The sequence below is a fragment of the Mesorhizobium sp. M0701 genome (assembly GCF_040320365.1).
GTDB lineage: Bacteria > Pseudomonadota > Alphaproteobacteria > Rhizobiales > Rhizobiaceae > Mesorhizobium.
This window is the reverse complement of record NZ_JAMYPO010000015.1, coordinates 1-112,137: the sequence shown is the minus strand read 5'-3', so window position 1 is coordinate 112,137 and position 112,137 is coordinate 1. Positions and strand designations below refer to the sequence as shown.

The 112,137-nt window shown below is 62.6% G+C and carries 113 protein-coding genes and 2 pseudogenes (1 of these 115 only partly in view); 60 read left to right on the top strand and 55 right to left on the bottom strand.

What is annotated here, in order from left to right:
• The 3 genes from NKI24_RS16970 to NKI24_RS16960 form a co-directional block, all read left to right on the top strand.
• Positions 1-2,472: the 3' portion of a DUF7929 domain-containing protein gene (locus NKI24_RS16970; protein ID WP_352746829.1), read on the top strand. 1,197 nt of this gene lie to the left of the window's left edge; 2,472 of the gene's 3,669 nt are visible here — the last part of the coding sequence; its start codon lies off the left edge, out of view; the stop codon is at positions 2,470-2,472.
• Between the two features lie 221 nt (positions 2,473-2,693).
• The gene (gene rpe, locus NKI24_RS16965) at positions 2,694-3,371 is read left to right on the top strand and encodes a ribulose-phosphate 3-epimerase (RefSeq protein ID WP_352449613.1); all 678 of its coding nucleotides are present in this window, start codon (positions 2,694-2,696) and stop codon (positions 3,369-3,371) included.
• 40 nt (positions 3,372-3,411) lie between these two features.
• Positions 3,412-4,935, top strand: coding sequence for a malonate--CoA ligase (locus NKI24_RS16960; protein ID WP_352746826.1), 1,524 nt, complete (start codon positions 3,412-3,414; stop codon positions 4,933-4,935).
• Positions 4,936-4,937: 2 nt separating this feature from the next.
• On the opposite strand, the gene nagA is transcribed toward NKI24_RS16960, so the two are convergent.
• From nagA to NKI24_RS16940, 4 genes are read right to left on the bottom strand one after another with little or no spacing between them, the layout of a single operon-like run.
• Positions 4,938-6,110 (bottom strand): N-acetylglucosamine-6-phosphate deacetylase, encoded by a 1,173-nt coding sequence (gene nagA / locus NKI24_RS16955; RefSeq protein WP_352449611.1) that lies wholly within the window; start codon positions 6,108-6,110, stop codon positions 4,938-4,940.
• A complete protein-coding gene (locus NKI24_RS16950) occupies positions 6,107-7,138 on the bottom strand; it encodes an SIS domain-containing protein (RefSeq protein ID WP_352449610.1) in 1,032 nt (343 codons plus the stop codon). The genes nagA and NKI24_RS16950 overlap by 4 nt, the downstream gene beginning before the upstream one ends.
• Entirely contained in the window at positions 7,135-7,917 is a 783-nt protein-coding gene (locus NKI24_RS16945) for a GntR family transcriptional regulator (RefSeq protein WP_352449609.1), read from the bottom strand. Before NKI24_RS16945 ends, NKI24_RS16950 begins: the two co-directional genes overlap by 4 nt.
• A complete protein-coding gene (locus NKI24_RS16940; protein ID WP_352746821.1) occupies positions 7,914-8,795 on the bottom strand; it encodes a glucosamine kinase nucleotide-binding domain-containing protein in 882 nt (293 codons plus the stop codon). The genes NKI24_RS16945 and NKI24_RS16940 overlap by 4 nt, the downstream gene beginning before the upstream one ends.
• Positions 8,796-8,994: 199 nt before the next feature.
• Between NKI24_RS16940 and NKI24_RS16935 the strand changes: the two genes are divergently transcribed.
• The 6 genes from NKI24_RS16935 to NKI24_RS16910 all read left to right on the top strand — a co-directional run bounded on the left by NKI24_RS16935 (position 8,995) and on the right by NKI24_RS16910 (position 15,300).
• Entirely contained in the window at positions 8,995-9,954 is a 960-nt protein-coding gene (locus NKI24_RS16935; RefSeq protein WP_352449607.1) for an N-acetylmuramic acid 6-phosphate etherase, read from the top strand.
• 2 nt (positions 9,955-9,956) lie between these two features.
• Complete coding sequence (locus tag NKI24_RS16930) at positions 9,957-11,216, top strand: ABC transporter substrate-binding protein (protein ID WP_352449606.1); 1,260 nt, start codon at positions 9,957-9,959, stop codon at positions 11,214-11,216.
• Positions 11,217-11,456: 240 nt separating this feature from the next.
• A complete protein-coding gene (locus tag NKI24_RS16925) occupies positions 11,457-12,380 on the top strand; it encodes a carbohydrate ABC transporter permease (protein WP_352449605.1) in 924 nt (307 codons plus the stop codon).
• 8 nt (positions 12,381-12,388) lie between these two features.
• Positions 12,389-13,228, top strand: coding sequence for a carbohydrate ABC transporter permease (locus NKI24_RS16920; RefSeq protein WP_352449604.1), 840 nt, complete (start codon positions 12,389-12,391; stop codon positions 13,226-13,228).
• Positions 13,225-14,286, top strand: coding sequence for a Gfo/Idh/MocA family protein (locus tag NKI24_RS16915; protein ID WP_352746816.1), 1,062 nt, complete (start codon positions 13,225-13,227; stop codon positions 14,284-14,286). The genes NKI24_RS16920 and NKI24_RS16915 overlap by 4 nt, the downstream gene beginning before the upstream one ends.
• 15 nt (positions 14,287-14,301) lie before the next feature.
• Positions 14,302-15,300, top strand: a complete 999-nt coding sequence (locus tag NKI24_RS16910; protein ID WP_352449601.1) for an ABC transporter ATP-binding protein — start codon at positions 14,302-14,304, stop codon at positions 15,298-15,300.
• Between the two features lie 209 nt (positions 15,301-15,509).
• Here the strand turns inward: NKI24_RS16910 and NKI24_RS16905 are convergent, their stop codons facing one another.
• The 5 genes from NKI24_RS16905 to NKI24_RS16885 all read right to left on the bottom strand — a co-directional run bounded on the left by NKI24_RS16905 (position 15,510) and on the right by NKI24_RS16885 (position 21,858).
• Positions 15,510-16,355: a fumarylacetoacetate hydrolase family protein gene (locus NKI24_RS16905; protein ID WP_352449600.1), complete on the bottom strand. Its 846-nt coding sequence runs from the start codon at positions 16,353-16,355 to the stop codon at positions 15,510-15,512.
• Between the two features lie 166 nt (positions 16,356-16,521).
• Positions 16,522-17,253 carry an SDR family oxidoreductase gene (locus NKI24_RS16900; RefSeq protein ID WP_254815741.1) on the bottom strand — a complete coding sequence of 244 codons (732 nt, stop codon included), beginning with the start codon at positions 17,251-17,253 and terminating at the stop codon, positions 16,522-16,524.
• A gap of 178 nt (positions 17,254-17,431) precedes the next feature.
• Entirely contained in the window at positions 17,432-19,804 is a 2,373-nt protein-coding gene (locus tag NKI24_RS16895; RefSeq protein WP_352449599.1) for an aldehyde dehydrogenase family protein, read from the bottom strand.
• A 13-nt stretch (positions 19,805-19,817) separates the two neighbouring features.
• Positions 19,818-20,867 (bottom strand): deoxyribose-phosphate aldolase, encoded by a 1,050-nt coding sequence (deoC, locus tag NKI24_RS16890; RefSeq protein ID WP_352744910.1) that lies wholly within the window; start codon positions 20,865-20,867, stop codon positions 19,818-19,820.
• Positions 20,868-21,030: 163 nt separating this feature from the next.
• Positions 21,031-21,858: a ferredoxin--NADP reductase gene (locus NKI24_RS16885; protein ID WP_352449597.1), complete on the bottom strand. Its 828-nt coding sequence runs from the start codon at positions 21,856-21,858 to the stop codon at positions 21,031-21,033.
• A gap of 218 nt (positions 21,859-22,076) precedes the next feature.
• Between NKI24_RS16885 and NKI24_RS16880 the strand changes: the two genes are divergently transcribed.
• Genes NKI24_RS16880 through NKI24_RS16870 form a run of 3 tightly spaced genes read left to right on the top strand, consistent with a single transcriptional unit; the run spans position 22,077 to position 26,593 of the window.
• Positions 22,077-24,161, top strand: a complete 2,085-nt coding sequence (locus NKI24_RS16880) for a hydantoinase/oxoprolinase family protein (RefSeq protein WP_352746810.1) — start codon at positions 22,077-22,079, stop codon at positions 24,159-24,161.
• 1 nt (position 24,162) lies between these two features.
• Positions 24,163-25,878, top strand: a complete 1,716-nt coding sequence (locus NKI24_RS16875) for a hydantoinase B/oxoprolinase family protein (protein ID WP_352449595.1) — start codon at positions 24,163-24,165, stop codon at positions 25,876-25,878.
• Positions 25,850-26,593 (top strand): hypothetical protein, encoded by a 744-nt coding sequence (locus NKI24_RS16870; protein WP_352449594.1) that lies wholly within the window; start codon positions 25,850-25,852, stop codon positions 26,591-26,593. The genes NKI24_RS16875 and NKI24_RS16870 overlap by 29 nt, the downstream gene beginning before the upstream one ends.
• 27 nt (positions 26,594-26,620) lie before the next feature.
• Here the strand turns inward: NKI24_RS16870 and NKI24_RS16865 are convergent.
• The 4 genes and pseudogenes from NKI24_RS16865 to NKI24_RS16850 all read right to left on the bottom strand — a co-directional run bounded on the left by NKI24_RS16865 (position 26,621) and on the right by NKI24_RS16850 (position 29,938).
• Positions 26,621-27,266, bottom strand: a pseudogene (locus NKI24_RS16865) (methionine ABC transporter permease).
• Positions 27,247-28,311 carry a methionine ABC transporter ATP-binding protein gene (locus NKI24_RS16860; RefSeq protein ID WP_352746851.1) on the bottom strand — a complete coding sequence of 355 codons (1,065 nt, stop codon included), beginning with the start codon at positions 28,309-28,311 and terminating at the stop codon, positions 27,247-27,249. Before NKI24_RS16860 ends, NKI24_RS16865 begins: the two are co-directional and overlap by 20 nt.
• Before the next feature lie 134 nt (positions 28,312-28,445).
• Positions 28,446-29,294 carry a MetQ/NlpA family lipoprotein gene (locus NKI24_RS16855; RefSeq protein WP_352449592.1) on the bottom strand — a complete coding sequence of 283 codons (849 nt, stop codon included), beginning with the start codon at positions 29,292-29,294 and terminating at the stop codon, positions 28,446-28,448.
• Between the two features lie 344 nt (positions 29,295-29,638).
• Positions 29,639-29,938 carry a DUF1236 domain-containing protein gene (locus NKI24_RS16850; protein WP_352449591.1) on the bottom strand — a complete coding sequence of 100 codons (300 nt, stop codon included), beginning with the start codon at positions 29,936-29,938 and terminating at the stop codon, positions 29,639-29,641.
• 204 nt (positions 29,939-30,142) lie between these two features.
• Here NKI24_RS16850 and NKI24_RS16845 point away from each other — a divergent pair, with 204 nt between their 5' ends.
• A complete protein-coding gene (locus NKI24_RS16845; protein ID WP_352746849.1) occupies positions 30,143-30,895 on the top strand; it encodes a DUF1236 domain-containing protein in 753 nt (250 codons plus the stop codon).
• A gap of 105 nt (positions 30,896-31,000) precedes the next feature.
• Here NKI24_RS16845 and NKI24_RS16840 read toward each other — a convergent pair whose 3' ends face one another.
• Together NKI24_RS16840 and NKI24_RS16835 are read right to left on the bottom strand one after the other, a co-directional pair.
• A complete protein-coding gene (locus NKI24_RS16840) occupies positions 31,001-31,243 on the bottom strand; it encodes a polymerase (protein ID WP_352746805.1) in 243 nt (80 codons plus the stop codon).
• Positions 31,244-31,490: 247 nt separating this feature from the next.
• The gene (locus tag NKI24_RS16835; protein ID WP_352746803.1) at positions 31,491-32,045 is read right to left on the bottom strand and encodes a DUF4142 domain-containing protein; all 555 of its coding nucleotides are present in this window, start codon (positions 32,043-32,045) and stop codon (positions 31,491-31,493) included.
• Positions 32,046-32,292: 247 nt separating this feature from the next.
• Between NKI24_RS16835 and NKI24_RS16830 the strand changes: the two genes are divergently transcribed.
• The gene (locus NKI24_RS16830) at positions 32,293-32,523 is read left to right on the top strand and encodes a hypothetical protein (RefSeq protein WP_352746800.1); all 231 of its coding nucleotides are present in this window, start codon (positions 32,293-32,295) and stop codon (positions 32,521-32,523) included.
• Positions 32,524-32,598: 75 nt separating this feature from the next.
• Here the strand turns inward: NKI24_RS16830 and NKI24_RS16825 are convergent, their stop codons facing one another.
• Complete coding sequence (locus tag NKI24_RS16825; protein ID WP_023720549.1) at positions 32,599-32,910, bottom strand: hypothetical protein; 312 nt, start codon at positions 32,908-32,910, stop codon at positions 32,599-32,601.
• A 309-nt stretch (positions 32,911-33,219) separates the two neighbouring features.
• Here NKI24_RS16825 and NKI24_RS16820 point away from each other — a divergent pair, with 309 nt between their 5' ends.
• On the top strand, positions 33,220-33,384 hold the full coding sequence (locus NKI24_RS16820) for a DUF3309 family protein (RefSeq protein ID WP_023677107.1): 165 nt from the start codon (positions 33,220-33,222) through the stop codon (positions 33,382-33,384).
• A gap of 285 nt (positions 33,385-33,669) precedes the next feature.
• Here the strand turns inward: NKI24_RS16820 and NKI24_RS16815 are convergent, their stop codons facing one another.
• Entirely contained in the window at positions 33,670-33,867 is a 198-nt protein-coding gene (locus tag NKI24_RS16815; protein WP_292655400.1) for a hypothetical protein, read from the bottom strand.
• A gap of 558 nt (positions 33,868-34,425) precedes the next feature.
• Here NKI24_RS16815 and NKI24_RS16810 point away from each other — a divergent pair.
• On the top strand, positions 34,426-35,100 hold the full coding sequence (locus NKI24_RS16810) for a Crp/Fnr family transcriptional regulator (protein ID WP_502894902.1): 675 nt from the start codon (positions 34,426-34,428) through the stop codon (positions 35,098-35,100).
• A 171-nt stretch (positions 35,101-35,271) separates the two neighbouring features.
• Positions 35,272-35,799, top strand: coding sequence for a YciE/YciF ferroxidase family protein (locus NKI24_RS16805; protein ID WP_023677104.1), 528 nt, complete (start codon positions 35,272-35,274; stop codon positions 35,797-35,799).
• 136 nt (positions 35,800-35,935) lie between these two features.
• Here the strand turns inward: NKI24_RS16805 and NKI24_RS16800 are convergent, their stop codons facing one another.
• Together NKI24_RS16800 and NKI24_RS16795 are read right to left on the bottom strand one after the other, a co-directional pair.
• Complete coding sequence (locus NKI24_RS16800) at positions 35,936-36,934, bottom strand: ATP-dependent DNA ligase (RefSeq protein ID WP_352746797.1); 999 nt, start codon at positions 36,932-36,934, stop codon at positions 35,936-35,938.
• 30 nt (positions 36,935-36,964) lie between these two features.
• Positions 36,965-37,132 carry a hypothetical protein gene (locus tag NKI24_RS16795; RefSeq protein ID WP_023677102.1) on the bottom strand — a complete coding sequence of 56 codons (168 nt, stop codon included), beginning with the start codon at positions 37,130-37,132 and terminating at the stop codon, positions 36,965-36,967.
• A 226-nt stretch (positions 37,133-37,358) separates the two neighbouring features.
• On the opposite strand from NKI24_RS16795, the gene NKI24_RS16790 reads away from it, so the two are divergent.
• Together NKI24_RS16790 and NKI24_RS16785 are read left to right on the top strand one after the other, a co-directional pair.
• On the top strand, positions 37,359-38,063 hold the full coding sequence (locus NKI24_RS16790; RefSeq protein ID WP_352746795.1) for an MgtC/SapB family protein: 705 nt from the start codon (positions 37,359-37,361) through the stop codon (positions 38,061-38,063).
• A 103-nt stretch (positions 38,064-38,166) separates the two neighbouring features.
• Entirely contained in the window at positions 38,167-39,429 is a 1,263-nt protein-coding gene (locus tag NKI24_RS16785) for a DUF763 domain-containing protein (protein ID WP_352449581.1), read from the top strand.
• 10 nt (positions 39,430-39,439) lie between these two features.
• On the opposite strand, the gene NKI24_RS16780 is transcribed toward NKI24_RS16785, so the two are convergent.
• From NKI24_RS16780 to NKI24_RS16755, 6 genes are all read right to left on the bottom strand, one after another.
• The gene (locus NKI24_RS16780) at positions 39,440-39,883 is read right to left on the bottom strand and encodes a PPC domain-containing DNA-binding protein (protein WP_352746793.1); all 444 of its coding nucleotides are present in this window, start codon (positions 39,881-39,883) and stop codon (positions 39,440-39,442) included.
• Between the two features lie 24 nt (positions 39,884-39,907).
• Positions 39,908-40,060, bottom strand: a complete 153-nt coding sequence (locus NKI24_RS16775) for a peptide ABC transporter permease (protein ID WP_352449579.1) — start codon at positions 40,058-40,060, stop codon at positions 39,908-39,910.
• A gap of 200 nt (positions 40,061-40,260) precedes the next feature.
• The gene (locus NKI24_RS16770; protein ID WP_352449578.1) at positions 40,261-41,976 is read right to left on the bottom strand and encodes an HAD family hydrolase; all 1,716 of its coding nucleotides are present in this window, start codon (positions 41,974-41,976) and stop codon (positions 40,261-40,263) included.
• Between the two features lie 4 nt (positions 41,977-41,980).
• Positions 41,981-42,952 (bottom strand): SDR family oxidoreductase, encoded by a 972-nt coding sequence (locus NKI24_RS16765; protein WP_352746791.1) that lies wholly within the window; start codon positions 42,950-42,952, stop codon positions 41,981-41,983.
• Between the two features lie 49 nt (positions 42,953-43,001).
• Positions 43,002-44,111 (bottom strand): FAD-dependent oxidoreductase, encoded by a 1,110-nt coding sequence (locus NKI24_RS16760; RefSeq protein ID WP_352746789.1) that lies wholly within the window; start codon positions 44,109-44,111, stop codon positions 43,002-43,004.
• 9 nt (positions 44,112-44,120) lie between these two features.
• Positions 44,121-44,312, bottom strand: a complete 192-nt coding sequence (locus tag NKI24_RS16755) for a hypothetical protein (protein ID WP_352449575.1) — start codon at positions 44,310-44,312, stop codon at positions 44,121-44,123.
• Positions 44,313-44,645: 333 nt separating this feature from the next.
• Between NKI24_RS16755 and NKI24_RS16750 the strand changes: the two genes are divergently transcribed.
• Genes NKI24_RS16750 through NKI24_RS16695 form a run of 12 tightly spaced genes read left to right on the top strand, consistent with a single transcriptional unit; the run spans position 44,646 to position 56,520 of the window.
• Positions 44,646-45,302: a cytochrome c3 family protein gene (locus tag NKI24_RS16750; RefSeq protein ID WP_502901466.1), complete on the top strand. Its 657-nt coding sequence runs from the start codon at positions 44,646-44,648 to the stop codon at positions 45,300-45,302.
• A complete protein-coding gene (locus NKI24_RS16745; RefSeq protein WP_352746785.1) occupies positions 45,286-48,273 on the top strand; it encodes a TAT-variant-translocated molybdopterin oxidoreductase in 2,988 nt (995 codons plus the stop codon). Before NKI24_RS16750 ends, NKI24_RS16745 begins: the two co-directional genes overlap by 17 nt.
• Positions 48,266-49,633: an NrfD/PsrC family molybdoenzyme membrane anchor subunit gene (gene nrfD / locus NKI24_RS16740; RefSeq protein ID WP_352746782.1), complete on the top strand. Its 1,368-nt coding sequence runs from the start codon at positions 48,266-48,268 to the stop codon at positions 49,631-49,633. Before NKI24_RS16745 ends, nrfD begins: the two co-directional genes overlap by 8 nt.
• Positions 49,630-50,157 (top strand): DUF3341 domain-containing protein, encoded by a 528-nt coding sequence (locus NKI24_RS16735; RefSeq protein WP_352746779.1) that lies wholly within the window; start codon positions 49,630-49,632, stop codon positions 50,155-50,157. Before nrfD ends, NKI24_RS16735 begins: the two co-directional genes overlap by 4 nt.
• 2 nt (positions 50,158-50,159) lie before the next feature.
• Complete coding sequence (locus NKI24_RS16730) at positions 50,160-50,693, top strand: c-type cytochrome (RefSeq protein ID WP_352684437.1); 534 nt, start codon at positions 50,160-50,162, stop codon at positions 50,691-50,693.
• Positions 50,690-51,838 carry a hypothetical protein gene (locus NKI24_RS16725; protein WP_352746776.1) on the top strand — a complete coding sequence of 383 codons (1,149 nt, stop codon included), beginning with the start codon at positions 50,690-50,692 and terminating at the stop codon, positions 51,836-51,838. Before NKI24_RS16730 ends, NKI24_RS16725 begins: the two co-directional genes overlap by 4 nt.
• On the top strand, positions 51,831-52,283 hold the full coding sequence (locus tag NKI24_RS16720) for a hypothetical protein (RefSeq protein WP_352744873.1): 453 nt from the start codon (positions 51,831-51,833) through the stop codon (positions 52,281-52,283). Before NKI24_RS16725 ends, NKI24_RS16720 begins: the two co-directional genes overlap by 8 nt.
• Positions 52,280-53,032 carry an SCO family protein gene (locus NKI24_RS16715; protein WP_352744870.1) on the top strand — a complete coding sequence of 251 codons (753 nt, stop codon included), beginning with the start codon at positions 52,280-52,282 and terminating at the stop codon, positions 53,030-53,032. The genes NKI24_RS16720 and NKI24_RS16715 overlap by 4 nt, the downstream gene beginning before the upstream one ends.
• On the top strand, positions 53,029-54,000 hold the full coding sequence (coxB, locus tag NKI24_RS16710; RefSeq protein ID WP_352701979.1) for a cytochrome c oxidase subunit II: 972 nt from the start codon (positions 53,029-53,031) through the stop codon (positions 53,998-54,000). Before NKI24_RS16715 ends, coxB begins: the two co-directional genes overlap by 4 nt.
• Entirely contained in the window at positions 53,997-55,634 is a 1,638-nt protein-coding gene (ctaD, locus tag NKI24_RS16705; RefSeq protein WP_352746772.1) for a cytochrome c oxidase subunit I, read from the top strand. The genes coxB and ctaD overlap by 4 nt, the downstream gene beginning before the upstream one ends.
• Positions 55,631-56,269 (top strand): cytochrome c oxidase subunit 3, encoded by a 639-nt coding sequence (locus tag NKI24_RS16700; protein WP_352744865.1) that lies wholly within the window; start codon positions 55,631-55,633, stop codon positions 56,267-56,269. Before ctaD ends, NKI24_RS16700 begins: the two co-directional genes overlap by 4 nt.
• Entirely contained in the window at positions 56,266-56,520 is a 255-nt protein-coding gene (locus NKI24_RS16695) for a cytochrome C oxidase subunit IV family protein (RefSeq protein ID WP_352744863.1), read from the top strand. The genes NKI24_RS16700 and NKI24_RS16695 overlap by 4 nt, the downstream gene beginning before the upstream one ends.
• Before the next feature lie 47 nt (positions 56,521-56,567).
• Here NKI24_RS16695 and NKI24_RS16690 read toward each other — a convergent pair whose 3' ends face one another.
• From NKI24_RS16690 to NKI24_RS16680, 3 genes are all read right to left on the bottom strand, one after another.
• Positions 56,568-56,855: a hypothetical protein gene (locus NKI24_RS16690; protein ID WP_352746769.1), complete on the bottom strand. Its 288-nt coding sequence runs from the start codon at positions 56,853-56,855 to the stop codon at positions 56,568-56,570.
• Between the two features lie 478 nt (positions 56,856-57,333).
• Complete coding sequence (locus NKI24_RS16685; RefSeq protein WP_352449561.1) at positions 57,334-58,734, bottom strand: phospholipase D family protein; 1,401 nt, start codon at positions 58,732-58,734, stop codon at positions 57,334-57,336.
• A gap of 63 nt (positions 58,735-58,797) precedes the next feature.
• Positions 58,798-59,613: an endonuclease/exonuclease/phosphatase family protein gene (locus tag NKI24_RS16680; protein WP_502901465.1), complete on the bottom strand. Its 816-nt coding sequence runs from the start codon at positions 59,611-59,613 to the stop codon at positions 58,798-58,800.
• Between the two features lie 243 nt (positions 59,614-59,856).
• On the opposite strand from NKI24_RS16680, the gene NKI24_RS16675 reads away from it, so the two are divergent.
• Positions 59,857-60,759 (top strand): alpha/beta fold hydrolase, encoded by a 903-nt coding sequence (locus tag NKI24_RS16675; RefSeq protein ID WP_352457822.1) that lies wholly within the window; start codon positions 59,857-59,859, stop codon positions 60,757-60,759.
• A gap of 63 nt (positions 60,760-60,822) precedes the next feature.
• Complete coding sequence (locus NKI24_RS16670) at positions 60,823-61,233, top strand: DUF427 domain-containing protein (RefSeq protein ID WP_352473066.1); 411 nt, start codon at positions 60,823-60,825, stop codon at positions 61,231-61,233.
• Positions 61,234-61,264: 31 nt separating this feature from the next.
• Here NKI24_RS16670 and NKI24_RS16665 read toward each other — a convergent pair whose 3' ends face one another.
• The 4 genes from NKI24_RS16665 to ku form a co-directional block, all read right to left on the bottom strand.
• The gene (locus NKI24_RS16665) at positions 61,265-61,681 is read right to left on the bottom strand and encodes an HD domain-containing protein (protein WP_352746760.1); all 417 of its coding nucleotides are present in this window, start codon (positions 61,679-61,681) and stop codon (positions 61,265-61,267) included.
• A 128-nt stretch (positions 61,682-61,809) separates the two neighbouring features.
• Positions 61,810-62,181 (bottom strand): avidin/streptavidin family protein, encoded by a 372-nt coding sequence (locus NKI24_RS16660; RefSeq protein WP_352746757.1) that lies wholly within the window; start codon positions 62,179-62,181, stop codon positions 61,810-61,812.
• 75 nt (positions 62,182-62,256) lie between these two features.
• Positions 62,257-63,657, bottom strand: a complete 1,401-nt coding sequence (locus NKI24_RS16655) for a PAS domain-containing HWE histidine kinase family protein (protein ID WP_352746755.1) — start codon at positions 63,655-63,657, stop codon at positions 62,257-62,259.
• Between the two features lie 93 nt (positions 63,658-63,750).
• The gene (gene ku, locus NKI24_RS16650; RefSeq protein WP_352746752.1) at positions 63,751-64,584 is read right to left on the bottom strand and encodes a non-homologous end joining protein Ku; all 834 of its coding nucleotides are present in this window, start codon (positions 64,582-64,584) and stop codon (positions 63,751-63,753) included.
• Between the two features lie 120 nt (positions 64,585-64,704).
• On the opposite strand from ku, the gene NKI24_RS16645 reads away from it, so the two are divergent.
• Positions 64,705-65,169 carry an NUDIX hydrolase gene (locus tag NKI24_RS16645; RefSeq protein ID WP_352449554.1) on the top strand — a complete coding sequence of 155 codons (465 nt, stop codon included), beginning with the start codon at positions 64,705-64,707 and terminating at the stop codon, positions 65,167-65,169.
• Between the two features lie 54 nt (positions 65,170-65,223).
• Here the strand turns inward: NKI24_RS16645 and NKI24_RS16640 are convergent, their stop codons facing one another.
• Positions 65,224-65,826: an alpha-ketoglutarate-dependent dioxygenase AlkB gene (locus tag NKI24_RS16640; RefSeq protein ID WP_352449553.1), complete on the bottom strand. Its 603-nt coding sequence runs from the start codon at positions 65,824-65,826 to the stop codon at positions 65,224-65,226.
• Between the two features lie 111 nt (positions 65,827-65,937).
• Here NKI24_RS16640 and NKI24_RS16635 point away from each other — a divergent pair, with 111 nt between their 5' ends.
• Both NKI24_RS16635 and NKI24_RS16630 read left to right on the top strand, forming a co-directional pair.
• A complete protein-coding gene (locus NKI24_RS16635) occupies positions 65,938-66,153 on the top strand; it encodes a KTSC domain-containing protein (protein WP_352449552.1) in 216 nt (71 codons plus the stop codon).
• Between the two features lie 160 nt (positions 66,154-66,313).
• Positions 66,314-66,470, top strand: a pseudogene (locus tag NKI24_RS16630) (histidine kinase); the annotation flags it as partial.
• Between the two features lie 37 nt (positions 66,471-66,507).
• Here the strand turns inward: NKI24_RS16630 and NKI24_RS16625 are convergent.
• Positions 66,508-67,689, bottom strand: coding sequence for an acetate/propionate family kinase (locus NKI24_RS16625; protein ID WP_352746749.1), 1,182 nt, complete (start codon positions 67,687-67,689; stop codon positions 66,508-66,510).
• Positions 67,689-70,100: a phosphoketolase family protein gene (locus NKI24_RS16620; protein ID WP_352746747.1), complete on the bottom strand. Its 2,412-nt coding sequence runs from the start codon at positions 70,098-70,100 to the stop codon at positions 67,689-67,691. The genes NKI24_RS16625 and NKI24_RS16620 overlap by 1 nt, the downstream gene beginning before the upstream one ends.
• A 301-nt stretch (positions 70,101-70,401) precedes the next feature.
• Here NKI24_RS16620 and NKI24_RS16615 point away from each other — a divergent pair, with 301 nt between their 5' ends.
• A complete protein-coding gene (locus NKI24_RS16615) occupies positions 70,402-72,402 on the top strand; it encodes a protein-L-isoaspartate(D-aspartate) O-methyltransferase (protein ID WP_352746745.1) in 2,001 nt (666 codons plus the stop codon).
• A gap of 48 nt (positions 72,403-72,450) precedes the next feature.
• Complete coding sequence (locus tag NKI24_RS16610) at positions 72,451-72,696, top strand: hypothetical protein (protein ID WP_023720508.1); 246 nt, start codon at positions 72,451-72,453, stop codon at positions 72,694-72,696.
• A 120-nt stretch (positions 72,697-72,816) separates the two neighbouring features.
• Here the strand turns inward: NKI24_RS16610 and NKI24_RS16605 are convergent, their stop codons facing one another.
• The 4 genes from NKI24_RS16605 to NKI24_RS16590 form a co-directional block, all read right to left on the bottom strand.
• A complete protein-coding gene (locus NKI24_RS16605; RefSeq protein ID WP_352746742.1) occupies positions 72,817-73,305 on the bottom strand; it encodes a DUF1772 domain-containing protein in 489 nt (162 codons plus the stop codon).
• A gap of 99 nt (positions 73,306-73,404) precedes the next feature.
• On the bottom strand, positions 73,405-74,943 hold the full coding sequence (locus NKI24_RS16600; RefSeq protein WP_352449547.1) for a SpoVR family protein: 1,539 nt from the start codon (positions 74,941-74,943) through the stop codon (positions 73,405-73,407).
• A complete protein-coding gene (locus NKI24_RS16595; protein WP_352449546.1) occupies positions 74,943-76,265 on the bottom strand; it encodes a YeaH/YhbH family protein in 1,323 nt (440 codons plus the stop codon). Before NKI24_RS16595 ends, NKI24_RS16600 begins: the two co-directional genes overlap by 1 nt.
• Before the next feature lie 19 nt (positions 76,266-76,284).
• A complete protein-coding gene (locus NKI24_RS16590) occupies positions 76,285-78,234 on the bottom strand; it encodes a PrkA family serine protein kinase (RefSeq protein WP_352449545.1) in 1,950 nt (649 codons plus the stop codon).
• 271 nt (positions 78,235-78,505) lie between these two features.
• On the opposite strand from NKI24_RS16590, the gene NKI24_RS16585 reads away from it, so the two are divergent.
• On the top strand, positions 78,506-78,667 hold the full coding sequence (locus NKI24_RS16585) for a hypothetical protein (protein WP_352449544.1): 162 nt from the start codon (positions 78,506-78,508) through the stop codon (positions 78,665-78,667).
• 16 nt (positions 78,668-78,683) lie between these two features.
• Here the strand turns inward: NKI24_RS16585 and ocd are convergent, their stop codons facing one another.
• Both ocd and rocF read right to left on the bottom strand, forming a co-directional pair.
• Positions 78,684-79,751: an ornithine cyclodeaminase gene (gene ocd, locus NKI24_RS16580; protein ID WP_352571844.1), complete on the bottom strand. Its 1,068-nt coding sequence runs from the start codon at positions 79,749-79,751 to the stop codon at positions 78,684-78,686.
• 3 nt (positions 79,752-79,754) lie between these two features.
• Positions 79,755-80,675 carry an arginase gene (gene rocF / locus NKI24_RS16575; protein WP_352449542.1) on the bottom strand — a complete coding sequence of 307 codons (921 nt, stop codon included), beginning with the start codon at positions 80,673-80,675 and terminating at the stop codon, positions 79,755-79,757.
• A 129-nt stretch (positions 80,676-80,804) separates the two neighbouring features.
• Between rocF and NKI24_RS16570 the strand changes: the two genes are divergently transcribed.
• A complete protein-coding gene (locus NKI24_RS16570) occupies positions 80,805-81,242 on the top strand; it encodes an Lrp/AsnC family transcriptional regulator (RefSeq protein ID WP_352449541.1) in 438 nt (145 codons plus the stop codon).
• A 200-nt stretch (positions 81,243-81,442) separates the two neighbouring features.
• Positions 81,443-81,766 (top strand): hypothetical protein, encoded by a 324-nt coding sequence (locus NKI24_RS16565; RefSeq protein ID WP_352449540.1) that lies wholly within the window; start codon positions 81,443-81,445, stop codon positions 81,764-81,766.
• A 39-nt stretch (positions 81,767-81,805) separates the two neighbouring features.
• On the opposite strand, the gene NKI24_RS16560 is transcribed toward NKI24_RS16565, so the two are convergent.
• The 3 genes from NKI24_RS16560 to NKI24_RS16550 all read right to left on the bottom strand — a co-directional run bounded on the left by NKI24_RS16560 (position 81,806) and on the right by NKI24_RS16550 (position 83,682).
• Positions 81,806-82,021, bottom strand: coding sequence for a hypothetical protein (locus NKI24_RS16560; RefSeq protein ID WP_352449539.1), 216 nt, complete (start codon positions 82,019-82,021; stop codon positions 81,806-81,808).
• 17 nt (positions 82,022-82,038) lie between these two features.
• Positions 82,039-82,410 (bottom strand): SpoIIAA family protein, encoded by a 372-nt coding sequence (locus NKI24_RS16555; RefSeq protein WP_023677052.1) that lies wholly within the window; start codon positions 82,408-82,410, stop codon positions 82,039-82,041.
• 90 nt (positions 82,411-82,500) lie between these two features.
• A complete protein-coding gene (locus tag NKI24_RS16550) occupies positions 82,501-83,682 on the bottom strand; it encodes a DUF3182 family protein (protein WP_352746736.1) in 1,182 nt (393 codons plus the stop codon).
• 181 nt (positions 83,683-83,863) lie between these two features.
• Here NKI24_RS16550 and NKI24_RS16545 point away from each other — a divergent pair, with 181 nt between their 5' ends.
• Positions 83,864-84,331, top strand: a complete 468-nt coding sequence (locus tag NKI24_RS16545) for a YbhB/YbcL family Raf kinase inhibitor-like protein (protein ID WP_352615137.1) — start codon at positions 83,864-83,866, stop codon at positions 84,329-84,331.
• A 46-nt stretch (positions 84,332-84,377) separates the two neighbouring features.
• Positions 84,378-84,575, top strand: coding sequence for a hypothetical protein (locus tag NKI24_RS16540; protein ID WP_352501151.1), 198 nt, complete (start codon positions 84,378-84,380; stop codon positions 84,573-84,575).
• Positions 84,576-84,653: 78 nt separating this feature from the next.
• Here NKI24_RS16540 and cyoD read toward each other — a convergent pair whose 3' ends face one another.
• The 4 genes from cyoD to cyoA are packed head-to-tail and all read right to left on the bottom strand — an operon-like array spanning position 84,654 to position 88,658.
• Complete coding sequence (gene cyoD, locus NKI24_RS16535; protein WP_352473039.1) at positions 84,654-85,082, bottom strand: cytochrome o ubiquinol oxidase subunit IV; 429 nt, start codon at positions 85,080-85,082, stop codon at positions 84,654-84,656.
• Positions 85,079-85,729, bottom strand: coding sequence for a cytochrome o ubiquinol oxidase subunit III (cyoC, locus tag NKI24_RS16530; RefSeq protein WP_352682393.1), 651 nt, complete (start codon positions 85,727-85,729; stop codon positions 85,079-85,081). Before cyoC ends, cyoD begins: the two co-directional genes overlap by 4 nt.
• Positions 85,726-87,732: a cytochrome o ubiquinol oxidase subunit I gene (gene cyoB, locus NKI24_RS16525; protein WP_352746732.1), complete on the bottom strand. Its 2,007-nt coding sequence runs from the start codon at positions 87,730-87,732 to the stop codon at positions 85,726-85,728. The genes cyoC and cyoB overlap by 4 nt, the downstream gene beginning before the upstream one ends.
• Positions 87,733-87,734: 2 nt before the next feature.
• Positions 87,735-88,658 carry a ubiquinol oxidase subunit II gene (gene cyoA / locus NKI24_RS16520; RefSeq protein WP_352746729.1) on the bottom strand — a complete coding sequence of 308 codons (924 nt, stop codon included), beginning with the start codon at positions 88,656-88,658 and terminating at the stop codon, positions 87,735-87,737.
• A gap of 358 nt (positions 88,659-89,016) precedes the next feature.
• On the opposite strand from cyoA, the gene NKI24_RS16515 reads away from it, so the two are divergent.
• The 12 genes from NKI24_RS16515 (at position 89,017) to NKI24_RS16460 (ending at position 101,401) form a co-directional block, all read left to right on the top strand.
• On the top strand, positions 89,017-89,208 hold the full coding sequence (locus NKI24_RS16515; protein WP_352615129.1) for a hypothetical protein: 192 nt from the start codon (positions 89,017-89,019) through the stop codon (positions 89,206-89,208).
• A gap of 59 nt (positions 89,209-89,267) precedes the next feature.
• Positions 89,268-90,410 (top strand): extracellular solute-binding protein, encoded by a 1,143-nt coding sequence (locus tag NKI24_RS16510; protein WP_352746726.1) that lies wholly within the window; start codon positions 89,268-89,270, stop codon positions 90,408-90,410.
• Positions 90,410-91,261, top strand: a complete 852-nt coding sequence (locus NKI24_RS16505) for an IclR family transcriptional regulator (protein ID WP_352744835.1) — start codon at positions 90,410-90,412, stop codon at positions 91,259-91,261. Before NKI24_RS16510 ends, NKI24_RS16505 begins: the two co-directional genes overlap by 1 nt.
• 23 nt (positions 91,262-91,284) lie before the next feature.
• The gene (locus NKI24_RS16500; RefSeq protein ID WP_352746723.1) at positions 91,285-92,316 is read left to right on the top strand and encodes a sugar ABC transporter substrate-binding protein; all 1,032 of its coding nucleotides are present in this window, start codon (positions 91,285-91,287) and stop codon (positions 92,314-92,316) included.
• Between the two features lie 136 nt (positions 92,317-92,452).
• The gene (locus NKI24_RS16495; RefSeq protein ID WP_352746721.1) at positions 92,453-93,436 is read left to right on the top strand and encodes an ABC transporter permease; all 984 of its coding nucleotides are present in this window, start codon (positions 92,453-92,455) and stop codon (positions 93,434-93,436) included.
• On the top strand, positions 93,426-94,958 hold the full coding sequence (locus NKI24_RS16490) for a sugar ABC transporter ATP-binding protein (protein WP_352746719.1): 1,533 nt from the start codon (positions 93,426-93,428) through the stop codon (positions 94,956-94,958). Before NKI24_RS16495 ends, NKI24_RS16490 begins: the two co-directional genes overlap by 11 nt.
• Positions 94,959-94,988: 30 nt before the next feature.
• Positions 94,989-95,984, top strand: coding sequence for an ABC transporter permease (locus NKI24_RS16485; protein ID WP_352746716.1), 996 nt, complete (start codon positions 94,989-94,991; stop codon positions 95,982-95,984).
• A 1-nt stretch (position 95,985) separates the two neighbouring features.
• Positions 95,986-96,771 carry an SDR family NAD(P)-dependent oxidoreductase gene (locus tag NKI24_RS16480; protein ID WP_023677038.1) on the top strand — a complete coding sequence of 262 codons (786 nt, stop codon included), beginning with the start codon at positions 95,986-95,988 and terminating at the stop codon, positions 96,769-96,771.
• Positions 96,772-96,789: 18 nt separating this feature from the next.
• Positions 96,790-97,995 (top strand): CaiB/BaiF CoA transferase family protein, encoded by a 1,206-nt coding sequence (locus NKI24_RS16475; RefSeq protein WP_352746714.1) that lies wholly within the window; start codon positions 96,790-96,792, stop codon positions 97,993-97,995.
• 2 nt (positions 97,996-97,997) lie between these two features.
• Positions 97,998-98,783 carry an enoyl-CoA hydratase/isomerase family protein gene (locus tag NKI24_RS16470; protein ID WP_352746711.1) on the top strand — a complete coding sequence of 262 codons (786 nt, stop codon included), beginning with the start codon at positions 97,998-98,000 and terminating at the stop codon, positions 98,781-98,783.
• Complete coding sequence (locus NKI24_RS16465; RefSeq protein WP_352746709.1) at positions 98,780-100,555, top strand: CoA-transferase; 1,776 nt, start codon at positions 98,780-98,782, stop codon at positions 100,553-100,555. The genes NKI24_RS16470 and NKI24_RS16465 overlap by 4 nt, the downstream gene beginning before the upstream one ends.
• A gap of 12 nt (positions 100,556-100,567) precedes the next feature.
• The gene (locus tag NKI24_RS16460; RefSeq protein ID WP_352455895.1) at positions 100,568-101,401 is read left to right on the top strand and encodes an SMP-30/gluconolactonase/LRE family protein; all 834 of its coding nucleotides are present in this window, start codon (positions 100,568-100,570) and stop codon (positions 101,399-101,401) included.
• Positions 101,402-101,432: 31 nt separating this feature from the next.
• Here the strand turns inward: NKI24_RS16460 and NKI24_RS16455 are convergent, their stop codons facing one another.
• Complete coding sequence (locus NKI24_RS16455; RefSeq protein ID WP_352455896.1) at positions 101,433-101,774, bottom strand: antibiotic biosynthesis monooxygenase family protein; 342 nt, start codon at positions 101,772-101,774, stop codon at positions 101,433-101,435.
• Positions 101,775-101,944: 170 nt separating this feature from the next.
• Positions 101,945-102,463 (bottom strand): EF-hand domain-containing protein, encoded by a 519-nt coding sequence (locus tag NKI24_RS16450; protein WP_352455898.1) that lies wholly within the window; start codon positions 102,461-102,463, stop codon positions 101,945-101,947.
• A 23-nt stretch (positions 102,464-102,486) separates the two neighbouring features.
• Between NKI24_RS16450 and NKI24_RS16445 the strand changes: the two genes are divergently transcribed.
• Complete coding sequence (locus NKI24_RS16445; RefSeq protein ID WP_352746705.1) at positions 102,487-102,909, top strand: DUF3606 domain-containing protein; 423 nt, start codon at positions 102,487-102,489, stop codon at positions 102,907-102,909.
• A 33-nt stretch (positions 102,910-102,942) separates the two neighbouring features.
• Here the strand turns inward: NKI24_RS16445 and NKI24_RS16440 are convergent, their stop codons facing one another.
• Positions 102,943-103,491, bottom strand: a complete 549-nt coding sequence (locus tag NKI24_RS16440; protein ID WP_352746702.1) for a DNA-3-methyladenine glycosylase — start codon at positions 103,489-103,491, stop codon at positions 102,943-102,945.
• 103 nt (positions 103,492-103,594) lie between these two features.
• Positions 103,595-103,924, bottom strand: coding sequence for a hypothetical protein (locus NKI24_RS16435; RefSeq protein ID WP_352746699.1), 330 nt, complete (start codon positions 103,922-103,924; stop codon positions 103,595-103,597).
• 227 nt (positions 103,925-104,151) lie between these two features.
• Here NKI24_RS16435 and NKI24_RS16430 point away from each other — a divergent pair, with 227 nt between their 5' ends.
• From NKI24_RS16430 to NKI24_RS16420, 3 genes are all read left to right on the top strand, one after another.
• The gene (locus NKI24_RS16430) at positions 104,152-104,679 is read left to right on the top strand and encodes a metallophosphoesterase (protein ID WP_352746845.1); all 528 of its coding nucleotides are present in this window, start codon (positions 104,152-104,154) and stop codon (positions 104,677-104,679) included.
• A gap of 50 nt (positions 104,680-104,729) precedes the next feature.
• Positions 104,730-106,028 carry a cytochrome P450 gene (locus NKI24_RS16425; RefSeq protein WP_352746696.1) on the top strand — a complete coding sequence of 433 codons (1,299 nt, stop codon included), beginning with the start codon at positions 104,730-104,732 and terminating at the stop codon, positions 106,026-106,028.
• Positions 106,029-106,101: 73 nt separating this feature from the next.
• Positions 106,102-106,416: a hypothetical protein gene (locus NKI24_RS16420; protein WP_352540042.1), complete on the top strand. Its 315-nt coding sequence runs from the start codon at positions 106,102-106,104 to the stop codon at positions 106,414-106,416.
• A gap of 106 nt (positions 106,417-106,522) precedes the next feature.
• Here the strand turns inward: NKI24_RS16420 and NKI24_RS16415 are convergent, their stop codons facing one another.
• From NKI24_RS16415 to NKI24_RS16405, 3 genes are all read right to left on the bottom strand, one after another.
• A complete protein-coding gene (locus tag NKI24_RS16415; protein ID WP_352449514.1) occupies positions 106,523-106,756 on the bottom strand; it encodes a hypothetical protein in 234 nt (77 codons plus the stop codon).
• Positions 106,757-107,061: 305 nt separating this feature from the next.
• Positions 107,062-107,892, bottom strand: a complete 831-nt coding sequence (locus tag NKI24_RS16410; RefSeq protein WP_352449513.1) for a DNA adenine methylase — start codon at positions 107,890-107,892, stop codon at positions 107,062-107,064.
• Between the two features lie 40 nt (positions 107,893-107,932).
• Positions 107,933-110,338: a DGQHR domain-containing protein gene (locus NKI24_RS16405; RefSeq protein ID WP_352746691.1), complete on the bottom strand. Its 2,406-nt coding sequence runs from the start codon at positions 110,336-110,338 to the stop codon at positions 107,933-107,935.
• A gap of 466 nt (positions 110,339-110,804) precedes the next feature.
• On the opposite strand from NKI24_RS16405, the gene NKI24_RS16400 reads away from it, so the two are divergent.
• Positions 110,805-112,064: a hypothetical protein gene (locus NKI24_RS16400; protein ID WP_352746688.1), complete on the top strand. Its 1,260-nt coding sequence runs from the start codon at positions 110,805-110,807 to the stop codon at positions 112,062-112,064.
• Positions 112,065-112,137: the final 73 nt, after the last annotated feature.

The following is a 112,137-nucleotide window of genomic DNA, read 5'->3' as shown; positions in this document are numbered from 1 at the left end:
AAGCGCGCCGACGTGCAACGTTGCACGATCGGCGGCGGCTGCGACTTCACCATCAGGGTCACCAATGTCGGCGATGCACCCTACCACGGCAAGATCGTGCTCGACGAAGTCACCCTGCCGGCCGGCTCCACCCTCGATTCAGGGCCGAACCCGCCTTGGGTCTGCGCGCCTGGAACCACCCCGATGATTTGCACTCATCCGGTGACCACGCTCAATCCGGGTGCCTCTGTCGACCTCAAGCTCGGCTTCAAGCCGGCCGCAGGCTGGCGAGGCAGCGTCTTGCGCAACTGCGCCACTTACAATTATGCCAGCGGCAAGCCGCTTTTCGGCAGCCAGCAAGACGATCGCGGCTGTGCTTCGATCCCGGTCTGCCGGCGTGGCGATCGTGACCGCGACTGCCGGCCGCCGGTGGAGAAGAAGGTCGACCTGATCCTGAAGAAGCGCGCCCGCACCGAATTCTGTTCGGCCGATGGCGTCTGCACCTTCGTGGTCGACATAATCAACAATGGCAGCGTCCCCTATAATGGGCCGCTGACGGTCGTCGATACCTATCCGGGCGGCGCGCCGGCATCCTCGACCTTCGGCCCGACGCCGCCATGGACATGCGGACCGAACGGTCCCGGCAAGTTCCGCTGCGACAATGCCGGCATCGTGCTGTTGCCTGGCGCCTCGACGCCGATCTTCGTCAGGGCGGTGATGCTGGCCAACTACCGGCCCGACCGTGTCGAGAACTGCGCCGAGGTGAAGGCTATTCCCGGTGAGAACGACATCACCAACAACAGGGCGTGCGCCAAGGAACGCATCCATCATCCGAATGGCGGCCAGCCGGCCCTGCGCATCACCAAGGTGTGCAATGGTTCGCTGGCCGGTGCTGCGGTCGTTTCCTGCCGCATTACCGTCATCAGCCTCGGCACCACTGCCCCGACCGGTCCGGTACGGGTCAACGATGCCGCGACGCTGATAGCCAGCGGAGCGCCGGTCCAGATCCAGACCGTCACCCCAGACGGCGCGGAATGGACTTGCGGACCGGTTCCGGCCAACACACTGTCCTGCCAGATTCCCGGCGCCGTCATGACGCCTGGAACCAGCCGCCATTTCGACGTGACGGTTGCCGCGAACGGCGAATTCGAGAACTGCGCACGCGGCTCCTACGGCCCGGCTCCGGGAGACGACATCGTCTATCCGATCGGCCAGGCCTGCGCCAAGGGCGGCGGCGCCTCGACCATCCGCGTCGAGAAGACCGGTGATGCCGAGTGCAAGCCCGGCCAGCCCTGCTCGTTCGAGATCACCATCACGAACGATGGCGCGAGCGCCTTCTCCGGCCCGGTTCGCATCGGCGATGCGATCGGCGTCGAAGGCCTCGGCCGGCTGGAGGGCGTTGCGATCACCTCGATCGATCCGCCCTTCGGCTGCTCGCCGGAGCCGGCAATCTTGCCTGTGTCCTGCATCGCTCAACTGACGCTCGGCGCCGGGGAAAGCCACGTTCACAACGTGACCGTGGTGCTTCCCGACGACGGTCGCCTGGCAAATCTGCAGGGCACTGTCAATGGTCAGAACTGCGTCGGCGTGCTCTCTCCCGACACGCCGGTGCAAGGCGGCGGCGACGTGTTGTCCCGCGGCGCGGCCAACGTGCAGGGCGATCACGGCAAGGCCTATGCCTGTCATCCCTTCACCATCAGGAATGAGGTGAAGAAGGAATGCTCGGCAGGCTTCGTCATGAACGACGCCGGCAACTGCGTCTGCCCGCCCGGCACGACCTTCCGCAACGGCCAATGCTCGTCCGGCGGCGGCACGGTCATCGTGCCGAAGCCAAAACCTTGCGTTCTGCTCAAAGGCCAGATCCGTACCGAAGACGGACGCTGCGTCTGCCCGCACGGAACCGAACTGGAGAACGGCGCTTGCGTGGGGAAAGAGCCGAAGCCCGAGCAGTGCACCATCCGTGGCCAGATCCACGACGCTGCCGGCGATTGCGTCTGCCCGCGGGGCACGGAAGTCAGGGGTAGTGCCTGCCGGCCAATCCAGCCGAAGCCGGAGCAGTGCACCATCCGCGGTCAGATCCACGACGCCGGTGGCGATTGCGTCTGCCCGCGGGGTACGGAAGTCAGGGGCAATGCCTGCCGGCCAATCCAGCCGAAGCCGGAGCAGTGCACCATCCGTGGCCAGATCCACGACGCCAACGGCGATTGCGTCTGCCCGCGGGGTACGGAAGTGCAAGGCAATGCCTGCAGGCGCAAGAAGCCTGTTGTGGTGGAGTGCCCGATACCCGGTCAGATCCACAACAAGCGTGGCGTTTGCGTCTGCCCGCGTGGGACAGAGCTGCGCGACGGCGCCTGCCGCAAACCGCGGCTGGAGTGCGCACCGGGCGCGCGGCCGATTAATGGCCAGTGCCAGCCGATCCGCAAACCGAGCCTGCTGCTGAATCCAGATGTTCTTCAGCAGCTGCCAAGGCGCAAGCCGCAGCTCGAGCAATAGGATCGCGCGCGAACTTCAAACGGGTGATCATTCGATCAAGAAAACCCCGCCGGAGCGATCCGGCGGGGTGTTTCTTTGGCTGGCAGATGAAAGAGCAGCGAAAACCTGAAGCCGTGGCATCAGCGGAAGGACAAACCGGCTTCCACTTTCCGGACTCGACTCATGGTCTAGGCAGGCGATACAGAGGGTCCGTAAACCGAGGCGTTCGGGAAGACCGCGTCATGAGCAAAAAAACCCTGATCGCGCCATCGGTGCTGGCTTCCGATTTCTCGAAGCTCGGCGACGAGGTCGAGGCGGTGGCGGCCGCCGGCGCCGACTGGATCCATCTCGACGTCATGGACGGGCATTTCGTCCCCAACATCACCTTCGGGCCGCCGGTGATCAAGGCGATCCGCAACCGCACCAAGGCCTTCTTCGACTGCCATCTGATGATCGCCCCCGCCGACCCCTATCTGGCCGCCTTCGCCGAGGCCGGCTGCGACGGCATCACGGTGCACGCCGAAGCCGGGCCGCATCTCGACCGCTCGCTGCAGACGATCAAAAACCTTGGCAAGAAGGCCGGCGTGTCGCTCAACCCCGCGACACCGGAGACGATGATCGAATACGTGCTCGACCGGCTCGATCTTATCCTGATCATGACGGTCAATCCGGGCTTCGGCGGCCAGGCCTTCATTCCGGCGATCGTAGACAAGGTGAAGCGGGTGAAGGCGCTGATCGGTGACAGGCCGATCCGGATCGAGATCGACGGCGGCATTTCGCCGGAAACTGCGCCCCTGGTCACCGCCGCCGGCGCCAGCGTGCTGGTCGCCGGTGCGGCCATTTTCAAGGGCGGCAGCGTCGCAGCCTATCGGGCAAACATCGAGGCAATCAGGGCAGCGGCGGACAAGGCGGCCGGCTGACCGCCGCCGTTCGGCCGGAGACAGCCGCTCGGGGGGACTTTTGAGCAACCATCTGTTCGATGCTTTCCGTGCCCGGATGCCCACGCCCGGACGCCTTTTGATGGAGGCAGAGGACGGGCGCTCGATCAGCTATGGCGAAATGCTGGCGCGCTCCGCTCAACTGGCACATGTGCTGTCGCAGCTGGGCGTCGAAGCCGGCGACCGCGTCGCCGTTCAGGTCGAGAAGAGCCCGGAGGCCATTTTCCTCTATCTCGCCTGTCTGCGTGCCGGCGCGATCTTCCTGCCGCTCAACACCGCCTATACGCTGACCGAGCTCGAGTATTTCTTCAGGGATGCCGAGCCGCGACTGATCGTCTGCGACCCGGCGCGAGTGACCGAGATCGGCGCTTTGGCGCAGGACTCGGGCGCTGCGGTCGCGACACTCGGCAGCAAGGGCGAGGGTTCGTTGACCGATCGGGCCTCTGAGGCGGCCGTGGACTTCCACGACGTGGCGCGCGGACCGGACGACCTTGCTGCGATCCTCTACACCTCCGGCACCACCGGCCGTTCGAAAGGCGCCATGCTCAGCCACGAAAACCTCGCCTCGAATGCGCGGGTGCTGGTCGACCTCTGGCGCTTCACTGCCGCAGACGTGCTGATTCACGCGCTGCCGGTTTTCCACACGCATGGCCTTTTCGTCGCCACCAATGTCGTCCTGATGGCCGGTGCCTCGATGCTGTTCGAAACCAAATTCGACCCGGCCCGCATCGTCTCGCTGCTGCCGCGCGCCACCGTGCTGATGGGCGTGCCGACATTCTACGTCCGCCTGCTGCAGCAGGACGGTTTGAACCGGCAAGCGGCGAAAAACATCCGCCTGTTCATTTCCGGCTCGGCGCCGCTGTTGGCCGAGACGCACAGAGCCTGGCGAGAGCGCACCGGCCACGCCATCCTCGAGCGCTACGGCATGACCGAGACCAACATGAACACGTCGAACCCTTATAATGGCGAGCGGCGTGCCGGCACGGTCGGGTTTCCCGTGACCGGCGTTTCCCTGCGCATCACCGACCCCGAGAGCGGCGAAACACTTGCCAAGGGCGATGTCGGCATGATCGAGGTGAGGGGTCCCAATGTCTTTTGCGGCTACTGGCGCATGCCGGAAAAGACCAAAGCGGAGTTCCGTGACGACGGTTTCTTCATCACCGGCGATCTCGGGCTGATCGATGCCGACGGCTATGTCCACATCGTCGGCCGCGGCAAGGACCTGATCATTTCCGGCGGCTACAATATCTATCCAAAGGAAGTCGAGAGCGAGATCGACGCGCTGCCTGGCGTCGCCGAAAGCGCTGTCATCGGCGTTGCCCATCCGGATTTCGGCGAAGGCGTCACCGCTGTCGTGGTGAGGGCGCCGGGCTCGACCATCAGCGCCGCAGGGATCGTCGAGGCCATCGCCGGGCGCCTCGCCAGGTACAAGCATCCGAAACGGGTGATCTTCGTCGACGAACTGCCGCGCAACACGATGGGCAAGGTGCAGAAGAACCTGCTGCGCGAAGCCTACAAGGACCTCTATACGTCCAAAGCCGGCTAACCCTAACGAGCAGGGCTGCCCGCAAAAACCTTGGCACCATCGATCCAGACGCTTTTAATGTCCAGATCGTCCGACAGCGAAACGATGTTGGCCGCGGTACCGTTGGCGAAGCGCCCGAACCGGTGCGACTGGCCGACCGCCTGCGCCGGATAGAGGGAGGCCATGCGCAAGGCTTCGTCGAGGTCGAGGCCGACGACGCGGTGCATGAAGCGCACCGCGGAAATCATGTCGAGATCCGCGCCCGCCAGCGTGCCGTCGGCAAGTGTCAGCCTGCCATCCTTGCGGTGGATGGTGCGGCCGTTCAGCGTGAACGAGGTCATGTCGGTGCCGATCGTCGCCATGGCATCGGTAACGAGCAGGATCTTGCCCGGCCCCTGCTTGGCGCGCAAGGCGATGGCCATGGTGGCCGGATCGACATGGATACCGTCGGCGATGATCCCGGCATAGAATGCGCCGGTATCGATTGCGGCGCCCGCTAGCCCTGGCTCGCGATTGCCGATCTGGCTCATCGCATTGAACAGATGGGTGACCACCGTTGCGCCGGCCTCGGCAAAGGCGCGAGCCGTGGCATAGCCGATATCGGAATGGCCGATGCTGACGACAATGCCGGCCTTGCTAAGCGCCGACACCTGGCTGGGCTCGACGGATTCGGGCGCCACCGTCGTCAGCAGCACGGGCAGGTTTTTCCGTGCGGCGATCAGCATCGTCTGGTCGGAGTCTAGCATCGGCCGGATCAAAGCCGGGTCATGTGCGCCCTTGCGGGCGATCGACAGATGCGGCCCTTCGAGGTGCAGGCCCAGGAACCCCGGCACCTTCCTCCGTGCCGCCTCGGCTCCGGCCGCAACCGCCGCGGCGGTGATCTCGGACGTGTCGGTGATCAGCGTCGGCAACAGCGCCGCCGTGCCGAAGGGGGCGTGTGCCCGGCAGATGGTCTCGATCGAGGCGACGTCCGGATGGTCGTTGAGCATGACGCCGCCGCCGCCATTGACCTGCAGATCGACGAAGCCAGGCGCCAGCATGCCGCCGCCGGTCTCGATACGCGCAACATCGGATGGAATGGCACCGGCGGCAACAATGGCCTCGACGAGGCCGTCGCGCACGACAAGCGCCGCATTGTCGTGCCAGTCGTCGCCATCGAAAATCCCGGCGCCAGTCAGGGCAAAACGGTCGCTCATAGGGTTTCCGTTACCTTGCGCAGATTGGGCGGCGTGTCGGGGTCGAGGCCGCGATGGCGGGCAAAGGCCTCGACGAAACCATAGAACGACACGATCAGCGTCAGCGGGTCGGTCAGCGGATGACCGGTTGCGACATACGGCAGGCGCTGAGCGCTCTTTGCCTTGTTCGACGTCACAAAGACGGCAGCGCCCTTGCCGGCCAGGCTGTCGGCGGCATCGGCCACCGATGGCTCGGACGCATCGCGAGCAGCCAGCGCCAGCACCGGGAAACCGGGACCGACCAGCGCCAGCGGGCCGTGCATGACCTCGGCCGCACTATAGGCTTCCGCATGCATGGCGCAGGTTTCCTTGAATTTCAGCGCCGCCTCGTTGGCGATCGCCGCCGACGGGCCACGGCCGAGAATGAACAGCGATTTCGGCATCTCGAGTGCCCCAGCCAGCGCCATCCAGTCGCAGGCGATCGCCTTGCGAAAATGCTCCGGCAAGCGCGCGAGCGCCACCAGGAGTTTGTCGTCGCCGGTGCAATGCGCCATCAAGGCGAGTCCTGCGACGGCTGAATTGACGAAGGTCTTCGTCGCCGCGACGCTGCGCTCCGGTCCGGCCAGGATGTCGATTGCGTAGTCCGAAGCCCGCGCCAGCGGCGAATCGGCGGTGTTGGTGATGGCGACGGTCAGCGAACCGCCGGTCCTCGCCGCTTGCGCCATTGCAACGATGTCCGGGCTCTTGCCGGACTGCGAGATCGCCAGGCAGGCCGAGCCGCCCAGCTTCAGCTTGGCGCCATAGATCGAGGCGATCGACGGGCCGACCGATGCAACCGCCAGCCCGGCGGTCAACTCCACGGCATATTTCATGAAGGTTGCGGCATGGTCGGACGAGCCGCGCGCCACGGTGACGACGAAATTCGGATCGCGCTCGCGAATGCCGCGTCCAGCTTCCGTCAGCACCGCGGCCGAGCCATCGAGCAGGCGGGCGGTGGCCTCCGGGATCTCCTCGATCTCGCGCCGCATATGGGTCGTTGTCGCGGTCATGGCCGGCCCTCTTCGCCCGGCCCGCTCAGCCGGAGTTCGGCGACAAAATCATAGGCGTCGCCCCTGTAGATGGAGCGGGTAAACTCGATCACCTTGCCGCTCGCCAGATAGGAGATACGCTCGATGTGCAGGCCGGCAATGCCCGACGGTACTTCCAGCAGATGTGCGTCGCCATCGCCGAGATTGGTGGCGGAAATGCGCTGCACCGCCCGCACCGGCCTGTTGCCGGTCTTTTCCAACGCGGCGTAGAGCGACGAACCAATCGCCGCCGGATCGGGCAGCACGCTTGTCGATAGCGAGGCGCGCTCGATCGCCAGCGGCGTGTCGTTGGCGATACGAAGGCGCGCCACGCGCGCCACCAATTCGTTCGACGCCAGGCCGAGCACCATCATCTCGTCGGGCGACGGCGGATAGAGGCCGCGGTCGAGCCAAGCCGAACGCACCGCCATGCCGCGCCGCGCCATGTCTTCGGTAAACGAGGTCAGCATCGACAGCGACTGCTCGACGCGCTCCATACGTGGCGCAACGAAGGTACCGGAACCATGGCGCTGGACGAGGATGCCGCCCTTGACCAGGTCCTGTACCGCCTTGCGCACGGTGACGCGCGAAATGTCGGCCTTGCTAGCGATGTCGCGCTCGGAAGGCAGCGCATCGCCAGGTCCGATCAGCCCGCGTTTGACCGCATCCTCGATGCTCTTCCTGAGCTGCAGATAGAGCGGCGCGCCACTCTGCGACGATTGTTTCAGCGCCGCGAATATCTGGTCGGCGGCCTCACTCATCGAGCTGCCTCCGCCGTGTTTGCGAAAATCCGAACCGCCATCTGCACCGCGCCGCCCAGCGCGTCGTCGAGCGGCGGTTTCAGCAGCGCCCGGTAGCGGGCCGACAGGCGCGGCGCATAAAGCGGCGCCAGCCCGCCGAGCAGGCAGAGCGGATCGTCGCCGCCGAGGTCGAGCACGCCAAGCGCTGCCTCGACATCGGCGACCGCCTTGTCGAGGATCCAGACAGCGACGGCGTCGCCTTTTTCGGCATGTTCGAACACCTTGGGCGCGAAGCCGCCGAAATCGCCGGGCTTGGCGTTGGTGGTAAATTCGACCAGATCCTCGGGATTGTTGCGGAAGATGGTGAGCATGGCCTGCGTCAGCGGCGATCCCTGGCGGATGCCGTCATAGGCGAGCAGCGTCTGCTCGAGCAGGTCGCGGCCGATACGGGCGCCGCTGCCCTGGTCGCCGACCTGAAAACCCCAGCCACCGATGGCGCGCGACTTGCCTTGTTTGCGTGCCATATAGGCGGTGCCGGTGCCGAGTATGGCCATGGCGCCGTCGCCGGAGCCAACCGCGCCTTCCAGCGCGATCTCGGCGTCGGTCTCGACACGGCTGATGCGAAACGGCAGGATCGCTTCGAGTTGCTGCCGGTAGGTGCCGACATTGGCGCCGGCAAGACCGAGAACGGCCGGAGTTTGCGGGATCAGTGCGGGATCCCTGCCCGCGGCGACAAAGGCCTGCTGCGCTGCGTCGACGATGTTCGTCCTGGCGCCGGTGAGATCCGTTCGGATGTTGGCGGCACCGCTTTTGGCGCGGCCGAGGACGCTGCCGTCGGCCGTTGCAAGGGCCGCCCTGCAGCTGGTGCCGCCGCCATCGATGCCGAGCACGAATTTCACGCGATTTCTCCTCCGGGCGGATAATACCAATAAAATACCAATAGCCAAGGATTAATTTCCGTTTCAAAAAAGTTAAGACGTAGTTTGTTGGAAAATCAGCCAATTTCGTTCGCAAGCCTGCACCGCCGCAAGGATTTCATTAATGCGTGTGGACAAGTGGTATTTTTTTGGTATGGTTTTCTCGATTGGAGGAAAGCGGATGGCCGAAACGCGCACCGAAGCGCTTCACCAGAATGCCGAGGGACTGGATATCCAGGCCCCGGAAGCCATCCTTTCCTCTTTGGCCAACGCACAGATCGAGGCCGCCAAGGCCGTGCACGGCGCCATTCCCGCTATTGCCGCGGCAGCCGAAATCATCGCAAGCAGACTGAAAAGCGGCGGCAAGCTCGCCTATGCGGCTGCCGGCAGTTCGGGCCTGATGGCACTGGCCGATGCGCTTGAGCTGCCGGGCACTTTCGGCATCCAACGCGACCGCATCGCCATCCTGATCGCCGGCGGCGACGAGGCCTTCAAGACACTGGCCGGCGGGCCGGAGGACGATACCGAGGAAGCTTCGGCAGCAGTTGCCGCCGCCCGCATCGGCAAGGGCGACTGCCTGATCGCCGTCTCGGCCAGCGGCTCGACACCTTATGCAGTCAGGGCGATCGAGGACGCCAGGCGCCGCGGTGCGGCGACCATTGCCATCGCCAACAACAGGGATGCGCCGCTGTTGCGGCTGGCCGACATCGCCATCCTGCTCGAAACGCCACCGGAGCTGATTGCCGGCTCAACGCGCATGGGCGCAGGCACCGCCCAGAAGATCGCGCTCAACATGCTGTCGACGCTCGCCGCCATCCATCTCGGCCATGTCCTTGACGGCTACATGGTCAACCTCATGGCCGACAACATCAAGCTGCGCGACCGCGCCGCACGCATCGTCGCCGCCGTCAGCGGGCGCGACAAGGACGAGGCGGCACGCCTGCTCGAAAGGAGCGGCGGCGTCGTCAAGACCGCTATTCTGCTCGCCGCCGGCGCCGCCAGCGCCGATGCAGCCGAGAAGATATTGGAAGGGACCGGCCACAAGCTGCGGCCGGCCCTTTCCGCGATCGAGGGGAGCAAGGGGCGCAATGCCTCTGTTCTCATCAAAACCGAACCTGAAAAAGGTCAACAGGGAGACTGAGCATGACAACGAAGCTACTGACGGCACTTCTTCTCGGCACCAGCATTCTCGGCTCCGCCGGGGTGGCTTATGCCGACGACGTAACGCTCAACATCGAAAGCTGGCGCGGCGACGACCTTGCCATCTGGAAGGACAAGCTGATCCCGGCCTTCGAAGCCAAGAACCCGGGCATCAAGGTGGTGTTCGCGCCGTCGGCGCCAACCGAATATGACGCCGCCCTCGGCGCCAAGCTCGCCGCCGGCTCGGCCGGCGACCTGATCACCTGCCGCCCGTTCGACAAGTCGCTGGAGCTCTTCAAGAAGGGCAACCTCGCCGACATCTCGACCCTGCCCGGCATGGAGAACTTCTCCGACGTCGCCAAGGCCGCCTGGCAGACCGACGACGGCAAGTCGAGTTTCTGCGTGCCGATGGCCTCCGTCATCCATGGCTTCATCTACAACAAGGACGCCTTCGACAAGCTCGGCATCAAGGTGCCGGAGACGCGCGACGAATTCTTCGCCGCGCTCGACAAGATCAAGGCCGACGGCACCTACATCCCGATGGCGATGGGCACCAAGGACCTCTGGGAAGCGGCGACCATGGGCTACCAGAACATCGGCCCGAACTACTGGAAGGGCGAGGAAGGCCGCCTGGCGCTGATCAAGGGCGAGCAGAAGCTGACCGATCCGCAGTGGGTCGAGCCCTTCAAGGAACTGGCCAAGTGGAAGGACTATCTCGGCGACGGCTTCGAGGCGCAGACCTATCCGGACAGCCAGAACCTGTTCACGCTCGGCCGCGCCGCCATCTACCCGGCCGGTTCGTGGGAGATCGGCCTTTTCAACACGCAGGCGCAGTTCAAGATGGGCGCCTTCCCGCCGCCGGTGCAGAAGGCCGGCGACACCTGCTACATCTCCGACCACACCGACATCGGCATGGGCCTCAATGCTGCCTCGAAGAACGCGGATGCGGCCAAGACCTTCCTGTCCTGGGTGGCCTCGCCTGATTTTGCCACCATCTACGCCAACGCGCTGCCGGGCTTCTTCAGCCTGAACAACACCCCGGTGAAGATGGAAGACCCGCTGGCCCAGGAATTCGTCTCCTGGCGCGGCAAGTGCAAGTCGACGATCCGCTCGACCTACCAGATCCTGTCGCGCGGCACGCCGAACCTTGAAAACGAGACGTGGGTTGAATCGGCCAACGTCATCAACGGCACCGACACGCCGGAAGCTGCCGCCAAGAAGCTGCAGGACGGCCTCGATAGCTGGTACAAGCCGGCGAAGTAAGAGCGCGGCGAAGCGTTGTCTCCCCCCTCGAGGGGGAGATGTCGCCGAAGGCGACAGAGGGGGTCGGTCGAGGCAGGCTGCGGCTTGATCGCTGCTGGAAAGCACGGTCGAACGACGATGGCGCGCTGCCTCTGCCGACCCCACCCGCCTCGCTTTGCGAGGCACCCTCCCCTCGAGGGGGAGGGAGGCGCCGCGCCCTTTGACGGCAATAGCAAGACCTGATCGGCGGGGACCGAACGCATGGCCGCAGCACCGAAAAGACCGTTCCGTTGGCATATCGGCGTTTTCCTGGCGCCGGCAGTGCTGGTCTATACGGCGATCATGATCCTGCCGCTGGCCGGCACGCTGCAGCTGTCGCTGTTCCGCAACATCAATCAGTCGCAGGTCTTCGTCGGACTGGAAAATTTCCGCATGCTGTTCGGTGATCCCAACTGGTCGGTCAATTTCTGGAACGCGCTCAGGAACAATGTCTGGTTCTTCATCATCCACATGCTGGTGCAGAACCCGATCGGCGTCCTTTTGGCCGCACTTCTGTCCAGCCCTAGGCTGCGGTTTTCCGCCTTCTACCGCACGGCGATCTTCGTGCCGACGATCCTGTCCTTCGTCATTGTCGGCTTCGCCTGGAAGCTGATTCTGTCGCCGCTATGGGGCGTGGCGCCGCATATGATGGACCTGGTCGGCCTGAAAAGCCTGTTCACGCCCTGGCTCGGCAAGGCGCAATATGCGCTGACCGCGCTCAGCCTGATCTCGGTCTGGCAGTTCGTCGGCATCCCGATGATGCTGATCTATGCGGCACTGCTGTCCATTCCCGAAGAGGTGATCGAAGCAGCCGAATGCGACGGCATCACCGGGATGGCGCAGTTCTGGAAGATCAAGCTGCCGCTCATCCTGCCGTCGATCGGCATCATCTCGATCCTGACCTTCGTCGGCAATTTCAACGCTTTCGACCTGATCTACACCGCGCAAGGGGCGCTGGCCGGGCCGAACTATTCAACCGATATTCTCGGCACCTTCCTCTACCGCGCCTTCTTCGGTTTCCAGCTGCAGGTCGGCGATCCCAACATGGGCGCGGCGATCGCCACGATGATGTTCCTGATCATCCTGGGCGGCGTCTGCGTCTACCTGTTCCTCGTGCAGACGCGCCTGCGTCGCTACCAGTTCTGAGGCGCCACATGAGCACGGCAACCCGCTCGCTGCCCCGCACCATCGGCGCGCATGCGATCCTTCTGACCTACACCGCAATCGCGCTGTTTCCGGTCATCCTCGTGATCATGAATTCGTTCAAATCACGCGCAGGGATTTTCGGCGCGCCGCTGACGCCGCCGACGCCAGGTACCTTCGACCTGATCGGCTACACGACGGTGATCGGCCAGGGCGATTTCATCCACTATTTCCAGAACAGCCTTGTCGTCACCGTCGCCTCGCTGTTCTTCGTGCTTTTGTTCGGCGCCATGGCGGCTTTCTCGCTGTCGGAATACCGCTTCCGCGGCAATTCGCTGATGGGGCTCTATCTGGCGCTCGGCATCATGATCCCGATCCGCCTTGCCACCGTCGCCATCCTGCAATTGATGGTGGCGAGCGGGCTGGTCAACACGCTGACGGCGCTGATCCTGGTCTACACGGCGCAGGGCCTGCCGCTTGCCGTCTTCATCCTGTCGGAATTCATGAAGCAGGTCTCGGACGATCTGAAGAATGCGGGCAGGATCGACGGCCTGTCCGAATACACCATCTTTTTCCGGCTGGTGCTGCCGCTGGTGCGCCCATCGATGGCGACGGTCGCGGTCTTCACCATGATCCCGATCTGGAACGATCTGTGGTTCCCGCTGATCCTGGCGCCGTCAGAGGAGACCAAGACAGTGACGCTCGGCGCGCAATTGTTCCTCGGCCAGTTCGTCACCAACTGGAACGCCATCCTGGCGGCACTGTCGCTGGCGATCATGCCGGTGCTGATCCTCTACGTCATCTTCTCGCGGCAGCTGATCCGCGGCATCACTTCGGGAGCGGTCAAGTGAGCTCGCAACAACCCCTTCGCGTTGTCATCGCCGGCCTCGGCAATATGGGGCGCAGCCATGCGTTGGCGTATCACACCAATCCGGGATTCCAGATCGCCGCGCTGGTCAACCGCTCCGATGTGCCGCTGCCGGAAGGGCTTTCGACCTACGCCATCCGGCGTTCCTTCGACGAGGCGCTGCGCGACGAAAAGCCCGATGTCGCCTGCATCGCCACCTATTCCGACAGCCATGCTGACTATGCCGTCAAGGCGTTCGAGGCCGGCTGCCACGTCTTCCTCGAAAAGCCGCTGGCAACCACCGTCGCAGATGCAGAGCGCGTCGTCGCCGCCGCCAAGGCCAACGGCAAAAAACTGGTGATCGGCTACATCCTGCGCCATCACCCGTCCTGGATCCGGCTGATCGCCGAGGCGCGCAAGCTCGGCGGCCCTTACGTGTTCCGCATGAACCTCAACCAGCAATCCTCCGGCCATAGCTGGGAGACGCACAAGCAGTTGATGCAGACGACATCGCCGATCGTCGATTGCGGCGTGCATTATCTCGACGTGATGCTGCAGATCACCGACGCCAGGCCAGTCGAGGTGCGCGGCATGGGGCTGAGGCTGAGCGACGAGATCGCGCCGTCAATGTACAATTACGGTCATCTGCAGGTGCTATTCGACGACGGTTCGGTCGGCTGGTACGAGGCCGGCTGGGGGCCGATGATTTCGGAGACGGCTTTCTTCGTGAAAGACGTGATCTCGCCCAATGGCTGCGTGTCGATCGTCATGAAGGAGGGTGTCAGGTCCGACGACATCGACACCCACACCAAGACCTCGACCATCCGCCTGCATAGTGCGGCGACCGGAGCCGACGGCAAGTTCGCGAAACCGGACGAAATGCTGTCGATGCAAGGCGAGCCCGGCCATCAGGACCTTTGCGACCTGGAACAGGCGTTTGTGCTGAAGGCGGTCCGCGAGGATCTGGACTTGACCCGTCACATGGACGACGCGGTGAAGTCGCTCGCCGTCTGCCTTGCCGCAGACGAGAGCGTGCGCAGCGGCCTCGCCGTGAAACTCTAGAACAGGGACGACGCCGTGGGCTCGCTGAACATCGAGAACGTGAAAAAGGCCTTCGGGCCGGTCGAGGTGCTGAAGGGCATCAACCTCGAGGTGACGGATGGCGAGTTCGTCGTCTTCGTCGGTCCATCTGGCTGCGGGAAGTCGACGCTGCTCAGGGTCATTGCCGGGCTGGAGGACTCGACCTCGGGCCGCGTGGTGATCGACGGTGCGGACGTCTCCGCAACGCCGCCGGCCAAGCGCGGTATCGCCATGGTGTTCCAGACCTATGCGCTCTATCCGCATCTGACGGTGAAGAACAACATGGGCCTCGGCCTCAAGCAGGCGGGCACGCCGGCGGCCGAGATCGACCGCCGCATCGGCATCGCCTCGTCGATGCTGTCGCTGGAGCCCTACCTCTCGAGGCGGCCGGCCGAGCTTTCCGGCGGTCAGCGCCAGCGCGTCGCCATCGGCCGCGCCGTGGTGCGCGAGCCCAAGCTTTTTCTGTTCGACGAGCCCCTGTCCAACCTCGATGCCGCGCTGCGCGTCAACACCAGGCTGGAGATCGCGCAATTGCATCGCCGGCTGAAGGCCACGATGATCTATGTCACCCACGACCAGGTCGAGGCGATGACGCTGGCCGACAAGATCGTCGTGCTGAACGCGGGAAAGATCGAGCAGATCGGCGGACCGATGGAGCTTTACAATTCGCCGGCAAATGAATTCGTCGCCGGCTTCATCGGCTCACCGAAGATGAATTTCGTCGACGGCGCCAGGCTTGGCGAAACGGCAAAGACCATCGGCGTCCGTCCCGAACATTTGACGGTCGATCCCAGATCCGGCGCCTGGAAAGGCACGGTCGTCCATGCCGAGCACCTTGGCGCCGACACCAACCTCTATCTCGACTGCGAGAAGGCCGGCTTGATCACAGTGCGCATCTTCGGCGTCTATAACGCCGAACCTGGTGCCACGCTCTATGCGACGCCGGATCCGGCAAAGACATACCGGTTTGGAGCCGATGGGAAGGTGCTGAAGTAGCGCAGGCGCCGACTCCCCTTCTCCCCTTGTGGGAGAAGGTGGCCGAGCGAAGCTCGGTCGGATGAGGGGTGTTGGACGATCGCTACGCTGAAGGCGTAAGCGACGGAAATCCTTCGATGTTTTCTCGTCGCGTTTCTTCCAGCACCCCTCATCCGTCTCGGCGCTGCGCGCCGATCCACGTTCTCCCACAAGGGGAGAAGGAAGAGCGCCTACGCATCCGCCTTGAACGTCTGCTTCTGGATGCCCAGCCCCTCGATACCGAGCTCGACCACGTCGCCGGGCTTCAGGAAGACCGGCGGCTTCATGCCGAGGCCGACGCCGGGCGGCGTGCCGGTCGAGATGATGTCGCCCGGGTGCAGCGACATGAACTGGCTGAGATAGGAGACGAGATAAGCGACGCCGAAGACCATGGTCTTGGTCGAGCCGTTCTGCATCGTCTTGCCGTTGACCGTCAGCCACATCGGGATGTTCTGCGGGTCCTTGACCTCGTCCTTGGTCACCAGCCACGGGCCGATCGGCCCGAACGTGTCGCAGGACTTGCCCTTGGTCCACTGGCCCTGGCGCTCGGCCTGGAAGGCGCGCTCGGAGACGTCGTGCGCGACGCAATAGCCGGCGACATAATCCAGCGCCTCGGCCTCGGTGACATACTTTGCAGTCTTGCCGATCACCACGCCGAGCTCGACCTCCCAGTCGGTCTTCACCGAGCCGCGCGGGATCAGCACGTCGTCGTTCGGCCCGACAATAGCCGAGCTTGCCTTCATGAAGATGATCGGCTCCGGCGGCACGGTGGCGCCGGTTTCGGCGGCGTGGTCGGAATAGTTGAGACCGATGCAGATGAATTTGCCGGTGCCGGCGACGCAGGCGCCGATCCGCGGCTTGCCGGAAACCGCCGGCAGCGTCTTCGTGTCGAGCTTCGACAATGTCTCGAGCGATGCCGGGTCAAGTGCCTTGCCGGCAATGTCGGTGACATGGGCGGAGAGGTCGCGGATCGTTCCATCGGCATCGAGCAGGCCGGGGCGTTCGCTCCCCGCCTCGCCATAGCGCAGCAGTTTCATGCAGTTTTCTCCCAGTTGCGACCAGAGGCCGTTTGCAAACTCGCTCCGCTGCGGCGAATGGCGTGGGTTTCGAGAACCGGAGCGGAGCGTACTTAAAGTACGTGAGCACCGGAAGCGCAGAAAGCCGCGTCAGGCGCCCGGCGGAGTAGGGTTTTCAAATGGCCTCTTAGATCGACCAGCCACCGTCGATATTATAAGCTTGCCCCGACGTATAGGTGGCGCCGGCCAGATAGACGGCGAGATCGGCGATTTCCTCGGGCGTGCCGAGCCGGCCCATCGGCTGGCGGGCGATGAAGGCGGCGCGAGCTGCTTCGTAGTCGCCCTGCGCATGCATGCGGTCCTGCAGCGACGGGCTTTCGACCGTGCCCGGACAGATCGCATTGCAGCGTATGCCCTTGCCGACATAGTCGGCGGCGACCGACTTGGTCAGGCCGATGACGGCTGCCTTGGTTAGGCCATATACGAAGCGGTTCGGCACGCCCTTGGTCGAACTGGCCAGCGATGCCATGTTGATGATCGAGCCGTCGCCGCGCTCCAGCATGCCGGGCAGCACGGCGCGGATGGTGCGGATCATCGAGCGGACATTGAGATCATAGGCAAAGTCGAGATCGCCGTCCTTCATCTCGAGGATCGAGCCGGAATGGACGAAGCCGGCGCAATTGAACAGCACGTCCACGGCGCCGATCTCGGCAAAAGCGGCGTTCACCGCCTCGTCGTTCAGCACGTCGAGCTTGCGGGTCTTGATACCGGGCGTCTTGCCGAGGTCGGCGAGCACCACCTCGTTGATGTCGGTGGCATGGACGACCGCGCCGGCCTTGGCGAAAGCCAGCGCACTTGCCCGGCCGATGCCTTGCGCCGCCGCCGTGACGACAACGATCTTGCCTGTCAGATCCGCCATGCTTCTCTCCTCGCCCGTCTGTGATCGTTCGGCTTTTTACCGGCACAAGGCCGGGGCGCAATGTGCCAGCCGGGCAGTACCATCCCGCCTGTTTCGATATTCGCCCTGCCAACCAAATGTTTTTTCTCGGTAAAGAACATTTGTTGGCCCGTCAAGCCCGGACGTCCCTCCGGGACACTCAGTCGCCGTAGGGCACCCAGACGTTCTTGACCTCGATCGCACGGCGCAGCAAGGCATCGCCGGCTGCTTCGTTCGAGGGCCAGTCGAGGCTGTGGCCGTTGCCGGTCCAGACGCGTTTGAGATTGCCGATGGACTCGGCCTCGGCCTTGGCGCAAGTCTCGGCGTCGGCGAACACCCAGAGCCCGTCGACATCGTCATGCTTGGCCAATACGCCGGCAAGCTCGGCGCTACGGCCGGTGACGATATTGATGGCGCCTGCCGGAACGTCGGAATATTCGATGACCTGGTAGAGGTCGGTGGCAAGCAGCGGGTATTTTTCGGATGGCACTGCGACTACCGTGTTGCCCATGGCAAGCGCCGGCGCCACCAGCGAGATCAGGCCAAGCAGAGGCGCGTTGTCCGACGCGACGATACCGACGACCCCGACCGGTTCGTGCAGTGCCAGCGTGACGGCGCGGGCCGGCGGCTGGTGGACGCGGCCCTCGAATTTGTCGGCCAAGCCGGCATAGAGGAACAGGCGCTCGATCGACAGCTCGACCTCGTCACGCGCCGCCTTGGCGGTCGCGCCGGTGAGCTGGGTCAAACGGGCGGCAAACTCGTCGGCGCGGCCGGACAGATTTTCGCCCAGGTAGTAGAGCACTTGGCTGCGGTTGTGGGCGGTCGCCTCCGGCCAGGCCTTGCAGGCGCGCGCGGCCGCGACGGCGTCGCGGATATCCTTGCGGTTGCCGAGACCGACCTCGCTGGCAAGCTTGCCCTTGGCGGTGGCGACGGCGAAGGAATAATTGCCGTCCGGCCGGACCTGCTTGCCGCCGATGAACAGCTTTGCCGTGCGGTCGATGGCATCGCCTTCGGCCTGCTCGACAGGTTGCGCCGAAGACGTTGCCGGTTTGATGATCGGGCCGAGCGGCAGTTTTGCCGAGAGATATTCGAACATGCCCTCGCGCCCGCCTTCGCGGCCAAAGCCGCTCTCGCGGTAGCCGCCGAAGCCGCAGGAGGCGTCGAACATATTGGTGCCGTTGACCCAGACGACGCCGGCCTTCAATTGCGGCGCGACGTGCAGGGCAAGATTGATGTTCTCGCTCCACACCGAAGCAGCCAGGCCATAGCGCGTGTTGTTGGCGAGCTCGACCGCTTCCTCGGTGTTGCGAAAGGTCATGGTGGCGAGCACCGGCCCGAACACCTCTTCCTGTGCCAGAATGTTAGCCGGCGAAACACCTGTCGCCAGCGTTGGCAGATGGTAATAGCCCGAGGAGGGCAGCGCCGAGTCCGGCTGCCAGCAGATCGCGCCCTGCTTGGCGCCCTCGGCGATCAGGCCCTTGACGCGATCGAGCTGAGTCAAGTCGACCAGCGGGCCGATATCGGTGTTCTTGTCGAGCGGGCTGCCGACGCGCAGCCGGCTCATCCGCGTCTTGACCTTGGCGATGAAGGCATCGGCGATGCCTTCCTGCACCAGAAGGCGCGAGCCGGCACAGCACACCTGGCCTTGGTTGAACCAGATACCGTCGACCAGACCCTCGACGGCGCTGTCGAGGTCGGCATCCTCGAAAACGACGAATGCCGACTTGCCGCCAAGCTCCAGCGACAGTTTCTTGCCCGAACCGGCGGTGGCTTTGCGGATGATCTTGCCGACCTCGGACGAACCGGTGAAGGCAATCTTCTGGATGCCGGGATGATTGACGATTGCCCCACCCGCTTCCGGCCCGCCCTGGACGATGTTGACGACGCCCTTCGGCACGCCAGATCGTTCACAGATCTCGGCGAACAGGATCGCGGTGAGCGGCGTGAATTCGGCTGGCTTCAGCACCACGGTGCAGCCGGCGGCGAGCGCCGGCGCGATCTTCCAGGCCAGCATCAAGAGCGGGAAGTTCCACGGGATGATCTGGCCGACGACGCCGACCCCCTTATGGCCTGGAAAATCCCTGTCCAGCGCTTGCGCCCAGCCGGCATGATGGATGAAATGGCGGATGGCCAGCGGCACGTCGATGTCGCGGCTTTCGCGGATCGGCTTGCCATTGTCGATCGATTCCAGCACCGCGAACAGCCGTTGGTGGCGCTGCATGGCGCGGCCGATGGCGTAGAGCACTTTGGCGCGTTGATAACCAGTGCTGGCGCTCCATTTCGGCAGCGCTTTTGTGGCGGCCGAAACCGCCGCGTCGATATCGGCGGCACCGGCATCCGACACCTTGGCCAGCAGCTTTCTCGAGGACGGATCGCTGGTGTCGAAGGTTTTGCCTCCGCTGGCTGCCTTCCAGTCGCCGCCGATAAACAGCGCTTTGCCGAAATCCCACGCGGCAAGCCACGCATCGGCCTCGCTGCGCGCCTCCGGCGCCGGGCCGTATTCCATGGCGTGATAGCGTTCGAGAATGTTCATGGCGCGCTCCGAATCACGCCATCGCGTGGCGATGATTGGCCGAGTAGTGGCCGGTCAGATGATGCTCGAGCTGGCGCTCGATATCGGTCAAAAGGCTCGATGCTCCGAAGCGGAACAGCTCCGGCTCCAGCCACGGCCGGCCCAGCTCTTCCTTCATCAGCACCAGCCAGTCGAGCGAGGCTTTTGCCGTGGAAATGCCGCCGGCCGGCTTGAAGCCGATGAGATAGCCGGTTTCCTCGAAATAGGCGCGGATGGCGCGCACCATGGCAAGGCCGACCGGCAGCGTCGCGTTGACGCTTTCCTTGCCGGTCGAGGTCTTGATGAAATCTGCACCCGCCATCATTGCCACCATCGAGGCGAGCATGACGTTGCGCAGCGTCGCGAGGTCGCCGGTGCCGAGGATCACCTTCAGATGGGCCTCGCCGCAAGCGGCGCGCATCGAGACAATCTCGTTATAGAGCTCCTGCCATTTCGCCCCGAATACCAGGCCGCGCGGGATGACGACGTCGATCTCGTCGGCGCCGTCCCTTACCGATGCTTCGATCTCCTGCAGACGTGTCGAAAGCGGTGCAAGGCCATGCGGGAAAGCCGTGGAAACGGCGGCGACATGGACGCCGCTGCCGCGCAGCGCTTCGACGGCAGTGGCGACGAAGGGATGATAGACGCAGACCGCCGCCGGGCGGATCTTTTCACCAGTAATGCCGAGCCCCTCGGCAATGTCGCGACGGAACGGGTTGACCGCCTTGGCACAAAGCCGGCGCACGCGCTCTTCCGTGTCGTTCGAGTTCAGCGTCGTCAGGTCCATGCAGGCGACGGCGCGCAGCAGCCAGGCGGCCTGGTTATCGGCCTTGATCGAGCGTCTTTTGGTCAGGCTGGCGACGCGGCGTTCCAGCGCCGAGCGGTTGACGCCGCGCATCGATTCCATGAAGCCGAGATCGAGCCTCATGCCGGGATTGCGAGCAATGCCATGGGCTTGCGGGATTGGTGCATTGGCCGCGGCGCGCGCCGGCAGCGGCGTGATCTTGGACGTGCCGAGATCGGTTTCGCGGATTGTGCTGCTCATCTCCTGCCCCTTGTTCAGCGAGTTATGCCGAAGATAGACCGTGAAGCAGCGCTTCACGAGTCCTTCAAGCGGTCATAGCGGAAAAAGACAGTCAAGGCAGCCGATTTTTGACCGTATGGTCAAAATCAGGTTCGCAAACCAGTAGACTCTGAACTGCCGCGTCTCAGCCGACGAAGGCGCGCTCGACGACGAAGCTTGCCGGATGGTGCAGCGAGCCTTCCTGGAAGCCGAGGCTTTCGGCCAGTTCCTTGACGTCCTTGAGCATATGCATCGAGCCGCAGATCATGATGCGGTCGGTCTCGGGATTGAGCTTGTCGATGTCGAGATCGCTGTAGAATTTGCCCGAGCCGATCAGCGCGGTAATGCGGCCCATGCGCTCGGAGGTCTCGCGCGTCGTCGAATTGTAGAGCGTGACGCGGCCGCCGGTCAGTTCGCCGATCAGCGGGTCGTTCTCCAGTGCGGCCACCAGCTCCTGGCCGTAGGTGAGCTCGGCATTGTCGCGGCAGGTATGGGTCAGGATAACCTGCTCGAACTTCTCATAGGTATCGGGATCGCGCAGCAGGCTGGCGAAGGGCGCGATGCCGGTGCCTGTCGAGATCATGAACAGGCGCTTGGCCGGCGTCAGCGCGTCGACCACCAGCGTGCCGGTCGACTTCTGCCGCATGATAACGGTGTCGCCGATCTCGATCTTCTGCAGCTCCGAAGTGAGCGGGCCGTCCGGCACTTTGATCGAGAAGAATTCGAGTTCGTCGTCCCAGGCAGGGCTGGCGATCGAATAGGCGCGGAACACCGGCTTCTCGGCATTGGGCAGGCCGATCATGACGAACTCGCCGGAACGGAAGCGCAGCGATTGCGGCCGGGTGATGCGGAACGAAAACAGCCGGTCGGTATAATGCTTCACCGAGACGACGGTTTCGGCATAGACATTGGCCGGTATCGGGAACTGCAACGGCCGGGCGCCAGCAGTGTTGAACGCGGATGTGGTGTTCATCAAACCTAACCTTCCGGGCCAGCTCAGCGGCCGCGCCAAATCCTCACCTGCGCGCCCGAACCGGTCAGATTCCAGCGTGCCGTTTGCACACTCCGAAGCGGTAAGCTCTTGTGTCCGGAATTTATTAGTATACAAACGATATTTGCGTCAAGACGCCGCCGTAAAACAGCTTTCCAAACTAAGGCATGTAGGCAGTTCGGGCATTTCGGGTTTCGACAATGGGACAGAATTTTTCGGCGCAAGCTCTGGATTCGACGGGCAGCGTCGTCGCCGGTATCGATGTCGGCGGCACCTTTACCGACCTGCTTCTGATCGACGGCCGTGACGGCGGCCGGGTGCACATCGCCAAGACCCCGACGACAGTCGACAACCAGGCGTTCGGTGTCGTTTCGGCGCTTGGCGCCACCGGATTTCCGGTCGACGGCATCGACCTCATCGTGCACGGCACGACGACCACCACCAACGCGGTCCTGGAGCGCCGGCTGGCCAAGACCGGCATGATCACCACGCGCGGCTTTCGTGACGTTATCGAGCTTGGCCGGCGGACACGGCCGCAAGCCTATGGCATGACAGGCACGTTCGTGCCGATCATTCCGCGCAATCTGCGGCTCGAAGTGTCGGAGCGGGTCGAGGCCTCGGGCGCGGTGCGCATCCCGCTCGACGAGGCCGAGATGCGGGCAGCGATTTCACAACTGATCGCGGCCGGCTGCGAATCCCTCGTCATCCATTTCCTGCATTCCTACGCCAACCCGAGGCATGAGCGGCGTGCCGCCGAGATCGCGGCCGAGCTTTGGCCGAACGGCTACATCACGACAGGCCATGCGCTGCTTTCGGAAGCGCGCGAATTCGAGCGCGGCGTCACCGCTTCGGTCAACGCTTCGGTGCAACCGATCCTCGAACGCTATGTCGAGCGGCTGCGCAAGGAGCTGGCGTCAAAAGGCTACGCCCGCGACTTCCTGATCATGAACGGCAATGGCGGCATGATCTCGGCCCGCTTTGTCACACGTGAGTCGGCCAAGACTGTCATGTCCGGCCCCGCTTCCGGCGTCATTGCTGCCGCCTATACGGGAAAACGCGCCGGCTTCGAAAACCTGGTCACCTATGACATGGGCGGCACCTCGACCGACGTGGCGCTGATCCGCAACGCCGAGCCGGCGGTGTCGAACGAGATCGAGATCGAGTATGCGATGCCGATCCACGTGCCGATGGTGGCGGTGCATACGGTCGGCGCCGGCGGCGGCTCGATCGCCCACGTCGATGCGGCAGGCCTGATCCAGATCGGCCCGGAAAGCGCCGGCGCCAATCCCGGCCCGATATGCTACGGACGCGGCGGCTTGGAGCCGACCATCACCGACGCCAATCTGGTGCTCGGCAGGCTGGCGCCGAAGAAGCTGCTCGCGGTGGAAAACCCGGTCACCGTCGAACGGGTCACCGGCATATTCGAGGACAGGATCGGCCGCGCCACAGGCTTGTCCGGCGTCGAGGCGGCGGGTGCGGTGCTGCGGCTCGGCAACGTGAAGATGGCCGGCGCCATCCGCATGGTCTCGGTGTCGCGCGGCCACGACCCGCGCGATTTCGCGCTGTTCGCCTTCGGCGGCGCCGGGCCGCTGCATGCGACGGCATTGGCGCGCGAATTAGGCCTGCCGAAAGTGCTGGTGCCGGCGCGGCCAGGCATCACCAATGCTCTCGGCTGCGTCGTCGCCGATCTGCGCCATGATTTCGTCAACACGGTCAATCAGTCGGTGCCCAGTCTCGATGAAACCCAGCTCCATGAGACATTGGAACGGCACCGAAACGAAGGCGAGGAGCTGATCGGCAAGGAGGCGGTGAAGCCGGAAATGATCCGCGTCACGCATTCCGCCGACATGCAGTTCGTCGGCCAGACGCATATCATCAACGTGCCGCTGCCGTCGTCTGCGGTGACACCCGAGGGACTGCAGCACCTGTTCGAGAAGGCCTATTTCGCCCGCTTCAAGGTCCAGTTGCCGGAAATCCGCGCCAATCTGGTCAACCTCAACACCTCGGTCACCGGCGTGCGGCCGGCAATCGATCTGTCCCGGCTGATCGACCCGGCTGGGCGCGCCAAAACGCTCGAAGAGGCGCGGCGCGAGATCCGGCCTGTCTGGTATGGCGGGCGCTGGTACGACACGCCGGTCTACAGCAGAGAGAAGTTGCCGCTCGACGCAACAATCGAAGGTCCGGCGATCCTCGAACAGATGGACGCGACGACTGTGCTGGAGCCCGGCGACCGGGCGCGATCGGATGCCGACGGCAACATCATCATCGATATCGGCGAGGCCTGAGATGGAAAAACTCGACGCCATCACCCTTTCAGTCATCCAGGCGGCGCTACAGCAAGTCTGCGACGAAATGGACCTGACGTTTTCGCGCGCCGCGTTCTCGCCTGTCATCGCCGAGGCCAATGACCGTTCGGATGGCATCTATTCAGCGCTCGATGGTTCGCTGATCGCGCAAGGCAGCCAGGGCCTGCCGGTGTTCGTCGGCGTCATGCAGTATTCGACCAAAACCGTGATCGAGATGATCGCCGACGGACGCTGCCTGCCGCCCGAGCCGGGCGATATCTACATCGTCAACGATCCCTATCTCGGCGGCACCCACCTGATGGATGTGCGCTTCGCCATGCCGGTCTACCGCGACGGCAGGATATTCTGCTGGCTGTCGAACACCGGCCACTGGCCCGACATCGGCGGTTCGGTGCCGGGCGGCTTTTCCGCCTCGGCAACAGCGGTCGAGCAGGAAGGCTTGCGACTGCCGCCGGTGAAACTGTTCAAGAAGGGCGTGCTCGACCCTGAGATCTACGCCATCATCTGCTCGAACATCAGGGTTGCCGACCAGCGCATCGGCGACATCCGGGCGCAGGCGGCGGCACTGCTGATCGGTCAAGACCGACTGAACGGAATCCTGGATCGTTACGGAGATGAAACGGTCGTCGATGCGATCGCCGAACTGCGCCGCCGCGCCGCCGAACAGATGCGCGCGAACATATCAGCCATTCCCGACGGCATTTACCGGTCGCAGGCTTTTGTTGATTCCGACGGCGTGGTCAACGAGCCGCTGACTATCGCGCTGGCCGTCGAAAAACAGGGCGACACGCTCAGCTTCGACTTCTCCGGTTCGTCAAAGCCCTGCGCTGGGCCGATGAACAGCGTGCTGGCGACGACCTTGTCCTCGGTCTATCTCGCCATGCGGCACATTTTCCCCGACGTGCCGATCAGCGCCGGCGCCTTCGAGCCGCTGATCGTCAAGCGGCCGGAAGGCACCTTCCTCGACGCCAAATATCCGCGCCCGGTATCGGGCTGCGCGGCCGAGGTTTCGCAGCGCATTGCTGAAGCGGTGTTCGCGGCGATGGTGCAGGCGCTGCCGGACAAGGTGACGGCGGCCCCCGCCGGCTCCAGCGGCAATTTCGCGCTCGGCGGCAACGATCCGGCCCGCGGCCGCGATTATGTCATGTATCAGATCTCCGGGGGCGGGTATGGCGGCAATGCCGGTCACGACGGCCTGACCAATGGCTGCTCGACCATAGGCATCTCCAAGTCGCCGCCGGTCGAAATCATGGAGCAGGCCTTCCCGGTGCTCTACCGCCACTATGCCTTGCGCGAAGGCTCGGGCGGCGCCGGCAAGCATCGCGGCGGTTTTGGCCTCGCCTATGAGGTCGAGATCCTGCGCGGCGACGCCCGCGCCTCCTTCGTCATGGATCACGGCCGGTTCGGCCCGCAAGGCGTGCTCGGCGGCAAGGACGGCGCGGTCAACACGGTCACCGTGTTCCGAGACGGCAAGGAACATGTGCCGCCGCATCTGTCCAAGGAGCAGGACATCGCGCTGAAGACAGGCGACCGCGTGTGCGTCGGCACGCCTGGCGGCGGCGGCTACGGCGATCCGTTGCAGCGCGATCCGCAATTGGTCGCTCGGGATGTCAAGCTCGGCTACTATACCGCAGAGCAAGCCAGAGACCTGTTCGGAGTCGTAGCGGATGAGCAATCCAAATCCCCTGGAGGCTGATCTCTCGTCCGAACTGGCCCACGCAGTCGAACGCGTCTATGCCGCTTTCGCGTCTTATCCATCGCCCCGCCACCTGCATGGCTCGCCGTACAAGGATTTGGAATCGATCTTTCGGGGAGTATCCAGTGGTCCGCTTCGGGAGCTCAGTGGTGAAAACCTCGGCGCCTATGCCGGATCGGCCATATGGACGGTCGGCGACGTCGATGACTACCGGCACTTTCTGCCGAGAGTGCTTGAACTTGCCATCCAAGGCGAACCTTCGATGGGGTTCGACGCCAACGTGATTGCCGCAAAGCTCGAAAGGACCTCCTGGCGCGATTGGCCGTTGGAAGAACAGCAGGCTGTCGAGGTGCTGTTTCAGGTTGCCTGGCGAAAAGCGATGACCATACATCCCGATGAAGGGAACGCGGTTCCCTGGCTGGAGGGCATAGTGCTTGCCGGAATGGATGTAGCAGCTGCATTAGCGGCATGGCGTGATAGCCCTTACCCCGAGGCCATGTTGCACTGTGCGGACTTGATTACCGGCAACATCAAGACACTCGATAAGGGGCAGGTGATCTTCAGCGAACAGGTCACCACATGGCTTCTATCCGACAGTCTCGCCTGGCACTTGTTCACCGTCGCGGTCGAGGCTCCCTTGCGCCCCGACGATCGCGAAAAGCTCGCTTGGGCGAGCGAGACCATCGAGAACAATCTGAACTTTCCCGGAAATTAAAGGCGTTGATTGGCCGCGTTTCGCCGGTCACGCTCTGTGGTCCAGCCTCGCGACCAGCCGGTCGCCGGCCCACTGGATGCCGCAGACCAGGATGATCAGCACAATGACAACGGCGATCATGACGGATGTCTCGAAGCGCTGGTAGCCGTAGCGGATGGCGAGGTCGCCGAGACCGCCGGCGCCGATGGCACCGGCCATGGCCGAGGCGCCGATCAGCGTCACCAGCGTCACCGTGAAGCCGGCAACGATGCCGGGCAACGCTTCCGGCACCAGCACCTCGCGAATGATCGTCCAGCGGTTGCCGCCCATGGCGCGTCAGCCCGTGGTCGACCTCGCGCAGCGACACTTCGGCGATCCGCGCATAGTAGGGCGTCGCCGCGATCGACAGCGGCACAATCGCTGCCCAGGTGCCGATCGAGGTGCCGACGATCAGCCGCGTCACCGGGATCAGCGCAACCAGCAGGATGATGAAAGGCACCGAGCGGAAGCCGTTGATGACCGCTCCGAGCGCGCGGTTCACCCACAGGTTTTCGGCGATACCGCCGCGGTCGGTGGCGACCAGCGCCAGGCCGAGCGGCAGCCCGAAAACCAGCGAGATGAGGCCGGAGGCGGCCGTCATCAGGATCGTTTCCCAGATCGAACGGACGAGAAGCTCAAACAGAACCGGCGACATGGCCAAGCACCTCCACCCGCGCTTGGCGGGCTTTCAAGAACGCGATCACCTCTGCCAGGTGAGCTTCATTGCTGCCGGCGACCGCCACGAACAGTGTCCCGACAGGCTGCTGCTGAACGTGATCGATGCCGCCATGCACGAGGCGGAACGAGCCGGGAACTGCCGAGGCAAGATCGGACAAAAGCGGGCTTTGGGCGGCCTCACCCGCCACGTCGATCCTGAGGATCGCCTCCAGGCCGGCGTTCTGCGTTAGCCGGCTTGCGATCTCCGCCGGCAATTGCGGCCGGATGCCGCCGAGCAGGCTTTGTGTGATCGCCGACTTCGGATCGGCAAACACCGACCACACCGGCCCTTGCTCGACGATCCGCCCAGCGTCAATCACCGCGACACGATCGGCGATCGAACGGATCACCTCCATCTCATGGGTGATGAGCAGGATGGTCAGGCCGAGCTGCCGGTTGATATCCCTGAGCAAGGCGAGGATGGAGCGCGTCGTCTCCGGGTCCAATGCCGAGGTCGCTTCGTCGGACAGCAGCAGCGCCGGGCGCGCCGCAAGCGCCCGGGCAATGCCGACGCGCTGCTTCTGCCCGCCCGACAGCGACGCCGGATAGGCTTTCGCCTTCTCCGACAGGCCGACGAGCTCGAGCAGCTCGGCAGCGCGCGCCAGGCGTTCGGCCCTGGGCCGGCCTTCGATCTTGAGCGGCAGCGCTACGTTGTCTTCGACCGTCTTGGCAGACAGCAGGTTGAAATGCTGGAAGATCATGCCGATACGCCGGCGCAGCGGTTGCAATTCGCGCTCGCCGAGCCGGCTGATGTCGCGGCCTTCAATGAAGACTTGTCCTGTATCCGGCCGCTCCAGGCCGTTCAGGCAGCGTATCAGCGTCGACTTGCCGGCGCCGCTCCGGCCGATGATGCCGAGGATCTCGCCCTGGCGCACGCTGAGCGATACGCCGTCCAGCGCCGCTGTCGCGCCGAAGCGGCGCTTCAGCTCGATGAGGCGCACGACGTCGTTCGGTCCGGCGGAACGGCTGCCGACGGGATGCATGACTTCGGTGACCGAGGCGAAATGCTGGTTCATGAGAGTTCCTGTATTGGTGTCCCGCAAAACGCGATCGCGGTCCGCGTTGGAGCGCGGACCGCTTTATCATGCCGGGCTTCAGCGCCAAGTCGAGCTCGGCATCAATAGGCGCTGATGCCGGTTCCCTTGTAGACTCGGTCGAATTCGGCCTTCACCTTTTCGTTCTGGTAGGAGGCGACCAATATCTTTACCCAGGGCTGGTTTTCATTGCCGGCCTTGACCGCGATGAAGTTGCGGTAGGGATTGTCGGCCACCGCCTCCTGGGCGATGCGGTTCTCCGGTGTGAGGCCGCTTTTAAGCGCCCAATCCGTGTTGACCACGGCCCCGTCGAGGTCTTCCACCGAGCGCCCGACAATGCCGGCGTCCAGCTCCTTGACGACCAATTTCTTCGGGTTTTCGGCAATGTCGGTGGTCGTCGCCAGAATGCCGGTGCCTTCCCTGAGCTTGATCAGACCTTCGCTCTGCAGAACGCGCAGTGCGCGGCCCTCATTGGACGGGTCGTTCGGCACGCCAATGACGGCGCCTTCGGGCAGGTCGGCAATCTTCGTGTACTTCTTGGAATAGAGGCCGATCGGCCAGACCCCGGTATAGCCGACCGGGACGATGTGATAGCCCTGCGTCTTGATCTGGTTGTCGAGATAGGGCTTGTGCTGGAAGGCGTTGGCGTCGATTTCGCCACGCTCGAGTGCTTCATTCGGCTGGGTGTAGTCGTTGAACACCACGGTCTCGATCGTCAGCCCCCTCTCCGCCGCCTGGGCGGTGACGACGCGCCACACATCCTCGTCCTCGCCGCTCATGATGCCGACCTTGACCGCCGTCTTGTCTTCGGCGAACGACGGCGCAGCAAGGCCGACAATCGCAACCGCCGACGCGAAAAGTACAGCCAGACCGGCGCGCCGGTTTATACTTGCGGAGAGAAATGAGAGCAAAGTGTTGGTATTCCAAGACATGATCTATCCCGTCGGTTCTGAAGTCGTTGCGGCCAGGCGGAGTGCCAAGCCTTGCCGGCATCATCGGGAATGCTGACCATCGGATCAAAGCACCGTATTTCCCGCGAAATGCGAAGCCAGGAATATTCTCTCAAAGTTTCGGGCCTGGCGAGCACAGGGCGTGCTGGGATCATGCGTTCTAAGCCAATGCTGGTTCAGAAATTGTCCGGACGTCGTCTCCGCTACGAGGCCCGCCGTGCTTCGAAGCGGCGGGCCTTTCTGCGTCCGAATGCCCAACACGGGCAGCAGTGTGGGATTCGACAATGCTGGACGCGCCGCATGTCCCTTCAAAGCGACGCGCTTGCTCACTCGATGACCTTTACAATCCTGCGCGTGCCAGGATCGACCAGGACGGTCCGATTGTCGACGACGACATAGCGGTATTTGACGTCGGGAACCTCATGAAGCTCGACGGTATCGGGCAGGGTCGAGCCGACATTGAGCTCCACGCCGGGAAGCTGGACGGACGCCAGAGGCTGCTTTTTCACATACTCGCGTACGATCGTCTCCTGCTGCGGTTCGATGATCACGTCCTGAGCGGCAGCGGCGCCAACACCCGCAAGCAGCAAGAACCCAGCCGCGGCGGCCGAAAGATGCATTCTCATGATCGTCTCCTTTTGTCGTGAGCCACCTCTGCGCTGCGCCGCGTCATGCTGTTCGCAGCGGGGTCGCTATAGGCCGGTAACGTCATCAGGTGGAGCTTGTTCCGCCACTCGGATCGCTTGCCGTTTCGCTCCATTAGTTTGGAACAAAGTTTTTTAGCCGCAGTTTTGCGCGGTGAAGGGACGCGTTTTCCAAGGAGATCTCTCATGAAGGGCGTTCTGATCACCAGCATGCTAGCAATCAGCGTCAGCTGCGGGGCTGCACTTGCCCAGACGCAGCAGTCGACCGACGACCAGTCCGGCGCCAATTGTGCAGCCGGCACTGCCAATTGCCAGAACGGCGCCAAGATGGGCGAGCAGGCTCAGGGCAAGGCCGGCGCTGCAACTGATCAACAGGCGCAAGGCAACAAGAAGCTGAAGACCGATGACCAAGCCAAAGGCAAGGCCGGCGCAACGACTGACCAGCAAGCCCAGGGCAAGGCTGGCGCCACGACTGACCAGCAGGCCCAGGGCAACACAAAGATGAAGACCGATCAGCAAGCCCAGGGCAAGGCCGGAACCACCACCACCGAGCAGGCCCAAGGCAACACGAAAATGAAGACCGAGGAGCAGGCTCAGGGCAAGACTGGGACCACGACCACCGAGCAGACTCAGGGCAATGCCTCGACGCAGACGCAAGACCAGAGTTCGACCGCTTCCATCAACAATGTGACCGTTGAACAGAAGACGGAGATCACGCAGGTCATCAAGGAGACGAACGTCCAACCGGTTTCCAGCGTCGATTTCGACATCTCTGTCGGTGTCGAGGTTCCGCGAAAGAAGGTCCGGCTGCATCGCCTGCCGGCGCGCATCGTCAAGATCGTTCCGGCTTACGAAGGCTATGAGTATTTCGTGCTCGCCGACGGCCGGATCGTCATCGTCGACCCGAATACCTACAAGATCGTGATTATCCTGACCTAGTCGTGGCCAGACGGTCTACCGTGGGTTGATGCACCAAAAAGGCCCGCCGCGCAGCTCGGGCGGCGGGCTTTTCCGTACCCGGCTCCAGCGTCTGCAAATCGCAAATCAAGGTCCGTCCTCGGGGCGAGGAGTGAGCACGGTGTGATCGATGGTGTCGGGCAGGCAGGGACTGGGCACGCAGCTTGTTCGGACTGACGCGGTGGTCATGGCATCGATATCCGTAACCAGCACCATTCTCGCGTAGTGCCGCGGCCACAGCGGGTCTCTAAACAGGACGAAGACGCCGCCAATCATCAAGGCCAGCAACATGAGAGCCGTAACATTTGCAAATATCTCGCCGTAGCGCATGAAGGCAGCCTGTCCCGTTCGGAAAGCGATTTCAGCCTGTGACAGCGGCGACCAGGACGGCGCCGAAAGCCGGCGCTACTATCCTTGAGGCCCCGCGAATGCCGCCTTCCATTGGATCCTCCCCGAACAAGCCGGATAAATAACGACACTCTCGGTGCTTTGTTCCCGGCCGTGTCGCCGGACGACAGCCGCGTCACACAGGCCGTGTGTAGGGCGGCCTTTCGTTTGCAAAAGGCACTCTTCGCTCTCATTGATGCGCGGCAGCGAGATCCTTGACATGACGTTCGTGCATTTGCAGCACCGGCAGCGTCTTCTTGGCGAACTCCTTCATCGCCGGATCGTCGCCGGAATTCGCGTAAGCGGAAAACAGCGCCACCGCTTCCTTATGCGCCTGGGTCTGCATGTCGATATATTTCGATTGGAAGCTGTCCCCGCTGGCCTCCTTGAGTTGGTCGAGCAGCGCCTGGTGCTTGGTGTCCAGCGACGGGCCGGCTGGCGCGGTGGCCGAAGTCGTCTGACCCTTGCTGAGCGCCGCCTTGAAGTCCTCGCCGGCCTTGGTGTGGTCCGTGACCATTTGCGCCGCGAATGCCTTCACGTCGTCGGCAGTCGCCTGCGTCTGCGCAAGTCGGCTCGATTCGATTTCGAATGTATTGGCGATGGGCACGGTCTTGACGAGCGTCGCGGTGTCAACCTTGCTCATGGTGTCGGTCGTTAGAGGCGTCAGCGTCGCCGATTGGGCAAAAGCAGCCAAAGGTGCGCCGGCCATCATCGCTGCCGCAGTGATGGATAGAAGGGTTTTCATGGGGGTTCTCCGAGGCTGATGTCATCCCTCCGCTGGCTCAACGCGCAAGCTGCGGCGAGGTTGCCTGGTCGTGGCGGCCACAGCTGCCGCCACGCCAAACAATGGTTTGGAAACGCAAAACAAAAGACGCCGGCTGCGTCCTGCAAAGTGCAACGCAAGCCACGAGATCGTACGGAATCGTACAAGCTCTTTCGCTTTGCGGCAGTCTTGCTATCGTTGGCTGGGAGAGAGATGGGTGGAGGCTTCCGTGGGGCAGATCAGGTCGCCGCTAGGAATCGGTATTGACACCGACGCTGCCGTTCATACCATCATGGCCGACTATCATTCCGGCGACATTCTCTCGACCACCGTCGTCATAGCCGATTTGCGCAAACGCTTTCCCCGGTTCCGGCAAACCGACGAGGAGCTGGTTGGCTTCATCGTTCGGGCGCTGGACGGTCGGGATATCGCGGTCAGCTTCGACCACCGCGGCCGCTAGGCTGATTTTACGGCAAAACCAGCCGGCCGCGGAGCTTAAGCTCCGCGGCCTCGTCAGGCTGTGATGACCGGGCGCCTACTTGCCGCAGTGGTTGTCGTTCACCGTCGGCGCCATCGTGCCCGGAGCCTTGCCGGTCGCATCGGGCAGAGCCCCCTGCGGGCCCGGCGGGCAATTCCGGTCGGCATTCGAATTCGTCGTTGAGAAATCGCGAATGCTATTGGTGATGGTCGAATCCGTGCCGGTGTCAGGGCCGCCATTATCCGGGACTACGACCGTCCGCCCGCTACCGTCGGCAGCGGCTCCGGACGGGTCGCCGACGTTCTGGGCCATCGCTGACGTGGCCAGACCGATCGTAAGCGCCGAAGCTGCGAGAATTTTCGTGAGCATGATGCTTCTCCTTTTTACGAGGGTCGTCGCGTTGCGACTACGAAAACAACCGTTCGGGCGGGCGAAGGTTCCGACAAATTCCCCATGAAATTCAGCATGTTCTCAGGTGTTCAAGGTGGCCGGCATGCCATTCTCCGCGGGCACGCATCTGTGGACTTTTCTAACGGCACAGCCCGGCATTTTGCTCGCCGCATGAGCGTACGCCTTACCGTCCCGCCGGAACAGGAATGCTCCTTGCGAGTTCATACCTTTGTACAATGCGACGCGCTGATGCGAATGGCGGCAGCGCAAAGAAGGAGAGCAGACATCATGGGCCTTGGAACCATTCTCATCATTATCTTGGTCCTTGCCTTGCTTGGCGGCTTCAGCGGCTTGGGCGGCGGACCGTTCTATGGCACCGGCTATTACGGTGGTGGCGGCCTCGGCCTGGTGCTGCTTATCGTCATTATCCTGGTCCTGCTTGGGCGCATTTGATGCACGTCGCGCAAAAGCATGCCCTCGGGCTCGACCCGAGGGTGTGCAGCGGTTTTGTGATAGCGACATGCATAAAACAGGTACCTAAAGCGCATCGCATGAGGCCAGTCGAACGCGACGCGCCTTAGTGTCACGCTCGCGACAAAAACGCCTGCCGCTTGGCAACAAGCGCCGGGCGTTTTGGAGACAAGATTTCCAAGATCCTTGGCCAACCAGGATCCCTGGCTAAAAAGAGCGACCCGGTGCCGAACCTTTCGGCACCGAGGACACCACCATAGCAGCAGCTTAGTGTTGGCGATCGGCGGCCAGCGCTTCTTTCAGATCGGCGCTGAGCACGCCTTCGTTGAACAGCGACATGATACGGGCGGCCAACCGCTCGCGGACAGGACTGTCGTCCGCAACACCCAACTCGCGGCAGCAGTCGTCGAGCGCTTTTTTCAGCACGCTCAGTTCGGCTGGAGTTGCTGCACCTTGCATCGACATGCCATCCTCCCTTGAAAAAGGGCGAAAGCGCGAAGCGTCTTTCAAGCGTCCACTCGCCATGTCTGTGTGGACGACTCCAATTCAATTAGCGCCGCTCTCGTCCAAACTCAATGTACGGAAATTACCAAACAGACAGTTTGGGAACGACTGCCTTGCACCTGCATTGTTGCTGCGATCCAAACCACCCCTCATTTGGATCATTGGGCGTAGCCCACGACGCCCGAATGGAGCCCGTTGCATCCCTCGCGACGGGCTCTTTCGCGTCCGGTGACCTCAATTGTCGTTTTCGTACCAAACCGTCTTTGGTACGCTTCCAACTCTAACTTTCAGTCGGATGTTGTCGTAGGCAAGCGGCAGGAGAAAGTGCCGTGCATCGATTCATTTTTTTATTTAGTAGGCTCCATACCTTTCAGTGCTTATATGAGCATTATCGTCCGCAGGTTATACCGGGCGCGGACGGCTGGGAGATAAAAAAGCTCTTGCCCTGTTTTGGGGCCAGCTATGTCTGATCCAGCAATTTCCAATAGAAATCTATACAGAAACAAGCTGTTGCGCCGGATGAGCGCCGGCGATTTCGCATCTCTCGAGCCGCACATCGAGCGCTGTTCGCTGGAGTTACGGCAATCGCTCGAAGTGTCCGGATCGCCGATCGAGGCCATTTATTTCCTCGAGGACGGCATCGGTTCGGTGGTTGCGAAAATGCCGAACGGCAGCGATGCGGAAGTTGGCCTTGTCGGCTTGGAAGGTATGACCGGCTCGGCCCTGATAATGGGCGACGACCGTACGGTCCATGATTGCTATGTGCAGCTGGCGGGAGAAGCCGCCAGGATCGACGCCGAGCCGTTCAAGGCGGCGCTGACGCAAAGCCCGACGCTGCGGCTGTTCTTGCTGCGCTACGTGCAATATCTGCATGTCCAGACTGGCTATACCGCGCTGGTCAACGCGCGATCGAAACTTGAAGACCGGTTGGCGCGCTGGCTGCTCATGTGTGACGATCGGGTGGACGGCGGCCGGCTGACGATCACTCACGAATTCCTGTCGATCATGCTTGGCGTAAGACGTCCGGGTGTCACGGTCGCGCTGCAGCTGCTCGAGGGGCGAGGGCTCATCCGGTCCCGCCGCGGCGAAATTATCATTCGCGATCGCGATGGTCTCGTCGCACTGGCGGATGGCGGCTACGGCCTGGCCGAGGCCGAATATACCCGCCTGGTCGAGCATATCGGCGAGCGCTGACGCGGCGCTTTCCTGGCCGATTGCTGCCGCAGGTCGAGGCCCCTTGCGACACTACACGGCGGGTCGGAAAAATTTTCAAAGCTCCCGGACCGTCAGGGAACTTGTTTCCCGTCGGAGGGTTATGGGACGCCTCTACTTTGCGAGGCGGCACCAACCATTCGGGAGAGGATCATGGCGACCACGAAAAAGGCCGCGAAGGCGGCAAGCAAGGGCCTTGAGGATCTGTTCCTCGACGGGCTCAAAGACCTCTACTACGCCGAGAAGAAGATACTGAAAGCGCTGCCTAAAATGGCCAAGGGCGCGGAGTCGGAAGAAGTGACCGCCGCCTTCGAGAAACACCGCATGGAAACCGAAGGACATGTCGACCGCCTGGAAGAGGTGTTCGAGAAATTCGGCAAGCCGGCCCGCGGCAAGACCTGTCCGGCGATTGACGGCATCATCGAAGAGGGCTCGGAAGTGCTCGAGGAGTATAACGGTGCTCCCGCGCTCGACGCCGGGCTTGTCGGCGCGGCGCAGGCCGTCGAACATTACGAGATCGCTCGCTACGGCACTTTGATCGCGTGGGCGGAAGAACTCGGCAAGAGCGACGTTGTCGAGCTGCTCAGGGCAACTCTCAAGGAAGAGGTCGCGACCGACGAAGCGCTTTCCAAGCTCGGCGAAAGCGGTGTCAACGAACGCGCAATGCAAGAAGCCGCTTGATTTCAAAACCGCAACCGAGCCTCGGAAATGATTGCCAAGGCTCGGTTGGCCGCGGTGAACTGGTGAATTCTGCATTGGTCTGTCATGAACGGTAGAGCGGGCAGCTAGAGCCTTGAAGCGGTGCATCGCTGCGGGCTTACTCGATCTGATCGAACGTGCATTGCCGGGGCTCTTTGTCCGGCCGCCAGCGCAACAGCTTGGTTCCGTGCCGGAACCGGTCGCCTGTCACATGGTCGAAACGAACCTCGACCACCAGTTCAGGCTTTATCGGCTCCCATTGTCCGCTGCGCTCCGTGCTCCAGCGGCTTGGCCCGCCCGGCGCCTTGCCGGTGAAACCCGGTTTGGCCCGCAGTTTTTCCAGCCGCCTCGTCAGCGCCGCCCTGTCGTCCTTGCCGATGGTCGAGGTGAATCCGACATGATCCAGCCTGCCTTCGTTATTGTAGAGGCCAAGCAGCAGAGATACGACTTCGTTGCTGCCGGCGAGATAGCGAAAGCCGCCGACCACACAATCCGCAGTGCGCAGCCGCTTGACCTTGACCATGGCGCGCTCGCCGGGCCGGTATGGCCCGGCGATCAGTTTTGCAACGACACCGTCGGTCGAGCCATGGCCGGCGCCTTGCAGCCAGCGCTCGGCGGCAGCGGCGTCGTGCGTATATTTGGACAGGTGCAGTTCGGGCCGTGCCGCCGACGCGACAAAGGCCTCAATCGCCTGCCTCCTGGTGGTGAGAGGCTCTTCGATGATGATCCCGCCGCCGGGTTCGGCCAGCATGTCGAACAGGACCAGCATGGCAGGCGTCTCGAGGCTCAACTTGCGGATCCTGCTTTCGGCGGGATGAAGGCGCATTTGCAGCGCCTCGAACGAGGACGATCCGTCGATCTCGATGACGATTTCGCCGTCGGCAACAAACCGCCGCGACCTCACATCGCGCAGCACCGCGACCAGTTCGGGAAAATAGCGGCCAAGCGGCTTGCCCGATTTTGCACGCAGATCGACGGCATCGTCGCCCTTGAACACGAGGCAGCGAAACCCGTCCCATTTCGGTTCGTACTGCCAAAGCCCGTCGCCGCCAGGAATTGCGTCGGCGGCTTTGGCTTCCATCGGACGAAGGTCGAGCGGCAACGGAAATGCGGTCATGGCTGGTCCGCGCCGCCGCTGAGGCATTCGCTACCGTCGCCGGCCATTCCCCTGCGCCCCGCTTTCCCGCCTCGGCACCTTGCGGCCGGTTTGGTCGGGTGAAGGCGACCGCGGATCGACCTCGTCGGACCCACCGATCTCCTTGGTGATGCGATAGGCCAGATAAGCGACGGCTCCGGCAAGCAGCAAGCGGACCATGACTGCAAATCCTTCGTTGGTGTGAACCCACCAACCCGCAGGCCGAAGGTTTTGTTCCGCCGCTGCCCATCGCCGGGGTGAATCGTCGGCGGCGCAACCAAAATCCAAGCGCATCGTTTGTTGCTTATCGACGAAAAGAATTTGCGATGAAGACGCTCTTGCCCTTGTTCGCTTTGACCTTGGCGCTATTCCTGGCCAGCAGCGCTTGGCCTGACGGGTGAACGCGATGCTCCTCGTTGTTCCGGTCTGGCAGGACATCGCGGCACGACTGCTTCTGACCGCGCTCGCCGGCCTGTTGATAGGCCTCAACCGCGAGGCGCGCGGGCACGCGGCGGGGCTACGCACCACCGTGCTGGTCGGATTGGCCGCCGCCATCACAATGATCCAGGCCAGTATTCTGCTCGAGACCGTTGGCAAGCACCCGGATTCGTTTGCAACGATGGACGTCTTGCGCTTTCCGCTGGGCGTGTTGACCGGCGTCGGCTTTATCGGCGGTGGCGCCATTCTTCGCCGCGGCAATCTTGTCAGCGGCGTCACCACGGCGGCCACGTTGTGGGTGATGACGGCGATCGGATTGGCTTTCGGTGGTGGCCAATACGGCTTGGGCGCGGCCGGCACGGCGCTGACGCTGGCCACCTTGCTGGTCCTGAAATGGGTGGACCTTCGAATGTCGCGCGAACACCATGCCCAGTTGGCACTGACGTGGAAGGCCGCGGCTCGACAGGAGCTCGATACGCTCATCGGGCCGCTTGGCTACCAGGCACGCCTCGTCGCAATAGAGAGGCGCCCAGATCTCAAGGACCCTGTGTTCTCGTTCGAGATCAGTTGGAGGCGGCCCGACACTGGCGCACCGCCAATGGATCTGCTGGCATCGGTGGGCGAGCATTGCGAGATCCAGAAGTTTGATCTCCTCAGCGAACCTGCCCGCTAGCTGGCGGCTTGCAACGATCGCGGCCTGAATCAGGCCATAGCTTCTCCACACCCCTTTCGATACCTATCTGTCGAGGCAGGACTCAAGGAGCAAGCAAAAGAGCGTGGCACAGCGATCGGGAAGTGCTGATCTCCCACTTCACGGCGGACGCGTGCCGAAATGGCTCGGCGACCGCATGACGCGGCTTGGCGCGGTCATGTGCGAGGCGATCATCCACCATTACGGCCGCGATGAATTGCTGCGCCGGCTGGCGCATCCGTTCTGGTTCCAGTCCTTTGGCGCCGTGATGGGGATGGACTGGCACTCTTCCGGCATCACTACCAGCGTCGTCGGTGCCTTGAAGCGCGGTCTGTCGCCGCTTTCCGGCGAACTCGGCATCCACGTTTGCGGCGGCCGCGGCGCGCATTCGCGCAAGACCCCGCACGAGCTTGCCCTGATCGGCGAGCGTGTCGGCCTCGACGGGCAAGGCCTCGCGACTGCCAGCCGGCTTGTCGCCAAGGTGGACAGCGCCGCGGTCCAGGACGGTTTCGATCTCTATCTGCACGGCTTTATCGTCACCGACGACGGCAAGTGGGTGGTGGTGCAGCAGGGCATGAACGGCGACAGCAAGGTGGCGCGCCGCTATCACTGGCTGTCCGAAGGCCTGAAGAGCTTTGTCGACCAGCCGCATGCTGCCATCGAGGGCGCCAACCAGGGCGAGATCGTCAACCTAACCGACCGCCGCGCTGAAGCGTCGCGCCAGGGACAACTGGACCTTCTGCACGACCTTGGACCGGATCGCATCGTGAGGGAGCTTGCCGCTTTGGAGCGGGGTTCGGCGCCAGCGCCGGAGCCGGCACAAAAGCTGCTGCCGCATCTGGTGATGCCGGCGCACCACGATGTGCGCGAAAGCGATGTCGTCATGCGCCGCCTGCACGGCAACATCGCGGCGGCGGCCGAGCGCGGCCCGACAGATTTCGCCGGGCTTCTCCTGGTGCCCAATGTCGGCGCGCGCACGGTGCGGGCGCTGGCGCTGGTCGCCGAAGTCGTGCATGGCGCGCCGTGCCGTTTTTCCGATCCAGGCCGTTTCTCGCTGGCGCATGGCGGTAAGGACAGGCACCCGTTCCCCGTGCCGCTGAAGGTCTATGACGAGACCATCGGCGTACTGAAGTCGGCTGTCCAGAAGGCCAGGCTCGGCCGTGACGAAGAGATCGGCGCCTTGCGGCGGCTGGACGACCAGTCGAGGCAGGTCGAGCGCTATGTCACCGGCCCAAGCCTGAAGGAAATCGTCGCCGGGGAGTTCGAGCAATCGCATCTGCTCGGCGGCCGCAGCGTCTTCGGTTGGGAGGTCGTACCCGAAACGGCCGCAGTCAAATCAACGAAGTGATCGGCTCGGATCAAGCCTCCAAGTCGATCAGGGCGACGCCGAGTTCGGGACGGTGCCTGCGGCGCAGATGGCCAGGCGTCTCCACCAATGTGACCTCGAGCGTCGGCCGCACGATGCCGTCCAGCAGATGACCGCCCCTCGTGGTGCCGTCACTCAATCCAAGGACTGCGTGGACGTGCAAGCTGGGCCTGCCGTCGTCGCCGATGGCAACATCGCCGATCGCGCTCAGCACTTCGCACTGTTCCCGGACGGGGATTTTCCGATAGGTCTTTTCCCCGGGGTCGAACCAGCCGACAGTCGCCGTTTCGAAAGCACCGAGCGCGGTCAGCGACGCACTGCCAACGCCGTGGTCGACCGCAAACGCGGTCAGCTGCGCAAACGCCTCTTCGCCGGGATCAAGCACAACGACGAACGTTCTCTGTCCGGCGCTTTCGGCAACAAGCTGTGATTTCATGATTTCGCTCCAGCCGTCAGGAATTCAAATCCACCACACCACCAATGCCAGCAAGACGAGACCCACTAGGCCGGCGATGAAAATGATCCGGCGCGCCCGCGTCCGCAGGATGATCTCGCCCTGCCGCGCCTGTTCCGCTGAAAAGACAGGACCATCCTTGTCCCGGTCGTTGCTCATCCATCGTCTCCTTTCGGGCAATTATTCAGCATTGAATAGATCTGGCGCCCGATAGAACACAATCTCGTTTGGCGGATGAGGTTCCACGATGGACCATCGACGGTTGGAACCGACTGGGACTCGGCCGTCTGCCGAGGCGGGACGGAGATCGACCACGAGGTGAACCCAGCCGGCTTGGACCGGCTGGGCGCCGTTTGCATCTATTCCTTCGGCGCGGTCGCGGGCGCGGTATAGCGGCGGCGCACCGCGTCCAGGACGTGGCTGCGGCTCTCCTGCGCCGAAAGTGTGCCGTCTTTCTCCGCTTCGGCGGTTTCGCGCGCCAGTTCCTTGTCCCTGATCTGGTGGCGAAACCATTCGGAATAGTCGCCGGCGCGCAAATGATGTTCCCAGGTCCTGTCGTCGATGCCCTCGGCGATCTGGGCGAAAATCATCAGATTATGGGCGCGGAGGTTCATCGCATTGTCGGGGCCGCGGAAATAGAAGCTGCCCTTCTCGTCCAGCTGGCCCTCGGCATATTTGCGGCTGTGGCGCTTGAGCGACTGTCGCGGTTCGATCGGCTCGACCATGGCAGGTTTCTTGCGCGCCTGCGGCCGCCAGAACAGCACGCGCTCGTCTTTTGGAGAGTTCAGGTCCTTGTGCTTTGGCGGTTCGGTGCCGGTCTCGTGACAGAACGTCTTGATGACCTTTTTCGCCTTGGGGCCGAGTGCGATGACGGCGGTGACCAGCCGCAATGCCTCGGTTGAGATCGCGTCCGGATGAACCGTGATCAGGATCGTGCCCGGCAATTCCATGGCCAGCACCATTGGCGTGTCGTCGCGCCGCTTCGGCAAGAGGTGATGCGCCTCGTCGATGATCAGCCAGTGTGGTCGTGCCGTGCGGAAGCGAACACCGCCAAGGCCCGGCAGCAGGTCGGCAAAGAAGTCCGGCCGCTCGTTAACGCGCAGCGCCAGGCCATTGACGACCAGATTGTTGTCCGGCTTCTCCAGGAGATCGAGCAACTGCGTCTTCGTCGGCGCGTTCGAGCCGTCGCCCAGCCGGACGGCGCCTTCGAGGCCGTCATAGTCGCCTTCCGGATCGAAGATGCAGAACTGGAACTTTCTCTCGACGAAGCGCTCCGTCAGTGCGGTCGCCAGGGTCGATTTGCCGATGCCGGAGCTGCCGGCGATCAGCACCGTATCGGTTGGCGACAGATACACCTCCTTGCCATCCTCCGAGCCAAGCAGAATGCCGTCGCGGTTCGGCACAAGCTCGCGATCGCGCTCGACCACCTTGGCGATCAGTTCCTCGACGCCTTTTCCGCGCGCGCCGCGTGTCACGAGATCCGCCGTATCCTTGACTGCCGGCAGTGCGTTGTCGACGGCCACGCTGAAGCCGCAGGCGCGCAGGAAGGCGTGGTCGTTTTCGGCGTCGCCGACACCGACGACGTTGTGCGGCGACAATCTGAGGTCCTGAAGCGCAGCTGTCAGCCCGGTCGCCTTGTTGATGCCGCTGGGCAGGATCATCACCGCGCCCTTGTTGAAGATGATTTCCAGCTCCAGCCCCAATTTCTTGATGACCTCGAGCGCGGTAGCCTGATGCGGTTCCCAGGTTGCGACGATCGAGCGTCCGACCGAAAGCGGTTTGACACCGCGTTTCCTGAGTTTGGCGATGAACTCGGGGGCGGGCGGCGGAGATATCGTCCGCTCCTCCTCGCTGGCCGGCGTGTAGATCAGCGCCCCGTTTTCCGCGACCACCTTGTCGAAGATCGCGACTTCGGGAAAGACGCGTTTCAGGTCGGGCAGCTCGCGCCCGGTGACGAGAATGAGTTTGCGCCCGCTCTTCTTGAAGCGTTCAAGCGCCGCAAGCGTCTTCTCGGCAACGACCCCTTCATGCGCCAGCGTGCCGTCATAGTCAGTGGCCAGGGCAATGAAATACATGCCGTCAGTAGCCGCCCACGATCGGCAATATCTCGCCGGTGATATAGCTCGAGCAGTGCGGCGAGGCGAGGAACACGTAGGCCGGCGCGATCTCCTCCGGCTGGGCCGGCCGTTTCATCGGCGTATCAGCGCCAAATTTCGAAACATCGCCGGCTTCCTTGTCCGAGGGGTTGAGCGGCGTCCAAACCGGGCCTGGCGCCACGGCGTTGACCCTTATGCCCTTCTCGACAAGGTTGCCCGAGAGCGCGCGGGTGAAGGCATGAATGCCGCCCTTGGTCATGGAGTAATCGACCAGTTGCTTCGAACCCTCGATGCCGGTCACTGAACCGGTATTGATGATCGCCGAACCGGGTTTCATGTGCGGCACGGCCTCCTGCGCCATGTGGAAATAGCCGTAGAGGTTGGTCTTCAGCGTCGTGTCGAAATGCTCCTCGGTCAGCTCGCTGAAATCGCTGGAGTGGATCTGGAAAGCGGCGTTGTTGACCAGCACGTCGATCCGCCCAAACTCCTGCACGATCTCAGCCACCGCGTTGTGGCAGTGGTTGCGTTCGCTGACGTCGGCCTTGATCAGCATGCAGCGCCGGCCTTCCGCTTCGACGGCCCTTTTGGTATCTTTGGCGTCCCTATCCTCCGAGAGATAGACGATCGCCACATCGGCGCCTTCACGCGCATAGAGCACGGCCACCGCACGGCCGATGCCTGAATCGCCGCCGGTAATGACGGCCACTTTGCCGTCGAGCTTTTTCGATCCGATATAGTACGGCGCATCGTAAAGCGGCGCCTGCTCGATCGCCCATTCATGCCCCGGCTTCGGCTGGTGCTGCTCGGGGAAGGGCGGCTCGGGATATTTGCGGGCACCGGCCTGCATGGCGCCTTTTTGCCTGCCATTGGATTTGGACTTGTCCTTCTCGTCGATCCGGCGCTGGATGTGCCGTTGCTTGGCGGCCTCGCCGGCGATTTCCGATTTCATTCGCATGGTCATCTCCCTGGCTTGAAACCCAACAACGCATGTCCGGCGAAAAGGTTTATGCGACCACGTCATTCCTTGAGCCCGGCGACACGCTCCAGCAGCGGCCGTTGCAGCAGCGGCAGATGGCCGACGACGCTGAAGGCCGCGTTCCTGATGCCTTGCATGATGCCGTTGTCCGATTGGGCCAGCGAGAGGATGCGCTCGCTGAGCGTGATCCACCGTTGCCCCACCGGGTGGCGTTCGCTTGTGTAGCCGGCAAGCGTGCCGTCGACGAAACGCCTGGCGAATGACCGGCGTCCTCGATGCCAAGATTCATGCCGCGCGCGCCCAACGGCGAATGCACATGCGCGGCATCCCCTCCCAGGAAGACGCATGCGGTTTGATAGCGCGGCGCCTGTCGTACCGGAATATGGAAGCGGTCGGCCCGCAACAACCGCGTGATCCGGTAATTGCCGGGGATGCGCGCCAACGCATCCTCGCTGTTTGAAACCGCGCGATAGCGCTTCTCGCCGATCGGGATGATAAAACCGACGTCGCCGTTCCTGTGAAGAAATGCGTGGGCGGCCGTCGGCTCATAGGGCCAATCGTCGATGTCGGCGTCGGCAATGCTCCATTGCCGCCGATGCGTGTAGCCATCGAAGCCGATGCCCATGGCATCACGCACCGTGCTTTGCGCACCGTCGGCTCCGAAGACAAGGTCGAAACTTGCCTCGTCACGGCCGTCTGGCGCCTCGATCCGCACCTCGGCCCGGCCTTTGTGCTCGGCCATGCCGGCAAATGTGCTTCGCCATTCGACGTCGATGCCAAATCCCTTGAGCGTATCGGTCATCAGCGATTCGGTGTCGCGCTGCGGCAGCGACAGCAGAAAATTATGGCGGTGGGGCAGGATCGAGAAATCGATCTCGCCGAGCGCTCGTCCTTCGAAGTAGAAACGGGCTCGGCGAATTTTCAATCCTTCGGCGAGCAATCGGGCAGCGACTTTGGACGGTTCAAGGATGTCGAGGCTGTGCGAACTGATGCCGACCGCCTTGGCGAGCGGCGTCGGGCCTTCCTTGCGGTCGATGATGCGAGGTGCAATGCCGCGCCTTGCCAGTTCGACTGCCGCCGTCAGCCCGGTCGGGCCGGCGCCGACGATCAGGATGGAAGCGTCCCGCGAAGCCGTCATCGTCCGGCGTCAGCTTTTTGGCAGTGCGTAGGCAATGATGTCGTCGCCGATCCTGGTCTCCATGAAATGGTGGCCGCCGGGTGCAAGGGTCGCCAGCCAGATCAGGACGTAAAGCCATACACCGGCGGCATTGCCGGCAAGCAGCAGGCTGCCGGCGGCCAGCAGGGCGATCCCGGCGGCAGATAGTGCCAGGATCCGCACAGCGCGATCAGCCAGGCACCGCCCCCTCCGATCAGCAGGCCGAGGATCGTCAGCAGCGCGCCGACGAACATCGTCCACCAGAGGGCAACGCCGGACCGGCGGCGAATGGGATGAGGGTGGGGGATGGTCATGATGCCTATCCGGGTGAAACAGAACGTGACCTCATCCGAACGCACGGAGGGTTCGATGGTTTCCGGTCAGCCCGACCTGATGGGCCAGGGCGGGGTAACCATTCTGTGATCTCCGCTGCCCCAGCCGGAACTTACCCACGCAGCCGCAGTTAGGCGCTTTGGGGGGTGAATACGGTTTGCTGGATGCGAAATCGGCGAGGGAATGCCGCAGGTCTTTTCAAGGAGCGCCAACGGCATTTCACGCTTCGCTCTGTGGGGCGCGTGTTTCATGGCGATCTTTGCGGCTCTCGGCGGCACCGCCATCCTGCGTTCGGACTTCGTCACCGGCGTTGGCCGGCCGTTGGCGCAACCAGTGCCATTCAGCCACAGGCACCATGTCGGCGAGCTTGGCATCGATTGCCGTTATTGCCATAGCGGCGTCGAGACTTCGTCATCGGCGGGTCTGCCGGCGACCGAGGTGTGTATGACCTGCCATTCGCAGCTTTTCACCAACGCGGCCATGCTGGCGCCGGTACGGGCAAGCCTTGCCTCCGGGCAGCCATTGCAGTGGCAGCGGGTGAACAGTGTCCCCGACTTCGTCTATTTCAATCATTCGATCCATATCGCCAAAGGCGTCGCCTGCGAGACGTGCCACGGCGAGGTCGACGACATGCCGCTGATGCGGCGGGCGCACGCACTATCGATGGAATGGTGCCTGGCATGCCATCGCGATCCCGAGCCTAATTTGCGTCCGCCGCAGGACGTATTCCTGATGCACTGGAAGCCACCGGCCGGCATCGCCGAAATCCGCCGGTCACTCATCAGCCTTCTCGATATCCACCCCGAGACCATGACCGACTGTTATGTCTGCCACCGCTGACAAACCGATCGCGGCTCCAGATATGGCCGGCCTGCGCGAACGGCTTTCGCCCGGCCCGGAGCTGTGGCGAAGCCTCGACGAGCTCGCCGATACGCCGGAATTCCGCCGCTTTGTCGATGCCGAATTTCCCTCGATCGCCGAGCGCATCCCGCGGCTCGACCGGCGCACGCTGCTGAAGCTGATGGGTGCATCGCTGACGCTGGCCGGGCTTGCCGCCTGCAGCCGGGCCGAAGACATCCTGCCTTATATCCGCCAGCCGGAAAACATCGTTCCCGGCAAGCCGCTTTATTACGCGACCACGCTTTCGAGCGATGGCTACGGTATCGGTGCGGTGGTCGAAAGCCATGAGGGCCGGCCGACCAAGGTGGAAGGCAATCCCGACCATCCGGCCTCGCGCGGTGCGACGGACGCCATCATGCAGGCGGCGGTGCTGTCGCTTTTCGACCCCGATCGCTCGCGCATGCCGCTGAAACACGGCGAACCGGCGGCCTATGGCGACTTCCTTGCCGACATGGCCGAGCTCACCTCGCGGCTGGCCGGCTCAGGCGGTGCCGGCGCGGCGCTGCTGATCGAGGCGACGACCTCGCCCACCATGAAGGCGCAGCTCGAGGCGCTGCGCGCGCGCTACCCCAGGCTGAGGCTGTTCCAGCACGATCCCCTGGCAACGCCGTCCGGCGCCGAAGCCACGCAGACCCTTTTCGGCAGGGCGCTTGCACCGGTCTACCGGTTCGATCGCGCCGACGCGATTGTCAGTCTCGACGCGGATTTCCTGGGCGAGGGCCCCGGCCGTCTCGCTTACGCCCGTGACTTTGCCGCGCGGCGTCGCGTGCGCCGGGCGGACGATACGATGAGCCGGGTCTATGCGGTGGGATCGACGCCGACGATCACCGGCGCTGCCGCCGATCACCGCAGGCCGGTGCGGCCGAGCGAGGTCGAAGCCGTCGCCGCGGCGCTGAGCGCGGTGCTTGGCGGCGAAGCGGCGCCAAGCGCCTTGGCACTGGACCCGGCCTGGTTGGCTGCCACTGCGGACGACCTGAAGGCGGCCGGCCGCGCGGCGCTGATCGTGCCGGGCGCCCATCAAACACCGTTCGTCCACGCCGCGGCTCTTGCCATGAATGCGCGGCTTGGTGCGCTTGGCAACACCGTGGAACTGATCGAGCCGCCCGACGCGATGCCCATCGAGGGCGACCTCGCTGCACTTTGCCAGGCGATCGCCGCGCGAGATATCGACACCGTTGTCATACTCGGCGCCAATCCTCTCCACACCGCACCTGCGGGGCTCGATGTCCGCGACGTGTTTTCGCAGCTGAAGCTTCTTGTCCACTGGGGTCTCTACCGCGACGAAACCGCCTTCGTCGCACACTGGCATGTCCCTGCTGCGCATGATCTCGAGAGTTGGAGTGACCTGCGCGCCCATGACGGAACCGCGTCGATCGTGCAGCCGCTGATCAGGCCGCTTTACCAGGGGCGGGCGGTGCATGAAATCCTGGCCGGGCTTGGCGGTGAATTAGCTGTTTCTGCGCTGCCGCTCGTCCGCCGGACCTGGGCACAAACGACTTGGGCGCAAGCACTGGACGATCCCGCGTGGCGAAAGGCGCTTCGCGACGGCTTTGTATCCGGCAGTGCCAGCACTCCAGTCGATGTTGCGATGCCGGCGGATTTGCGCGGCCTGAACCGGCGCGTCGAAGTGGCCAAAGGCGTCGAAATCCGTTTCGTCGCCGATCCCTGGCTGCGCGACGGACGCAATGCCAACTCGTCCTGGCTGCAGGAATTGCCGCGGCCACTGAGCAAGATCGTCTGGGGCAATGCAGCGCTGGTGTCGCCAGCGACGGCGGGGCGGCTTCAGGTGGAAAACGCCCGGGTCGTCAATATCGCCTCGAACGGCACGGACATCGATGCGCCGGTCTGGATCATGCCTGGCCATCCCGACGAGACCGTGACACTTGCTCTGGGCTTCGGCCGGAAGCTCGGTTCGGTAGCAGCACTCGCCGACGGCCACGACGCGTACAGGCTGCGAAGCCTCGAGGCTCCCTGGATCGTCTATGGCGCCACGGTCGCGCCGCGGGACGGCAGTGCGCGGGTCATCACCACGCAACACCATCAGGCGATGGAGGGCAGGGCGATCGTTCGCCATGCCTCGCTCGAGGCCTTCCGCAAAAATCCACATTTCGTGCGCGACGGCGCCCCGCCCGCGCCAACCGGATCGCTCTATCCCGACTGGCAATACAGCCAGGAAGCCTGGGGCATGTCGATCGACCAGTCGGCATGCATCGGCTGCATGGCTTGCGTTTCTGCCTGCCAGGCGGAAAACAACATCGCCACCGTCGGGCCGGACGAGTCGGCACTCGGCCATGAGATGCATTGGCTGCGGATCGACCGCTACTACTCCGGCCCGCTCGACGATCCCGACGTCTTTTTCCAGCCGGTGCCTTGCATGCATTGCGAGAAGGCGCCGTGCGAGGTCGTCTGTCCGGTCAACGCCACCACCCACACCCATGACGGGCTGAACGCGCAGGTCTACAACCGCTGCATCGGCACGCGCTACTGCTCGCAGAACTGCCCCTACAAGGTGCGGCGCTTCAACTTCCTGGACTTCCAGAAATTCGAGAAGGATGCGGCTGGACCGGAACAGGCCGCGCACAATCCGGACGTCAGCGTCCGTTCGCGCGGTGTGATGGAAAAATGCACCTACTGCGTCCAGCGCATTTCCGAAAAACGCATCAAGGCGCAGATCGAAAACCGCCACATAGCCGACGGCGAAGTGGTGACCGCCTGCCAGCAGGCCTGCCCGACGCAAGCGATCGTTTTCGGCGACCTCAACAGCAAGAGCGCCGCTGTCGTGCAGGAAAAAGCAGCGCCGCAACACTACGCCTTGCTCGAGGACCTCAACACGCGACCCCGCACCACCTATCTCGGCAAGATCAGGAATATCAACGGCCGTCTCTCGCCAGGCGGGAAAGCCGATGGCTGAGGCTATTGCTGGAAAACCGGGCGCACTGCCCGTTCTGCGCGGCCGGCACGACCTTCCGGAGATCAGCGGCCGTATCAGTGCGATCGTCCTCGACGGCAGGCTGCCGCGCTATTTCTGGGCAGCCTTTTTCGCCTGCTTCGTCCTCGTCCTCATCTTCCTCTATTCGATCACCTACCTGATCTCGGTCGGCGTTGGCGCGTACGGCATCAACGTCCCGGTGGTCTGGGGCACGATGATTGGCAATTTCGTCTGGTGGATTGGCATCGGCCATGCCGGCACGCTGATCTCGGCGGTGCTTCTGCTTCTGCGCCAACCATGGCGCGCCTCGATCAACCGCTTTGCCGAGGCGATGACGCTGTTTGCCGTGGCGATGGCGGGGCTTTTCCCGATCCTGCATCTCGGCCGCCCGTGGTTCTTCTACTGGCTGCTGCCGCTACCCAACACGCATATGCATTGGCCGCAATGGCGCAGCCCACTGGTCTGGGATTTCGCGGCGATCGCCACCTATGCCAGCGTTTCGCTGATGTTCTGGTATATGGGCCTGCTGCCCGATCTCGCCGTCCTGCGCGACCGGGCGAAATCGCGCCCGGCGCAGCTGTTCTATGGGATACTGGCGCTCGGCTGGCGCGGTTCGGCCTTTCATTGGGCGCGCTACCAGACGGTCTATTTCCTAATGGCGGCACTGGCCACGCCGCTGGTCGTCTCGGTGCATTCGATCGTCGCGCTCGACTTCACCTTCGCCATCACGCCGGGCTTCCATTCGACTATCTTTCCTCCCTATTTCGTTGCCGGCGCGCTGCTGTCCGGCTTCGCCATGGTGCTTACCATCGCCATCCCGCTGCGCTGGGCGTTTTCGGTCCAGGATCTGATCACGCTGCGGCACATGGACAATGCCGCCAAACTGATGATCGCCGCCGGCATGATCGTCATCTACGGCTATGCCTCCGAGGCTTTCTTCGCCTGGTATTCGGGCGAAACCTATGAGCGCACGATGATGTGGCAGCGCGCCTTCGGACCTTATGCGCCGCTGTTCTGGACCATGCTCGCCTGCAACGGCGCTGTTTTGCAATTGCTCTGGTTCCGGCGGGTGCGCCTCAACATGGCGGTGCTGTTCGCCATTGCCCTGATCATCAATGTCGGCATGTGGATCGAGCGCTACGTCATCGTCGTCACCGGGCCAAGCCGCGATTACCTGCCGTCGTCCTGGGGCGAACAATCACTGAGATGGCTCGACTTCGGCATCCTGTTCGGCTCGATCGGCACCTTCTTCGCATTGGTCTTCCTGTTCATCCGCGTCCTGCCGGCCATCACCATTTTCGAGGTCGAGGAGCTGGCCGGGGAGAGGGGCGGCGCAAGATGAGCCTTTACGGCGTCATTGCGGCTTTCGCCGATCCCGAAGCGCTGACCGAGGCGGTCCGCACCATGCGGGCGCGCGGCTACCGGCGCATGGACGCGTTCTCGCCGTTCCATGTGCATGGGCTGGCCGACATGCTCGGCATGCGCAAGACGCGCTTGCCATGGGCCATCCTTGGCGGTGCCGTCGCCGGCGCGGTGTTTGTCTATGGCCTGATCCTCTATTCGGTCGAGATCGATTTTCCGCTCAATGTCGGCGGCCGGCCGCTGCATTCCTGGCCGGCCTTTCTCGTCATCGCCTTCGAGGCCGCGATACTTGGCGCTGCGCTGGCCGCATTCTTCGGCATGCTGGCCGCCAATCGCCTGCCCGAATATTACCACCCGGTCTTCAACGCCACGAGCTTCACCTATGCGCGCGGCGGCAAGTTCTATCTGCTCGTCGAGGCCGCCGATCCGAAGTTCCGCAAGGGCATGACCAAGGGCCAGCTGACACGGCTCGGCGCCGAAACCGTCGAGGAGGTGGAGGCGTGAACATGCGCACGATCCTGCTGTCGGCAGCCTTGCTGGTCGCCGGCTGCCGGCAGGACATGGAGGACCAGCCGCGCTACGATCCGCTCGAAAGCAGCAACCAGTTCGCCGACCGCATGTCGGCGCGGGCGCCGGTCGAGGACACGGTCGCACGCGATGCCGATCTTTCGCCGGTACCCGACACGTTTCCCTATCCGGTCACGATGACGCTGCTGCGGCGAGGCCAGCAGCGCTTCGACATTTTCTGTTCGCCTTGCCACGGCCGCGCCGGCGACGGCCACGGCATGATCGTCGAGCGGGGCTTTCCAGCGCCGCCCACCTATCATCAGGACGCGCTGCGCAAGGCGAGCGACAGGCATTTCTACGACGTCATCAGCAACGGCTATGGCGCCATGTATTCCTACGCGGCGCGTGTCCCGCCTGCCGACCGCTGGGCGATCGTCGCCTATATCCGCGCCCTGCAATATTCGCGCGATGCACCAATTGCCGAGCTGCCGGAAAGCCTCCGCGCCGAGCTCAATGCGGAGCCGGATCGATGATGCGGGCGATGATGCGGCTTGCCGCCGAACGTTTGATTCTGCCGGCGCTTGCCGTGGCCGCCGTCGGACTTGTGCTTTGCGCCACGGGATTGGCCTTCGACTTCAGAGCCACATTGGCCGGCTGGCTGCCTGCGGCGCTCTTCCTGCTCGGCCTACCGCTCGGCGCGCTGACCATCCTGATGGTGCATGGGCTGACCGGCGGCCGCTGGGGCGAGGCAATCCGCCAGCCGCTGCGCGCTCTCGTCGCGACGCTGCCGCTGGCGCTGCTTCTGCTGCTGCCGGTTCTGGTCAGGCTCTACCTGGTCTTTCCCTGGGCGAGTACCGACGCGGCTGCATTGCCCGAGATGGTGCGCCAGAAATTCTCTTATCTGAACGTTCCGTTCTTTTTGCTGCGCTTTGCCGCCTGCGCCGCGATCTGGCTGGTGCTGGCGTGGCGCGTGCTCGACTGGACAACGGCCGATGGCGGCCACGGCAGCGCCGGCCGCGGCAAGGCCTATGCCGCTGGATTGATTGCGCATGGGCTGGCGCTCACGATCTTTGCCATCGATTGGATGCTCTCGCTCGAGCCGGAGTTCTCCTCGACCATCTATGCGCTGCTGGAAGCGTCCGCCGAAGTCGTTGGCGCTTACGCCCTGGCGATGACGGTACTGTGCGTGAACCGCTCGATCGAGGTCATGGCGGGCGGCGAGGAGGATGTCGCGCTCAGCGAGGATTTGGCCAACATGCTGTTCGGCTTCGTGCTGCTGTGGACCTACCTGTCGTTCATGCAATGGCTGGTGACCTGGGGCGGCGACCTGCCGAACGAGATCCGCTGGTACCTCATCCGCAGCAGCAATGGCTGGCAGTATCTGCTCTGGCTGCTGATTGCGCTGCAATTCGCGGTCCCCTTTGCCGAGCTGCTCAGCCGGGATCTGAAGCGCAGCCATGCCGGCCTGCTGTCGATCTGCGGCATCGTGCTGGCCGGCCACTACGTCGATGTCCTGTGGCGGATCAGACCGCCGTTGGCGGACGGTAATGTGATCGCATTCTGGTACGATCTTGCCGCGCTGGCAGGAGCTGGCGGCCTCTGGCTTGCGCTGCTGCTTTTCGTGCTTGGCCGGCCGGACCGGATCGCCCTCTGGTGCCGGAGGCCGGTCCATGGCTAGGGCGGCCCGCCATCCCGAAACGCGTGACGTCTGGCCGGGCGCGCTGCTTGCCTTCGCGGCCGGCCTGCTGCTGCTCCTGGCCGCAACAGTCATCGTCCTCGGGTTCATCTTCGACACCAGGCCGTTCTGGCCGCTGCCGGGACCGTCATCGGTCGGCAAGCGGGGCAGTCCAGCCTTGCAGCGCTTTCCGGAAGACGACCTCGCTGCCTTCCGCAAGGCGGAGGAGCGGGAGCTGAACAAGGTCGGCTGGGTCGACCGCACCGCCGGCATTGCCCGCATTCCGATCGAGGACGCCATGTGGGCGATCGTCAGCCATGGTTTGCCGAACTGGGGGCAGCCGGCGCCGGCCGCCGGCGCCGACTGCCGATTGGTCGAGGCCGAGATACCACGCGCGCCACAGGCCGCGCGCTGCCGGACCGCGCCAGGCCAGGGAGGCCGGCCGTGAAGGCCTGGCTAACTGCTTTTTCCCTTCTCGCGGCACTGCCGGCCATGGCTTTCGCACGCCCGGCCTTCGATCCCGAGATCGGCGCGCAGCTCAGCCTCGACCGGGTGTTTCGCGATGCGTCCGGCGAGCAGCGCACGATCGGCCAAATGCTTGCCGGCCGGCCGGCGCTGCTGATTTTCGGCTACGACAAATGCCCGAACCTTTGTGGTGTGACCCAACAGGCGGTCGCCTCGGATTTGAAAAAGACCTCGCTCGACCCCGACACCTATCGCGCTTTGTTCGTCTCGATCGATGCCGCCGACACGCCCGAAGATGCGGGCGATGCGCAAGCCACGGTCGCCGCGGCGGCCGACGCGAGGAACCTGTCGGCGTGGCGGTTCCTGACCAGTGCCGACGGCGCCGGCGGCGCCCTTGCCGCGGAAGCCGGCATCAGTTTCGACACCCACGCCCCGATCGACCAATTCGCCCATCCGATCGCGGTCATCGCGCTGACGCCAAAAGGCCGGATAGCGCAGGTGCTGCCGGCGCTGAGCTTCACGCCGCGCGATCTTGAGCTTGCCCTTGTCGAGGCATCTTCCGGCAGGCTCGGCTCGATCGCCGATCATGTCTTCCTGCTCTGCGCCGGCTTCGATGCGTCCAAGGGGCGATATACGCCGGCGATCTGGGCTGCGTTGAAGCTCGCCAGCATCGTGATGGTGGTGGGGTTGGCGACGGCCATACTGCTGCTGGCGCGCGGGAGGCGGGCGTGAGCTTCGGCATCCGGTTTTTCCCGCAGGAAGCCTCGTCCATCGCAGGCAGCGTCGATGCCTTGTTCTACACATTGCTGGCTTTCGCAGTCGCGCTCGGCCTGTTCCTGACCGTTCTCGTTGTCGGCTACGCCGTCAAATATCGTATCGGCTCCGCAGCCGACCGTACCGGGGCGCGTGCCCGCAGCCTGCCGCTGGAGATGACGTGGACCATTGCCAGCCTGGTGATGGCCTTCATCTTCTTCGGCTGGGGCGCAGTCCTTTTTGTCCGGCGCGACCGTCCGCCACCGGACGCCGTCGAGATCGCCGGCCTCGGCAAGCAATGGATGTGGGAATTCCGCCATCCCGGCGGCCAGCGCGAGATCAACGAGCTGCACGTGCCGGTCGGCAAGGCGGTGGTGGTGTCGCTGGCATCACAGGACGTCATCCACTCCTTCTACGTGCCAGCCTTTCGGGTCAAGCAGGATGCCGTTCCCGGACGCACGGCCAATGTCTGGTTCATCGCCACGCAGCCGGGGCGTTATCACCTGTTCTGCGCCGAATATTGCGGCACGCAGCATTCCGAGATGGGCGGCTGGGTGACGGTGCTGGCGCCGGAGCAATATGCATCATGGCTCGGCAGTCAAGGTGAAGGCGAAAGCCTTGCCACGAGCGGCGGGAAACTGTTCCGCGCGCTCGGCTGCTCCGGCTGTCACGGCAATTCCAGCAAGGTGCGGGCGCCCGGCCTCGATGGGGTTTTCGGCCAGCCGGTGGCGTTGGCCAACCGGCAGACGGTCATCGCCGACGAACGCTATCTGCGCGATTCGATCCTTGTCCCGAACAAGGAAATCGCCGCCGGCTACCAGCCGGTGATGCCGAGCTTCGACGGTCTCGTTGACGAAGCCGAACTGCAGATGCTGATGGCCTATCTCAAATCCCTATCGCTCCAATCTCCCTCGTTCCCGGCGGCAAAAAACGAGGCGCCGCAATGAGCAGCGATTTGGCGTCGGCAAGCTATCTCGCAGAAGGTGCCGGGCCGCGCTCCTGGCTGCTGACAACCGACCACAAACGGGTGGCGTGGCTCTATTTCGTCTCGCTGACGGCCTTCTTCTTCCTCGGCGGAACCTTTGCCGTGCTGATGCGCATCGAGCTTGCGACGCCGGCCGGCGACCTGGTCTCCGACGATGTCTACAACCGGCTGTTTTCGCTGCACGGCATCATCATGGTGTGGCTCTTCCTGGTGCCGTCGATCCCGGCAACGCTCGGCAATTTCCTGCTGCCGCTGATGATCGGCGCGCGCGACCTCGCCTTTCCACGGCTCAACCTGGCAAGCTGGTACGTCTTCATGTTCGGCAGCCTGTTCACGCTCGCCTCGGTGGTTTTGGGCGGCGTCGACACCGGCTGGACCTTCTACACGCCGCTGTCGACGCTCTATGCCAACGGCTTTGTCTCGACCGCGGCATTCGGCGTTTTCATCGTCGGCTTTTCGACGATCATGACCGGCATCAATTTCATCGTCACCGTCCACACCTTGCGAGCGCCTGGCCTCACCTGGTTCCGGCTGCCGATCTTCGTCTGGACGCTGTACGCCACCAGCCTGGTGATGGTGCTGGCGACGCCGGTGCTTGCAGCATCGCTGATCCTCATCGTGCTGGAGCGCGTCTTCGGCATCGGCATCTTCAATCCCGCCCTCGGCGGCGATCCGCTGCTGTTCCAGCATCTGTTCTGGTTCTACTCGCACCCCGCCGTCTACATCATGATCCTGCCAGGTATGGGAGTGGTCTCGGAAGTGCTGCCTTGCTTTAGCCGCCGGCCGCTGTTCGGCTACAAGGCCGTCGCCCTGGCTTCGATCGCGATCGCCGTCTTCGGCTTTCTCGTCTGGGGCCACCACATGTTCGTCAGCGGGCAGTCGGCCTATGCCGGCGTGGTGTTTTCGTTCCTGTCCTTCTGCGTCGCGATCCCATCGGCGATAAAGGTCTTCAACTGGAGCCTGACGCTGCGCAAGGGCGAAATCAGCTTCGAGACGCCGATGCTTTATGCGCTGTTCTTCCTGGCATTGTTCACCTTCGGCGGGCTGGCCGGCCTTTTCCTTGCCGCGCTCGCCATCGACGTCCACGTTCACGACACCTATTTCGTCGTCGCCCATTTCCACTACATCATGGTAGGCGGCATGGTGACCGCCTACATGGCAGGGCTGCATTTCTGGTGGCCGAAACTCACCGGCCGAATGTATTCGGAGGTTTGTGGCCGTATAGCCGCGGCTGTGACCTTCATCGGCTTCAACCTGACCTTTTTTCCGCAATATGTGCTCGGCTTTCTGGGCATGCCGCGGCGCTACCATACCTATCCGCCGGAATTCGCTTTCTGGCACATCCTGTCGTCGGCTGGCGCCGTGGTGCTGGCGATCGGCTATCTGATGCCGCTCCTCTACTTGGCATGGTCGCTGTTTCGAGGCGCGCAGGCGCCGGCCAATCCGTGGCGAGCGACCGGGTTGGAATGGCAAACAAGCTCGCCGCCGCCAGCGCATAATTTCGATCGCATGCCGACCGTCACCAGACCAGCCTACGACTATCCAATGAAAGGCCTGACCGAGAAACGGTCGGACCCGGTGGAGGATCTGGTTTGAAGTCACCGACGACAAGCATCGCCTTCGACCGGCCGGCTCGCGAAACGGCTGCCGACAGCTTCGCCATGTGGGTGTTCATCGGCTCCGAGGCGATGCTGTTCGGCGCCATCCTGCTCGTCTTCATGTTCGCCCGGTTGAGTTATGGCGACGCCTTCGCCGGCGCGGCGAAGCATCTGTCGCTGCCGTTGGGCACGGCCAACACCGTCGTCCTGATCACCAGCAGTTTTGCCATGGCGCTCGCCCATATGTACACGGTCGCGCGGCGATGGCGCGCCGCTGGCTGGGCATTGGCTGCGACGGCGCTGCTCGGCGTCGTCTTCCTGGCGATCAAGGCGACGGAGTACGCCAGGGAATTCAGCGAAGGGCTGGCGCCGGTGCTCGGCGCACCTTTCATCTATAAGGGCCCGGATCCTGTTCATGCCGAATTCTTCTTCGGCCTCTATTTCGCGATGACGTCACTGCACGCCTTGCATCTGATTTGCGGCGTAATCGTCATCGGCGGCATCCTCGCGCTGTGGCCACGCACGATCGAGGCCAGCCGGTTCCGGCGCGTGCAGGCAATCGGCCTCTATTGGCATTTCGTCGATGTCGTCTGGGTCTTCCTGTTCCCCGTCCTCTATCTGATCAACAGATGAGCGAGTTCCGCAAACTCACGCTTGCTTATATCGGGCTTTTAGCCTTGCTGGCCCTGACCGTCGGCTCGTCCTTCCTCGCGCTCGGCGGCTTCAATTCGGCACTCAATCTGGTGATCGCCGCGGCCAAGACCGCCGTCATCGCCATCCTGTTCATGCATCTCGCCAACGACGGCGTCCTGCCGCGTCTTGCGGTCGCTGCTGCCGGGTTTTGGCTGATGATCCTGTTCGGGCTGACGCTGATCGGACAATAGGCCGAAGCGGCGCACCTCGTGATGCCTTGCCTGCGCTCGGACCGGCCTCATATGGCCCGCTTTTGCCCGGCCGCCAGCGTAGAAATCTTTTGGCCGTGGCAATTGAGTTGCCGGGCCTCGTCCTCGGCTGCGTCTTCGAGCTTGGCGACGAGCAGATCCTTGAGGTCGCCAACCTCTTCCTCGATGTCTTCGATGGGTACGCCGGCATCGGCCGCCTCTTCCTTGCATTCCCTGGCGAGGATTTCCGCCTCCCTTTCAAGCTTGATCGGAGGCGGCGGCACATGAACGTTTTCGTGGATCCAGTCCTGCAAGAATTCTATCGCACTGTCACTCATGGCGCTCACCTATAGCGGCAACCCTGTAGTGCACATTAACGTACGTGCTGCAAAATGGATGCTTGGCAACGCCGGATTTCGGGTAGCGATACTTGACGATAGCGTGATCGCTTAGGAACTGGAGCTTCTGCAGCCAAATGGAATCACTTGGCGTCGCGGAATTGCGTCTAACCAGACAGTTGGAGCGGGATCTAATTTGAAGCATCCCGCCCTAAGACGTGTTGCGCCGACGCGCCGGTGTTGCTCGATTCGGATCGCTTGTCGGCCGACCATCGTCATCGGCAGCAGCCGGTCGTGTCGGCCGCTCAGCGGCGCGGTCGGCGCGCATTTTGCGTTTATGCGCCATCCAGAACGGCAAGAGCTCGGCAAGAAAACTGTATATCGTGGTCTTCATCGGCATGCTCCGGACACGGGTTACAACTCGTGATCCCCGAGTTCCGTTCCGACAAAGAGTTCCGTTCCGACAAATCCGTCGCTTCTACAATTGCGATTCGATCGGCAGGCAGCCAACCAGCGCTGCAACGATGCGCCGATAGAGACTGGCCTCCGGTTCACGCGAATATTGACGCATCTCGCCATCCGCCATGCCGAGCCACCGCAAGGCCCCTTTGTCCAGGACCAGTTGATAGCTCGTCTGCGGCGACTTTTCGTGCTCGAACAGCCGGCGCAACTCCATCACCAGATTGGCATCGTGGAAAAGCACGCCCATTTCCGCATTCAACGACACCGAACGCGGATCGAAATTGAAGGAACCGACAAACCCCAGCGTGTCGTCGACCGTAAAGGCTTTGGTATGGAGGCTGGCTCCCTTTGAGCCGAAAACGGAGATGTTGGCCTGGCGGTTGAAGGGTTGCAATTCGAAAAGCTGGATACCTTTTTTAAGCAGCTTGCGGCGGTATCTGGCATAGGCGCCGTGCACGGCGGCGACGTCCGTCGCGGCGAGCGAGTTGGTGAGGATTGCAACCTCGGCGCCACGATCCACCAGCTTCGACAGGATGGCCAACCCGGTGCGGCCGGGGATGAAATAGGGCGAGACGATTTCGAGGCGCTGCCTGGTCGCCGCGATAGCGGGAAGCAGCTCTTTGGTCAGCCAGTTCCTGCGCCGCTTGCCGCGCACCTTTTCCGGCGGATCGGAAATGACGCGAACGCCTTTCGTCCAGCAGACGTCGCTGTGCGCTGCAATGAACTCCGTGATCGTGCGCCAGGCACTGAGGCTGTTCAAAAGCTGGCCGTCCGCGGTCGCATCGAGATTGTCGAGGAAATCGGCGCGCGAGCCCACCGCAGCCGGGTTGAGCAGCTGGATCGGCTTTGCCGCCTCGCAATTCCAGAACGCCTCGAATATCTGCATCGTCTGCCCTACGGCAGGACCGAGAAGCAACAGGTCGAGATCACGGAAATTTGTCTCCGCGGCGTCGAAATAGGCATCGCCGATATTTCTTCCTCCGACGATGGCCAGGCTCCCGTCGGCGATCCAGGCCTTGTTGTGCATGCGGCGGGTCATCGCAAACAGCCGGGCGACCATCTCCAGCGAGCGAAAGATGCTGCCGTTCCTCATGCCGCTGGGGTTGAACAGCCTCAGCTCGATGTTCTTGTAGCTGTTGAGCGCCAGGTAAGCGGCGTCGCTGTTGCGCGGATTGATATCGTCCAGCAGCATGCGGACGCGGACACCGCGCTCCGCCGCCTTGACGACCTCCTGCATCAGCAGCCGGCCGCTATGGTCGTCGTGCCAGAGATAGTACATCAGGTCGAGGCTGCTGGTGGCACTGCGCGCGGCAAGGATTCGTGCGGCAAACGCGTCATAATTGTCGGCGATCAGCACCAGCCCGCTATTGCCGGCAGCGATCTTGTCCCGGGCAAACCGCGAAATGGCTGTATCCATAAAGTGCACCGACAAACATCAGCGAAGCAAACCGTCTGAAATCTGACTAACAACCCTTCAGGTTCATTCTGGTTGCAGTCGCGGCTGCCTTATCGCGTCAAGGTTCAGCCGGGCCTTGATGGGCAGATGGTCGGAGGCGCGCTGCGCCAGCGGCGTCTTGTGCACCTCGATGCTGGAAATCAGGTGCGGCGGCCTGGCCAGGATGCGGTCGAGCGCAAACAGCGGAAAGCGCGACGGAAAGCTCGGCAGAACCGCATCGATCGGACCGAAATGCGGCAGCAGGGCCAGCAGCGAAGACCTGTTGCGGACGCGCCATTCGTTGAGGTCGCCAAGCAGGATTGTTGGCCGCAGAACCGGGTGCGTGGCTTCGACAAGTGCGTTGGCTTGCTGCGAGCGCGAGCGCCGCAGCAAGCCGAAATGCGCGGCTATGATCCTGAGCGAGACGCCCTTCAGCTCCAGGTCCGCAATCACCGCGCCGCGCGGCTCGAGGCCGGGCAGCCGGATCTGGTTCACGCTTTCGACCACGCCGCGGCGTGCCAGGATCAGATTTCCATGCCAGCCATGGCTGCGGCGGTTTTCCGGGATGTGTGTGGGGACGAGATCGCTGTCGCGCTCGAGTGCTGCGAGATCCAGCAATCCCTGCCTGCTTCCGGTTCTTTCGTCGGCCTCCTGCAAAGCGATGATGTCGGCGTCGAGTTCCTTGACCACGGTCGCGACCCGCTCCGGATCGAACCTGCCGTCGGTGCCGACGCATTTATGCACATTGTAGGATGCGACCGTAGTGCATGAAATTTCATTGCCGGGTGCCGCAAACCGCGGCACTTCCCTTCGCAGCGCAGCGCCAAGCGACCTTGGGAGGGTAGGCGATCGATCCAGCATGTGGTCCATTTGCTGTTGAGTCGGCGAGTGGCTGCCATTGCGATTATGGCGCGTGCGGAGGTCTGAAACAACGACGACCTTGGAAAACCGTTCCCGTCGGTCTTCTTCCACCGCGAGCAGCGGTGAGGTTTCATTGGAAGTCCGCCTCTGTCATGGAACAATCGCAGCCGCGCGCGGTTCAGCAAACTTGCGCCGAAAACGATCTGACGCCATGCGGCGTGATCGAAACGGGATGGCCGGATCATGGAAACACCCACCTTCTGCACCACGCCGTTGCTGCGCATCGCGTACATCGCCGGTGGCCCTGGAGCCGGCGCGCCCGTTCTGCTTCTCCACGGCTGGCCGGACGACGCAACCACCTTCACGCGCATTGCGCCTGTCCTGCATCGTGCCGGCTTCCGCACCTTTGCGCCGTGGCTGCGTGGGTTCGGCAAAACCACCTTCCTGTCGGACGAGACCATGCGATCCGGTGAAATTGCCGCCATGGCTCAGGACGTGATCGATTTCGCCGACGCATTTGGCCTCGGCCGTTTTGCGGTCGTAGGCCACGATTGGGGCGCGCGGATCGCTTACCTGCTCGCCTCGGTATTTCCCGAACGGATACGGTGCTGCTCGGCATTGTCGCTTGGCTGGCAGCCGGGCGAATTCGCAACGCCGCCGTTGGACCAGGTCAGGGCATTCTGGTACCAATGGTTCATGGCAACGGATCGCGGCGCCGAGATCGTTCGCCAGCAAGGCAAGGCGTTCGCGCATTTTCAATGGGAAAGCTGGAGCCCGCCCGGCTGGTTCGAGGAAGAGCTTTTTGACAGCGTTGCCGCTTCCTTCGAAAATCCCGATTGGGCCGACGTGACGTTGCACTCCTACAGGGTTCGCTGGGGCGAAGCCGATCCCGATCCGCGCTACGCCGATCTTGCCCGGCGTCAGATTTCCGCCAAGTCCATTCCCGCGCCTACTCTGACGATCCACGGCGATGCCGACCGCGTTGTGCTGCCACAATCGTCCGAAGGCAAGGAACTATACTTCACGGCCCATTACGAGCGCCAGCTTCTGGCTGGCATCGGCCACTTTCCGACGCGCGAAGCACCCGAGCGCGTTGCCGATCACCTTGTCGGGTTCCTCGACAGTTTCGGAAGAGGAGAAGCGTAGAACTGGAACCCTGACCGGCGATAGTACGTTTCGGGAAGGCAGCGCAGTCAACGGAGAAGTCGAATGCAGTCCTTAGCCGCAGATTCCGCCCCCCGCCCAGGCCCGCTCAGGATTGTCCCGTTTGATGGAACCGTGACCGTCCGGTTCTCCGATGCCATTATTGCGTCGAGCGAGCGGGCAAAGGTGCTCTATGAAGACGGCCATGATCCTGTTTTCTACATACCCTTCGAGGACATCTATTTCGACCTCTTGGAGAAGACGAACACGACGAGCCACGGCCCGCTGAAGGGCACGGCAAGCTATTGGCGTGTTCATGCGGTCGGTTCGTCGGCAGAAGACTTCATGTGGGCCTACGAGACGCCCGACACCCCGGCATTGGCGATCGCCCGCCATGGTGCGTTCGATCCCGGCAGGGCGCGGATCGACGCCGATCCCGCGGAAGACAAGCGGCACACGCCGCACGTCACCGAGTAGACCCACATCGGCGACAGCCGCCAGCTGTCCGTCAGCTCGCGAACTCTTCCCTGAGAATGCGCAGGCCGTCTTCGTATTTCGCTGTCGAGGCACCGATCTGCCGTGCCTGCCATAGATTGTCGGCGAGATCCGCGCGCTTGACCGGCAATGCCAGCGGGTTGGCCGCAGCCCTGCGAACGAACGCGGCATCGCCCTCATTCGGCCGCCGCGTCATGGCATCGACGGCCGATACGATGGACGGTCCAAACCCGGCCGCCTCAAGCCGGTCGCGGTTCCAGCCGTCGCCTTTTTCGACGACGTCGTGAAGATAGGCGATGGCTTTCTGGTCGAGCGTTTCGATGGCATCGACAACCCGACGGCAATGTTCGATATAGGGCCGCCCTGTCTTGTCAGACTGTCCGGCATGGGCCTGTTCGGCGATTTTCGCTGCGCGATAAAGCACGCTCATTGGGTCGACCCCGTAACGAACAGCGCATGTCCTGGCTAACGCGCCATCGTCAGCGCGAGTTCCGATGCACCGCGGGAACCCTGCTGCCTCACTTGCGAGCTGAATGCCGCGGCGGCGGGCCCGACACGTCAGGAGACGCGTTCAAAACTGTCGAGGCTGGTTCCAAAGGCGCGCCAGGCGGGCAGTTTCCTGGCTCGGGCCGGGGCACCTTCCTTTTCCGCCGACAAAGCGGCATCCGCAACGGTGTGCCACAGCATCTCCAGCTTCCCATCCCTGAGAATGCCGGTATAGCTCACCGCTGCGGCTCCGACCCGCCCTTCGGCCGCGCAAGTGAAGCCGATGACGTCTCCACGGCAGGCTCCGAACAGCGGCACGGTCATGCCGAAGAAGGCGCTGTCCTCCAGCGCCGTCCGGAAGGTTCCGCTGATCCGTCCGCCCTCTTCGCTGGTCAGTTCGACCACCGACCCGTACTGATTCCGCCAGGTGCCCAGCCAACTCATCGCTGCTCCTCCTGATTGCTACCACAGGGATTGCGCTAACACACGGCCGCCAAGCCGCGGCCGAGGCAGCGGCCTTCAATCAGCCGCGATGCCGGCCGTCGACATCTGAACGAAGCGCAGCGGCGCTTCCAGCGTCCAGCTGATGCCGTGCCTGGCGAATTCCAGGCGGCCGGTGCCGCTGAGCGCCTGCGGCGTGACGCGTTTGAGCACAACCGTTCCGAAACCGCGTCGCGTGTTTTCATCCACCAATGGTCCGTCCAGCTCCCGCCAGACAAGGCGGAAGCCATCGCTGCGATCGGCGGCTGGGGTCACGGTCCATTCGACCTCGACCCGTCCGTCATGGTGCGACAGCGCTCCGTGCTTTACCGAATTGGTGGCCAGCTCGTGAAAGGCAATGCCGAGATATTGCACGGCGTTCGGCTGCAGCATGATCATCGGCCCGCTCATCGACAGCCGGGCCTGTGTCGCGAAGGCCTTGGTCTGGGCATGGATCAATTCGCCGATGGTCGCGCCACGCCATTCCGCATCGACCAGGAGGTCGTGCGATTCCGAAAGCGCCATGATGCGTTCCCGGACCCGTGAAAGGAAGGCCTCTGGCGTACCCGCCAGCTTGCTGGTCTCGCGGATCATCGAGACGATCACCGAATACTGGTTTTTAACGCGATGGTTGACTTCGCGCATGAGTGTGCGGATGCGCCGTTCGCTTTCCTTGTGGGGGCTGATGTCGCGCGCGATCTTGGAGGCGCCGATGATACGCCCGATGCCGTCGCGTATCGGCGAGATGGTGAGCGAAACCGGAACCAGGGTGCCGTCCTTGCGCTGCCGGATAGTCTCGTATGAAGGAATCCGTTCGCCGGCGCGAATGCGGCTGATGATCATGGCTTCCTCATCCAGGTGGTCGGGCGGGATGAGGATCGTCACCGGGCGCCCGATCGCCTCGGCGGGCGTATAGCCGAACAGGCGTTGTGCCGCGTCGTTCCAGCTGGTGATAATGCCGTTCAGGTCTTTGGACACGATGGCGTCCATCGAGGATTCGACGATGGCGGCGAGCCTTATGCCGGCGTCGTCGGCCAGCGTCTGCATGCGCAGGTCGAGCAGGGTGTTGATGGCACCGACAACCTCGCCGGCTTCATTGCGAAGCAGGACCGGATGCGCACTGAACGGGATGAGTTGGCCGTCCGGCCGCTCGGCGATGGCTCGGCCCCCACGAACGTCCCGCTCCTCGAGCAAGGCAACGGCCATTGGACACTCGTCATGCGTCATCGGTCGCCCGTCGAGGTGGCGAAGCTTCCATGACCCGCACCAGCGATCCTGGCCGATAACCGGACGATATCCCCAGAGATCGGCAGCGGCTTCGTTGAAGAAGGTGATGTAGCCTTGTTTGTCGGTAGTGTAGACGGCCACAGGCAACGCCTGCATCAGATCGGCGGAGGAAACTTGCGGGATCCCGCCAGTCCTTAGTTCAACGACGTCCACCAGTCCCCCGCTCCGCTTGGCTTGCCGACGGATTGCTACGTCATCTAAATGCGCGCGAGCATTTTCGGTTCCGTTCGATCCGCTTTCGGACATTCAGGCTGATTTGCGTTTCGGGGCCGTTCTCGGCTTTTTGCTGGGAGCCTTGCCGCCTTCCTGCGCCAGGCTTTTGCGCAGAACATCGGCGAGATTGATGACGTTCGTCTTGGGCTCAGGTGCCGGCTTGGGCGGTTTCTTGCCCTTGCGCTTGGCCTCGATCATTGCAACCAGCGCCTTTTCATAAGTATCGTCGAACTTCGACGGGTCGAATTTGGCGGGCTTCTTGTCGATCAGCAATTGCGCGATTTCCAGCATCTCGGGATCTACCTTGCGAGCCTTCAGCCCTTCGAACACCGCGTCCGCCGCGACCACTTCATTGTGGTTGCGTAATTCCGTCATTACCATGCCCTTGCCCAGCGGTTGGATCAGCACCTCTCGGCCTCGCTGGTAGAGCACGACGCAGGAGCGGGCTGCTACCTTTTTCCTGGCCATGGCGTCCCGGATCACCGCGAAAGCCTCCGTGGAGGGCGCGTCGGCCGGAACGAGATAGTAGGGTTTTTCGAGGTAGCGTGCGTCGATTTCGGCGGCAGGCACGAACTCGCCGATTTCGAGCGTATGCTGCGATACCATCTTCAGTTTCTTGATTTCGTCCGGCTCTATATGGATGAACTCACCCTTTTCGACCTCATAGCCTTTTACCTGCTCGGCCGCCTCGACCGTGTCGCCGGTCTCCTCGTCTAGATAGGCGCTCTTGACCGGGAGACCGTCCTTGCGGTTCAGGATCCTGAAATGCACTTTCTCGGCCTCGCTGACGGCACCCATGATCTTGACGCCACAGGAAACCGATCCGACTTTCATAAAGCCCTTCCAGGCAGCTCGCGGCGTCGCCATGTCGATTACTCATTTGTCGAACGGACGGAACGGCTGCGCGCGGAAATCGTTCCGCCATGGCAGGCTGTTCCATATGCCGGCCCGGACGTTCGTTTCATTTTCGTCAGGGGAAATAGCGGAATGGCCCAACGCAGCGCAGGATTGCTCATCTTTCGCCGAAGGGAAGGACATCTCCAGATCTTGCTGGTGCATCCGGGCGGCCCATTCTGGGCGACGAAGGACGACGGCGCATGGTCGATCCCGAAGGGCTTGGTCGACGAGAACGAGGACGAGCTGGCGGCGGCAAAACGCGAGGCCGAAGAGGAGCTAGGCGTCGCCATCGATGGCGTTTTCGAACACCTTGGCAGCTACAGGCAGCCGGGCGGCAAGCTCGTCATCGCATGGTGCGTCGAGGCGGATTTCGACAGCGACGCCATCAGCAGCAACACCTTTGTCATGGAATGGCCGCCAAGGTCCGGCTCGATGAAGGAATTTGCCGAAGTCGACAAAGCGGGCTGGTTCTCCCTGCCTGAAGCCAACCTCAAGATCCTGAAAGGCCAGCGCGCCATGCTGGCGGACTTTGCCGGCCGGCATGGCGACGGATGAATTTGTTTCAGCCCAGTTCTTAGGGCAGTGCTCGGGCTTCCTCACCGCTCTGCTTTAAGCGCGTTGCGGCCGCAGCGTGCGCAACGTGATCGAGTAGCGATGCTCCGCCCCCGGCGGAATGCTGTGCTCCCATTCGCTGCGCGCGGCGCCCGTCATCAGATAGGCCGATCTTGGCTCGACGGTGACCGTCTTGCGGTCCCATCGCGTGCCGTTTTTCCGCCGCAGGCGAAAGCTGCAGGCGGCCAGCAGGGAAACACCGGCGACGGCCTCGAAATGAGGCTTGTCGCGGTGCCAGCCAATACCGGCGCCCGGCCGGTACTCGTTGATCAGCACCTGCACGAAGGTCTCGGCGGGCAGGCGGGCGAAGGCTGCAACCTTTTCCCTGAGCGGCAGCAGAAAGCCGGGTATCGGCGGTGCCTCGACGACTTCGCGCCGGTCGTAATCATAACGCAGCCCAAAACCGACCACCCGCCGGTTTGCCAGATGGCCGTGAAAGTCGAAGGCCTGAAAAGGCAGGCTTGCGAGCTGGCTCGCCAACGCTGCTTCTTCGTCCGGCGTGATCAGTTCGGGCCGGTAGCGGAATCCTTCCGGCAGATCGTCGGCGGCGGCAAAGAGATCGCCCTGGCGGGCTGCAGCCGATGTCTTGGGCGATGGCATCAACCGTATTTGGTAAAGCCGGCCCGTAGCGGCAAGGCTACTTCGGCAGGAAGGAACCTCGCTCTCCGTGCAGGGTTATTCACACGACGGGGTGGATTGGACCTGTCGAGGATGCCTTCAACTGCGATCAGAAGCATCGATTACCAACCGGCGACGAGGATCCTCTCCGTATGGTTCGTCCCGAGCGGAAACCGCTATGATTACGAGGACGTGCCGCCGCAGGTCCACGCGGCATTCCGCAAAGCCTCGTCAAAGGGCCGGTTCTTCAACGAGCATATTCGCGACCGGTACAAATACCATCTGGTCGAGCAGAGCCAGTCGAGCTGAGCCTTCAGCCGCTTCTCAACCACGATCTCGGCTCTCCGCCATGCCTGGCCGCGTGGTGGCAATGAGCGGCCTTCGCAGTTGGCGAGCGACCTGATATTGATCATGGTCCCACCCGAAACATCGAAAGCTTGGAATGTCCGCCGAGCCGAAAAAACCGAGCGAAGGCGAGACCTGGCCGAAACCCGGCAAGCTCGGAGCACTGATCGCTCAATCGCTGACCGAAAAATGCCAAAGCCCGGTTCGAGGTGGATTCTGCCCCCGGCAAAGGAACGCGGGTGACCATCGTGTTCAACAGATCGGCCGCCCTCGCGACGTAGCCGGTCGAGCAAGCGCCGCCATTCGAGGCCATCCGCCTCAGCCGGGCCCCTCCATCACCTTGCGCGTGTGGCGGGCGATGACACCTTCTTCGTCGGTCGCCACGACGCGGACTTCCACCTTGCTCTCCGCCTGGCTCATCAGCGCGGCATGAGAGCTGTTGGCGGCCTCGTCGATCGCCACGCCGAGCCAGTCAAGCCTGTCGCAAATCGCTTTACGGGCCGTGGCCGAGTGCTCGCCGATGCCGGCGGTGAACACCAGGCATTCCAGCCCGCCCAGCGTGTTGGCGAGGGCGGCAACTTCCCTGGCGGCGCGGAAGGCGAAAAGCTCCACCGCTTCGCGGGCCCGGCCGTCGTCGCTGGCTTCCAGCGAGCGCATGTCGCCGGAAATACCGGACACGCCGAGCAGCCCGGATTCCTCATAGAGCATGTGCTGCAGTGCCTCTCCCGAAACGCCTCTTTCCAGCAGCAGGTACAAAAGCACGCCCGGATCGATGGCGCCGCAGCGTGTGCCCATGACCAGGCCATCAAGCGCCGAAAAGCCCATCGTCGTATCGACGCTTCGCCCGTCGCGCATGGCGCACAGGCTCGCCCCGTTGCCGAGATGGGCGACGATGGTTCTTTTCGCCGCCAGATCGGGCGATATCTGCTTGAGCCGGCCGGCAACATATTCGTAGGAAAGCCCGTGAAAGCCGTAGCGGTGGATGCCGTCCGCCTCGTAGCGGCGCGGCAGCGCAAAACGACTGACCAGAGGCTCGATGGTCCGATGGAAGGCCGTGTCGAAGCATCCGACCTGCGGCAGGTCGGGCCGCAGCGCGGCAAGCGCCCGGATTGGTGCGAGGCTGCGTGGCTGGTGCAATGGCGCAAGCGGGGTCAGCCTGTCGAGAGCCTCGATAACTGTCGGCGTCAGGCGGACAGGTTCGACGAACTCGCGTCCGCCATGGACGATGCGATGGCCGGCGGCGATCAACTTCCTTCCGCCAAGTTCGTTCTCGATCCACTGCAGCATCTGGCCGAGGCCCATGTCGCGTGATGCGTCCGCGGTAAGTGGCCGATCGCACTGCAGCTCCCCATCGGCGGCTTTCGCGGTCAGCCTTGGCGCATCGCCCAGATCCAGCGAACCGCGCGAGGCAAGATCCGGCTCGGCGGACGCTGCAAGGTCGTAAAGTCCGAACTTGATGCTGGACGAGCCGGCATTCAACGCAAGGATCGATCGTCGCATCAATCGCCGGCCCTCGTCGCGCCGTCCTGCGGCCAGGACCATTTCTGAATCTCGGGCATGTCCTCGCCATGTTCGCGGACATAGGCCGTATGCTCAGCCAATTTCCCATGCAGCGCCGCGGCAAGCTCCTTCGCCCGCTCGGCCAGCCCCGGCACGCGCGCGATCGCAGCGAGCGCCAGATGATAGCGGTCGAGCTGGTTGAGCACGACCATGTCGAACGGCGTCGTCGTCGTGCCTTCCTCGCGAAAGCCGTGCACATGCATGTTGTCGTGATTGGCGCGCCGGTAGGTCAGACGGTGAATGAGATAGGGGTAGCCGTGATAGGCGAAGATGACCGGCTTGGCCCTGGTGAACAGTGCGTCGAATCTGTCGTCAGCAAAGCCATGCGGATGCTCGGAATTCGACTGCAAGATCATCAGGTCGACGACATTGACGACGCGGATCTTCAGGTCCGGAATGCCCGAGCGCAGGATGTCGGCTGCGGCAAGCGCCTCCAGTGTCGGCACGTCGCCGGCGCAAGCCAGGACCACATCCGGTTCTTCGCCCTTGGCAACCGTCCCGGCCCATTCCCAGATGCCGGCGCCGGCCTGGCAGTGCGCTTCCGCGTCCTCGGCGGACAGCCATTGCGGCGCCGGCTGCTTGCCGGCGACGATGACGTTGATGCGGTTGTAGGTTTTCAGGCAATGGTCGGTGATCCACAGCAGCGTGTTGGCGTCGGGCGGGAAATAGAGCCTGACCGTGTCGGCCTTCTTGTTGGCGACGAAATCGGCAAAGCCCGGGTCCTGATGGCTGAAGCCGTTATGATCCTGCCGCCAGACATGCGAGGTCAGCAGGTAGTTGAGTGAGGCGATCGGCTTGCGCCAGGCAAGCTCGCCGGAGGTCTTCAGCCATTTGGCATGCTGGTTGACCATGGAATCGACGATGTGGACGAACGCCTCGTAGCACGAGAACAGGCCATGGCGGCCGGTCAGCAGATAGCCCTCCAGCCAGCCTTGGCAAAGATGCTCGCTGAGCACTTCCATGACGCGACCGTCACGGGAAAGATGGACGTCGTAGGGCTCGATCCGCTCCATCCAGACCCGGTCCGTAACCTCGAACACGTCGTCGAGGCGGTTGGAGGACGTCTCGTCGGGTCCCATCAGCCGGAAATTCCTGGCATCGGCGTTCAAGCGGATCACATCGCGAAGATAGCTTCCGACGGTCCGCGTCGCCTCTCCGACAGCACCGCCCGGACGCTGTACGTCGAGCGCCAGGCCTTTCCAGTCGGGAAGCACCAGGTCTTGTTTCAGCAGGCCGCCATTGGCGTAGGGGATTGCGCCCATTCGTCTTGGTCCTGTTGGCGCAAGCGCAGCGAGCTCCGCCAGGAGATGGCCGCCTTTGTCGAACAGTTTTTCCGGCTCGTAACTGCGCATCCAGTCTTCCAGGATCTGGCGGTGCGCCGCATCGCCGCGTGCATTCGACACCGGCACCTGGTGCGAACGCCAGAAATCCTCGACTCGTCTGCCGTCGACCTCTTTCGGCCCGGTCCAGCCCTTTGGGCTGCGCAGCACGATCATCGGCCACAGCGGCCGCTCTCCCTTCCAGCCCGCGGCTCGTGCCGGCTCCTGGATGGAGTGGATCCGGTCGAGCACCGTATCGAGCGTGCGGGCCATCTCGCGATGCATCGCGGCAGGTTCATGACCTTCGACAAAAAAGGTTTCGTAGCCATGGCCGAGGAACAGGCTGCGCAACGCCTCGTCTTCCATGCGGCCGAGGATCGTCGGGCTGGCGATCTTGTAGCCGTTGAGATGCAGGATCGGCAGGACGGCACCATCGGATGCCGGGTTCAGGAACTTGTTGGAATGCCAGGCCGCGGCGAGCGGGCCGGTCTCGGCCTCGCCGTCGCCGACGACGCAGGCAACGACAAGGTTCGGATTGTCGAAGGCGGCGCCGAAGGCATGGACCAGCGCATAGCCGAGTTCTCCGCCTTCGTGGATCGAGCCGGGCGTCTCCGGAGCGGCGTGGCTCGGCACTCCGCCGGGAAACGAGAACTGCCGGAACAGCTTTCGCAGGCCGTCTTCGTCCCCGCCGACCTCGGGATAGATTTCGCTGTAGGTGCCCTCGAGCCAGGTGTTCGCGACCATTGCCGGGCCGCCGTGACCCGGACCGCAGATGAACAGGACATCGAGACCACGTTCACGGATGATCCGGTTCAGATGCACATAGATGAAATTGAGGCCGGGCGTCGTGCCCCAATGGCCGAGCAGCCGCGGCTTGATGTGCTCGGGCCGCAAGGGCTCGCGCAAGAGCGGATTGTCGAGCAGATAGATCTGGCCAACCGAGATGTAGTTCGCGGCGCGCCAGTAGCGGTCCATCAGATCGATCTGGTCAAGGCCGGTCGTATGCGCAGCGGTGCGGGCCTCGTCGTTCATGGAAATGCCTCCGGAATACCCTCGTCCGTCGTTATCTGGAGTGGCGTCGCGTCGGAGAAAGGATTTGCCTCGAAATAAGTTTGGGCGGCGCGGCCGGCGCCCGCTTGTCGATCCTGCAACGCGCCTCGCCAGACAAAAGCGGGTCGGTCTTTTGGGGAACCTCGGGGCTTGCCAACGGTTAGGAAGATGCACCGCATTGCTTGAATCCAAGGGGACCGCCGAGGCCCTGAGATATGAGCCGGCCGAAGTGCCGTTGAGCAGCTTGGGCGATTGCAGCGGAAGCCCTAGGAGGAGCAGAAAGATGCTCGATCTCTCCCATGCCCGCAACCAAATGGTCGATATCCACCTGAGCCGCCGTGGCATTCGCGACCGCAATGTCCTTCTAGCGATGCGCGAGGTCCCGCGCGAGGCTTTCGTCGAGCCTGGTTTCGAAGAATTCGCCTATGAGGACGGGCCGCTGCCGATCGCCGAAGGTCAGACGATATCGCAGCCCTATATCGTTGCGTTCATGATCGAAATGGCGGAGGTCGGAGCCGGTGACCACGTCCTCGAGGTCGGCACCGGATCAGGCTATGCGGCTGCCGTGATGAGCCGTATCGTCGAACGCGTCTACACGATCGAGCGCCACGCCGCGTTAGCTGAAACGGCGAGGCAACGGTTCAAAAAGCTCGGCTACGATAATATCGAAGTCCGCACCGGCGATGGCACCAAGGGCTGGCCAGAGGCGGCACCCTTCGATGCGATCCTGGTTGCGGCCGCCGGACCCGGCGCACCTCTCGCTCTGCAGGAACAGCTCGACGTCGCCGGCCGGCTTGTCATCCCGGTCGGCGACGAATTCGACTCGCAGCGCCTGCTCAAGGTCACCCGGACCGGCGCAGCAACTTACACCGAGGAGGATTTCGGCGGCGTGCGGTTTGTTCCGCTGATCGGCGAGCAAGGCTGGGGCGAGCCAGGCAGCGACAGCCAGATAGCGGCCGAGCTTCCGCACCGGCATCAGCGCAGGAGCAGCCTGCCGCAGATGATCGCGGCCGCCGCCGAGCCGCTTCCGGATTTCGACGATCCGGCCTTCGGTGCGCTGTTCGACCGGTTTGCCGACCGCCGCGTCGTCTTGCTCGGCGAAGCCAGCCACGGCACGTCGGAGTTCTACCGTGCGCGCGCCGCGATCACTCGCAGGCTGATCGGGAAGCATGGCTTCACCATCGTCGCGGTCGAGGCCGACTGGCCCGATGCCGCGGCGATCGACCGTTACGTCCGCCATCGGCCGCCGCGGCCGGGCGCCGCGCCGCCGTTCCAGCGCTTTCCCACCTGGATGTGGCGCAACACCGACGTCGCGGCGTTCGTCGACTGGATGCGAGTGCGTAATGAGCGGATCAGCAAATCCTCCCGGCGGGCCGGATTCTATGGCCTGGACATCTACAATATGGGCGGATCGATTGCGGCGGTCCTGCAATATCTCGACCGGGTCGATCCGCAGGCGGCGAGGATCGCGCGCGAACGCTATGGCTGCCTGACGCCGTGGCAGAACGACCCGGCCACCTATGGCCGTGTCGCACTCACTTCCGGTTACCAGAAATGCGAGAAGGCCGTGCTCGAGCAATGCCGGGAACTGCTTTCCAGAGAGCTCGACTATGCGCAGCAGTACGGTATCGATTTCCTCGACGCCGCCCAGAACGCCCGCCTGGTCGCCTCCGCCGAGCGTTATTACCGCACCATGTATTATGGTGGCGCGCAGTCCTGGAACCTGCGCGACACCCACATGTTCGAAACGCTGGAGCACCTGCTGCAGGCCCGCGGCCCGAATGCCAAGGCGGTGGTATGGGCACATAATTCCCATATCGGCGATGCCCGCTATACCGAAATGGGGATCGTCAGGGACGAACTGAATATCGGCCAGCTCTGCCGCCAGCGTTTTGGCGACGAGGTTGCCTCGATCGGGCTCAGTACGCATTCCGGGACGGTGGCCGCCGCCACCGACTGGGACGGCGACATGGAAGTGAAACCGGTTCGGCCTTCCCACAACGACAGCTATGAGCGGCTTTGCCACGACAGCGGCGTCTCGCCTTTCCTGCTCGATTTCGAGCGCGACGACACGCTGCGCGAACGGCTTCTGGAGCGCCGGCTGGAACGCTTTATCGGCGTCATCTACCGGCCCGAAACCGAGCTCCACAGCCATTATGCGGACGCCTCGCTCGCCCGCCAGTTCGATGCTTTCGTCTGGTTCGATGAAACCAGTGCCGTGACGCCGCTTGGGCCGGAACATGTTGGGACAGGCCTTCCCGAGACCTATCCTTTCGGGCTGTAGCGAATTTGGACCCTGGCAAAGCGGAAAATCAAAAGAAGGAGGTCACCGATGGCCGGAAAAAAGACTCATGAGCAGCAATTGCGCATTATCGAAGAGCGCGAGAACACGAAAAACGCCGGCAAGGATTTCGACGCGGAAGCGGATTTGAAAAAGACCAGGCAAGAGCGCGAGGCGTTCCGGCGCGGTGCCGAGCTCAGATCGGACCCGAAGGACATTGCCGATCCCGACGACCGCAACATCATCCGCGGCGAGCACCAGGAAAGCGCCCACAACAAGCATCGCGCCGACCGCTGAAATGGCAGGATCGCTTGACGTTAAGACAATACGGCCGCCGGGTCCGTTCTCTGATCTGACGGATGCAGCGTTCGTAGCCGCAAATTGGCGGACGAGGGCGCCGTCTTGATCTCCTCGGCGCTATTCGGCAAAAAATGTCGCGGCGATAGCAATTGAGACGAGGCTCAGCATCGCCAGGCCTGCCCTGGCGACATGCGAAGCCTCCCAGACGTTGCGCAAGTCTCTCCAGTCGCCGGTCTGCTTTCGAGAGAACATTGAAAAAAACGTCGCGGCTGATTGCGGCATGGCAACGTCTTGCACCCAGAAATTATTGACGGGATGCGTGATCAACCAATAGGTCGCATGTTCCGCCAGGAAGGCAAGCGCCGCCAGGGTCCACCAGAATCGAGCGCTTGGATAAGGCGTCAGGTAGAGCAGGATGGCGAGGGCAATGATGCCGCCGATTTCGGCGAAGCCGCCGATCGTGAAGCCGGGATAATAGATCGCCTGCACTGATTTGTAGGTGGCCTCCTTGAGGCGCAACTTGCCGGGCAATTCCAGTGCGTGCGCGAGCGAGAGCGCCATCGAGACGGCGACCAGAAGAAGGGTGGCGATCATCAATGCGCGCATGCTCCTGCTCCCGACCATGTCAAGGTGCGCGCGTAGATAGGGTCGTTGGTGATCCGGAAAAGGCAACGACACCCGACTTCGCCGGCAAGTCCGGTTCGGTCATTCCCCGATCTGGCTGGTCGACCGTTCGTGGACTGTGGCGCCGGTCTGCGCGTCGACCGCGGCCATGCTGACCTCGTAGCCCCAGAGCTTGCGGATATGGCGCAGCGTGGCGTCGCGGCTGCCGCCTTCCAGCACTATGCCGTCCTTGACCTTATGCTGCAGGCGCAGATGCCGATCGCCGAGCAGGTCCACGTCCACCACCTGGATGTCCGGCCGGCTGGCGCCGATGTCGTAGCTGTGGGCGAGTGCGGCGCGGATGCTCTCGTAGCCGCGCTCATTGTGTATCGAGGCGACTTCGTAGTGCGGATCGTTGGCCGCATCGGCAAGCACAAAGAACCGCCATTTCCGGATCAGGGTAGGGCTCAGATACTGGCGGATGAAGGACTCGTCGCGATGGTTGGCCCAGGCGTCCAGCAGGGTCTGGCGCCAGTCGCCATTGCCGGCGATATCGGGAAACCAGTCGCGGTCCTCGGCGGTCGGCGCGGTCGAGATGCGCTGGATATCCTGCATCATGTCGAGGCCCAGCGCGTAAGGGTTGATGCCGGAAAAGCGCGGATCGTCGAAGCCCGGCTGGAAGATCACGTTCGAATGGTTGCGCAGCACTTCCAGCATGGCGCCTTCGCCGATCAGGCCGCGGTCGAACAAAAGGTTCATCAGCGTGTAATGCACGAAGGTGGCGCAGCCCTCGTTCATCACCTGCGTTTGGCGCTGCGGATAGAAATACTGCGCGATGACGCGGACAATCCGGATGACCTCACGCTGCCAGGGTTCCAGGATCAGGCTGTTCTTCTCCAGGAAATAAAGCAGGTTTTCCTCGGGCAGCTTGAGCGATTTCTTGCGCTCCGCCATTGTATCCGTCTCACGGGGCTTGGTGCCGTCCTTCGAAGGCGGCAGCGTGCGCCATAGGTCATTGTAGGAACGCTCCTCGTATTCTAGGCGCTCGCGAACGCCCTCGCGCTGCTTTTCCGACGACAGTTTCGGCGGCCGGTGATATCTGAACACGCCCTGTTCCATCAGCGCATGTGCGGCATCGAGGATCTCTTCCACCGCATCGACGCCATGCCGCTCCTCGCAGCGGGCAATGTAGCCCTTGGCGAAGTCGAGATAGCTGAGGATGGCGCTGGCATCCGTCCACTGCTGGAACAGATAATTGTTCTTGAAGAAATGGTTATGGCCGAGTGCCGCGTGCGCCGTCACCAGGGCCTGCAGAGCCATGGTGTTTTCCTCCATCAGATAGACGATGCAGGGATTGGAATTGATGACGAGTTCATAGGCCAGCCCCCGTCCGCCTTTGCGATAGAGCAATTCCTGGTAGAGGTAGTGCTTGCCGAACGACCAGTGCCGGTACATCAGCGGCATGCCGACAGAGGAATAGGCGTCGAGCATCTGTTCTGAGGAGATGATCTCCATCTGCACCGGATAGACGTCGAGGTGGAGCTCTTCCGTGGCGATCGCCTCGATGGTCTCGTAGGCACGCGACAGCGTCCTGAAATCCCAGTCGGAACCGGAAAACAGCAACCCGGATTTGCTCGCCATCAGCCCCCTCTTTCAGCGCTCTTTTGATAACCCGGCTGTCTGGCGAAGAGCTGGCGGAAAACCGGGTAGATGTCGGCCGCCGTGGCGATGCGGCTCATCTGGAAGTTCGACCATCTCAGCTTGACCGCACTGTAGGCACGCCACAGCGACGTGCCGTTGTCGGTGGCGCCGAAGATGTGGCTCTCACGCTCGTCGAGGATCTCGACATAGGCGAAATACTGGCAAAGCCGCATGATCTGTTCGTCGAGAAGGGTGATGCAGCGCTCCGAATCGGTGACGAAATTGTCGCCGTCCGAGGCCTGGGCGACATAGATGTTCCATTCGCGGCTGGGATAGCGTTGCTCGACGATGCGGTGCATCTCCTCGAGCGCCGTGGAAACCACCGTGCCGCCGCTCTGAGTGTTGTAGAAGAAGGTTTCCTCGTCCACCTCCTGCGCCTCGTGCGTGTGGCGAATGAAGACCACCTCGGTGCGGTCATAGCGCCGTTTCAGGAACAGGTGCAGCAGCACGAAAAAGCGCTTGGCCAGATCTTTCTCGCGTTCGCCCATCGAACCGGACACGTCCATCAGGCAGAACATCACCGCATTGGCGTTCGGCACCGGCTGGGCGTCGAAGCGGTTGAAGCGGATATCGACCGGATCGACAAAGGCGATCCGCTTGCGGCGGCGCTCCAGCCGCTCAAGCTCTTCCTGCAGCGCCACGATGCGCTGCCGCATCTCGGCGTTTTGCGGCTTCGCCTCCAGCGTCGCGATCTCCTGCGCGACAGCGTCGACCGCCTCCTGCTTGGGGCGCCTGAGCGCTATGCGGCGGCCATGGCTGTTGCGCATCGTGCGTCCGACATTGATGTTGGTCGGCGAGCCGGTCGCGGCGAAGCCGGCCCGGCGCGGCTTGAAGGCGAGGATCTCCTTGAGGTTGAGCTTGACCATATCAGGCAGTTCGAGGTCTTCGAAAAAGAGGTCGAGCACCTCCTCGCGCGACAGCACGAAACGGAAATCGTCCTCCGATTCGGTTCTCCCCGGGGCGGATCCCATGCCGCCGCCCTGGCCGGGTTTAGGCAGCCGGTCGCCTGGGGCAAAATGCTTGTTGCCGGGCAGGACGTGCTGGCGGCTGCCGCTGTTCCGGGCATCCTTGAAGCTCGGCTCGCCGGTGCCTCGCGCCGGCATCGAAACGGCATGCTCGGCGTCCACGTCGGCGATCTTGCCGGTGCGGATCTGATCGCGGATGGTGCGCTTCAACTCTTCGCGCGCCCGCCGCAGGAAACGCTGCCGGTTGCCGAGGCTTTTGTCCTTCGGGTTCAGTCGGCGATCGATGAAGATCGGCATATGTTACCCCGGGCTGGCTTCAACCCGCCTTGTTCACCCGCATGTACCAGTCCACCAGCCGGCGGACCTGGCGCTCGGTGTAGCCGCGCTGGATCATCCGCTGCACGAATTCGGTATGCCGCTTCTCCGTCACGCTGTCCTGCTTGGAGCCGAAGCTGATCACCGGCAGCAGATCTTCGACCTGCCCGAACATCCGCTTCTCGATGACTTCGCGCAGCTTTTCGTAGCTTGTCCATGATGGGTTGCGGCCGTGGTTTCTGGCCCGCGCGCGCAGCGTGAACTTCACCACTTCGTTGCGGAAGTCCTTGGGATTGGCGATGCCGGCCGGCTTTTCGACCTGCGACAGTTCGTTGTCCAGAACCTCGCGATTGAGGATCTGGCCGGTATCGGTATCCTTGTAGTCCTGATCCTCGATCCAGGCATCGGCATAGGCGATGTAGCGGTCGAACAGGTTCTGGCCGTATTCGCTATAGGATTCCAGATAAGCCTTCTGGATCTCATGGCCGATGAACTCGGCATAACGGGTCGCCAGCTCGGACTTTATGAAATCGAGATAGTCCGCCTCTGTTTCCTTCGGGAACTGCTCGCGCTTGATCGCCTCTTCCAGGATGTACATCAGATGCACCGGATCGGCGGCCACCTCTTCGGTGTCGTAGTTGAAGGTCTGCGACAGGATCTTGAAGGCGAAGCGGGTGCTGACGCCGGTCATGCCTTCATCGACACCGGCCGCGTTTCGGTACTCCTGGACCGACTTCGCCTTGGGATCGGTTTCCTTGAGGTTCTCGCCGTCATAGACGCGCATCTTGGTGTAGAGCGGCGAATTGTCGTGTTCGGCCAGGCGGGTCGAAACGGTGAACCGGCTGAGGATATCGAGCACTTCCGGAGCGCAGGGGCTGTTAGCCAATTCGCTTTCGCGCAACAGCTTCTCGTAGATCTGCCGCTCTTCGGTGACCCGCAGGCAATACGGCACCTTGACCACCAGGATACGGTCGAGGAACGCCTCGTTGTTCTTGTTGTTCTTGAACTGCAGCCATTCCGATTCGTTGGAATGGGCAACGATGATGCCCTGATAGGGGAAAGCGCCGAAATTCTCGGTGCCGTTGTAGCTGCCTTCCTGGGTCGCGGTCAGCAGCGGATGCAGCACCTTGATCGGCGCCTTGAACATCTCGACGAATTCGAGCAGTCCTTGCGTGGTCCGGTTCAGCCCGCCGCTATAGGAATAGGCATCCGGATCGGACTGGCTGAAGTTTTCCAGCTGCCTGATGTCGACCTTGCCGACCAGGGCCGAAACGTCCTGGTTGTTCTCATCGCCCGGCTCGGTCTTGGCGATGCCGATCTGGCGAAGCCTGGACGGCATCAGCTTGACGACGCTGAATTTGGAGATGTCGCCGGACAATTCGTCGAGGCGCTTGGCCGCCCAGGGCGAGATCAGGCCGTTCAGTCGCCGCCGGGCGATGCCGTATTTGTCCTCCAAAAGGTCGCCCATGCGATCGGGGTCGAACAGCCCGAGCGGCGATTCGAACACTGGGCTGACCTGGCCGCCGACCTTCAGCGTATAGATCGGACGCTGCTCCATCAGCCTTTTCAGCTGCTCCGCAAGCGAGGACTTGCCGCCGCCGACCGGGCCGAGGAGATAGAGTATCTGCTTGCGTTCCTCGAGCCCTTGCGAGGCATAGCGGAAATAACCGGCGATACGCTCGATCGTATCCTCCATACCGTAAAAGTCGGCGAAGGTCGGATAGATCTTGATCGTCCGGTTCGAAAAAATACGGCCAAGCCGCTCGTCCTTGCTGGTATCGACAAAGGTCGGCTCGCCAATCGCCTCGACCATCCGCTCGGGCGCCGAGGCGTACATCGACTTGTCCTCGCGGCAGGCAAGCAGATATTGCTGGAGGCTTATCTCCTCCTGCGCCGCATTCTTGTAAACCTCGGAAAACAGATCGAAGACGTCGGATTGATTCTCACGCATGGTATTCCTAGCCCCGGAGCCGGTGTGGCTGCACGTTTGTCTCTTGAACAACCAAATGTCGGAAAGCCCTTGTGGTTCCCTTCACTTTGCAGAGAGTGCCTGTGACCGAATGATAAGACTCTAGATAAGGGCATCCTGAGTGCAGACAAGGCGTGGAACGCCCCGCTCGAAGCATTAAATCCTGAATCGCGCCACGCCGTGCGGGCGACCTCCGATAAGACGGAGGAACGGTTCTGGTCCTTCCCGGTTGTGAAGGAAAGGAGACGGTTCGATGTTTGAGACTAGTTTGTGGTTGCTCGTTGTTGCAGGCGGTCCACTGCTGCTGGCAATCCTGATCGCCTACGCCCTGCTCACCCAGCGTCGTCGCAGCCCGGCGGAGCGCAGGGAAAGCGACCGCGCCACCGAGCGCCTGTACCAGGAAAAGAAGGACTGACCGACAGGATCGCAGCTCAGCTGCCGGCAACCGCCAGCCCGGCCACTTTTTCGGCGCGCAGCAGCATGCCGAACAGGTCACGCGGTTCATCGGGATCGGCCAGAAGGTCTAGTTCCTCGTAAAGGCCGGTCCGCTGAAGCTGATCGCGGACGTAGCGCAGCGCGGAAAAATCCTCGATCGCAAAGCCGACGGAATCAAACAGCGTGATCTGTCCGGCGTCCGTCCGGCCTGCTGCCTTTCCTGTCATCACCTGCCACAATTCGGTGATCGGATGGTCCGCATCGAGCTGCTGGCTCTCGCCTTCGATGCGCGTCTGCGGCGGATACTCGACGAAAATATTCGAGCGCAGCAGAATGTCGCGATGCAGCTCGGTCTTGCCCGGGCAGTCGCCGCCGACCGCGTTGATGTGCACGCCGGACCCGACCATGTTGTCGGTCAGGATTGTTGCCGACCGCTTGTCGGCGGTCACCGTGGTGATGATCTCTGCACCTTCGACGGCCTCCTGCGCCGACGCGCAGAGCTTGATGTCGAAACCCATGCCGGCAAGGTTCTTCATGCATTTGGTCGAGGCCGCCGGGTCGATATCGTAGAGGCGCAGCCTGTCGACGCCAAGCAGCGCCTTGAACGCAATCGCCTGGAATTCCGATTGCGCGCCATTGCCGATGATCGCCATGCACCGGGCGGCCTTGGGAGCGAGGTATTTCGCGGCAACCGCCGAGCTGGCCGCCGTTCGCAGGGCGGTCAGGATGGTCATTTCCGAAAGCAGCATCGGATAGCCGTTGCCTACATCGGCAAGCACGCCGAAAGCGGTCACGGTCTGACGGCCGTCACGCGTGTTCTTCGGATGCCCGTTGACATATTTGAAGCCGTAAAGCTGCCCGTCGCTGGTCGGCATCAGCTCGATGACGCCGTCAATGCTGTGCGAGGCGACGCGCGGCGTCTTGTCGAACAGCTCCCAACGCCTGAAATCCTCTTCGATATAGGCGGCGAGTTCGACCAGAAAACGCTCGATGCCGATGGCAAGCACCAGCTTCATCATGCGGTCGACGCTGACGAATGGAACGATGTTCAAATTGACGGTCATGGCTTAGAACCCCCTCGTCGGGCGATCCATGATCCGCCGGCCCATCAGGCTTGCGGTCAGGTCGACCAAAAGCGTGGCGGTGCGGCCGCGCTCGTCAAGAAAAGGGTTGAGCTCGACCAGGTCGAGACTGCTGACGAGGCCGCTGTCATGCAGCATTTCCATCGCCAGATGCGCCTCGCGGAAGGTGGCGCCGCCGGGAACGGTGGTGCCCACCGCCGGGGCGATCGACGGGTCGAGAAAATCGACGTCGAGACTGACATGGAGCATGCCGTTGGCGGCGCTCACCCGTTCGAGAAAGGCGCGAAGCAGTTGCGCGATGCCGTGCTCGTCGATCGAACGCATGTCGTGGACCGTCACGCCGGCTCTGCGCAATGCATCCCTTTCCGCCAGGTCCACGCTGCGGATCCCCAGCGCGCATATGCGAGCCGGCTCCACCTGCGCTGCAAGGCGGGGGAAATAGCCCTCGAAGCCGGGCTGCCCGCTGGCATAGGCGAGCGGCACACCATGCAAATTGCCGCTGGTCGTCGTGTCGAGCGTATGAAAATCGGGGTGCGCATCGAGCCACAGCACGAAGAGCGGCCGGCCGGCATTCGCCGCCCGGCGGGCAATGCCGGCGAGCGTGCCGGCCGAAATGCTGTGGTCGCCGCCGAGAAAGATCGGCATCGCATCGGCGCTCGCGGCATAGGCCGTTTCGCTGATTGCCGCCGTCCAGGCCGCAATTTCCGGCAGCGCCTTCACCGCCGCGTTGCCGTGTACGACAGGACGCATGTCGGCAGGGACGATCGTGCCGAGGTCGGTCAACGTATGGCCGAGCTCGGTCAGTGCGCCGGCCAGGCCGGCCGTGCGCAGCGCACTCGGCCCCATCTCGCAGCCCATGCGGCCTGAGCCGGCCTGGATCGGCGCCCCAACGATCGTGCAATGCATTTGTCATACCCCGCCAATTACGATGCCTTTATTGAAGCCGGCATCGCTGGCAGAATGAACATGTCAAATTGGCAAATTTGTCGAAGTGCCTTACCATAGCGGCAGCATCTACTTCCGTTGTGAGCAATCATGGACCGCCTCGACGAGCAGATCATCACCTCTTTGCGGCACGACGCCCGGCGCAGCATTTCCGACCTTGCCGTTAGCCTGGGTGTCTCCCGGGCAACGGTAAGGTCCCGGATCGAGCGGCTTGAAAGAGACGGCGTCATCGTCGGCTACACCGTCATTCTGCGCGCCGACGCGGTCGATCAGCGCGTGCGTGGCATCATGATGATCGAGATCGAAGGCCACGCCGCCGATCGCGTCATTCGGGCGCTGGGCGGCTTCTCCGAGGTCTCGACCATCCACACCACCAATGGCCGGTGGGACCTGGTGATAGAACTCGGAACCCAGACCCTGAGCGAGTTCGACGCGGTGCTGAGACGTATCCGCCTGATCCCCGGAATTACCGGCAGCGAAACAAGCCTGCTCCTGGCAACGCCGCGCACCACCAAGGCGCGGCTGTGACCTTCGAGGAACCGCCTTGGACCTGTAGCGATAACGAAATCCGAAGCCACGGAACCTTCAATTGCCGCCGCGGTTAGAGCAATTCCGGGAAAAGTGTGAAACGGTTTTCCGTTCGGAATTGCGTCAAAACAAGAGAGATCGGTTCAGCGTTTCCCCCGATGAACCGTTCTAGGCTCGGACAGCTTCGAGGGAGAACAATCATGGCTCACGCCCAGCAGGAACTCGTCGAATTCGTTATCAGCAAAGCCTTCAATCCGGTCATGCGGGCCAAACCGGACGGAAAATCCGATGCCGAGCGCAAGACGCTCGAGCACGTCCAGCAAGCCACGAAGACCGAGATCGAGCGCTATCGCCATTACGGCTCGGCCGAGGAGGTCGCGACCAATTTCAAGCGCGACCTGAGCTCAGATGCCGCCAAAAAGTTGCACGCCCAACTGCGGCGCCTGCATCTGCCGACGATCGAGGATATTCGCGACGACTTTGAGGACAAAGCCCGCAAGCTCGGGGTCAAGGCCTCGTCGTAGATCCGCGACCGGTCCTCGGTGACGTCCGTCAGGCTGTCATCACAAACCGTCCTTGGTCGGAGGCCACCCTGACCGAACCGTCTCGGGGATGTTGTCCGACGTCAGATCGCCCCGATTGAGCTTTTCGATCGCTTCATCGGCTTCGCTTTCGTCGAGACCGGAAAGCGGCAACCCGCCGACCACGACGGCTTCGCCGCTCTCGCTGTCATAGACCTCCCAGAGGCCTTCTGAATCCTGTCGTTTGTCGAACGGCATGGCACTCCCCAACACCGCTATTGTACGCCTGCCACCCATTTCAGGGCCTGGGCTTTTTCGTCCTCCGGGAACACCCGCGCCTCGATTTGCGGAAACAGCGCGTCTGTCATTTCCGTAGCTGCCTTGATCCATTGCTTGTCGGAAATCACGGCGGCACGTTTGAAGCGGTGGAGCTCGCCAAGTTTGCTCAGCCCATACTGCAGGTCGCGCCGCAAGGCGCCAGCCGTCATGTCCTCGAAATCAGTAAGATCGGTCAGGACGCCGATGTCCTTATGGTCGCTCAGTTTCGCTTCGATTGCCGGGATGACTCTGTCGTAGTCGTCCGCCGTCACAGTGCCGGTGACACGAAAGGCGGCGACGTTCTGGGGAGCGGAAATCATCTCGATCATTTTTTCCTCCGGTTTCTGACTGGCTGGCTGCCTGAAACAAACTCGGGCCATTCGCGGATGTTCCCTGCCAAAGGCGTGTTTCACTTCGACCTAAAATGACGATCGGCCGGCTTCCCCGATCGGCCCTCGGATCGCCTGGGTGACGACGGTGTAACGCCTGATTTGGCCCTCCTCAGGGTCCTCTCCGTCGAAGTGGATTACTGCATTCAGCGGCAGCTGCGCGGTGTTGCCGAACTGCTTGACGGCGGAGACATGCACGATCTGCACGTCGGGGTCACGCGTCATGGCCTCCATTGCCGCAAGCTCGGCCGTGCTGCTGCCGCCGATCCGCCAGCTGGCTTCCAGCACACCCGATCGCCAGATGCCCGAGGAATCGACACCTTGGCCGATGTCGTAGTTGCGCCGTGAGGCGAAAAATCCGGGATAGTCATCCATCGCCGCGTCGTAGGTCCTCGCCTGCGCCACAGCCAAACTTAGCGCCGGAGAAAGCTGCAGCCTGTCGAGCGCCTCCCATCCGCCGCGCACGACGACCAGATCGGATCCGCCGTAAACGGGCTGTCCGGCATTGTCGGCCGTCATCCGCTGCACGCCGTAATAGGCGACCGATGTTCCGTCGATCGCCGTTCTGCCAATGCTCAGCGTGACGATGTCGCGAAGCTCCGTTTCGAGAACAAGGCCGTATTCCCTCAGGTCGGAGGATGGATATCGATCCAGCAGCCTTTCGATATCGGCGACGGTCGCGGCGGTGTGCTGGTCGCGGCCCCGCGAAGCGCGCGGTGGCTTGAACCGGACCAGCCCGAGCTGCAGCAGACGTTCCGCTGCGCGCAGCGCGTCATCGCGTGAAAATGCGGTATAGCCGGGCAGTACGGCCGCGCCGACGGCTCTGCCGAAGCCGGCTGGCCATTCTTTTGGCCGTGCCGCCGACCCGTCCACCAGCTCGTGGGTTATGGCCTTGGTGGTTGCGAGGCGCCAGGGCACCACACCGCCGAAGAGGTCGTCCGGCCCGTTTATGCCCAGTTGGAGCGCATCGACGGCAAGCAGGCTGTCGTCCGGCACGAAATACAGTCGGCCACTGTCACCGCCGCTGCCACGCAGGCCCTGGCGGAAGGCAAAGCCCTTCAACGCCGCAATCGTACGCGCAACGGCAGCGACGGTTTCCCGCTCGTGGGTATAGATTGTCTCGCCGCCCGGCACGGAGAACGCGATCACAACACCTTTTGCCCCGCTTGATTGCATACCGCTTAGCCCGGTCATGTCGCGCCCTTCGTCCATTGCCGAGCCTCTTGCCGCCATTCCGCGGCGATGCGTCCGAACCGAAAAACCCGCTTCCTCGGCGAATGTTCCGGCCAACGGCCGGCAATCCGGTTTGACCGTGGTTTGACCGGGGCGGCGACCGGAACATCGGCGGCTCGTAGCTGTTTATGAGGGAATCTCAGACAGGGAGATGGAGACCATGGCTTTCACTCTCAAAAGCTCTGCCTTTGCCGATGGCGAAAAAATACCGCCGCGCTATTCCCGCGACGGCGGCAACGTCTCGCCGCCATTGGAGTGGACGGACGCGCCGCAACGAACCAAAAGCTTCGTCCTGGCCGTCGAGGACCCCGACGCTCCTTCAGGCATGTTCCGTCATTGGGCGGTCTACGACATCGACGCACAGCGCAACTTTCTTCCCGAAGGCACGACCGCCGGCGCCAAGACCGAGAGCCTCGGACACGGCGTCAACGATTTCGGCAATCCTCATTATGACGGCCCCCAGCCGCCGCCTGGGCATGGGCTCCACCATTACCATTTCCGGCTTCTTGCACTCGACGCCGAGACGCTTCATCTCGGCGAGAAGGCTGCCGTCGAAGACGTGCTGAAACAGGCCGAGCCGCACGTCGTGGGAGAGGCCGAGCTCGTCGGCACGTTCGAACGGGCTTGAGGACGCCACGCCACCCCGTCGCCTGGTTCGGCACAAACGGAGAAGCATGATGGACAACAAATCAAACCCTGTCGACCAACCCATATCCGGCAAGAAAGCCAGCGGCAGCGACAAGGCCGAGGCATCGAAGGAAGCAGGCGATCAGGCACGGAAAGCCCAGGAGTGGGGCGGCGGCTCAAAGGCCTCGAAAGGCGCGATATCGCCGCAGGATCGCAAAAATCAAAACTCCAGCCAGCGCAGCTGATACCGGTCCGTCATCCGGCAACGCGTCTGAAGCGGCGGGCAAGGCCGGCCTGGAGGCACTGCGCTGCGCCTCAAATCGCTAGCGGTTCATGTTCATGATCGCATTCATCGGCATCAAATTGTGGTCGAGATTGGCCATGATCCAGATCGAGCCGCCGATCACCAGAACTACGATCAGCACGCCGAAGGCAAGCGCCAGGGCGTTGTTGGTGTTGTCCGGTCCCGTCGTGATGTGCAGGAAGAAGACGAGATGCACGCCCATCTGGGCGATCGCCAGCACGACCAGCGCCACCGGAATGCCGGGTGCCCATATCAGGTTGGTTCCGGGCAACCAGAACGAGGCGATGGTCAGCAGCGTTGCCAGCCCGAGGCCGATCACATAGCCGCGTAGCCCGGATCCGACCTCGGTGTCGCCGAGGTATTCGTCACCCGGCGCCGTATCGATGTCGTAGCGCTCCAGGCCATCGGTGTCGCGCCGTTGCGCGTGGCGATCGTCCGCATTGCTCATCGACTTGCTCCCAGGAGATAGACCACCGTGAACAGGGCGACCCAGATGATGTCGAGGGCGTGCCAGAACAGGCTGAAGCACATGAAACGCCGAAGAATATCGTCGCGGAATCCCTTGGCGAAGATCTGCGCCATCATCGTGAGCAGCCACAGCAGCCCCGCCGTCACGTGAAGGCCATGGCATCCCACCAGCGTGAAGAACGCCGACAGGAAAGCGCTGCGCGTCGGTCCGGCACCGGTGGCAACCATATGCGCGAACTCGCGCAACTCGAGCAGGATGAAGCTGGCGCCGAGCACGAAGGTGACAGTCATCGCGACATAGAACCAGGAGCTTCGCCGCGCTGTCACGGCAAGGCTGGCGAGACCGCAGGTAAAGCTCGACAAAAGCAAAGCGGCCGTCTCGATCGCGACGTTGCGCAGGTCGAACAGCTCGGCCCCGCTCGGCCCGCCCGCCGTCTTGCCCGCCAGCACGGCATAGGCCGCGAAGAAGGCCGAGAACATCACGATGTCGCTCAGAAGGAAGATCCAGAAGCCGTAGCCCACGACGATCCGGATCGGTGCCGGGCCGCCGTCGCCGTGGCCGGGTGCATGGCCGTGCCCGCCATGGAGGCGGTAGGGGTCACGCTCTCGAACGTCGATCGCGGTCATGGCCTTGGCCCCGTGTAAGTGGCCAGCGCCTCGCGGCGCGCACTTCGGTTGGCGCGGTCGATCCGGGCGACTTCGGCGGCAGGAATGACGTATTCGGGGATGTCGCGCCACGCGAATACGACGAAGGTGGCCAAAGCACCGAGCGCGCCGAGCGCCACCATCCACCAGATGTGCCAGATGAGAGCAAAGCCCATCACGGTCGCAAAGAAGGCGCAGATGAACCCGGTGGGACTGTTGCGGGGCATCTCGATCGGCTCGTAGTCAGGCTCGTCGCGCAGCCGGTTTTGCTCGCGTGCCCGCTGCTTGATGCTCCAGTAGGGCTCTTCGCCCTCGACATGCGGAAGCGCGGCGAAGTTGAAGACCGGCGGCGGCGAGGGCGTGGCCCATTCCAGCGAGCGGCCGTCCCAGGGATCTCCGGTGGCGTCGCGAAGCGCCGCGCGCTGCCGGATGCTGACGACGAGCTGTACGATCTGCGCGACCACGCCGGCGGTGGTGATCAACATGCCGACGCCGGCAACCAGCACCCACGGATGCCATGCCGGCACGTCGAAATGCTGCATGCGGCGGGTCATGCCGAGCAGGCCGACAGCGTAGAGCGGTACGAAGGTGGCGTAGAACCCGATCAGCGTCAGCCAGAAGGCCAGCTTGCCCCAGCCCTCGTGCAGCCGGAAACCGAATGCCTTGGGAAACCAGTAGGTATATCCCGCGAAGGCGCCGAACAGCACGCCGCCGATGATGACGTTGTGGAAATGCGCCACCAGGAACAGGCTGTTGTGGAGCAGGAAATCGGCCGGCGGCACCGCCAGCAACACACCGGTCATGCCGCCGATGACGAATGTCACCATAAAGCCCAGCGACCACAGCATTGGCGTCGCGAAGCGGATGCGGCCGCCATACATGGTGAACATCCAGTTATAGATCTTCACGCCGGTACCGACAGCGATGATGCTGGTGGCGATGCCGAACGCGGCGTTGACGTCGGCGCCGGCGCCCATCGTGAAGAAGTGGTGCAGCCACACCATGAAGGAGACGATGCAGATGAAGAGCGTCGCGGCCACCATCGAGCGGTAGCCGAACAGCGGCTTGCTGGAGAAGGTGGAGATGACCTCCGAGAAGATGCCGAACGCCGGCAGGACGAGGATGTAGACCTCGGGATGGCCCCAGGCCCAGATCAGGTTCACGAACATCAGCATGTTGCCGCCAGCTTCATTGGTGAAGAAATGAAAGCCGAAATAGCGGTCGAGCGTCAGCATCGCGAGCGTGGCGGTGAGGATCGGGAAGGCGGCGACGATGAGCAGGCTGGCGGCAAGTGAGGTCCAGCAGAACATCGACATCCTGAGGTAACTCATGCCGGGCGACCGCATCTTCAGGATCGTGGTGACGAAATTGATCCCGGTGAGCAGCGTTCCGACGCCCGCTATCTGCACGGCCCACAGATAATAGTCGACGCCGACGCCCGGCGAATAGGCGGTCTCGCTGAGCGGCGGATAGGGCAGCCATCCGGTACGCGCGAATTCACCGATCACCAGCGAGATGTTGACCAGCAGCGCACCGGTGGCGGTGAGCCAGAAACTCACCGAGTTGAGCGTCGGAAAGGCAACGTCTCGGACGCCGAGCTGCAGCGGCACGACCAGGTTCATCAGGCCGATGACGAACGGCATCGCCCCGAAAAAGATCATGATGGTGCCGTGGGCGGAAAAGACCTGGTTGAAGTGGTCGGGCGGCAGATAGCCGGGCGCCTGGAAGGCGAGGGCCTGCTGCGACCGCATCATGACGGCGTCGCTGAAGCCGCGCAGCAGCATCAGCAGCGCCAGCAGCGTGTACATGACGCCAATCCGCTTGTGATCGACACTGGTGATCCATTCGCGCCAGAGATAGGGGAAATGGCCGGCCAGGAAGACCCAGGCCAGCACGCCGAGGATTGCCAGGGCGACGACCGCCGAGGCGATCATCGGCAGAGGCTGATCGAACGGAATGACGTCCCAGCTCAATTTTCCGAGCATTGTCAGCCTCCTGCCTTGGGCGATACGCTCGGCCCGGGGCGACCGGCCTGGGGGCCGGGCGCGGGTGGAACGCCCTGCGTCGCGATTTCGTGGAAAAGGTCCGGCTCGACCGAGCGATAGGTCGAAGGCGGCGCGTCGATGCTCTGTCTGGCCAGTTCCTGGTAGCTGGCCTTGTCGAGTGCCTGTCCCTGGCTTCGCGCCGAATTGACGAACGCCTCGAAGGCATCGGCCGCGACGGCATGCAGCACGAATTGCATGCCTGGAAAACCGTCACCGCTGAAATGGGCCGACCGCCCATAGAATTCGCCCGGCTGATCCGCCTGCAGGTGAAGCTGCGTCGTCATGCCGTTCATCGTGTAGATCATGCCGCCGAGCTGAGGCACGAAGAACGCATTCATGACGCTTGCCGAGGTAAGCGAGAAATGCACCGGCCTGCCCGCCGGCACCACAAGCTGGTTGATGCTCGCGACATTCTGCTCGGGGTAGATGAACAGCCATTTCCAGTCGAGCGAGACGACCTGCACCTCAAACGGCCTTTGCTGGGAATCCAACGGCTTCATTGGGTCGAGGTCATGCGATCCGATCCAGATGATGCCGCTCAGAAACAGGATGACGAGGATGGGGATCGACCAGACTACCAGTTCGATGCGTCCGGAATAGGCCCATTCCGGCAGGTACCGCGCTCTTGTGTTGGTTTCCCGGAACCACCAGGCAAAGCCGAGCGTCGCCACGATCGTCGGGATGACGATGGCCAGCATGATAGCGACCGAATTGAGCAGGATCGTCCGCTGCGCCGCCCCCACCGGCCCTTGCGGATCGAGCACGCCGCCCTGGCAGCCGGCAAGCAGCGCGGCAACAAGCATCGTCGCGCCGACGCGGCCAACACGGATGGCGGCACAATTTCGAACGATCGCCCTCAGCAGCATGACATCTCGCCGTTTCCTGAAAACCGATGGAACGTTGCAGGCAGCGTGGCTGCCAACCCCCGAATGTGCGCGCCGGTGTGCTCCTGGCGACAGTTTCTTCACGCACGGGGCTCCGGCTGGCAGAACCACACGCGGCGGACGTCATCGTTAAGCGGTCAACCTGTCGAGAACCCTCCAAATCCTAAAAACCAGCGGCAAATCCCAAGCAACCAGAGCCAAATCCTAAGAAATCAGAAACAGTGCCCAGATCGAAGTTATCGCCAGAAACGTGGCGAATGCCAAGGCGGTAAACCGGTTCATGGCCCCGCCCACGGTTGGTCCATTTAGTCCGCTCCCTGCGACGTGGCTGCTGATTCCAATGATGCTGCTCAAGATGGTTGCGCCAACCGAACGAATGTTCGTCGCGAAAGTTCCAAAAAGCCAGATCCGTCGCAGCCTTTGGTTGCAGGCCGGCGGCAACGCGATGCGCACCAGGGATGGTTGGGCGGCTTTCTCGCCAAGCGGAAGCGAGGACTGGCTTTGCGTATGTAAAAACTACTTGTCTAGGTGAAAATAATTGCTACTAATCGGCTGGGCCGGCGCATGGCCGCCTCTGGGAGGAATTTCGGCATGACAAGACTGCGCGGCCTCGCGTGGGATCACCGACGCTGCTGGGGTCCGCTCGACGCCAGCATCGGGCCGTATTGTGCCGCCAATCCCGGTCTTGAGATCGAATGGGACCGCCGCAGCCTCTATGAGTTCGGCGAGGGCGCGCTTGGTCCGGTGCTCGGCGCCTATGATCTTGTCGTGTTCGACCATCCGTTCATCGGCGATATTGCCGAAGGCGGGCTGATGGTGCCGTTCGATTTGTCGGCCGAGCAGCGCCGCGGCTTCGAACGGGATTCGGTTGGCGCATCCTGGCAATCCTACGCAAGGGACGGGCTTCAATGGGCGTTGCCGATCGATGCTGCCTGTCAGGTTGCCTCGTATCGCCCCGATCTCCTGGAGCGCTACGGACCGCTGCCGCGCAGCCATGACGAGGTGCTGGAGCTCGGCCGGCGCGCCTTGAAGGACGGCAAATGGCTTGGGCTGCCGTTGGTGCCGACTGACGCCATGTGCCTGCTTTTGACGCTGGGTGAGCCCCGGGAAGACCGCGACGAGTTCATCGCCGGGGAAAAAATCGAGCGGGCCGTCGGGCAATTGCGCCAGCTTGCGGCGCTGTCGCATCCGAACTCGCCGAAATGGAACCCGATCCGTTGCTACGATCACATGATCGCGCATGACGACGTGGTCTACGTGCCGTTCGCCTTCGGCTATGTGAACTACGCCTCTAAGGCAGACAGGCCGCATCTGCGCTTCGCCGACGTGCCGACGCCGCGATCCGCCGGCGCCTTGCTCGGCGGCGCCGGCATCGGCGTCAGCGCCCAATCGCAACACAAGCAAGCCGCCATCGACTACGCGCTGTTTCTGTGCTCGCCCGGCTATCAGCGAGGCGACTATGTGAAATCCGGCGGACAGCCGGGGTCGCTGGCGGCGTGGCAGGATACCGTGGTCAACGCTCTCTCGGGCGGCTTCTTCGCCTCGACGCTGGCGACGATCCAAGCCTCCTATCTGCGCCCGACCCATCCGGGCTTCATCAGCTTCTTCCGGCAATGCGCCCCTCATGCCGCGGCGGCGATCGCCGGCGAATTGCAGGCGGCCGAGCTCGCGGACCGGCTGAACCGGCTCTATCGCGAGACCAGGGATGGCCAGCCGCAACGGAGCGTCGCGTAATGGCCGCCGATATTGCCCAGATCGTCGACGAAGGCGAAAGCGGCCGCAACGGCTATCGGGTGCCGGCGGTGGAGAAGGCGCTCGACATACTGGAATTCATGGCTGCCAGCGGCGAACCGCTGACCCAAACCGAGATCGCCACCGGAATGGGGCGCTCCATTCACGAGATCTACCGCATCCTGCTGTTGCTGGAGAAGCGCGGCTACATTTTCCGGACGCAATCGGACCGCTTCCGCCTGTCGCTGAAGCTGTTCGAACTGGCGCATATGCATCCGCCGGTGAACCGCCTGGTCGAATGCGCGCTGCCGGTGATGCGCGGCCTGGCCGCCAATGCCGACCAGAGCTGCCATCTCGTCGTGCGCGAAGGCGAGAGCGCACTGGTCGTGCTGCAGATCGATTCGCCTTTGCCGATGCGTTATTCGGTTGCCCTTGGCTCGCATTTCCCGATCCTCGAAACGAGCTCCGGCGCGGTGCTGCTGGCGCATTCGAGCCGCGCCGAGCTTGACCGCATCGTCGAACGGATCGTCGCCGCAGGCGAAGGCCAAGGCAGCCGGGCGGAAATCGAAGCGCGGCTGAACGAGGTCGCAAGGCTCGGCTATGAAATGCGCGCCTCGCTGGCTGTCGAGGGCTGCACCAACATCTCGATGCCGGTGCGCGACCATACCGGCGCCGTCATTGCCGCGCTCACCGTCCCCTTCCTGCCGCAAAAGGCCGCCCGCTTCGATCGCAGCACCGTCTTCGAGCGGACGAAGGCGGCGGCCGAGACGATATCGGCGGCGCTGGGCGCGGGCGAAGCTGCCGCCTCTTCACGTGCCGACCCGGAACGGCGGGACTATCCGTTCAGCAACTGACAAGAAATACAGGGAGAAGAAACATGAACTGGTCCAAATCGATGCTGTTTGCCTCGGCGGCGGTGCTTGCTCTGAGCGCCGCCGCGGCACACGCCGAAAACATGCCGAAGCGCATCGGCTACGTCACCAACTACGCCACGCATGAGTGGTATCAGAACGTCATCAAGGGCATGCAGTCCCGCGCCAAGGAACTCGGTATCGAGCTCGAGGTGCAGGACGCCAATCTGGACGTTGCCAAGGAGGTCTCCGCCGCCGAAGATTTCATGGCCAAGGGCGTCGACGTCCTGATCATCACGCCCGTCAACGAGGAAGGCGTCGTGCCGCTGCTGCGCCAGGCGAAATCCAACAATGTTCCGGTCGTGCTCGAAGGCAATCCGGTCAAGGGCATGACCACCATGGTCGCGATCTGCGACTACGACACCGGCTACACCGCCGGCGTCGAAGCCGGCAAATACGCCAAGGAAAAGCTCGAAGGCAAAGCCAAGGTGATGAATGTCGGCCTGCCGCTGCTGTCCGCCACGGTGCTGCGGTCGCAGGGTTTCATGGATGGCCTCAAGACCATCGTCCCCGACGCGGTCATGGTCCACGACCTCGACGGCGGTGGCAATCCGGACCGCGCGCTCGAGGTCTCTTCGGCGGCACTTGCCAAGAACGCCGACATCAACATCATCTACGGCATCAACGATTCCTCCTCGCTCGGCGGCCTTCAGGCCTGGAAAGCGGCCGGCAAGTCGCAGGATGGCCTGTTGACGGTCGGCACCGGCGGCGAAGGCCTTGCCTTCATCAATGCGATGCAGAACGAGCCGTCCTACCGCATCGAGGCGGCGATGTTCCCGGAAAAGGAAGGCTACACCGCCATCGATGCAGCGGTTAGGCTTTTCAACGGCGAAGAGGTGCCGGAACACATCGTCAGCCCGACCGCGCCGATGAACGGCGACGACTGGAACAAGTTCTACGACTACGATGGCACCACACGCAAAATCAAATGGGATGCCGTCAATGCGCTTCAGCCACCGGAAAAATGCATGAAAACTTCCGCCGATCTGAAGAAGTAAGGATTCCGGCTAGCCCTTCCCGCACGGCGGGAAGGGCATCGGATCGGATGCCGACGGCAAAACAGGTCAACCGCCCTGTTTTGGCCGGCAGTTTCCAGACGGCGACGGCACCCGATGGCCCGGAAATGAAATGGACATGAGCGAGCTTACGCAATCCTCCGCGCCAAGGCGTTTCATCGGCGGCCAGCTGCTGGGAAGCAGCCAGCTGGTGCTCGGCGTGATCCTGGCCGTGCTCTGCATGGCCATCTCGATTGCCGCGCCGCAATTCTATTCCGAGGCCAACATCATCGCCATCCTGCGCCAATGCGCGCTGGTGCTGATCGTCGCCTCCGGCATGACGATGCTGATCATCACCGCGGAAGTCGACCTGTCGGTCGGTGCATCGCTGGCTTTTGTCGGCTGCATCGGCATGGCCGTGCTGAATTCAACGCACAGCCTGACGCTCGGCCTGCTGGCGGCGCTCGCCTTTGCCGGTGCCGTCGGCCTGTTCAACGGGCTGGTCGTCACCAGGCTCAAGGTGAACTCGCTGATCGCCACCATCGGCACCATGATGATGCTGCAGGGCGGCGTTTACCTGTTCACCCGCGAGGCGGTGCAGAACCACCACCGGCTTGCCGGCTTCACCGATCTCGGCGCTGGCTATATCGGCGCGATCCCGCTGCCCGTGGTCGTTGCCGCGGTGATTTTCGCGCTGGCCGCGGCAACGCTGCGCTTCACCACGCTCGGCCGTTATCTCTACGCTGTCGGCGCCAACGAGCGCGCGGTTCGTCTCTCCGGCGTGCGCTCGCAACGGCTGAAACTGTTCGCCTTCGTCGTCACCGGCCTGTGCGTCGGCGTCGCCGGCATGATCCTGTCGTCGCTGATGAATGCCGGCCAGCCGACCGCCGGCCGCGGCTTCGAGCTGACGGTGATTGCCGCCGTCATCCTCGGCGGCACCAGCCTACTTGGCGGTCGCGGCTCGCTGCTCGGCACATTGCTTGGAGTGCTCGTGCTGAAGGTCATCGACAACGGCATCATCATCCTCGGCTGGAACCAGGATCTGCAGATGGTGGTGCCCGGAATCGTCATCATCCTGGCGACCTATCTCGACATCGTGCGGAACAGAGCCAATGTCGGTTGATTTCCTTCACCCCGGCGAAACCGTGGCTGTCGACAAAAGCGTGCCGGCGCTGGAGATGCGCGGTATCGGCAAGCGTTTTCCCGGCGTGATGGCGCTGGACAATGTCGATCTGACCTTGGAACCCGGCAAAATCCATGCCCTGATGGGCGAGAACGGCGCCGGCAAGTCGACGCTGATCAAGATCATGGCCGGGGTCTACGGCAAGGATGCCGGCACCATCCGCCTGCGCGGCCGCGAGGCCGACATCAAGTCGCCGCGCGATAGCCTGAAAGAGGGCATCAAGGTGGTGTTCCAGGAGATCGCGCTGATCGCCGAATTCAGCGTCGCCGAAAACATCTTCCTCGAAGGCTATCCGACCGGCAAAGGCGGCTCGATCGACTGGAAGAAGATCCGTGCCGATGCGGCCGCTCTGTTCAAGCGTATCGGCTTCAATGTCGACCCGGCGGCGCGCACGGGATCGCTGCCGGTCAGCCAGCAGCAGATGGTCGAGATCGCCCGCGCACTCGCCCATGAGGCCCGCGTCGTGGTGATGGACGAGCCGACCTCCTCGCTGACGCCGAACGAGGTCTCGCTGCTGTTCACCGTCATCCGCCGGCTGGCCGCGCTCGGCATCGCGGTGCTCTATGTCAGCCACAAGCTCGACGAGGTCTTCGAGATCGCCGACACCGTGACCGTGCTGCGCGATGGCCGCCACGTCTCGACCAGGCCGATCGGCGAGCACACCAACGACACGCTGATCCAGGACATGATCGGCCGGCGCATCGAAAACCTGTTCCCTCGCAAGCGCGGCGCGCCGGGCAGCAAGGTCGCGCTTTCCGTTGAAGGGCTCAGCACCGCCAAGAAGCTGAAGGATGTGTCGTTCGAGGCGCATGCCGGCGAAGTCCTCGGCTTCTTCGGCCTGATGGGGGCCGGCCGGACCGAGCTCGCCAAGGCCATCGTCGGCTACGACCCGATCACTTCCGGCGTCATTTCGGTCGATGGCAGCCGGCTGCTGCCGCACGAAACGCACACCGGCGTCCGGCTCGGCATCGGCCTGCTCACCGAGGACCGCAAGAGCGAGGGGCTGATGGGCGAGTTGCCGGTCTACCAGAATGCCAGCCTCGCTTCGCTCGGCGGTTTCGCCAAAATGGGCATTGTCGACAAGGCCAGGGAACGCAAGGCGGTGCAGGACTATGTCGACCGTTTCCGCATCCGGACGCCCAGCCTGTTCCAGCAGGTCAAGAACCTGTCCGGCGGCAATCAGCAAAAGGTGCTGATCGCGCGCTGGCTGATGCGAGGCCTGAAGGTGATCGTCGTCGACGAGCCGACCCGCGGCATCGACGTCGGCGCCAAGTCGGAGATTTTTGCGCTCATCGACCGGCTCGCCGGCGAGGGCCTGGCGGTCGTCATGATGACGTCCGAAATGCCCGAGCTGCTGGGGCTTGCCGACCGCATCGCGGTGATGTGCGAAGGCCGCCTCACCGCGATCATGCCTCGCGACGAGGCCACGCAGGAGAACATCCTCAATGCGGCAATCGGCTAAGGCGATGACGCTTCGCAAAGGGACCAAGCGATGAGCCTGGCAAGAACCGACACCATGAAAGCTGGGCCGTCCATGCTGGCGCGGCTCGTCGCGCGCCAGGAATTGGCATTGCTCCTCTGCCTCATCCTGGTGATCGCGTTCTTTTCCTTCACCGCCGAGAATTTCTTCTCCGTGCGCAACATCACCAATGTGCTCGGTCAGGCTTCGCTGGCGCTGACAGCCGGCATCGGCTGCGCCATCGTCTTCATATCAGGCGAGGTCGACATCTCGATCGGCTCGCTGCTGGCGACCATCGCCCTGCCGCTGATCATCATCATGAATGACACGAATTCTCTGCTGCTCGGCATCAGTGGCGCGCTGCTGTTCGGGCTGATCATCGGCGTCGTGAATGGCTATCTGACGGCCTACGCCGGCATCAACTCGCTGATCGTGACCCTGGGCACGATGTTCATCATGCGCGGCGGCGTTTATCTCTATACCGGCCAGCGCGCTATTCCAGACGATGCCGCGCTCGACAGCTTCATCGCGCTGTCGGACGGCCGCCTGTTCAACGTCGTTCCCTATTCGGCTGTCATCGCCATCGTCCTGCTCGCCGTCTTCGCCTACGTGATGCAGCACCGGCCGTTCGGGCGGCAGATCTATGCCGTCGGCGGCAATCCGGAAGTGGCACGGCTGGCGGGTTACGACGTGCGCCGCGTCAAGTTCACCTGCTTCATCATCAGCGCGCTGCTGGCAACGGTTGCCGGCATCATCCTGGCAGCCCGCGTCGGTTCGGCGCAGCATACCGCCGGGCTGAATTTCGAGTTCCAGGTCGTTGCCGCCACCGTGCTCGGCGGGGTGAGCCTTGCCGGCGGCATAGGCAGCCTGACCGGCATGGCGCTCGGCGTGCTGATCCTGCAGTTCCTGTCCAACGGGCTGCGCGGTCTCGGCCTGCCGACCGAGTGGCAACTGGTCATCACCGGCATGATCATCATTGCCGCCGTCGCCTTCGACGAAGCAAAGCGCCGGCGCGCCATTGGAGGCTGATATGGATCGTCTCAAAGGGAAAACCGCAATCGTCACTGGCGCCGCCGACGGCATCGGCCACGCGATCAGCGAGGCGATGGCAAGGGAAGGCGCGCACGTCTTCCTCGGCGACATCGCCGACGAGAAGGGTGAAAAATTCGCAGCCGAGCTGCGCGCCGCCGGCCACCGCGCCGACTACATCCATTGCGACGTGGCGGAGGAGGCCGACATCGCCGCCCTGATCGACGCAGCCGTCGGCAAGACCGGCCATCTCGATATTCTCGTCAACAATGCCGCCATCGCCATCGGCGGCATGCCGGTTCACGAAATGAGCGACGAGCAGTGGCACCGGCTGATCGCGGTCAACCTCACCAGCGTGTTCCGCGGCTGCAAATATGCGCTGCCACATATGATCGCGCAGAAATCGGGCTCGATCATCAACATGGCCTCGGCGCAAGGGCATATCGGGCTCGACGGCTGGACCGCCTATGCCGGCGCCAAGGGTGCGGTGATGGCGATGACGCGCCAGATGGCGGTCGAGTTCGGCCCGCTCAACATCCGCGTCAACTCGATCTCGCCCGGCACCATCAACACGCCGATGAACGACAAATTGGTCAAGGAGATCGGCGGCAATCTCGCCAAGGCCTGGGTCAAGATGCATCCGCTCGGCCGCATCGGCAAACCGTCCGAGGTGGCCGAAGCCGCCGTCTATCTGGCCTCCGACGCCGCCGGCTTCACCACCGGTACCGACCTGCGCGTCGACGGCGGCCTCACCGCGGCACCCCGCTACGTACCCGACCTGCTTTGACAACCAACGAGACATGAAATGAACAAAGCCCTCGAAGGCGTCCGCATTCTCGATTTCAGCCATCTGCTGCAAGGGCCGTTCGCCACGCAGCTGCTCGGCGACATGGGCGCCGACATCATCAAGATCGAGCGTGCCGGCGCCGGCGACATGTTCCGCGGCATGACCTTCTTCGCCAAATGGGTCGGCGGCTCCGAAAGCCCGAATTTCCTCGCCTGGAACCGCAACAAGCGCTCCATCGCGCTCAACCTGAAAAGTCGCAAGGTGCATGCCATCATCATGGACATGGCTGAGAAGGCCGATGTGGTGGTGCAGAATTTCCGCCCCGGCGTGCTCGCCAGGCTCGGCTATGGCTACGAGGATTTCAGGGCGGTCAATCCCGCCATCATCTATTGCTCGGGTTCCGGCTATGGCGAGGAGGGCCCCTACGTCGAGCGCCCCGGCCAGGACATGCTGATCCAGGGATTGTCCGGGCTGATCTCCAACACCGGCCGCGGCGATCAGGCTCCTGTTCCGGCCGGTGCCGGCCTGGCCGACCAGATCGGCGCCATGAACATGGTCTACGGCATCCTGTCGGCGCTCTACTATCGCGAGAAGACCGGCAAGGGCCAGAAGATCGAGGTCAATCTGCTCGCCGGCATGCTGGCGCATCTCAATCAGGAATATGTCGCCGTGCTCAATCTCGGCGAGGATTTCGTGCGCCCGAAGTCCGGCATCGGCCACCCCGGCATGCAGGCGCCGTTCGGCGTCTATGAAGCGAAGGACGGCGGCTATGTGTCGATCGCCATGAGCCCGTTCAAGACGCTGTATGAAGTGCTGGAGGCGCCGCAGCTTGCCGTCTACGACGATCTGAAGACGCTGTTCGACAGGCGCGACGAGGTGTTCGACAAGGTCAACGCCGAAACCAGGAAGTTTGCCACACAGGACCTGCTGGCGCGGCTACTGGCAGCCGACATCTGGTGTGCCGAGGTGAAGGACATAAGGCGCGCAGCCGAGGACCCGCAGGTCAAGCACCTGGGCATGATCACCAGCTACGATCATCCGCGCGGCGGCAAGGTCAGGGTGGTCGCGCCGGCGGTCAAGATGAGCGAGACGCCGGCTACCATAGAACGGCCGGCGCCGCTGGTCGGCCAGCATGGCCGCGAGATACTGGCCGAGTTCGGCCTCTCCAGCGACGAGATTGCAGCGCTTGAGGCGTCCGGCGACATGACCGTGGATGCTGCCTGACGATGAGCGTTTACCAGACACTCACCTTGGAAATGTTCGGGCGCGTCGCGGTCGTCACCTTCCGGCGCGCCGATCAGCTCAACGCCATGAACCGGCTGATGCAAAGCGACATCACCGAGGTTTTCGAGGCGCTGTCGCAGGATGACAGCGTCGGCGCGATCGTGGTGACAGGCGAGGGGCGCGGCTTCATGGCCGGCGCCGACATCAAGGAATACGCTGCCCAGACAGCTATCGAGTTCGACGCCTTCCAGGCCGCCGGCACGCGTATGTATGCGGCGGTCGAGAACAACGGCAAGCCGGTCATCGCCGCGGTCAACGGCTTTGCGCTCGGCGGCGGCATGGAGCTGGTGCTGTGCTGCGACATCGTCATCGCCAACCAGTTCGCGAAGCTCGGCCTGCCCGAGATCAAGCTCGGGCTGGTCCCCGGCGGCGGCGGCACCCAGCGCAGCGTCCAGAAGCTCGGCCGCAACCGCGCCAATTTTCTGCTGATGACCGGCGCCATCGTGCCGGCTTCCGAGTTCGTCGGCGCCGGTCTGGTCAACGAAATCGTCGATGCCGAAAGGCTGATGCCGCGGGTGCTGGACCTTGCCGAGATGATCGCCGCCGAACCGGCCGCAGCGATCGAAGGGCTGAAAGCGCTGACCGCGCATGCCGTTTCGGGCGATCTGGCCGACGGCATTGCCATGGAGCGCGATGTCCTGGGTGGCCTGTACCGCAGCGAGACCGGCCAGCGGCGCGTCAAGGAATTTGCTGAAAAGAGCGCGCCGCGGCCGAAGGCTGCGAAATGACGTCCCTGGTCAAGCAAAACCGGCCGCGCTTCACCGATGTCGAGGGCCTGGCCGCGATGGTCGGCGGCGGCGACGTCTTCGGTGTCGGTGGCCATCATTTTGCCCGGCTGCCGATCGCCTTGTTGCGGGCCATCGCCCGCTTGGGCGTCAAGGATCTTCGCTATGTCTGCTGGGCCGGCGGCCTGCCGCTCGAACTGCTTCTCGAAGCGAATGCCGTGGCGGAGGTCGATATCTGCTTTTCCAGCCTCGATATTTTTGGCTTGCCGCCGCGCTTCCGCGCGGCTGCCGAGACCAATGCCGTGCCGGTCCGCGACTGGACGGCGCTGGCCATGATCCAGGCGCTGCGGGCGGGGCAGCAGAACCTGCCGTTGATGCCGTTTCAGCTTCCGGAGGGTTCGGACATGCTGGCGCGCGTGCCGGGTGCGATCGCCGCGCCCGATCCGATCGCGGGAATCACGACCGGGATCATCCCGGCCTTGCGGCTCGATACGTTCGTCGTCCATGCCCAGCGTGCCGACGAGAGCGGCAATGTCCAGATCATCGGACCACGGGCGCTGGATTTCGCCATGGCCGGCGCGGCGCGCGAGGTGCTGGTGACGGTCGAGGAGATCGTCCCGGTCGGAGCGCTGCGGCATGATGGTCGGCAGAGCATTTTGACCCGCAACCAGGTGTCGGCGATCGCGCTGGCACCAGGCGGCGCCTATCCCGCCTCCTGCCTGCCATTCTATGTGACGGATTATCAAGCGTTGGCGGGGGCGTTCGCGGCCAAGGAAATACCTTTGTCGGACAGCCTGAGCATGCCTTCGGAAGGCGTGCCGGAGCGGGTTCAAGACGCTGCAAAAGTCCGCGCTGAAACAGTCCTCGCAATGCCCAGGCTCGTGCACGGCAACAAGGAGGCGTCCATCGACGAGATCATCGCCGCCCGCATTGCCGCTGAGCTCGACAATGAGAGCTTTGCCAGTGCCGGCGCGGTGTCGCCGCTCGCCAATGTCGCCTACCGGCTGGCCAAAGCGACGCACGCGCCGGACATGATCATCGCCACCATGAGTTGCGGCCATCTCGACATAGCACCGAGCCCGATGATCCTGTCGCTGATCGAAAGCCTCGATTGCGAGACGGCGGTGGCGCATGCCGGCGGCGACGACACCTATTCGACCTACTACCAGGCCGGCGCGGTGACGCATGAGATCGTCGGTGCCGCGCAGGTCGACCGCCGTGGGCGCGTCAACACCATTGCGCTGCGCAAGCGTGACGGCAGCCTTATCCGGCTGCCGGGGCAAGGCGGCATGGCCGACGTCGCCAACATGCATCGCGATTATCTGCTCTACGTCCCCCGCCATTCCGTGCAGTCGCTGGTCGAGACGGTCGAGATTGCCAGCTCGGCGCGCGGCCTGTTGACTGAGGCCGAACGCGAGCCGATGGGCTATCGGACCGGCGCGGCATTGGTGTTCACCGACCTTTGCGTGTTTCGGCTCGACTGCGAGAGCCGGCAATTGGCCGTCATCGAGACCATGCCGGGCGTGACGCGCCAGCAGCTCCAGGATGCCACCGGCTTTGCCCTGACATTCGATGCCGATTGCCGCCAAGTTGCGCTACCGTCGAACGAGACGCTCGACATCCTGCGAAACCGCATCGACCCGCTCGGCCTGCGCCGCCTCGAATTCGTCAGCGCCAGGGAGCGCAGCGCCCTGACCGCCGAGATCCTGGCCACCGACCGGCGGATGGTCGAGCGCTGCATCGCCGCACAGCGGTCGCATACTGCACCGGATTGAAGAGGGCGGCGCATGGCAAAGCCGTTGCTCGAAATGTCGGCCGCGAGGGTCTTCTTCGATGGCATCTTCACCAGCCCGCGCGTCGCCCATCCGGAAGGCGTGGCCATCCATCGCGACGGCTCGATCTGGTGCGGCACCGAAACCGGCGACCTGCTGCGCTTGGCCGCCGATGGCAGCTCGGTCGAACGCATGGGCGGTACGGAGGGCTTTTTGCTCGGCATCGCCTTCGATAGCGCGGGAAACTGTTTTGCGTGCGATTTGAGACATTCGGCGATCTTTCGCTGGGATGCCGCGACGGCTGGTATGCAGCGCTTCGCCTCGGCCGGCATCCGCGTGCCGAACTATCCGATCGTCGACGAGACACGCGGCTGGCTCTACGCTTCCGACAGCGTAGGCGAAGACAACCGCTCCGGCATTTTTCGCTACGATTTGAAGACCGGCGAAGGCGGCCTGTGGTGCAGCGAGACCATGGCCTTCGCCAACGGCATGGCGATGGCGCCGGGTGGCGATGGGCTTTACGTCGTGGAAAGCCATGCGGCCTGCGTCAGCTATGTGCCGATCCTTGCCGACGGCACGGCAGGGTCTCGCCAGCTCGTTGTGGAGGGCGTGAGCAACGTTCCCGATGGCGTCGCCTTGGCGCCGGACGGGTCGCTGTTCATCTCGTGCTACGAGCCGAGCCGCATCTATCGTTGGCGAAAACACAGCGGGCTCGAGGTGCTGATCGAGGATCCGGCGGCAACGACGCTCGCTCATCCAACCAACATCGCCTTCAAGGGCGACAAGCTCTACACCGCAAATCTCGGCCGCTGGCACATCACCGAGATCGATTTGAAGGCGATTTCCTAGATCGGGCCGAACCGGGCGGCGTTCCTCAGGGCTATTGCAGGCGGCCGTGACTGGAGCGGATGCGCAACACCTGCACCCGCAACGGCAGCTCGATCAGGAACTCTTCGTCCCGCTCCAGATGGTGGATTTTCGTCGGATCGCCGCCGGTGAACGCCGCCATCGCCTCGACGTTTTCCCAATAGGAGATCGTCACGAATTCCGAATGGGTCGGCGTGTCCTCGCGAAAGGTCTGCACGCCCAGGGCCTTCTCGATCAGCGGCTTGATGCCGGCCTCGTAATTGTAACTCTCGTAGGCATCTGCCTTTTCAGGCGCGGTTCTGCCGCGCCAGATACGAGCGATGGTCGGCGTTTTCTCCGTAGCTTTCTCTGTCATGGCCAATGAATTCCTGCTGGTCTGCTTGGTCCGCGGCGTTCGGCAAGGCCAGCCAAGGAACGCATCTCCCCGGCTGGCAGCCTGGTATCCAGTTGCCGGCGACTTTTTATCCTCCCCGGCCGACGAGCTCGCGCTGCCCCAGACAGGCCTCCTGCCGACCGGTAGGAGACTTACTCCTGATCCTCGGCGCCGCCTCCGTGGAAGAAGGACCGGATTTCCTGCATGTCGACGCTGCCGTCACCGTCCTCATCGACGGCGTTGAATATCCGCCCGACGAAATCCTGGACTTCGCTCTGAGAGAGCGCGCCATCGCCGTCCGCATCTACTATGGCGAACATCATTCGCATCTTCGCGCCATGCATCCCGCGTGCAATGCCAGCGCGGCCTCCCATCTCCCAACCTCGGTCAGGCGGGCCCATCCTGTAGCCGCGATGCCAGCGGTCGGGACCTCGCCGTTCCTCCCGGGGCGCGCGATCTTCCTGCATTCTCTCCTCCAGCATCTCGGTCATCATCTGGCGCATCATATCGCGCATGGCATCCTGGCTCTGCCCGCTCATTGCGGGCGACTGTTCGGCGCCACGATCCGGTGCCGCCGCGGCGGGCGCAGGTGGGCTCGTCTGGCCGAATGCCGGCGCGGCCAACATGGCCAGCGCCGCGGCAATTACGGTGGTTTTGCTTGCGAGCGTCATCGTATTCTCCATCGGTATGAATTGTGGCCGAATATGTCTGCATCCAAGCCAAACCGGCTGCTCGCCTCATGGTTCCTGGGCAGTCGGCACAACGGCGGAAAAGTCCGCCCGATCGCGGCAACGAAAGCTCGTTGTCCACGTTGCCATGGATGGATGCGACGCTCCACCAGGAGGAAAAAATGGCCGACGATAAGAGCAAGCGAGATTTCCGCGAGCGCGACCGCGTTGCTGCGGAAGACGACCGTGAAGTCGAGTATTTTGCCCAACAGAACGGCGTCACGGCCGACCAGGTCCGCCAGCTGATCAAGAGCTTCGGCAATGATCGCGGGCGCCTGACCGTAGCTGCGAAGGCATTGCGAGGGATTTCACCTGCCGGAGCCGACGAGGTGACCAGGGAAGCCCGCCAGCAGGCGACACCCATGCATCTCGGTAAACCCGACGAGTGATGCCAGGCAGCTGCTCTGCCGCTGCCGCGGGCGTCAGAACCTGCGGCTCAAATAGTCCGAGCCGCGCAGTCCGAACCGCCACTCGGCATCGACAGCCTTGGAAATGCCGATCCGGCGGCCTGTCAGAACGGCGCCGGCTTCGCCCGGCTGCCTGAATTCGAATGGCGGCACGTCCAGCGGCAGCCCGTCATGGGATTTGTCGATTGCCAGCGCCTGGCAAAGGCGGCCCGGTCCCGAGCAAAGCAGCCGGGGGTCGTCGACGCCGCGATTGGCCCGCATCACCTCCAGCCCTAATCGCAGTTCGATTGCGCGGATAAGCACGGCACTGCCGGGCAGGCACACGGCATTGAGACACCAGTGCAGGCCATAGGAGCGATAGACATACGCGCTGCCCGGGGCACCGAACATTGCGCCGTTGCGCACGGTCCTGCCACCGAAAGCATGCGAAGCCGGGTCATCCGGGCGATAGGCCTCGGTCTCGACGATGACGCCGCCAACGCCGTGCACAAGCAGTGTGGCGCCGATCATGTCGCGCGCCACGGTGGTGGCGTCACGGGCAAAGAATTGATGGGTGGTGGTCATTATGCAGCAGACTCGATCGCGCCTGAACCTGGCGCGTCAGCAAGGTCCCGGACCGGAAACAAAATGTCCAGCCATCGCGCCGCCGAACCTGGGGCAGCGGTATTCAGCGCAGCATGGCCGCGCCGATGAAAACTGCAGCGGCCAGCACGACGATGGCGGCAATCACCAGGACCGGCCAATATCTGCTCGGTTGGACGTCGGGCTCATCCTTCAGCGGGCGCATCGCATTGGCATAGCTCGCCTGGTTGGTAAACTTCGGCGTTTCATGGCGCGCGGCAGGGCTCTTCGGCGGGGCGTTGCCGGCTGATTCAGCGTCCGTTTCCATGGGAGCCGCAGCCGGATCGATGCCCGGGGTCTTGTCCCCTTCGCGCCCGGCGTCGATGTCGCCCCGCGCTTGCGCCGGGCTTCGCCCAAGAGGTTCTGCGTCGGTCATCGTCGAGGTCCTTTCAGAGCATCGGCGTCAAGCATTCTAACCTGCGTCTCATTTCAAAGTTCCCCCGTTTCAAAGTTCCCCCGTTTCAAAGTGCCAACGAGCGGGAACCGCCTAGGCCTGCTTACAGGAACAACCGGCGATCGAGCTGGTTGAGCAAGCATCGGGAGAGCAACATGGACTTGGTGCGCCACGCGCCCAGATCGGCAGTTCGAAACAGGCTCCAGCGCATGATCTACTTCACCGCCGACACGCATTTCAGCGACCCGCGCATTTTGCGCATCGACCGCCGCCCGTTCGGCTCGCTGGCGGAACATGACCGGTCGCTCATTGCGTTCTGGAACGAGACTGTCGGGCCGGACGACGAGGTCTGGCATCTCGGCGATTTTGCCAGGGGATCGGCCGCGTTCGTGTCGTCACTTCTGGCGTGTCTTCATGGCAGCAAGCATTTGATCATCGGCAACAACGATGCTGCGGCCACCATCGAGGCCACAGGTTGGGCGAGCACGCAACACTACAAGGAGCTGGCGCTCGACGGCAGTCTGCTGATCCTTTGCCACTACCCTTTTCGCACCTGGAACCAGATCGGCAGGAAATCGATCGACCTGCATGGCCATTCCCACGGCAGGCTGACCCCGGTCACGCGCCAGTATGACGTCGGCGTCGACAGCTGGGATTTTCGTCCGGTCACGCTGACCACCATCCTTGCCGGCCGCGGCCGAAGGGCGGCGCGGCAAAGCCGTCAAAAAGTCGAGTGATCGAAAGTGCCGGCCGTGCGTTGAGGAATTTCAACGCCAGGGAGCACGCCATGAACAGACGTGAACTGATCGATGCCGACGGCGGCAATCATGCCGCAAAACCCATTCCGCGCGCCGCGTTCGATAGCACCTTGGCCCTGCTGCGCGAAGGCTATGACTTCATTTCGGCCCGCTGCCGGCGCATGAACACCGACATCTTTGCCACGCGCCTGATGCTGCGGCCGGCAATCTGCGTCCGCGGTGCCGAGGCTGCCGAGATGTTTTATGGCGGCGACCATTTTACCCGAATTGGCGCGATGCCGCAGACCACGCTGCGTCTGCTGCAGGACAAGGGCAGCGTCCAGGCGCTCGACGGCGCCGCTCACCGCCACCGCAAGGCGCTTTTCCTGTCGATCCTGTTGGATGGTGACCAGATCGAGCGGCTCCGCGCAACCTTCCGTCGCGCCTGGCTCGACCGACTGGAAGACTGGCAGCGGCGTGACGAGATCATCCTGCTCGACGCCGCAAACCTCGTCCTGACCCAGGCGGCAGCGGATTGGGCCGGCATCCCCGCCGACAAGGATCGCGCCGAACTCTGCCGCGAGCTCAGCGGCATGGTCGAGAACGCCGGCGGCGGCATCGGGCCGTCGACCATGCTGGCGCTGTGGCGGCGCCGCCGGACCGAACGCACTATCGGCGAGCTTGTACGGCGCGTTCGAAGCGGTGCGCTTGATTTGCCGGCAAACAGCCCGGTCCGCCTGGTCAGCGAATATGTCGATGCCGAGGGAATGCCGCTCGATCTTGCCAGTGCCGCGGTCGAGATCATCAACATCATCCGGCCGGTTGTCGCCATCGGCCGCTTCATCATGTTTGCGGCGCTGGCGCTTCACCAGCACCGCCAATGGTGCGATAAGTTCGCCGCCGGCGATGACGACGGGCTGGAAGCCTTCGCCGAGGAGGTTCGCCGGCTCTATCCGTTCTTCCCGTTCATCGGCGGCCGCGCCCGCCACCCCTTCGAATGGAAGGGCTACCGCTTCGGCAAAGGCGACTGGGTTCTGCTCGACCTGCACGGCACCAACCACGATCGCCGCCTGTTTGTGGAGCCGGCCCGATTTATCCCGGAGCGCGGCTTGAGCTGGAAAACCCACGGCTTCGACTTCATCCCGCATGGCGGCGGAGATCGGGCGACTACCCATCGCTGCCCCGGAGAAGCCGTCACCGTCGCGCTGATCATGGAAGCGGTTCGCCTGCTGACGCGGTCGATGGCCTACCAGGTGCCTGATCAGGATATGACCGTCTCGCTTGCCCGCATGCCGGCGCGGCCGAAATCCGGGTTCAGGATAGATAATGTGCGGCGAAAACCCGGCTGAAAGGCTGCCGGTCGAACCGGAACCTCTGCGGAGCTGAGGCGTTCGAAAATTGCAAGGCGTAAAGGCAAACGCAATGGCTCAGAAGATCACGACAGGCGCGAACGACCGGCCGCGCAATGAAACCATCGGCCAATCCGGCGAAGGCCTGCCGGACGACAGCAGCAGGCCGCTCGAGGTCGACGAAGGCTGGGTCGCCCGGCTGAGAAACAAGCTGCAGGGCAAGCCCCGGCAAGCCGGTCAGACCAACACGGACGAAGTCCCCGCAGGCACTCCAGGCGCTGGCGAGAATATTTGCCGCCGCTGTGCAGGGTCAGGCATGATCGACGGCCGCACCTGCCCCGAATGCGGCGGAACCGGCAAGGTGACGACGCCGATAGGCGGAGGCTGAGCAATTCCAGGAAAAGTGTGAAGCGGTTTTCCGTCCGGTATTTGCGTCAAACAATAAGATAGACCGGTTCTGCGTTTCCGCGGAACGATGAACCGTCCAGCGCCGGTCAGATCGCCGGCACCCACTTCCAGAACACGCCTTCCTTGCGGTTGGGGTAGTGCTTGAACTCGCATTCGAAGCGCCAGCCGTAAGTCTTGGCGGCGGCAAGTGCTTCCTTGCTGACCGGGTTCATGCCGGTTCCCGGCGCAAACCAGTCCTCCAGCAAGTCGTCGGGGATATAGGCGCCGATCCTCAAAGGCAGCTTTTCGAGGACGAAATCCATTTCGGGTGGTGCGGGCACGGGGCGCTCCTTCGATCTATCTCACGAAGAAGTCGTTCGAGGCCGATTGAGTTCCAAGGCGATCGGCGGGATCGAAGATGACCGTCGTGAGGGGGCAGGGCTGGATTCGACCTTTGGCTTACGAATAGCCGAAATAGAAATCGGCAAATCGCAAGTTTAGCGCACCCGACAGGATTCGAACCTGTGACCTCTGCCTTCGGAGGGGAACGCTGCTGAGCTGCGGTGCGAATCGCCCAACGCTAGCCCGCAGATTCGCTTACCATTTCACCGGAGCGAGCCCGGTCTCGTTGGAAAGCCACAACATGTTAGCGCCCGCCTGCGCATATCATCAATTCTTCCACGGATGATCTACTCGCGGCGCTGGCCGCTATCACACTTGCTCGTGCCAGCGTGGTTTGCTCACCAACTCCGGAATACAGATCGCGAACTGACTCGTGGTTGGCATTTAGCACCATTATCGAGGCACCGCGCCCAGCGGCCCTGACTACAGCGTCGCGAAGCCGAATCTGATCAGCCCAAGAGAAGATCTTGTCGTTGTATTTTATGAACCCATTGTAGTTATGCTTTACCGTATATGGAGGATCAACAAATACGAAATCGTCTGCCTCTGCCATGTCAATGGTGCTCTCGAAATCGGTCACAGACAACGTGGCCGATTGCAAAGAAACGGACGTCTTTTCAAAATCGTCTGTCTGCATGATTACGTCAGTCTTTGTACCAATTGGAACGTTAAACTGATTGCGCAAATTAACCCGGTATAGGCCGTTCCAGCAAGTTCGGTTCAAGTAAATGAACCATGCTGCCAGCTCAATCGACGGCTTCGGCTTCACCGCCCGTGTAGCGTAGTAGTGACTGTCACTATGTCGAGCGTGATGGTATCGCAGCAATCGGCCAACCTCTAAAGGTGCATCACGGATCGCGCTATAGGTAGTTATCAAATCCAAATTCAGATCGCTTAAGAAAGCTTTCTGGGGACGCAACGCGAAGAAAACAGCAGCGCTGCCGAGAAATGGCTCGATATAGCGCCCCTTAAATTCCGGGACAAAATGAAGATGATTTTCGCAAAACCACCTCTTCCCGCCGGCCCATTTTAGAAACGGGACAACAATTTCGTCCGTTTGGAATGTCCAGCTCATTCGGCTTACCTTGTCCCCACGATCCGAAGATTGATTCTCACTAAAATTCATCGATAGGGATTTCCGCCGCTTCGCAGCGCTCGTAAAGGACGCCCTTTAACCAAACAAGAAAATTTAGATCGTCATCCGTCAGTTGCCTGTATATTGAACTGTGTGAGGCAACATTCCTAATGTCATTGAACTCTTTTATCCAGTCAACGTGGTATTCCTTTGATTTTGGATTAATGCTAACCAGTGGAATGCTGAAGATTGTCTTAAAGTACTCCCAATTTCCTTTCTGTTTTATAATCGTCTCGAAATCTATTAGGTGTAAGTACGCCTCCTTCGGAGCTCGCTTTTCCGGTCTAACTTGTTGCTGGGCGTTATAGGCCGCTTGTTTTATCTTGCTATCAGCGATTCCGAGCTCCCAGTACTTCTTCTCCCCAGAAGGAAGTTCGTCTTTCCCATAGATGTCCTTCAATTTTTCAACTACGACGCCAGAAATAAGCTTCGTCATGTCTTCGACGTCGAGTTTTGCTTGAGCGCGCCTCTCGTCGTTTGACTTTGCTTTATAATCGCGAAATTCGTCGGGTCCAAATGTTGGCGTCTCAGATGTGATCAAATCGCAGAGGTGAAAGAAGTAGTCACGAACGCCACCCTCGCCGTATTGCTTAGCAAATCGAGCTTCAATGTCTACCGCATCGGCGGTCTTGAGCCAATCGATCAGTGGCTTACAAAATTTGGCTACGCAGGCGTCAATCTCATCGAGTGATGCAAGAACAGGATCGATCTTTCCTGCAGCATGCTGGAATCTCAGTACTTCATTAAGCAGCAAAAGATGCGCTCGTATCCCAGGGTTTGTAACGATATGCGCGGTACGCCCTGCCGCCCATTTTTCGGGAACAGCATCTTCAATCCTTCTAAAATAGCTATTTATTGCTCGTCTCGCCCGATCGAGAGTGCTGGAATCGGTGGCATCCGAAAGATATCCACCAAGACGAACCTTCTTAACGACGCGACCTAGGAGTTGGGATCGCTTCAAACCCTTCTGAATCTCAGGCACCGTCAGCACTTGCGCATCAGACGCTGGCACACCCGGAGTTTGGAAACGACCATAGAAAGGGCTCGTTGAATCTAGCGCCAACTTCCGAATGAGAAACGATGATATCGCTGACAGCGCTTCATCGGGATCGTCACTGCCCATTTGAAGGTCGGCCTGCAGGGCCACTAAAAGGCTCGCCGGGACGCTTTTCTGCTTGTGGTTTATCGTTATGAAAAGTTCAGCCTCCTTTACGGTGGCCATTTGCTCGAACGCGACAACAAAAAGCGGTTGTTTCAAATATTCTTCCGGCAGGTTTGTGAATCCAAGCAGCCGGTGCTGACCATCAATTACCCAAGCGCTTTTGAACTTGTTTGGCAGAACCAAATGGCCAAATTTTAGGCCCTCTATTGTGTTGTCGGATTTAGAGAGAGGCTCAAAAACACATGGATCGGTGAAGTTAATAAGGATGTTTGTAGGAAAATAACCACCGTCAGTGATAAATTTTCCGATGCTTTGAAGTCGCTTCTTTTCAACCATGCGCTGGTAAGCGGGAGTGCCGTCGGGGTTGTTTAAAGCATGATGGTTGACAAATGCGATCTTAAGAAGATGGCCAGCTGGAATAGTAAACGAGTAAAAGTTTTCTGTTCCAAGTCGTCCCTTGACGGCGGGGACCTTGTATCCGCTTAAGGCAGGAATCTCTTGGCCCTTGAGGAACTCGGCCAAGAACTGATATTTTCCTGCAGAGCCGACGTGCTTAATAAAAGCTTCAAAATACTGAAGCTCGTTTTCGGTTATTATGCGTATTCCTTCTCCAGAAGCTCGCGCGACGTCCGGCTCTGTCCACACTATATTGTCAGTGACATAGATCCATACAATTTTTGGATTATACCCTTCGCCAAAATGGGACCGAATGGCATTTGCGACGGACTTTTTTAAGAACGCGGTCTCATGCAGGTCCTTCTGCAGTGACTTCCTGCCACGGACCTCCTTCGACTTGCATTCAAAGACAAGCGCCGTCTCGGAATCTTTCGCGAAAACGTCAATCTGTTTGGTACCCGTCGAGCCGTCGGTTCGCGAATACGAGATTTTGAAAGCTCCACCGTTCAGGACGGAGTAACCCATATCTCTGCACAGACACCAGACACGGTCCTCCAAACTTGCGGCTATGGATTTAGCCTTTTGGACGACCGTCACACGCTTCTGACGTCTGAGAACTTTCCAGCCCTTGGCCTCCGCGTCGTCAGTGTCCGCGATGTGTACTGTCTTTTTTACAATAGGGGATCTGCGTGTCTTGTAGGCTTTGGCAAGAGCGAGGCTATCGATAAGCAATGGCTTGAGTGCAATCGAAACCGATTTAACGTCAATCCTTGTTGTTGCGAGGGCGGCTTCGCTTTCGGCTGCTTCTGCGTAGGAGATGTCCGTCATTCTTTCTCTCCGCTCGCGATTCGGATCATAGTAGTAACTCATGGAATCATTTATTGAGGTGAGGTCAACTGTTCGCTGGGATTGTCCCGCCTTTCGTGATTGCTTTTCGTTCGTTCTACGTCACGAGCTAGAGCATGATGCGCCCCGAATCGGGCATCTTCGCCACATTACGAAACGGCCACCGGACCTGATAGACAAATGCATGACCATCTTAGCGCCCGGCGGAACGGGGAATTCCATGGGATTGTTTTTCGTTCTGATTGTCATCCGACACCGCTGACTTCGCCTGGAGAACGGGAAGATGAAGAATGAACCAGCAGAGTGGTGACTTGATGTCTATCGATGTCTACTGTCGTACGCTATGGGCGTTACACTACCACAAGGGCTGAAAATTGCGGGGTATCGAGTTACCCTTTTCAAGGAGGCTCTCCGTGCTTTCCGCCGAACTCGCTCGCCGAACAGTTTTGTGGAGTTGAAGAGCCTCTTTGGTAATTCCCGCAACGGAGCCGTCGTTTTCGAGGAGTGCCTTGATCGTGGCCTGATCGTGGAAAAGGAAAGTCGGTACGAACTGTCCGCAGCGGGCGAAGCAATTGCCGACGCTAAGGCAACGAAGCGAGCGGCCCTTTCGCGTGCACTGAAGCTTATCGACGAACTGCTTGATCGCGCGGCAGCGCTAAATGCAGATACCAATGGCGCGAGCTTCATCGATCAAGTCTGGCTTTTCGGCAGCACGATGCGGGCTGAGGAAACTGTCGGGGACATTGACATAGCTCTTACTACCAGTAGGCGACCACCCTTTGACGCAGACTGGAATGCCATGAAGGCACACGTCAAGCGCCTTCTCTTAGCTCACAAGGACGTGCCCCGGGTCTTGTGGAATGAAGAAAATTGGCTGATCGAACGAGCGTTGTTCGGCAAACGCCGGCACCCCCTTTTCGCCGGCGTGCGTGTCGGCATTTCTGACCTGCAGCAGCTCGGGGTGCCGTGCCGCCTGATTTTCGATCGTGAACGTGGAGGGCGTGTCGATGATAATATCTTGGCTCGTCATCCGAATTCGCCAGGAAGAAGCAAGGAAATCGATCCTCCACGCCCACTCCCTGATCTCGCGCCCGCACCCTTGCGACCGATGGACGGCCGATGGGCCGCAAATCACCAGCCGTGGGGCACGATCAGTCCTTATCACATTTTCGGGAGTTGGAATGACGCTGCGCATGGACTCTTCGCTAGCTACCCAGAAGGTTTGAGAGTCGTCGGAGACGGTCATTGCCTGTTCAAAATCGAATGGACGCCGAAGAGACTTCAGCACGTCGGACTTGATGGCCGCGCCAAAGTTGCGATTTTCAAACAAAGCTGGTGGGGCGGCCTCAGCCTTGTCCTCTGCCGCGAGATAATAGTCGGTGACGAGGTGCAGCTCATCGCGAGCTTTGAAGCGCTTCAACTCCTTCGAGTGCGATCACAGGTTTGGGGCCTTCTCGATGATGTAGCGAGCGCCATCGCTTTAATTCTCGCCGCAGACGCTGAGAGGATCATCCGCCGGGAAATGGAGCAAGGACGCACGAGACAAGTCAGAATTTCGCTGAATGGCGCTGAGCTCAAGGAAACAATACGTGGCCAGGTTCTCGCGACGGTCGGCGACCGTCTCGTCGAGCGCCGTGTCAAAATCGAGCCCGAGGGCTGGAATGGCCAGCCGGTGCAGATCTCGACTTCTGAATTGTGCGCGGCCTGAGACATAGGTGACGTTTTGTACCGGACACATGGGTAACACTTTTGGCTTTTGGCCGGAGGTGTTGATGCCGTGG

Coding starts and splice junctions, on each gene's coding strand:
- rpe (WP_352449613.1), top strand. CDS start 2,694: ATGAGCAAAAAAACCCTGATCGCGCCATCGGTGCTGGCTTCCGATTTC.
- nagA (WP_352449611.1), bottom strand. CDS start 6,110: ATGAGCGACCGTTTTGCCCTGACTGGCGCCGGGATTTTCGATGGCGAC.
- NKI24_RS16950 (WP_352449610.1), bottom strand. CDS start 7,138: ATGACCGCGACAACGACCCATATGCGGCGCGAGATCGAGGAGATCCCG.
- NKI24_RS16945 (WP_352449609.1), bottom strand. CDS start 7,917: ATGAGTGAGGCCGCCGACCAGATATTCGCGGCGCTGAAACAATCGTCG.
- NKI24_RS16935 (WP_352449607.1), top strand. CDS start 8,995: ATGGCCGAAACGCGCACCGAAGCGCTTCACCAGAATGCCGAGGGACTG.
- NKI24_RS16930 (WP_352449606.1), top strand. CDS start 9,957: ATGACAACGAAGCTACTGACGGCACTTCTTCTCGGCACCAGCATTCTC.
- NKI24_RS16925 (WP_352449605.1), top strand. CDS start 11,457: ATGGCCGCAGCACCGAAAAGACCGTTCCGTTGGCATATCGGCGTTTTC.
- NKI24_RS16920 (WP_352449604.1), top strand. CDS start 12,389: ATGAGCACGGCAACCCGCTCGCTGCCCCGCACCATCGGCGCGCATGCG.
- NKI24_RS16905 (WP_352449600.1), bottom strand. CDS start 16,355: ATGAAACTGCTGCGCTATGGCGAGGCGGGGAGCGAACGCCCCGGCCTG.
- NKI24_RS16900 (WP_254815741.1), bottom strand. CDS start 17,253: ATGGCGGATCTGACAGGCAAGATCGTTGTCGTCACGGCGGCGGCGCAA.
- NKI24_RS16895 (WP_352449599.1), bottom strand. CDS start 19,804: ATGAACATTCTCGAACGCTATCACGCCATGGAATACGGCCCGGCGCCG.
- deoC (WP_352744910.1), bottom strand. CDS start 20,867: ATGAGCAGCACAATCCGCGAAACCGATCTCGGCACGTCCAAGATCACG.
- NKI24_RS16885 (WP_352449597.1), bottom strand. CDS start 21,858: ATGAACACCACATCCGCGTTCAACACTGCTGGCGCCCGGCCGTTGCAG.
- NKI24_RS16880 (WP_352746810.1), top strand. CDS start 22,077: ATGGGACAGAATTTTTCGGCGCAAGCTCTGGATTCGACGGGCAGCGTC.
- NKI24_RS16875 (WP_352449595.1), top strand. CDS start 24,163: ATGGAAAAACTCGACGCCATCACCCTTTCAGTCATCCAGGCGGCGCTA.
- NKI24_RS16870 (WP_352449594.1), top strand. CDS start 25,850: ATGAGCAATCCAAATCCCCTGGAGGCTGATCTCTCGTCCGAACTGGCC.
- NKI24_RS16860 (WP_352746851.1), bottom strand. CDS start 28,311: ATGCATCCCGTCGGCAGCCGTTCCGCCGGACCGAACGACGTCGTGCGC.
- NKI24_RS16855 (WP_352449592.1), bottom strand. CDS start 29,294: ATGTCTTGGAATACCAACACTTTGCTCTCATTTCTCTCCGCAAGTATA.
- NKI24_RS16850 (WP_352449591.1), bottom strand. CDS start 29,938: ATGAGAATGCATCTTTCGGCCGCCGCGGCTGGGTTCTTGCTGCTTGCG.
- NKI24_RS16845 (WP_352746849.1), top strand. CDS start 30,143: ATGAAGGGCGTTCTGATCACCAGCATGCTAGCAATCAGCGTCAGCTGC.
- NKI24_RS16840 (WP_352746805.1), bottom strand. CDS start 31,243: ATGCGCTACGGCGAGATATTTGCAAATGTTACGGCTCTCATGTTGCTG.
- NKI24_RS16835 (WP_352746803.1), bottom strand. CDS start 32,045: ATGAAAACCCTTCTATCCATCACTGCGGCAGCGATGATGGCCGGCGCA.
- NKI24_RS16825 (WP_023720549.1), bottom strand. CDS start 32,910: ATGCTCACGAAAATTCTCGCAGCTTCGGCGCTTACGATCGGTCTGGCC.
- NKI24_RS16820 (WP_023677107.1), top strand. CDS start 33,220: ATGGGCCTTGGAACCATTCTCATCATTATCTTGGTCCTTGCCTTGCTT.
- NKI24_RS16815 (WP_292655400.1), bottom strand. CDS start 33,867: ATGTCGATGCAAGGTGCAGCAACTCCAGCCGAACTGAGCGTGCTGAAA.
- NKI24_RS16810 (WP_502894902.1), top strand. CDS start 34,426: ATGAGCGCCGGCGATTTCGCATCTCTCGAGCCGCACATCGAGCGCTGT.
- NKI24_RS16805 (WP_023677104.1), top strand. CDS start 35,272: ATGGCGACCACGAAAAAGGCCGCGAAGGCGGCAAGCAAGGGCCTTGAG.
- NKI24_RS16800 (WP_352746797.1), bottom strand. CDS start 36,934: ATGACCGCATTTCCGTTGCCGCTCGACCTTCGTCCGATGGAAGCCAAA.
- NKI24_RS16795 (WP_023677102.1), bottom strand. CDS start 37,132: ATGGTCCGCTTGCTGCTTGCCGGAGCCGTCGCTTATCTGGCCTATCGC.
- NKI24_RS16790 (WP_352746795.1), top strand. CDS start 37,359: ATGCTCCTCGTTGTTCCGGTCTGGCAGGACATCGCGGCACGACTGCTT.
- NKI24_RS16780 (WP_352746793.1), bottom strand. CDS start 39,883: ATGAAATCACAGCTTGTTGCCGAAAGCGCCGGACAGAGAACGTTCGTC.
- NKI24_RS16775 (WP_352449579.1), bottom strand. CDS start 40,060: ATGAGCAACGACCGGGACAAGGATGGTCCTGTCTTTTCAGCGGAACAG.
- NKI24_RS16770 (WP_352449578.1), bottom strand. CDS start 41,976: ATGTATTTCATTGCCCTGGCCACTGACTATGACGGCACGCTGGCGCAT.
- NKI24_RS16765 (WP_352746791.1), bottom strand. CDS start 42,952: ATGCGAATGAAATCGGAAATCGCCGGCGAGGCCGCCAAGCAACGGCAC.
- NKI24_RS16760 (WP_352746789.1), bottom strand. CDS start 44,111: ATGACGGCTTCGCGGGACGCTTCCATCCTGATCGTCGGCGCCGGCCCG.
- NKI24_RS16750 (WP_502901466.1), top strand. CDS start 44,646: ATGCCGCAGGTCTTTTCAAGGAGCGCCAACGGCATTTCACGCTTCGCT.
- NKI24_RS16745 (WP_352746785.1), top strand. CDS start 45,286: ATGTCTGCCACCGCTGACAAACCGATCGCGGCTCCAGATATGGCCGGC.
- nrfD (WP_352746782.1), top strand. CDS start 48,266: ATGGCTGAGGCTATTGCTGGAAAACCGGGCGCACTGCCCGTTCTGCGC.
- NKI24_RS16735 (WP_352746779.1), top strand. CDS start 49,630: ATGAGCCTTTACGGCGTCATTGCGGCTTTCGCCGATCCCGAAGCGCTG.
- NKI24_RS16730 (WP_352684437.1), top strand. CDS start 50,160: ATGCGCACGATCCTGCTGTCGGCAGCCTTGCTGGTCGCCGGCTGCCGG.
- NKI24_RS16725 (WP_352746776.1), top strand. CDS start 50,690: ATGATGCGGGCGATGATGCGGCTTGCCGCCGAACGTTTGATTCTGCCG.
- NKI24_RS16720 (WP_352744873.1), top strand. CDS start 51,831: ATGGCTAGGGCGGCCCGCCATCCCGAAACGCGTGACGTCTGGCCGGGC.
- ctaD (WP_352746772.1), top strand. CDS start 53,997: ATGAGCAGCGATTTGGCGTCGGCAAGCTATCTCGCAGAAGGTGCCGGG.
- NKI24_RS16695 (WP_352744863.1), top strand. CDS start 56,266: ATGAGCGAGTTCCGCAAACTCACGCTTGCTTATATCGGGCTTTTAGCC.
- NKI24_RS16690 (WP_352746769.1), bottom strand. CDS start 56,855: ATGAGTGACAGTGCGATAGAATTCTTGCAGGACTGGATCCACGAAAAC.
- NKI24_RS16685 (WP_352449561.1), bottom strand. CDS start 58,734: ATGGATACAGCCATTTCGCGGTTTGCCCGGGACAAGATCGCTGCCGGC.
- NKI24_RS16680 (WP_502901465.1), bottom strand. CDS start 59,613: ATGCTGGATCGATCGCCTACCCTCCCAAGGTCGCTTGGCGCTGCGCTG.
- NKI24_RS16675 (WP_352457822.1), top strand. CDS start 59,857: ATGGAAACACCCACCTTCTGCACCACGCCGTTGCTGCGCATCGCGTAC.
- NKI24_RS16670 (WP_352473066.1), top strand. CDS start 60,823: ATGCAGTCCTTAGCCGCAGATTCCGCCCCCCGCCCAGGCCCGCTCAGG.
- NKI24_RS16665 (WP_352746760.1), bottom strand. CDS start 61,681: ATGAGCGTGCTTTATCGCGCAGCGAAAATCGCCGAACAGGCCCATGCC.
- NKI24_RS16660 (WP_352746757.1), bottom strand. CDS start 62,181: ATGAGTTGGCTGGGCACCTGGCGGAATCAGTACGGGTCGGTGGTCGAA.
- ku (WP_352746752.1), bottom strand. CDS start 64,584: ATGGCGACGCCGCGAGCTGCCTGGAAGGGCTTTATGAAAGTCGGATCG.
- NKI24_RS16645 (WP_352449554.1), top strand. CDS start 64,705: ATGGCCCAACGCAGCGCAGGATTGCTCATCTTTCGCCGAAGGGAAGGA.
- NKI24_RS16640 (WP_352449553.1), bottom strand. CDS start 65,826: ATGCCATCGCCCAAGACATCGGCTGCAGCCCGCCAGGGCGATCTCTTT.
- NKI24_RS16635 (WP_352449552.1), top strand. CDS start 65,938: ATGCCTTCAACTGCGATCAGAAGCATCGATTACCAACCGGCGACGAGG.
- NKI24_RS16625 (WP_352746749.1), bottom strand. CDS start 67,689: ATGCGACGATCGATCCTTGCGTTGAATGCCGGCTCGTCCAGCATCAAG.
- NKI24_RS16620 (WP_352746747.1), bottom strand. CDS start 70,100: ATGAACGACGAGGCCCGCACCGCTGCGCATACGACCGGCCTTGACCAG.
- NKI24_RS16615 (WP_352746745.1), top strand. CDS start 70,402: ATGCTCGATCTCTCCCATGCCCGCAACCAAATGGTCGATATCCACCTG.
- NKI24_RS16610 (WP_023720508.1), top strand. CDS start 72,451: ATGGCCGGAAAAAAGACTCATGAGCAGCAATTGCGCATTATCGAAGAG.
- NKI24_RS16605 (WP_352746742.1), bottom strand. CDS start 73,305: ATGCGCGCATTGATGATCGCCACCCTTCTTCTGGTCGCCGTCTCGATG.
- NKI24_RS16600 (WP_352449547.1), bottom strand. CDS start 74,943: ATGGCGAGCAAATCCGGGTTGCTGTTTTCCGGTTCCGACTGGGATTTC.
- NKI24_RS16595 (WP_352449546.1), bottom strand. CDS start 76,265: ATGCCGATCTTCATCGATCGCCGACTGAACCCGAAGGACAAAAGCCTC.
- NKI24_RS16590 (WP_352449545.1), bottom strand. CDS start 78,234: ATGCGTGAGAATCAATCCGACGTCTTCGATCTGTTTTCCGAGGTTTAC.
- NKI24_RS16585 (WP_352449544.1), top strand. CDS start 78,506: ATGTTTGAGACTAGTTTGTGGTTGCTCGTTGTTGCAGGCGGTCCACTG.
- ocd (WP_352571844.1), bottom strand. CDS start 79,751: ATGACCGTCAATTTGAACATCGTTCCATTCGTCAGCGTCGACCGCATG.
- rocF (WP_352449542.1), bottom strand. CDS start 80,675: ATGCATTGCACGATCGTTGGGGCGCCGATCCAGGCCGGCTCAGGCCGC.
- NKI24_RS16570 (WP_352449541.1), top strand. CDS start 80,805: ATGGACCGCCTCGACGAGCAGATCATCACCTCTTTGCGGCACGACGCC.
- NKI24_RS16565 (WP_352449540.1), top strand. CDS start 81,443: ATGGCTCACGCCCAGCAGGAACTCGTCGAATTCGTTATCAGCAAAGCC.
- NKI24_RS16560 (WP_352449539.1), bottom strand. CDS start 82,021: ATGCCGTTCGACAAACGACAGGATTCAGAAGGCCTCTGGGAGGTCTAT.
- NKI24_RS16555 (WP_023677052.1), bottom strand. CDS start 82,410: ATGATCGAGATGATTTCCGCTCCCCAGAACGTCGCCGCCTTTCGTGTC.
- NKI24_RS16550 (WP_352746736.1), bottom strand. CDS start 83,682: ATGGACGAAGGGCGCGACATGACCGGGCTAAGCGGTATGCAATCAAGC.
- NKI24_RS16545 (WP_352615137.1), top strand. CDS start 83,864: ATGGCTTTCACTCTCAAAAGCTCTGCCTTTGCCGATGGCGAAAAAATA.
- NKI24_RS16540 (WP_352501151.1), top strand. CDS start 84,378: ATGATGGACAACAAATCAAACCCTGTCGACCAACCCATATCCGGCAAG.
- cyoD (WP_352473039.1), bottom strand. CDS start 85,082: ATGAGCAATGCGGACGATCGCCACGCGCAACGGCGCGACACCGATGGC.
- cyoC (WP_352682393.1), bottom strand. CDS start 85,729: ATGACCGCGATCGACGTTCGAGAGCGTGACCCCTACCGCCTCCATGGC.
- cyoB (WP_352746732.1), bottom strand. CDS start 87,732: ATGCTCGGAAAATTGAGCTGGGACGTCATTCCGTTCGATCAGCCTCTG.
- cyoA (WP_352746729.1), bottom strand. CDS start 88,658: ATGCTGCTGAGGGCGATCGTTCGAAATTGTGCCGCCATCCGTGTTGGC.
- NKI24_RS16515 (WP_352615129.1), top strand. CDS start 89,017: ATGATGCTGCTCAAGATGGTTGCGCCAACCGAACGAATGTTCGTCGCG.
- NKI24_RS16510 (WP_352746726.1), top strand. CDS start 89,268: ATGACAAGACTGCGCGGCCTCGCGTGGGATCACCGACGCTGCTGGGGT.
- NKI24_RS16505 (WP_352744835.1), top strand. CDS start 90,410: ATGGCCGCCGATATTGCCCAGATCGTCGACGAAGGCGAAAGCGGCCGC.
- NKI24_RS16500 (WP_352746723.1), top strand. CDS start 91,285: ATGAACTGGTCCAAATCGATGCTGTTTGCCTCGGCGGCGGTGCTTGCT.
- NKI24_RS16495 (WP_352746721.1), top strand. CDS start 92,453: ATGAGCGAGCTTACGCAATCCTCCGCGCCAAGGCGTTTCATCGGCGGC.
- NKI24_RS16490 (WP_352746719.1), top strand. CDS start 93,426: ATGTCGGTTGATTTCCTTCACCCCGGCGAAACCGTGGCTGTCGACAAA.
- NKI24_RS16485 (WP_352746716.1), top strand. CDS start 94,989: ATGAGCCTGGCAAGAACCGACACCATGAAAGCTGGGCCGTCCATGCTG.
- NKI24_RS16480 (WP_023677038.1), top strand. CDS start 95,986: ATGGATCGTCTCAAAGGGAAAACCGCAATCGTCACTGGCGCCGCCGAC.
- NKI24_RS16475 (WP_352746714.1), top strand. CDS start 96,790: ATGAACAAAGCCCTCGAAGGCGTCCGCATTCTCGATTTCAGCCATCTG.
- NKI24_RS16470 (WP_352746711.1), top strand. CDS start 97,998: ATGAGCGTTTACCAGACACTCACCTTGGAAATGTTCGGGCGCGTCGCG.
- NKI24_RS16465 (WP_352746709.1), top strand. CDS start 98,780: ATGACGTCCCTGGTCAAGCAAAACCGGCCGCGCTTCACCGATGTCGAG.
- NKI24_RS16460 (WP_352455895.1), top strand. CDS start 100,568: ATGGCAAAGCCGTTGCTCGAAATGTCGGCCGCGAGGGTCTTCTTCGAT.
- NKI24_RS16455 (WP_352455896.1), bottom strand. CDS start 101,774: ATGACAGAGAAAGCTACGGAGAAAACGCCGACCATCGCTCGTATCTGG.
- NKI24_RS16450 (WP_352455898.1), bottom strand. CDS start 102,463: ATGACGCTCGCAAGCAAAACCACCGTAATTGCCGCGGCGCTGGCCATG.
- NKI24_RS16440 (WP_352746702.1), bottom strand. CDS start 103,491: ATGACCACCACCCATCAATTCTTTGCCCGTGACGCCACCACCGTGGCG.
- NKI24_RS16435 (WP_352746699.1), bottom strand. CDS start 103,924: ATGACCGACGCAGAACCTCTTGGGCGAAGCCCGGCGCAAGCGCGGGGC.
- NKI24_RS16430 (WP_352746845.1), top strand. CDS start 104,152: ATGATCTACTTCACCGCCGACACGCATTTCAGCGACCCGCGCATTTTG.
- NKI24_RS16425 (WP_352746696.1), top strand. CDS start 104,730: ATGAACAGACGTGAACTGATCGATGCCGACGGCGGCAATCATGCCGCA.
- NKI24_RS16420 (WP_352540042.1), top strand. CDS start 106,102: ATGGCTCAGAAGATCACGACAGGCGCGAACGACCGGCCGCGCAATGAA.
- NKI24_RS16410 (WP_352449513.1), bottom strand. CDS start 107,892: ATGAGCTGGACATTCCAAACGGACGAAATTGTTGTCCCGTTTCTAAAA.
- NKI24_RS16405 (WP_352746691.1), bottom strand. CDS start 110,338: ATGACGGACATCTCCTACGCAGAAGCAGCCGAAAGCGAAGCCGCCCTC.